Source organism: Bradyrhizobium sp. WSM471 (genome assembly GCF_000244915.1).
In the GTDB taxonomy this organism is placed as follows: domain Bacteria; phylum Pseudomonadota; class Alphaproteobacteria; order Rhizobiales; family Xanthobacteraceae; genus Bradyrhizobium.
Genome location: NZ_CM001442.1, coordinates 335,986 through 447,347, shown reverse-complemented (window position 1 = coordinate 447,347; position 111,362 = coordinate 335,986). Strand labels below are relative to the sequence as shown.

Sequence of the window (111,362 nt, the reverse complement as noted above, 5' to 3'; positions counted from 1 at the left end):
AGGCCCTTGTCGGACACTTCGGCGATACCGCCGAGCACGATGATCTTCTCGTGCTTGCCGCCGGTGGTCACGGTGAGAATGCCGGGCCGGATCGCGGCCACGACCGGCGCATGTCCCGCCAGCACGCCGAAGTCACCCTCGACGCCGGGGATATCGACCTGGTCGACCTCGCCCGAGAAGGCGAGCTTTTCCGGCGAGACGAGATCGAAGTGGAAGGTGGCCATTGGAAACCTGCGAATAGTGAGTAGTGAATTGCGAATGGAGTGGGAGCAGCGCGACTATTCGCTACTCCCTGCTCGTCCTTCGCAGCTTAGGCCGCCTCGGCCGCCAGCTTCTTGCCCTTCTCGATCGCCTCTTCGATGGTGCCGACCATGTAGAAGGCGGCTTCCGGCAGGTGGTCATACTTGCCTTCGCAGAGGCCGCGGAAGCCCTTGATGGTGTCCGCGAGGTCGACGAACTTGCCGGGCGAGCCGGTGAAGATTTCGGCGACGTGGAACGGCTGCGACAGGAAGCGCTCGATCTTGCGGGCGCGGGCCACCGTCAGCTTGTCCTCTTCCGAAAGCTCGTCCATGCCGAGAATGGCGATGATGTCCTGCAGCGACTTGTAGCGCTGCAGCACCTGCTGGACCTGACGCGCGGTGTCGTAGTGCTCCTGGCCGACGACGAGCGGCGAGAGCATGCGCGAGGTCGAGTCGAGCGGGTCCACCGCCGGATAGATGCCCTTTTCCGAGATCGCGCGGTTCAGCACCGTGGTGGCGTCCAAATGCGCGAACGAGGTCGCGGGCGCCGGGTCGGTCAAGTCGTCGGCCGGAACGTAAATGGCCTGCACCGAGGTGATCGAACCCTTTTGCGTGGTGGTGATGCGCTCCTGCAGCGCGCCCATGTCGGTGGCGAGCGTCGGCTGGTAACCCACGGCGCTCGGAATACGACCGAGCAGCGCCGACACTTCAGAACCGGCCTGGGTGAAGCGGAAGATGTTGTCGACGAAGAACAGCACGTCCTGGCCCTGGTCACGGAAGTGCTCGGCGACGGTCAGGCCGGTGAGGCCGACGCGGGCACGGGCGCCGGGCGGCTCGTTCATCTGGCCGAACACCAGCGCGCACTTCGACTTGACGCTCGGATCCGGATTGTGCGGATCCGCGTTGACCTTGGACTCGATGAACTCGTGATAGAGGTCGTTGCCTTCGCGGGTACGCTCGCCGACGCCGGCGAACACGGAATAACCACCGTGCGCCTTCGCGACGTTGTTGATCAGCTCCTGAATCAGCACGGTCTTGCCGACGCCGGCGCCGCCAAACAGGCCGATCTTGCCGCCCTTGGCGTAGGGCGCGAGCAAGTCGACGACCTTGATGCCGGTGACGAGAATTTCAGCTTCGGTCGACTGGTCGGTGTAGCTCGGCGCTTCCTGATGGATGGCGCGCTTGCCTTCGGACTGGATCGGGCCGGCTTCGTCGATCGGCTCGCCGATCACGTTCATGATGCGCCCGAGCGTGCCCGCACCCACCGGCACCGAGATCGGCTGACCGGTGTCGGTCACTTCCTGGCCGCGGACCAGACCTTCGGTCACGTCCATCGCGATCGTGCGCACCGTGGACTCACCGAGATGCTGCGCAACTTCCAGCACGAGGCGGATGTTGCCGTTCTTGGTTTCCAACGAATTCAGAATGGCCGGCAGATGGCCTTCGAACTGAACGTCGACGACGGCGCCCATGACCTGGGTGACACGACCGACCTGGGTAGCTGCTGTAGCCATGAAGCTCTCCTTCGAAATTCTTTACTTGAACGACCGTCGTTTGGTTCGTGCGTCAGACCGCCTCGGCGCCGGAGATGATCTCGATCAGCTCCTTGGTGATCTGGGCTTGACGGGTTCGGTTGTAGATCTGGGTTTGCTTGCGGATCATTTCGCCGGCGTTGCGGGTGGCGTTGTCCATCGAGCTCATCTGGGCGCCGTAGAACGAGGCGTTGTTTTCCAGCAGCGCGCGGAAGATCTGCACCGCGATATTCCGCGGCAACAGGCCGGAGAGGAGTTCGTCTTCCTCCGGCTCGTAGTCGTAGGACGTCGACGGCGCGTTCGCCGCCTTTTCTTCCACGGTCAGCGGAATGATCTGCTGCGCGGTCGGAACCTGGGCAATCACGGACTTGAACTGGGCGTAGAACAGCGTGCAGACGTCGAATTCGCCGTTGTCGAAGCGGGCCAGAACCTTCTTTGCGATGTCCTCGGCGTTGAGGAAGCCGAGCTGACGAACGCCGCGCAGGTCGAGATGCTCGACGATCTGCTTGTCGTAGAGGCGGCGGAGCTGCTCGTAGCCTTTGCGGCCGACGCAGAAGAATTTGACTTCCTTGCCCTGCGCCATCAGCGCCTGGGCGCGCTCGCGCGCGAGGCGCACGATCGAGGAGTTGAACGCGCCGGACAGGCCGCGCTCGCCGGTGCAGACCAGCAGCAGGTGAACCTGATCCTTGCCGGTGCCGCCCAGCAGCACCGGTGCGCCGGGCGAACCGGCGGCAGCGCTGGCGATGTTGGAGATCACCGCGCTCATCTTGTCGGCATAGGGCCGCGCCGCCTCGGCCGCTTGCTGGGCGCGGCGCAACCGGGACGCCGCAACCATCTGCATGGCCTTGGTGATCTTCTGCGTCGCCTTGGTGGAGGCGATGCGGACGCGCATGTCTTTAAGTGACGCCATTCTTCGTTCACCCCGGCGGTTCGACCCCTTGGATCAAGCCGCTAGCCTATCCCAGTCGTCATGCCCGGGCGTGTCCCGGGCATCCACGTCTTCGTTCCATGCAGTGAGGCACGGAAGGCCGGGACAAGAAGCCCGGCCTTGCGACCGTTCTCTTATGCGAAGCTCTTGGCGAAACCTTCGACCACCGACTTCAGCTTGGCGGCGGTGTCGTCGGAGAGATCGCGGCTGTCGCGGATCGCGTTGAGGATCTCGACATTCTTGCCACGCAGCAGCGACAACAGACCGTCCTCGAACGCGCGCACCTTGTTGACCGGAAGCGGATCGAGATAGCCGTTGGTGCCGGCCCAGATCACGCAGACCTGCTCTTCCATCTTCAGCGGCGCGAACTGCGGCTGCTTCAGGAGCTCGGTGAGACGCGAGCCGCGATTGAGCAGGCGCTGGGTCGAGGCGTCGAGGTCGGAGCCGAACTGCGCGAACGCCGCCATTTCGCGGTACTGCGCGAGCTCGCCCTTGATCTTGCCGGCGACCTTCTTGGTGGCCTTGGTCTGCGCCGAGGAGCCGACGCGCGACACCGACAGACCGACGTTCACCGCGGGGCGGATGCCCTGGAAGAACAGGTCGGTTTCGAGGAAGATCTGGCCGTCGGTGATCGAGATGACGTTGGTCGGAATGTAGGCCGACACGTCGTTGGCCTGGGTTTCGATGACCGGCAGCGCCGTCAGCGAGCCCGAGCCCTGATCCTTGTTCAGCTTCGCCGCGCGCTCGAGCAGGCGGGAATGCAGATAAAACACGTCGCCCGGATAGGCTTCGCGGCCCGGCGGACGGCGCAGCAGCAGCGACATCTGGCGGTAGGCGACGGCCTGCTTGGACAAATCGTCATAGATGATGACGGCGTGCATGCCGTTGTCGCGGAAGTACTCGCCCATGGTGCAGCCGGTGAACGGCGCGATGTACTGCATCGGCGCCGGATCGGACGCGGTGGCGGCGACGATGATCGAATATTCGAGCGCGCCCTGCTCTTCCAGCACCTTGACGAACTGGGCAACGGTCGAGCGCTTCTGGCCGATCGCGACGTAGACGCAATACAGCTTGATGTTCTCGTCCGGCTGCGCGTTGAGCGGCTTCTGGTTGAGGATGGTGTCGAGCGCGATCGCGGTCTTGCCGGTCTGACGGTCGCCGATGATCAGCTCGCGCTGGCCGCGGCCGATCGGGATCAGGGCGTCGATCGCCTTGAGGCCGGTCGCCATCGGCTCGTTCACGGACTTGCGCGGAATGATGCCGGGCGCCTTGACGTCAACGCGCATGCGCTTGTCGGCCTGGATCGGGCCCTTGCCGTCGATGGGATTGCCGAGCGCGTCGACGACGCGGCCGAGCAGGCCCTTGCCGACCGGCGCGTCCACGATGGCGCGGGTGCGCTTGACGGTCTGGCCTTCCTTGATCTCGCGGTCGGCGCCGAAAATAACGATACCGACGTTGTCGGTTTCGAGGTTCAGCGCCATGCCGCGGGTGCCGTTCTCGAACTCGACCATTTCACCGGCCTGGACGTTATCCAGACCGTAGACGCGGGCGATACCGTCGCCGACGGACAGCACCTGTCCGACTTCGGAGACTTCAGCTTCCTGGCCGAAATTCTTGATCTGGTCCTTGAGGATCGCGGAAATTTCCGCGGCGCGGATGTCCATCAGCCTGCCTCTTTCATCGCGTGCTTGATCGAATTGAGTTTGGTGCGAAGCGAGCTATCGATCATCCGGCTGCCAAGCTTGACCACGAGGCCACCGATGATCGAGGGATCGACCTTCACGTTGAGCGCGACGTCCTTGCCGGTCACCGACTTCAGGGCAACCTTGAGGGCGTCGAGATTCTTGTCCGAGAGCGCCTCCGCCACGGTGACGTCGGCCGTGGCCTCGCCCTTGAACCTGGCGACCAGGGCGCGATAGGCGCGGATGACGTCAGCCACCGCGAACAGGCGGCGGTTGGCGGTCAGCACTTTCAGGAAATTGGCGGAGATGCCGGCGATGCCCGCTTTGTCCAAAACAGCCGAGAGGGCTCTGGACTGGGCGTCGGCCGCGAACACAGGGCTGCGGACGAGGCGCTTCAGATCGGCGCTTTCGTTCAGCATGCCCTCGAATTTTTCGAGATCGGCCTTGACCTCGTCGACCACTTTCTGGTCGCGGGCCAGTTCAAACAAGGCCGTTGCATAACGGCCCGACACACCGGAAACGGACGTATCTTCTGCAGCCACAGACGTGCTCTTTTTGCTGTCAAACTCGCAAGGGAAAAACCGTCGCCACGAAGCGGCGCCTAGCGATCCAAGCCCTTGGAATTCAAGCGGGACTTCGATTTTCGACCCCGCACGGAAGTGCCGGGCTCGTTAAAATCGCGGCTTTGCTAACATAGCAGGCGCGCACGTGCAACATGACGCCAAATTAAAGGCATGACGTTCTGTCGCCAGTTCGTCGCAGTCCACGCCGACGCCACGACGACCTGCCATGCCGCGGAATTGCCACAGCGCTTAACCTCGGGCCTCGAGCCGACGCCGGGCCATTGGTTCCTGCCCTCAGCGCATAGCGGCCATGAACACGGATCGCTGAGGCGTGATTCCGGGCGGGCGGACTTCACTCGCCGAATACTTTCCCAAACCTAAATGCGGGAAGCGATGACTTCGTTTTACAGTATTTACAAGTAATATGTAGGTTAATAGATCGTTAAATTCCAATATTACGGAATGTCGGCTGAATATCTCTGCCGGTAACAAGATATTACACGGCGACACAGAACGGATTTACTGCCCAATTCACGCCTCATTAGGAATCGAAACGCGGTCCCGCTCGCAAACTTACGGGGGCTCCACTTGCCACATATGTGGCAATACTAGCTTAGGGACCAATATATGCTTTGTTTGAAGACGCTGGGCTCTGTGACCCGGCCGCGTACGGCGATCGCCTTTGTTGCCGCAACTCTTCTCATCGGTGGAACTGCCACCGAAGCTTCCGCCAAATCCCGCCATCACCACCGGTATTCCCACCATCATCACCGCCACCACGCCCAGAACGATGCCAACACGACCTCCGATTGGCGTAACGCCAATGCGTCGATGACGCCGTCGCAGGGGACCGGACGTTCCTTCTCCGGCATGGCTTCCTTTTACGGGAACGAGTCCGGCAGCAGGACTGCCTCGGGCCAGCGCTTCAACCAGAACGCCATGACCGCGGCGCACCGTTCACTGCCGTTCGGCACCAAGCTGCGCGTTACCCATGGCGGCTCGAGCGTCATCGTCACGATCAATGACCGTGGCCCGTTCGTTCGCGGCCGTGTCCTCGACCTCTCCACGGGCGCTGCCCGGGCCATCGGCCTCACCGGCGCCGGCGTCGGGCGCGTCACCGCGGAAGTCGTCTCCTAAGGGGCGCGACGCCTGAAAGAAGCCCGCCGTCTTGGGGGACGGCGGGCTTCGTCATTCCGGGGCGCGCGTAGCGCGAGCCCGGAATCCATCGAACAGCAGGGTCGGTGGATGAATGGATTCCGGGTTCGCGACTTGGTCGCGCCCCGGAATGACAGTGGGGCCTACAAGAAGCTCTGTGGATCGACGTCGACCTCGAGCTTTTGATTGCCCTTCGGCTTCGGGCAGACGGCAAGCCAGTTGCGCAGATAATCCGACAGGTCGAACCCGCGCGCCGATTTCACCAGGATGCGGAATCGGTAGCGGCCCTTGATGACCGCGAGCGGGGCTTCCGCCGGGCCCAGCACCACCACGTGCTCGTCGCGCGGCGCGAGCGCGACAAGGTGGCGGCCAAAGCCTTCGGCGCTCGGCCGGTCGCCGGCGGAAATGATCAGGCTCGCGAGCCGCCCGAACGGCGGATAGAGCGTGCGTTCGCGCAAATCGATCTCGCTGTCGTAGAACGCTTCGCGGTCGCAGGCGATCAGTGCCCTCATCACGGGATGATCGGGCTGATGGGTCTGGAGATAGCCGACGCCGCGGCCCTGCTCGCGCCCGGCGCGGCCGATCACCTGGTTGAGCAATTGCCAGGTGCGCTCCGAGGCGCGCGGATCGCCATTGGACAGTCCGAGATCCGCATCGACCACGCCGACCAGATTGAGCCGCGGAAAATTGTGGCCCTTGGCCACGAGCTGGGTGCCGATGATGACGTCGACGCGGCCCTCCGCGATGTCATTCAGCTCGGAGCGCATCGTCTCGATCGAGGTGATGAGATCGCTCGACAGCACCATGGTGCGCGCCTGCGGGAACAGCGCCGCCGCTTCCTCCTGCAAGCGCTCGACGCCGGGCCCGACCGCGACCAGCGATTCCTCCGCCGCGCAATGCGGACAGGTTTGCGGGCGCGGCATCGAGAAGCCGCAATGGTGACAGACGAGGCGCTGACGGAAGCGGTGATCGACCAGCCAGGCATCGCAAATGGTGCAGGCGAAGCGATGACCGCAGGCGCGGCACAGCGTCAACGGCGCATAGCCGCGGCGATTGAGGAACAATAGCGCCTGCTCGCGCCGCTCGATCGCGGTCCTGATCTCGGAGGCCAGCCGCGGCGAGATGAAGCGGCCGCGCGCCGGCGGCTCGCGGCGCATGTCGATGGCCTCGATATGCGGCATGTGCTGGCCGCCGAAACGCGACGGCAGCGCGATGCGCTGATAGCGGTTCTTGCGTGCATTGACCTCGGATTCGACCGAGGGCGTCGCCGACGCCAGAACGATCGGGACCTTTGCGATATGGGCGCGCACCACCGCCATGTCGCGGGCGTGATAATGCACGCCCTCGTCCTGCTTGTAGGCCTGGTCGTGCTCTTCATCGACGACGATGAGGCCGAGATTGGCGTAGGGCAGAAACAGCGCCGAGCGCGCGCCGACCACGACCGGCGCGCTGCCCTCGGAGATCGCCGCCCAGTTGCGCGCGCGGGTGCGCGGCGTCAGCTCGGAATGCCATTCCAGAGGGCGCACGCCAAAACGCTGCGCGAAGCGATCGAGGAACTGGCCGGTGAGCGCGATCTCCGGCATCAGGATCAGCGACTGCTTTCCGCGGCGGATCGCCTCGGCCACCGCTTCGAAGTAAACCTCGGTCTTGCCCGAGCCGGTGACACCGTCGAGCAGCGCGACGTGAAAGCTGCCGTTAGCCGCGAGCGCGCGCATCGCATCGACCCCGGCGCGCTGGAGCGGCGAAAAATCCGGCCGGCTGAAATCCGGATCGGGTGCGGGCGGCGGCGGAGGCGGCGGCATCGGCTCGACCGTGAGCGTACCTTCGTCGACGAGGCCGTCGATCACACCGGCCGTAACGCCGGCCTCCTTGGCCGCCTCGGACTTGCCGTGCAGCAGCCGGTCCGACAGCACCTCGATCAGGCGCTGCCGCGCCGGCGTCAGACGTTTTGGCGGATCGCCGACCAGGCGCACGCCGGCGCGCACCCGCTCGGGGCCGAGGTTCTCACCCATGCGCAGGCACATGCGAAGCACCATGCCGCGCGGGCTCAGCGTGTAATTGGCGACCCAGTCCACGACCGCACGCAGCTCGGGCTTCAACGGCGGGATGTCGAGCTTTTCGCTGACCTCCTTGAGGCGGTTGTGCAGGCGCGGATCCGGATTGGCGTTTTCGGCCCAGACCACGGCGAGCACCTCGCGCGGGCCGAGCGGCACGCCAATAATATCGCCCGCCTTCAGCTCCATCCCACGCGGCACCTTGTAGGAATAGGTCTGGTCGAGCGCGACCGGCACCAGCACGTCGACCATGCGGGTCGCGTTGGCGGAGACGACGTTGCTGCGCGACGTGTGATCCATGGAGGGGGAATCGGAACCCGGGGCCTCAAGGCTAGCGCCCTGAGGCGGCCTTAGCGAACGATAAACGAGTGTGATGCGATATACTGAGTGGAATCACCACGTCCAGAGCGCATGAGCAAAGCGGCCGCCCCACAGATCGAGCTCGCCAGCGCCGATCCTGACATCGCGCAGGAGATGACGCGCTGGCTGTCGCATCTCGGTGCGGAGCGGCGGCTGTCGCCGAAGACGCTGGAAGCCTATGCCCGCGATTTGCGGCAGTGCCTGAATTTCCTCTGCGGCCATTGGGGGGAGCGGGTGACGCTGAAGCGTTTCGCCGCGCTGGAGGCCACCGATATCAGGGCCTTCATGGCGATGCGCCGCGCCGACGATATTGCCGGGCGCTCGCTGATGCGCGCACTCGCGGGCCTGCGCTCGTTCGGCCGCTTCCTGGAGCGCGAAGGCAAGGGCAAGGTCGGGGCGCTCTCGGCAATCCGTGCGCCGAAAGTCGCCAAGAGCCTGCCAAAGCCGCTGCCGATGGCTTCGGCCAAACGTCTTGCGGACGCCGACGAGCGCGCCGGCGAGGACCGCGAGAGCTGGATTCTGGCGCGCGATGCCGCGGTGATGGCTCTCCTCTACGGCTCGGGCCTGCGCATCTCCGAAGCGCTGGGGCTGACGCGCCGCGAGGTGCCGCGTCCCGGCGAAGGCGACGTGCTGATCGTGACGGGCAAAGGCAACAAGACCCGCATGGTGCCGGTGCTCCAGAACGTGCTCGCACTGGTGCATGAATACGTTTCGATGTGCCCGTATCCGCTGCCGGCGGAGGGGCCGATCTTCGTCGGCGCGCGCGGCGGGCCCTTGAGCCCGCGCATCATCCAGCTCGCGATGGAGCGGCTGCGCGGCGCGCTCGGCCTGCCCGACAGCGCCACGCCGCACGCGCTCCGGCATTCCTTCGCCACGCATCTGTTGTCACGCGGCGGCGATTTGCGCGCGATCCAGGAATTGCTCGGCCATGCCTCGCTCTCGACCACGCAGATCTATACCGGCATCGATGCCGAGCGGCTGCTGGAAGTCTATGCCAGCGCGCATCCGCGGCGCTGATGCTGACATGAAGCTGTCATAGCAAGCCTCTCGGCGCGCATGCCTCTTGCGCGGCGCCCGCGGTTCGGTCAATCGTGGGGAACCGGGCAGGAGGGATTTATGAGCGCACATGAAAGCATGGAGCACGCCGAGCACGCCGAACACGCGTCCGGCTCGAACAAGAAGATCGCGCTCCTGATCGCCGTTCTGGCGCTTTTCCTGGCGATCTCGGAGACGCTCGGCAAGGGCGCCCAGACCGAATCGATCAGCAAGAACGTCGAGGCTTCCAACCTCTGGGCGTTCTTCCAAGCCAAGAGTATCCGCCGCACCATGGTGCAGAGCATGGCGGACCAGGGCAAGCTCATCCTCGGCGCAGCGAGCGACGAGGCCAACAAGGTGGCCGTGCAGAAGCAGATCGAGGACTGGCAGAAGACCGCGCAGCGCTACCGCTCCGAGCCCGAGACCGGCGAAGGCACCGAGCAGCTGGCCGAAAAGGCCAAGCACGCCGAGCATGAGCGCGACGAGGCGACTGCGAAATATCATCACTTCGAGCTGGCGTCCGCCGCCTTCCAGATCGGCATCGTTCTCGCCTCAGCCACCATCATCACCGGCATGATCGCACTCGCCTATGTCGCCGGCCTGCTGACGATCGCTGGGCTCATCATGACCGGGCTTGGTCTGTGGTTGCCGCATCTGCTGCATTTGCATTGAGACTCGTAGCCCGCATGAGCGCAGCGACATGTGGGGAGCCACAATAACGAATCCCGGATATCGCTTTGCTCATCCGGGCTACTCGACTGCATTGAGGGGACGAGGCGAGATTTGTAGCCCGCATGGAGCGCAGCGGAATGCGGGGCCGCGGGCAACAGTCCCGGATTGCGCTGCGCTCCATCCGGGCTACGGGACCTGAACAAGTGGCGACGATCAACGCGCTTCGTGCACGCTTTTGCGAAAACGCTGGATCAGGCGGAGCGTGCGGGAGGACCAGCCTTCGCCGTTGCCGGCGATCAGCTCGCGGATGCGCCGTTTGATCGGATCGACCAGCTCGGCGGCCTTGGCACGCAGCTTCAGCACCAGATCATAAAGCCGCTCGAACCAGTGCATCTCCATCAGCTTGTCGCGCGTCACGTCGAAGACGAAGGCGGTGACGCCGACGCCGAGCAGCTTTGCGAACACGATGGTGAAGACCGCGCTGGTCCAATATTCGTGCGTGAGCAGCCACAGGCCGACCAGCTTGAGCGGAAACAGCGGGATGATGGGCACGGCGAACACGATCAGCGTCATCGCCGGCGACAGCGCATCGACGCGGTCCGACAGCCATTGCTTGAACCGGGCGAGCGGGACAATGGCGACAACCCGCGCGACGATCGGTTCGAGATGATCCCACAGCCAGGCTTCGATCAGGAAGATGATCGCAAGCAGGACCCAGACCGGTTGAAGCAGGCGGCGTAGCATGTGTTTCCCGCCCGATTCGGCGCTGGGCGCGACCTACATATGGATGGCCCGCTTGCCGACTGCAAGCGCGGCTTCCTTGACGGCCTCCGAGCGGGTCGGGTGCGCGTGGCAGGTGCGCGCGAGGTCCTCCGCGCTGCCGCCAAACTCCATGAGAACACAGGCTTCATGGATCATTTCGCCGGCTTCGCGGCCGATAATGTGCACGCCGAGCACACGATCGGTCTTCGCATCTGCGAGAATCTTCACAAAGCCGTCGGTGGTCTGATTGACCTTGGAGCGGCCGTTGGCGGTAAAGGGAAACTTCCCGACGGTATAAGCCACGCCCGCCTGCTTCAGCTCCTCCTCGGTCTTGCCGACGGAGGATACTTCCGGTGTGGTATACACGACGCCTGGGATAACATCGTAGTTCACGTGGCCGGCCTGGCCTGCGATGATCTCGGCGACCGCGACGCCTTCATCCTCGGCCTTGTGCGCGAGCATCGGGCCCGCGACGACGTCGCCGATGGCATAGACGCCCTTCACGCTGGTGGCGAAGTGCGGATCGATTTGCACGCGGCCGCGATTGTCGAGCGCAACGCCGGCTTCCTTCAGGCCCAGCCCATCCGTGTACGGCACACGACCGATACAGACGAGAACGACGTCGGCTTCCAGCGTCTCGGCAGCGCCGCCGGCGGCAGGCTCGACCGTCGCCTTCAGTGTCTTGCCGGAGGTGTCCACGCCCGTGACCTTGGCACCGAGCTTGAAGGCAAAGCCCTGCTTCTCCAGGATGCGCTGGAATTGCTTGGCGATCTCGCCGTCCATGCCGGGCAGGATGCGGTCGAGGAATTCGACGACGACGACTTCAGCGCCGAGACGGTGCCAGACCGAGCCGAGCTCGAGCCCGATCACGCCGGCGCCGACGATCAAGAGCTTGCCGGGGACCTTGTCCAGCGACAGCGCACCGGTCGAGGACACGATCCGCGTCTCGTCGATCTCGATGCCCTTGAGCCGCGCGATGTCCGAGCCGGTCGCGATCACGATGCTCTTGGTCTCGACGACCTGCGACTTGCCGTCGGCGGAGACTTCGACCTTGCCGGTGCCGAGTATCTTGCCGGCGCCCTTGAGCACGTCGATCTTGTTCTTCTTCATCAGGAACTCGACGCCCTTGACGTTACCGTCGATGCCCTGCTGCTTGAAATTCATCATCGCAGGCAGATCGAGCTTCGGCGCGGAGACGCTGACGCCCATCTTGGCGAAGGAATGCCCGGCTTCCTCGAACATTTCGGAGGCGTGCAGCAGCGCCTTGGACGGCATGCAGCCGACATTGAGGCAGGTGCCGCCGAGCGTTGCGTTCTTCTCCACCACGGCGACTTTCATGCCGAGCTGCGCTGCACGCACCGCGCAGACATAACCGCCCGGTCCGGTGCCGATGACGACGAGATCGTATGCCATGAGAGAAAGTCCCGTAAGTTTAGCGTTGAGGGATGTGCCAGCGTCCGCGCGGCGCGTCAGCGTCCGCCGGACACATCGAGAATGGCTGAAGTGACGTAGGAGGCATCGTCCGACATCAGCCAGACAATGGCATTGGCGACTTCATCGGCAGTCCCGACGCGCTTCATCGGCACCATATGGGCCAGACGATGGGCGCGGTCGGGTTCGCCGCCGGCAGCGTGGATTTCGGTATCGATCAGGCCGGGGCGGATGCCCGCGACGCGAATGCCCTCGCCGGCAACCTCATAGCCGAGGCCGATGGTGAAGGAATCGATCGCGCCCTTGGACGCGGCATAGTCGACATAGGTGTTGGGCGCGCCGAGCTTGGCAGCAACGGACGACAGATTGACGATGACGCCGCCCTGACCGCCGTGCCTGGTCGACATCCGCTTCACCGCTTCGCGCGCGCAGAGGATGGAGCCGGTGACGTTGACCGCCATCACGCGCTGGATGCGCTCGGCCGACATCTCGTCGACGCGCACGCCACTGGTCCCGACAATGCCACCATTATTGACGAGCGCGCCGAGCGTGCCGAACGCGTCCGCGGCCTTGAACAGCGCCAGGATCTCGCTTTCCTCGGCGACGTCGCATTTCACGGCGATGGCCTTGCCGTTGCTGGCTGCGATCTCCGCGACCACCTCGTCGGCGGCCGTCTTGTTGCTGGCATAGCCGACGACGATTCGGAAGCCGCGCTTGGCTGCCGCAATCGCGGTCGCCCGGCCGATGCCGCGGCTGCCGCCGGTGATGACAACGACTTTATCCGTCACGCGCGCCTCCATGGTTCGACACGCGCCGTCGCGAAAGGCGACGGCGCTCGCAGAGCATCAGCGATCAGAGATCGAGCACCAGGCGCGCCGGATCTTCCAGGCTCTCCTTGACGCGAACAAGGAAGGTCACGGCCTCCTTGCCGTCGATGACGCGGTGATCGTAGGACAGCGCCAGATACATCATCGGGCGGACCTCGATCTTGCCGCCGACGACCATCGGCCGCTCCTGGATCTTGTGCATGCCGAGGATGCCGGACTGCGGTGCGTTCAGGATCGGGGTCGACATCAGCGAGCCGTAGATACCGCCATTGGTGATGGTGAAGGTGCCGCCCTGCATCTCGTCGATCTTGAGCTGGCCGTCGCGGGCGCGGCGGCCGAAATCGGCGATGCCCTTTTCGATGTCGGCGATCGACTTGTTGTCGCAATCGCGCACCACGGGCACGACGAGACCCTTGTCGGTGCCGACGGCGACGCCGATGTGATAGTAGTTCTTGTAGATCAGATCGGTGCCGTCGATCTCGGCGTTGACGGCCGGGATGTCCTTCAGCCCCTGCACGACGGCCTTGGTGAAGAAGCCCATGAAGCCGAGCTTGCTGCCGTGCTTCTTCTCGAACGCATCCTTGTAGTGGGCGCGCAGCGCCATGACGTTGGTCATGTCGACCTCGTTGAAGGTCGTGAGCATCGCGGCGGTGTTCTGCACGTCCTTGAGGCGGCGCGCGATGGTCTGGCGCAACCGGGTCATCTTCACGCGCTCTTCGCGGGCGGCGTCATCGGCCGGCGAGGGTGCGCGGACCTGGACCGCTGCGGCCGGCTGGTTGACCGGGGTCGGCGCCGAGGCCGCACGCTCGATCGCGGCGAGCATGTCGCCCTTGGTGACACGGCCGTCCTTGCCGGAGCCGGGAACGGTCGAGGCGTCGATGCCGGTCTCGGCCGAGAGCTTTCGCACGGACGGAGCGAGCGGCGAGTCGGCCGGCGGCGCCTTCGCCGCGGCGGGGGCGGCGGCTGGGGCCGCCGCGGCGGGAGCCGGCGCGGGCGCGGCAGCCGGCTTGGCGGGCGTCTTTGCGACGCCGGCCGTGCCCTCGGTGATCTGCCCGAGCAGCGCACCGACCGCAACGGTCGTGCCGTCTGCGGCGATGATCTCGCTTAGCGTGCCCGCGGACGGCGCTGGGACTTCGATGGTGACCTTGTCGGTCTCGAGCTCCACCAAGGGCTCGTCGACGGCGACGGCATCGCCGGCCTTCTTGAACCAGCGGCCGATGGTGGCCTCGGTGACGGATTCGCCGAGGGTCGGCACACGAATTTCAGTCATGGTCTTTTCCTTAAGGAGATCGCCAATGCGGTCATGAATTTCACAGGTGTCATGCCCCGCGAAGGCGGGGCATCCAGTACTCCGCGGCGTTCGTGGTCATCACGGCCGTCACGGCTTACTCGATCGCCCGCCTTCGCGGGCGATGACAGCATCCTAAAAAACTTTCAGCTCAATGCTTCGTCCAGGAACGCCTTCAACTGCGCCTGATGCTTCGACATCAGACCCGTGGCGGTCGCGGCGGAGGCGGCGCGGCCGACATAACGCGGACGCCGGCTCGCACCGTTCACCTGGTTCAGCACCCATTCCAGATAGGGCTCGATGAAGTGCCAGGCACCCATGTTGCGGGGCTCTTCCTGGCACCACACCACTTCGGCCTTCTTGAAGCGGGACAGCTCGGCCACCAGCGCCTTCAGCGGCACCGGATAGAGCTGCTCGACGCGCATCAGGTAGATGTCGTCCATGCCGCGCTTCTCGCGCTCCTCGTAGAGGTCGTAATAGACCTTGCCCGAGCAGAGCACGATGCGGCGGATCTTCTCGTCGGGAACGAGCTTGACCGCTTCGCCCGGCAGCATCTGGGCGTCGTCATAGAGGATGCGGTGGAAGGTCGTTCCCTTCGCGAGCTCCTCGAGACGCGACACCGCCCGCTTGTGACGCAGCAGCGACTTCGGCGTCATCACGATCAGCGGCTTGCGTATCTCGCGATGGAGCTGCCGGCGCAGCACGTGGAAGTAGTTCGCCGGCGTGGTCGGGTAGACCACCTGCATGTTGTCTTCCGCGCACATCTGGAGATAACGCTCCAGACGCGCCGAGGAGTGCTCCGGTCCCTGGCCTTCATAGCCGTGCGGCAGAAGGCAGACGAGGCCGGACATGCGCAGCCATTTGCGCTCACCCGAGGAGATGAACTGGTCGAACACGACCTGCGCGCCGTTGGCGAAGTCGCCGAACTGCGCTTCCCACAGGGTCAGCGTGTTCGGCTCTGCGAGCGAATAGCCGTATTCGAAGCCGAGCACGGCTTCTTCCGACAGCAGCGAGTTGATGACCTCGTAATGGCCCTGCTCGTGACCGAGATGGTTGAACGGCGTGTAGCGGCTCTCGTCTTCCTGGTCGATCAGGACCGAGTGGCGCTGCGAGAAGGTGCCGCGCTCCGAATCCTGTCCGGACAGGCGGACATGGTGGTTCTCGTTGAGCAGCGTGCAGAACGCCAGCGCCTCGCCGGTCGCCCAGTCAATGCCCGTGCCGCCATCGATCGCCTTGGCGCGGTTTTCGAGGAAGCGCTGGATGGTGCGGTGGACGCGGAAGCCATCGGGCACCTTGGTGATCTTGCGACCGATGTCCTTCAGGGCGGCGATGTCGACGCCGGTGACGCCACGCCGCGCATCTTCTTCCTGATCCGCGATCTTGAAGCCGGCCCATTTACCGTCGAGCCAGTCGGCCTTGTTGGGCTTGTAGCCGGAGCCGGCTTCGAGCTCGGCATCGAGCCGCGCGCGCCAATCGGCCTTGGCCTTCTCGACCTCGCCCTCGGTCAGCACGCCTTCGCTGATGAGGCGCCGGGCATAGAGCTCGAGCGTCGACGGATGGGCCGCGATCTTCTTGTACATCACCGGCTGGGTGAAAGCCGGCTCGTCGCCCTCGTTATGGCCATGCCTGCGGTAGCAGAACATGTCGATGACGACGGGCTTGTGGAATTTCTGCCGGAACTCGGTCGCGACCTTGGCCGCGAACACGACGGCTTCCGGATCGTCGCCGTTGACGTGGAAGATCGGCGCGTCGATCATCTTCGCCACGTCGGACGGGTAAGGCGACGAACGGGAATAACGCGGATAGGTGGTGAAGCCGATCTGGTTGTTGACGATGAAGTGCACGGAGCCGCCGGTGCGGTAGCCCTTCAGGTCCGACAGGCCGAAGCATTCCGCGACCACGCCCTGGCCGGCGAACGCGGCGTCGCCATGCATCAGCAGCGGCATCACCGAGATGCGCATATCCGGCGGATCGCCGTGCTGATCCTGCTTGGCGCGGACTTTTCCGAGCACCACGGGATCGACGATCTCGAGATGCGAGGGGTTGGCGGTCAGCGACAGATGGATGCGGTTGCCGTCGAACTCGCGATCCGAGGACGCGCCGAGGTGATATTTGACGTCACCCGAGCCTTCGACCGCATCAGGATTGGCCGAACCGCCCTTGAACTCGTGGAACAGCGCGCGATGCGGCTTGCCCATCACCTGGGTCAGCACGTTGAGCCGGCCGCGATGCGGCATGCCCAGCACGACCTCCTTCACGCCGAGATTGCCGCCGCGCTTGATGATCTGCTCAAGCGCGGGGATCAGTGACTCGGCGCCATCAAGGCCGAAGCGCTTGGTGCCGGTGAACTTGGTGTCGCAGAATTTCTCGAAGCCTTCGGCTTCAACCAGCTTCATCAGGATGGCGCGGCGGCCTTCACGGGTGAAGGAGATTTCCTTGTCCGGCCCCTCGATCCGCTCCTGGATCCACGCCTTCTGCGCCGCGTTGGTGATGTGCATGAACTCGACGCCGAGCGTCTGGCAGTAGGTACGCTCGCAGATCGCGGTGATTTCGCGCAAGCTGGCGTATTCGAGACCGAGCACATGGTCGAGGAAGATCTTGCGGTCGAAATCGGCTTCGCTGAAGCCGTAGGTCCGCGGATCGAGCTCTTCGCGATTGCGCTGTGCTTCGATGCCGAGCGGATCGAGCTTGGCGTGGAAGTGGCCGCGCATGCGGTAGGACCGGATCAGCATCAGCGCGCGGACCGAGTCGCGCGTGGCCTGGAGCAGGTCGGCGGAGGAAAGGCCGCCGCCCTTGTCGCCGCCCTTGGCCTGCGCCTTGGCCGCGATCTTGGCTCCGACCGTCTTCTCGACTTCCGCCCAATTGCCGTCGAGCGCGGAGGTCAGATCGTCCTGCGGGGTCAGCGGCCAGTTGGCGCGCTCCCAGGACGGGCCTTGGGCGTTCTTGCTGATGTCACCCGGCTGGTCGTTGAGGCTCTTGAAGAAGTCCTGCCACTCGGCATCCACCGAGGACGGGTCTTTCTCGTAGCGGGCGTAGATTTCGTCGATGTAGGTGGCGTTGGTGCCCTGCAAAAAGGAGGAGAGGGCAAAGGCTGCGTTCGCGTCTTGGCGAGACATACTTGAGTTCCTGGCGATTTCGGTTCGCGCATAACAAACGGCGCTGGCGCTGGGCTCCCCGGCAGAGGACCAGCGCGACAGGCACCATTTACCCTATTTGCAGCGAAACTTCGCCCGGAAAATTACGAAGGTATGAATCAGGCTTTCAATTTTTCGGCAAGCGTGTGCCCGAGCCGAGCGGGAGATGGCGACACTGTAATTCCAGCCGATTTCATCGCGTCGGTCTTCGAACCGGCGTCCCCCTTGCCGCCCGAAATGATCGCGCCGGCGTGGCCCATGCGGCGGCCGGGAGGGGCCGTGACACCGGCAATGAAACCGACCATCGGCTTCTTGCGGCCGCGCTTGGCCTCGTCCTTGAGGAACTGGGCAGCGTCCTCCTCGGCGGAACCGCCGATCTCGCCGATCATGATGATCGATTCGGTCTTGGGGTCGCCGAGCAGCATTTCCAGCACGTCGATGAACTCGGTTCCCTTGACCGGGTCGCCACCGATGCCGACTGCCGTGGTCTGGCCGAGGCCTTCCTGGGTGGTCTGGAACACGGCTTCGTAGGTCAGGGTGCCCGAGCGCGAGACGATGCCGACGCTGCCGGTCTTGAAGATGTTGGCCGGCATGATGCCGATCTTGCACTCGCCGGCAGTCATGACGCCCGGGCAGTTCGGCCCGATCAGGCGCGACTTGGAGCCGGCCAGCGAACGCTTCACGCGGACCATGTCGATGACCGGGATACCTTCGGTGATGCAGACGATCAGCGGGATCTCGGCATCGATGGCTTCGCAGATCGCATCGGCCGCGCCCGGCGGCGGCACGTAGATCACCGACGCATCGGCGCCGGTCTTCTCACGCGCCTCGCGCACGGTGTCGAACACCGGCAGACCCAGATGCGTCGCGCCGCCTTTGCCCGGCGAGGTGCCGCCGACCATCTTGGTGCCATAGGCAATCGCGGCCTCCGAGTGGAAGGTGCCGTTCTTGCCGGTAAAGCCCTGGCAGATGACCTTGGTGTTCTTGTCGATCAGGATGGACATGAGGTCTGCTTTCGCGAAACTAACGAGTGAGAGGTCAGTGGATGCGGCGGTAGACGCCGGTGAGCACGTCGGCCCAGCCTTCCGCGTCCGGCGAGAACTGGATCTTCAACGAATAGGAATCGTCGTCGATGATTTCATAGACGTGGCGCGCATTGCCGCGGAGCGAGCCGCGCACCAGCGTCAGGGTCTTGCCGACCCACCCGCCGGAGGCGGGCGAGGGCGGCGTGTAGCCGAGCGAATCGTACCAGAACAATTTGTAGGTCCGGTCTTCGCGGTCGAAGGTGAAGATGCCGTGGGTGGCGAAGCTCTGCTTGCCGTCGCGGGTCTGGACCGAGTCTTGGATCAGATAGAAGCCATTGAGATCCATGTGGGCCACGACGCGAGAGGTCGCCGTCCCGCCCTCTGTCCAGCGCGACGGAAAGACCACCTCTTCGCCATTCCATTCACCGGCGAACGCGGCAAGACGCGCGTGCTCCGGCAGCGGGGATGATGCAGCGAGATGGTCCTGGGTCATGGCCTCAGCCTCCCTTGACGGCCTTCACGATCTTCTGCGCGGCGTCGTCGAGATTGTCGGCAGGCACCACGTTCAGGCCGGACTCACGGATGATCTTCTTGCCCAGCTCGACATTGGTGCCTTCGAGGCGAACCACCAGCGGCACGCTGAGGCCGACTTCACGAACCGCAGCCGTGACGCCCTCGGCGATCACGTCGCACTTCATGATGCCACCGAAGATGTTGACCAGGATGCCCTTCACGTTGGGGTCGGCGGTGATGATCTTGAAGGCGGCCGCGACCTTCTCCTTGCTGGCGCTGCCGCCGACGTCGAGGAAGTTCGCCGGCGCCATGCCGTAGAGCTTGATGATGTCCATCGTCGCCATCGCGAGGCCGGCGCCGTTGACCATGCAGCCGATATTGCCGTCGAGGGTGACGTAGTTGAGGTCGTATTTCGACGCCTCGATTTCCTTGGCGTCTTCCTCGGTCTCGTCGCGCAACGCGAGCACCTCGGGATGACGGAACAGGGCGTTGTCGTCGAACGACACCTTGGCGTCGAGCACGCGGAGCTGGCCCTGCTTGGTCACGACCAGCGGGTTGATCTCCAGCATCGACATGTCCTTGGCGACGAACGCCGCATAGAGCTGCGCGGTGAGCTTCTCGGCCTGCTTGGCGAGATCGCCGGAGAGCTTCAGCGCGTTCGCGACGGTGCGGCCGTGATGGCCCATGATGCCGGTCGCGGGATCGATCGAGAAGGTCACGATCTTCTCAGGGCTGTTGTGCGCGACGTCCTCGATATTGACGCCGCCCTCGGTCGACACCACGAAGGAGACGCGAGAGGTCTCGCGGTCGACCAGGATCGAGAGGTAGAATTCCTTGTCGATGTCGGAGCCGTCCTCGATGTAGAGGCGGTTGACCTGCTTGCCGGCGGGGCCGGTCTGGATGGTGACGAGGGTGGCGCCGAGCATCTGCTTGGCGAATTCGGAAACCTCCGCGGCCGACTTGGCGATGCGCACCCCGCCCTTGTCGCCCGCCGAGGCCTCCTTGAACTTACCTTTGCCGCGGCCGCCGGCGTGGATCTGGCTCTTCACGACCCAGACCGGGCCAGGGAGTGCCTTTGCCGCTGCGTCCGCATCAGCCGCCTTCAGGACCGGAACGCCCTTGGAGATCGCGACGCCGAACTCGTTCAGCAGCGCTTTGGCCTGATATTCATGGATATTCATATGGTCGCTCCCTGAACCCGCGGGCGGTGACCTCGTAGGCCCACCTCAGTCTTGTGGCTGGCATACCATATACCACAGGAACTGCAACCCGGATTCTCTGACATCGATCTCTGGACTGCCGATCCGAGCCCGCCTGAACAGCCGGGACCCGGAAGTGAAACCGCCGAAGACCGGGTTTCGGTCTTCGGCGGGAATTGTTGGGTTTAGCGGCCCAGAAGATCCGGTGCGATCTTCTTGCAGGCGTCAACCAGACCCTGCACTGCGCCGACCGACTTGTCGAAGGCTTCGCGGTCCTTGCCGACGAGCTCGATCTCGACGACGCGCTCGACGCCCTTGGAGCCGATCACGACGGGCACGCCGACATACATGTCCTTCACGCCGTATTCGCCGTTCAGGTAGGCGGCCGAGGCCAGCACGCGCTTCTTGTCACGCAGATAGCTCTCGGCCATCGCGATCGCGGAAGCCGCCGGCGCATAGAAAGCCGAGCCGGTCTTGAGCAGGTTGACGATCTCGGCGCCGCCGTTGCGGGTACGGTCGACGATCTCGTCGAGGCGCGCCTGCGAGGTCCAGCCCATCTTGACGAGATCGGGCAGCGGGATGCCGGCGACGGTGGAGTATTTTACCAGCGGCACCATGGTGTCGCCATGGCCACCCAGCACGAAGGCGGTGACGTCTTCGACCGAAACGTTGAACTCGTCGGCCAGGAAGTAGCGGAAGCGCGACGAATCCAGCACGCCGGCCATGCCGACGACCTTCTTGTGCGGCAGGCCGCTAGCCTTCTGCAGCGCCCAGACCATCGCGTCGAGCGGGTTGGTGATGCAGATGACGAACGCGTCGGGGGCGTATTTCTTGATGCCGGCGCCGACCTGTTCCATGACCTTGAGGTTGATCGAGAGGAGGTCGTCGCGGCTCATGCCGGGCTTGCGCGGCACGCCGGCGGTGACGATGCAGACCTTGGCGTTGTCGAGCGCCTCGTAGGAGTTGGCGCCGGTGTAGTGCGCGTCAAAGCCGTCGACCGGCGAGGACTGCGCGATGTCGAGCGCCTTGCCCTGCGGCACGCCCTCGGCGATGTCGAACATCACCACGTCGCCCAGCTCTTTCAGGCCGATGAGATGAGCCAGCGTTCCGCCGATCTGACCGGAGCCAATCAAAGCAATCTTGTCGCGCGCCATGTGAGCCTGTCCTTTAGACACGTAAGGAGGGGAAAACTGAGACGGGTGGTTATCCCTTTCGCCTCCCCCGTTCAAGTCACGGGTTGCCCAATTGTCGGGCTTGCCGAAAATCCGGCCAGCATACCCGAGCCGTCATTCCGGGGCGCGACGAAGTCGCGAGCCCGGAATCCATAACCACGATCGGGGTATGGATTCCGGGCTCGTCGCTTCGCGACGCCCCGGAATGACGGCCGTATAGGACTTAAGTCTCAACCAAACCTTTGGTCGAGCCGCTGGCTGTGGAATCCTTGCGGCCATGGGGCAGCGCCAGATAGGATTCCGAGCTCATTTCGATCAGGCGCGACGCCGTGCGCTTGAAGTCGTTGGCCTCGTTGCCCTCGTTGGCAAGATAGAGCGAGATCGGGTTGGCATCGGCCGAGGCCATCAGCTTCACGGCATTGTCATACAGCGTGTCGATCAGCGTGATGAAGCGCTTGGCGGCGTTGCGCTGGGAGATGTCCATCACTGGAATATGGTCGACCAGAATGGTGTGATAATCGTGCGCCAGCCTGAGATAGTCGGATGCCCCGAGCGGCTTCTCGCAGAGATCGGCGAACGCGAAGCGCGCTACGCCGTGGGCCGAGCACGGCACGTGCAGGATGCGGCCCTTGATCGAAATATCGCGCGACTTGCATTTGGCGCCGCCTGACATCCTCGACCAGGCGCGATCGAGCGCGGTGTCAGCCTCAGCGTCTGCAGGAGTCAGCCACATCGGCACGCCCTGAAGCTTTTCCAGCCGGAAGTCGGTGCGCGCGTCGAGCCGCAGCACGTCCATGTGGTCGGTGATCTGCCGGATGAAGGGCAGGAACAGCGAACGGTTCAGACCGCCCTTGTAGAGGTCGTCAGGCGCGACGTTGGAGGTCGCGACCACCACGGTGCCGAGCTCCAGCAGCTTTGCGAACAGGCGGCCGAGGATCATCGCGTCCGCGATGTCGGTGACGTGGAATTCGTCGAAACAGAGCAGCCAGCTCTCCTCGAAGATCGCATGCGCGGTCAGCGCGATGACGTCACCATCGGCGATCTCGCCGCGTGCGATGCCCTGGCGATAATCGTAGATGCGCTCGTGCACGTCAGCCATGAATTCGTGAAAATGCGCGCGCCGCTTGTGCTCGACGGTCGAGTGCTGGAAGAACAGATCCATCAGCATGGTCTTGCCGCGGCCGACCTCGCCATGGACGTAGAGCCCGTGCGGCGCCTCGTCCTTGTCGCTGCTGAACAGGCGGCTGAGCAGCCCCTGCTTGCGCGCCGGCTTGTAATCGGCGAGCCGCTGGTCGAGCGCCGCATAGGCGTCGGCGATTTCGGCCTGCGCAGCGTCGGGCTCGATCGCACCGGACGCGATCTGGGCCTGATAGGCCTCGCGGAATGAGGAACTGGGGGTCGAGAGCATGCTCTTTACCGCCAGAGATGGGCGAAAATTGCAAGCCGTCAATTGGGGCGGGGCGCTATGCGCTTTCTCCCTCGCCCCGTTCTTACGGGGTCGCGACGAGCTTCGCTCGCGCTGAGAGGGTTGGGGTGAGGGGCCTCTCCGCACATGAGATGCGTCGTAAAGACCTGTACCCCCTCACCCGAATTCGATCTGCGATCGAATTCGACCTCTCCCCGCAAGCGGGGAGAGGTGAAGAAGAACCTACTCACACAGCTCGTAGGCGTCCTCCACCACATAGGGGCCGCCGCCGGTTGAGGCGCGGGACGAGAACAGAACAAAACGTTCGGCCGTGAACGCCTTGCTGGGAAAATAGCCACGCAGCGAAAGATAATCGGCGACGTCACGGTCGGTGGCGTCGTGCAGCCGGGCCAGCGTGACATGCGGGATGAACTTGCGGCCTTCAGGGTCGAGGCCGATCCGCTGCATCAGGCGCTCGAGCTCGGCCTGCAATTCCATCAGCGGCTTGCTCGGCACGATGGTGGCGACCACCGCGCGCGGCTTGCGTCCGCCGAAACTCTGCAAGCCCTGCACCTTCACCTCGAACGGCTTGCGGTCGACGCGAAACAGCATCGAGGCGATCTCGTTGGCGGACATGCCGTCGATATTGCCGATGAAGCGCAGGGTGACGTGGTAATTTTCGGGATCGATCCAGCGGGCGCCGGGAAGGCCGCCCCGCAAATTGGAAAGCGACTGGCCAATCTCGGCCGGGATTTCCAGACCAGTGAACAAACGCGGCATCGTTTCGCACTCCCGATGCTTGGGCATGATCCCTTCAGAAAGACCATGTCCAAATTTTAGAGCCGGCGACGAATCACCGGTACCTTAATTCCTATCGCAGTTGTGTGACTCTGCGAAGCATCGCGCGCCTCACCCCGGTAAAACCCTGGGAATTACGGTTAGCGTTGCCTGCTTTTCAACGCCGTTGCTCAGCTATGGTGCCAAGGAATGCCTCAACCGTGGGCAAGATATTCTTGACGATGATGTCGACACCGGGCGCGGTCGGATGAATGCCGTCGGCCTGGTTGAGCTTGGCATCGGCCGCGACACCGTCGAGAAAAAACGGATAAAGCGGCACGCCGAATTTTTTCGCCAGATCCGGATAAATCGAATTGAAGCGCGCGGCGTAATCCGCGCCGTAATTCGGCGGCGCCAGCATGCCGCACAGCATCACCGCGATCTTGCGTGCCTCGAGGCGCTGGACGATCTCGGTCAGCGCGGTGCGCGTCAAATCGGGATCGATGCCGCGCAACGCATCGTTGGCGCCGAGCTCGATGATCACGCCGTCGGTTCCGTCGGGGACCGACCAGTCCAGCCGGTCACGGCCCCCCGAGGAGGTGTCGCCGGACACCCCGGCATTGGTCATGCCGACCTCTATGCCTTTGTCTTGCAAAGCTTTTTGAAGCTTTGTGGGGAACGCTTCCTGGGCCGGGAGGCCAAGGCCGGCGCTCAAGGAATCGCCGAGAACCACCAGCTTGATCGGCTTCGCAGCCTCAGCCCATGCCGGGTTTGCGACCGTCATCAAAGCGAACATCAACACGGCTATGTGCATGAACAATCCGTAACGCCTCTCGACCGCGCGTGCGGAGTTGCCATATGACCGGACCATGGACACTCGCATCTCTTCCTCTTCGCTCGCCGACAGTTCGGCCGACACCATCGCCATCTCCAACGTCAATCTGTCATTGGGTACGGGCGCGGCACGCGTTCACATCCTCAAGGATATCAGCTTGCGCGTGGGCCGGAGCGAGACGATCGGCCTGATCGGCCCGTCAGGCTCGGGCAAATCCACGCTGCTGATGGTGATGGCGGGGCTGGAGCGTCCTGATAGCGGAGAGGTGGTGGTCAGCGGCACGCCTTTCAATGCCCTCGACGAGGACGCGCTGGCCCGCTTCCGCGGTCGCCAGGTCGGCATCGTCTTCCAGTCCTTCCATTTGATCCCGACCATGACGGCGCTGGAGAACGTCGCGGTGCCGCTCGAACTTGCGGGCAATCCCGACGCCGCCAAGCGCGCGGCGCAGGAGCTGCAATCGGTCGGGCTCGGCGACCGTCTGCATCATTATCCGACCCAGCTCTCCGGCGGCGAGCAGCAGCGGGTCGCGCTGGCCCGCGCATTGGCACCCGATCCCGCGATCCTCGTTGCCGACGAGCCGACCGGCAATCTCGACGAAGCCACGGGACAACAGATCGTCGACCTTCTGTTCAGCAAGCATGCCGAGCGCGGCATGACGCTGGTGCTGGTCACGCATGATTCCTCGCTCGCGCATCGCTGCGATCGCGTGATCCGCCTGCGCTCCGGACGCATCGACACGCAGTCGGCGCCGGCATGAGCATCGCTGCCGAACCGTTCGCGAAACCCAACGGCGTCGCGCTGTCGCTGCGCTACGCGCTGCGCGAATTGCGCGGCGGCCTGCGCGGCTTCTACGTCTTCATCGCCTGCATCGCGCTCGGCGTGATGGCGATCGCCGGCGTCGGCTCGGTCTCGGCCAGCCTGAGCGACGGCCTCGCCCGCGAGGGCCGTACGCTGCTCGGCGGCGACGTGTCGTTCGTCCTGTTTCAGCGCGAGGCGAAGCCGGAGGAAGTCGCCTTCCTGCGTTCGCGCGGCACCGTTTCGAGCGCCGCCACACTGCGCGGCATGGCGCGCTCGGCCGAGGGCAAGCTGGCGCTGGTCGAGATGAAGGCGGTCGACGACACCTATCCGATGCTGGGGCAGCTGACCCTGGCGCCGCCGCTGCCGATGTCCGACCTGCTCGCGGAGCACGACGGCGCGTTCGGCGCGGCCGCCGATCCGACGCTGCTGGCGCGACTGTCGCTCAAGACCGGCGATCGCGTCACCGTCGGGGCTGCGACGTTCCAGATCCGCAGCGCCGTCGAAGCCGAGCCCGACAAGCTCGCCGGCGGCATCGGCTTCGGCCCGCGCTTCCTGATCAGCGAGGCGGGCCTGCGCGCCACCGGGCTGGTCCAGCCCGGCAGCCTGGTGCGCTGGGTCTACCGGGTGAAGCTGCCGGAGATCGCCAATAGCGAGCGCGCGACCGACGCCTTCATCGCGGATGCGCGGAACACTGCGCCGCAGGCCGGCTGGGAGGTCCGCAGCCGCTCCAATGCCTCGCCGCAGCTCGAGCGCAACATCAACCGCTTCACGCAGTTCCTGACGCTGGTCGGCCTCGCCGCGCTGCTGGTCGGCGGCGTCGGTGTCGCCAACGCCGTCAAGGCCCATATCGACCACAAGCTCGAGGTGATCGCGGCCTTCAAGGCCGTCGGCGCCACCGGGCGCGACGTGTTCGGCATCTATCTCGCCCAGGTTCTTCTGCTCGCCGCAATCGGCTCGGCGATCGGCCTCGCGCTCGGCGCCGCCATGCCGTTCGCGATCGTCGGCCTGTTCGGCAAGCTGCTGCCGCTGCCGGTCGTGCCGGCGGTGCATGCCGACGAGCTTGCGCTGTCGTTCGTCTACGGGCTGCTCACGGCGCTTGCCTTCGGCCTGTGGCCGCTCGGGCGCGTACACGACGTGCCGGTGGCCGCGCTGTTCCGCGACACCATCAGCTCCGAATGGCATAGGCCACGCTGGAGCTATCTCATCTTCATGGCCGTCGTGATCGCGCTGCTCATCGCTGTCGTGATTGGCCTCTCCTTCGACAAGCGCATCGCCGCTGTGTTCGTGGCCTCCTCCGTCGTCGTGTTCGCGCTGCTGCGCGGCATTGCCGCCCTGCTGATGACGATCGCGCGGCGGCTGCCGCGCACGCGGTGGCCGATGCTGCGACTTGCGATTGCCAACATCCACCGGCCGGGCGCGCTGACGCCCTCGGTCGTGCTGTCGCTGGGGCTCGGGCTCGCCGTGCTCGTCACCATCACCCAGATCGACGGCAATCTGCGCCGGCAGTTCCTGGCGGCGCTGCCCGAGCACGCACCATCGTTCTTCTTCATCGACATTCCGAGCACGCAGTCCGAGCAGTTCGACTCCTATCTGCGCCAGATCGCCCCCGGCGCGAAGGTCGATGACGTGCCCATGCTGCGCGGGCGGATCGTCGGAGCCCGTGGCGTCCGCGCCGAGGAGCTCAAGCCCAGCACCGATTCCGAGTGGGTGCTGCAGAGCGACCGTGGCCTGACCTATACCGCCGAGCTGCCGAAGGGCTCCAAGGTGGTCGAGGGCGAGTGGTGGAGCGCCGATTATTCCGGCCCGCCACTGGTTTCGATGGAGAAGAAGATCGCGGACGGCCTAGGCCTCGAGCTCGGCGACGAGGTCGTGGTCAATATCCTCGGCCGCGACATCCCCGCCAAGATCAGCAATCTGCGCACCATCGACTGGCAGGGCCTCGGCATCAATTTCGTCCTGGTGTTCTCGCCGAACGCCTTCAAGGGCGCGCCGCACACCCATATCGCGACGCTGACGGAAGCCGGCGGCGATGCGGCCGGCGACGGCAAGATCATCAGGGAGGTCGCCGACGCCTATCCGATGGTGACGAGCGTGCGCGTGCGCGAGGTGATGGAGACGGTCGGCTCGGTCGTGACCAACCTTGCGCTGGCGATCCGTGGCGCCAGCGCGGTGACCCTGATCTCGGCGATCCTGGTGCTCGGCGGCGCGCTCGCCGCCGGGCATCGTCACAGGGTCTACGATGCGGTGATCCTCAAGACCTTGGGCGCGACCCGGCTGCGGCTGCTCGGCGCCTATGCGCTCGAATACCTTCTGATCGGGCTCGCCACCGCGGTGTTCGGCGTTTTCGCCGGCAGCGTCGCGGCCTGGATGATCGTGACCCGGCTGATGACCCTCACTTTCGTCTGGCAGGCCGGCAGCGCCGCCGGCGTGGTCGCGGCTGCCTTGGTCGTCACGGTGGGCCTCGGGCTCGCCGGCACGCTCCTGGCGTTGAACAAAAAGCCCGCCACCGTGTTGCGGAATTTGTGACAAATGGTAGCGGGCGGTTGCGCGGGAGCCAAATCGCACGATTCCAGCGATTAACCACGTCTGCTCGCCAGAATTGCGGGCGAGGGCGACATTCAGCCGCGCGTGGAAGGTTGCAGCGGATGTGTTAGTTTCCCACATATCGAGTGGGTTCGGATTCCCGATTGTTAGCCAAAATTTAGTCGGCAGACATCGGTATCCGAGATAGAATTTGACGAACCGGCGGCATGGCGACCCTAATGCCGGACCGGACCAACCAACGGGAATTCGACCATGTCGGACCTAGACCGTAACTACGCTTCTCCTTTCGGCAGGGCCGCCGGGCGTGTTGACGCCGCGACGGTCGATGCCGGCCTGCGCGCCTACATGCTGCGCATCTACAACTACATGAGCATCGGCCTGGCCATCACCGGCCTTGCCGCGCTCGGCGTCTACATGGCCGCCGTGACTGACGTTCCGACCCCGGAAGCCGTCCGCGTCGGCAAGCTGTTCCTGACGCCGTTCGGCTACGCGATGTTCGTCAGCCCGCTGAAGTGGCTGTTTATGCTCGCGCCGCTCGCCATGGTGTTCGTGATCTCGGCAGGCATCAACCGTCTCGCTCCCTCGACGGCCCAGATCCTGTTCTGGGTGTTCGCGGCGCTGATGGGCATCTCGCTGTCCTCGATCTTCCTGGTGTTCACCCACACCTCGATCGTGCGGGTGTTCTTCATCACCGCGGCGACCTTCGGCGCACTCAGCCTCTACGGCTACACCACCAAGCGTGACATGAGCGGAATGGGCTCGTTCCTGTTCATGGGCCTGATCGGCATCGTCATCGCGAGCCTGGTGAACCTGTTCCTGGCGAGCTCGGTGCTGCAGTTCGTCGTGTCGGTGGTCGGCGTGCTGGTGTTCGCGGGCCTCACCGCCTGGGATACCCAGCGGCTGAAGAACGACTACATCTACGGCTACGCCTCGGCCGGCGGTGACATCGCAGAGCGTGCGGCCATCACCGGCGCGCTGTCGCTGTACCTGAACTTCATCAACCTGTTCACGCTGCTCCTGCAGCTCCTCGGCCAGCGCGACTAAGCGCTGAGGCGAGAGTGAACGACACCAGCCCCGGCCGAAAGGCCGGGGTTTTTGTTTGGGGCGAGCCTCTCAACACCCACCGTCATTGCGAGCTAAGCGAAGCAATCCAGAGTCCCTCCTCTGGCGCATTTCTGGATTGTTTCGTCGCAAGGGCTCCTCGCAATGACGGAGCATGAGGAAGCACCGTTGCCTCTTCCAGCCGTCCCGGGAAGGCTCTAATCTCGCCCCATGTCCGCACCCGATATCAGGCCCACCACTGAGGCCGACCTTCCCGCCATCACCGCCATCTACCAGCAGGCCGTCCGCGAGGGCACCGCGACGTTCGAGCTGGAGCCGCCCGACCTCGCCGAGATGACGCGCCGCTACCGCACGCTGATCGACGGCGGCTATCCCTATTTCGTCGCCATCCTCGACGGGCGCGTCGCCGGCTACGCCTATGCCGGCGCCTACCGGCCGCGGCCGGCCTACCGCTTCACCGTCGAGAACTCGATCTATCTCGATCCATCCTTCCACCGCCGCGGCATCGGAGCGCTCCTGCTGGAGCGGCTGATCGTCGAATGCGAGGCGCGCGGCTTCCGCCAGATGATCGCCGTGATCGGCGATTCCGCCAATGCCGGCTCGGTCGGCGTGCACACCAAGGCCGGCTTCAAGATGATCGGCACGCATCCCAGCGTCGGGCTGAAATTCGGCCGCTGGCTGGACACGGTGATGATGCAGCGGGATCTTGGTGAGGGCGCGGGTACGGTGCCGGGGAAGTAGAGGCTACCGTCATTCCGGGGCACGCGCAGCGTGAACCCGGAATCCAGAAGTTGTGGGCGAACAATATCGAGATTCCGGGTTCGCGACTTCGTCGCGCCCCGGAATGACGGGGGTGCTCACACCACCGCCAGCTTGCGATCGATCACCAGGAGCACGCGCTCCAGCTCGTGGCCACGGCGCAGGATCAGGCCCGTCGCCGAGATCACGCTGTACATGCCCTGCTTGCGCGCGAGGCGCGGATCCTTCTCGATACGATAGATCGGCACCTCCGAGGCGCGGCGAAAGACCGAGAACACGGCGCGATCCCTGAGGAAGTCGATGGCATAGTCGCGCCACTCGCCGTCCGCGACCATCCGGCCGTAGAGATTGAGAATACGGTGCAGCTCGAGCCGGTTGAACGTCACGCGGCTCAGCTGCGCATTCGACGCGGCGGGCCGCGCCGCCGCGCGCTGTTCGCTCGGATCGGCATCCTCCGACAGACTCATAGGCCGCCTCCTGTCGCATCAGCATGACCACGTCCGCGAAGACCGTCCCCGGAACCGCGGATCATGACAGTTGCATGATCGCGCCAACTGTTCCCCACCGCAAGGCCCTCAAAAGGACTCTGAATCCGGGGCAAATCCGCCCACACGCAGCGGTGGAACTCTGTCGCGGCAAACCGTCACGGGATCGTTAGCAGGAATCATAGTGTCGCCGCTTTTCCGCCAAGCGACTGCCGCCCTGCATTGCGAAAAGACCTATGTGCGTTGACCCGGTCCTTTCGGTTCCGGATTCCTCAGCCCCCAGCCCCCCGGGGCCGTCAGGATCGGGTCTGTTCGCACGACAAGGAGGGCCAACGCGAGTTGGTCCTTTTTTGTTTGGGTCGGTTTTGTTCGTGTCGGGATGTTTCTGCCTCGACGGATATCTCACCATCTCAGCACAAACTCTCTCCCCTCATCCTGAGGAGCCGCGAAGCGGCGCCTCGAAGGATCGAGGCCTGAGATGTCTGCCGCCGGGCCTGCATGGTTCGAGACGCGCGCAAGGGCGCGCTCCTCACCATGAGGGTTGAGAGCGAGTACGACGCCTAGGAAGAAAGAATCGAATCAGTGCAGCGACGTGTACGCCGCGCCCAGCATCGGGCCCGGTCTCTCCCGGCTGCCGTCCTGGACATAGACCACGGCACCGTCGACGCCGTCGCGCGTGAGGTTCTCGATCGGCACCGTCCAGCTTTCCGGACGGCCGGTCCAGTCGCCGACCTTGAGCAGGTTGCGCACCACGTTGTGATAGATGACCTGCTGTCCGCGATTTTCGCCACGGCTGATCGCGATCGGCACCGACTTCGCAATGGAGCAGATCCAGACCTCGCCGTGGGACGCCGTCGGCTCCTTGCTCGCGGCCACCGAGACGTTGATCTGTTTGCCAGCGAGCGACATCGTCACGGGCACGCTCATCACACCAGTGCCCGTGTCGGTTTTGCCGATGGCGATTTCGATGCCGGTGCGGTCGCTGCCGACGACATGCGTGGAGCCGTTGACCACAACCTGCGGCGTGTAGACTTCGCGGTCGCCGCGCATGCGTGAATAGGCCCGCTGCCGTGCAGAGAAGCGCGAATCGGCCAATGTGTCCTTCCAGCCGAGATAGTCCCAATAGTCGATCGGCATGCTCAGCGCGATGATCGAGGGATCGCGGGAGAGATCGCCGATGATCTTGTCGGCCGGCGGGCAGGAGGAGCAGCCCTGCGAGGTAAACAATTCGACAACGGCGCGGGGATCAGCCTCGGCAGGGCGAATGACGGCGACGATCGCACAGAGACCAAGTGCACCCGACCAGAGGGCGCCGGACCACCTCGAGATCACGTTGCGTGAAACCAGATGAGAAGCCGTCATTGTTGTCATGTCGAACGCCGCACACCATTGCTCGTGAGAGGGAAATCTTACCGCCGGATGGTCACCGTAGTCTTACGGACCTCACCCATTTGTCCGTCCAAGAACCGTCCAAGACGAGGTTCTCTGCCGGGCGGGCCCATCTGAAGCCTGCCGCAAACGCGTGAAGGCGGCCTTGTGATAGGCCGCCTTCGTGTAACCTACTACTCACTTCGCAGTGAGCCACCGTTCACAAATCCGCGCTTACGCCGCGAGCTTGCGCAGCACGTAATGCAGGATGCCGCCGTTGCGATAGTATTCGAGCTCGTCCAGCGTATCGATGCGGCAAAGCAGCGAAACGCGCTGCAGCGAACCGTCGCCGGAGACGATCTCGGCGGTAAGCTTCTGGCGCGGCTTCAGATCGCCGATGAGACCACGCAGCGTGACCTTCTCGTCGCCCTTCAGGCCAAGCGAGGACCAGGAGGTGCCGTCCTCGAAGGTCAGCGGCAGCACGCCCATGCCGACCAGATTGGAGCGGTGGATGCGCTCGAAGCTCTGGCAGATCACGGCGCGCACGCCGAGCAGACGCGTGCCCTTCGCGGCCCAGTCGCGCGACGAGCCGTTGCCGTATTCGGCGCCGGCGAACACCACCAGCGGCACCTGTTCCTGCTGGTACTTCATCGCGGCGTCGTAGATCGACATCTGCTCACCGTCCGGCCAGTGCTTGGTGAGACCGCCTTCCGGAATGTTGCCGTCGGCGCCCTTCAGCATGAAATTCTTGATGCGGATATTGGCGAAGGTGCCGCGCATCATGACTTCATGGTTGCCGCGCCGCGTGCCGTACTGGTTGAAGTCGGCCGGACGCACCTGGTGCTCGCTGAGATATTTGCCCGCGGGCGAGGTGAGCTTGATCGAACCGGCAGGCGAGATGTGGTCGGTGGTGATCTTGTCGCCGAACATGGCGAGGATGCGGGCCTCGACGATGTCGGTGACCGGCTCCGGCTCCTTCTTCATGCCTTCGAAATAGGGCGGGTTCTGCACATAGGTCGAGCTCATGTTCCAGCGATAGGTTTCGCTCTCGACGGTCTTGATCTTGCGCCAGTTGGTGTCGCCCTTGAACACGTCGGCATACTTCTTCTTGAAGATCGACGCGGTCACGAACTTCTTCATGAAGGCGTTGATCTCCTTTGTCGTCGGCCAGATGTCCTTGAGGTACACCGGCTTGCCGTCCTTGCCTTCACCGAGCGGCTCGACGGCGAGATTCTTGGTGACGGTGCCCGCGAGCGCGTGGGCGACCACGAGCGGCGGCGAGGCGAGATAGTTCGCCTGCACGTCCGGCGAGACACGGCCTTCGAAGTTGCGGTTACCGGAGAGCACCGCAGCCGCGACGATGCCGTTGTCGTTGATCGACTTCGAGATCTCCTCGGGCAGCGGACCGGAATTACCGATGCAGGTGGTGCAGCCGAAACCGACCAGGTTGAAGCCGACCTTGTCGAGATCGGCCTGGAGACCGGAATCGGCGAGATAGGCCGCCACCACCTGGCTGCCCGGGGCGAGCGAGGTCTTCACCCACGGCTTTGCCTTGAGGCCCTTCGCGGCGGCGTTGCGCGCCAGAAGACCGGCGCCGATCAGCACGCTCGGGTTCGAGGTGTTGGTGCAGGAGGTGATCGCGGCGATCACGACGTCGCCATGGCCGATGTCGAACTTCTTGCCTTCGACGGCAAAGCGCTTCGCCGGCTGCTCGGCCTTCTTGTATTCGCTGGCGAGCGCGAGCGAGAAGCCCTCGGCCACGGATGGCAGCGCAATGCGGCCTTCGGGGCGCTTCGGGCCGGCCATCGAGGGCACGACGTCACCGAGGTCGAGCGTCAGCGTCTCCGTGAACACCGGATCGGGCGATTTGGCGGTGCGGAACAGCCCTTGCGCCTTCGCATAGGCCTGCACCAGCGCGACGCGCGCCGAGGCGCGGCCAGAGGTCTTGAGATAATCGAGCGCGGCGGCATCGACCGGGAAGAAGCCGCAGGTCGCGCCATATTCGGGCGCCATGTTGGCGATTGTCGCCTTGTCGGCGACCGAGAGATGGTCGAGGCCGGGGCCGAAGAACTCGACGAACTTGCCGACCACGCCGAGCTTGCGCAGCATCTGCGTCACGGTCAGCACGAGGTCGGTCGCGGTGACGCCTTCCTTCATCGCGCCCTTCAGCTTGAAGCCGACGACGTTGGGCAGCAGCATCGACAGCGGCTGGCCGAGCATGCAGGCTTCCGCCTCGATGCCGCCGACGCCCCAGCCGAGCACGGCGAGACCGTTGACCATGGTGGTGTGGGAATCGGTGCCGACCAGGGAGTCGGGATAGGCGACCTCGAATGTGCCGGTCTTCTTGCCGACCGTCATCTTCTCCTTCTTGGTCCACACCGTCTGGGAGAGATATTCGAGATTGACCTGATGGCAGATGCCGGTGCCGGGCGGCACGACGGAGAAGTTCGAGAACGCCTTCTGGCCCCACTTCAGGAACTCGTAGCGCTCCTGGTTCTGCTTGTATTCCTCGGTGACGTTCTTGCCGAAGGCCTTGTTGTCCCCGAAAAAGTTCACGATCACGGAGTGGTCGATGACGAGGTCGACCGGCACCAGCGGATTGATCTTCTCGGCGTCGCCGCCAAGCTTCTGCATCGCGTTGCGCATCGCGGCGAGATCGACGACGGCGGGCACGCCGGTGAAGTCCTGCATCAGCACGCGCGCCGGGCGGAAGGCGATCTCATGCTCCAGCGACTTCTTGCGCAGCCACTTCGAGACCGCGACGATGTCTTCCTTCTTGACCGAGCGGCCGTCCTCGTTGCGGAGCAGGTTCTCGAGCAAGACCTTCATCGAGTAGGGGAGTTTCGAGATTCCCTTCAGACCATTCTTCTCGGCCGTGGGCAGGCTGTAATAGACATAGGTCTTGGCTCCGACCTTGAGGGTCTTTTTGCATTTGAAGCTGTCGAGCGAGGTCATGTAGGAAATCCCAATTGTCAGTTATACCCGGCAGGGTATTTTAACACCGTCAGCGTAGGCAGGCTGAGTCGCTTGCGGGGGCAGGTTGAGTTGCTGCATCAAGTAGTTCCGGGCTTATAGAAGCTTTCTAACCGCGCCGCCACAGCCACAATCGAGCCGCGGCAATCCGCGAGCCAAAAATTCCCGTACGCTACCCCAAGATTTCCTGAGGCCTGGCTTTGAGCGGATCGATACGAGACAAGATGCAGCTTTCCGGACGCCGGGTCATTTGCGTGCGGGGCGGGCGCGAGGTGTTTTCCGGGCTCGATTTCGAGGCCGGCTCCGGCGAAGCCGTGGCAGTCGTGGGCCGCAACGGATCGGGCAAGACCTCGCTGCTGCGGCTGATCGCGGGGCTGCTCATTCCGGCGGGCGGCACGATCGCGCTGGCCGGAGGCGATGCCGAGCTGACGCTGCCGGAGCAATGCCACTATCTCGGTCATCGCGACGCCCTGAAGCCGGCCCTGAGCGTGGCGGAGAATCTGACATTCTGGGCCGATTTCTTGGGCGGCGAGCGTTTCGACGCCGGCGAGAGCCTCGCCACCGTCGGGCTCGACCATGCCGCCGATCTGCCCGCCGCCTTCCTGTCCGCCGGCCAGCGCCGCCGGCTCTCGCTGGCCCGCCTGCTGACCATCCGCCGACCGGTCTGGCTGTTGGACGAGCCGACCACGGCGCTGGATGTCGCCGGACAGGAGATGTTTTCCGGATTGATGCGCGAGCACCTCGGCCGCGGCGGCCTGATCGTCGCCGCCACCCATGCCCCGCTCGGGATCGATTCGCGGGAGCTGCGGATCGGGGGGATGGTGTAATTCCGATGGACCCTCAGTTTTCCAAGCGGCCGAACTCCGCCCCCTCCGTTCCCTCCCCCCTTGTGGGGGAGGGTCAGGGAGGGGGGTGCCACACGGCGCACTCTCTCGATTCCAACGTTCGGCAGGCGGGCGCTCTGTTGCTCGCGGCCCGCACCCAAGAACCATCTTCCCCGGGGCTACCCCCCTCCCCCGCCCTCCCCCACAAGGGGGGAGGGAGCGCAGATCGCACGGGGCAACCGGCCGACGTTGCCTCCTCACCTCTAGGAGCAGTGGCATGACCGCCCTGTCTGCCCTGATCCGCCGGGACATCCGGATCGCGCTCCGCGTCGGCGGCGGGGCGTTGATTGGCGTGCTGTTCTTTCTGACCGTGGTGGTGCTGATGCCGTTTGCGGTGGGGCCGGATCTGGCACTGCTGTCGCGGCTCGGGCCGGCGATCCTGTGGCTGGGGGCGCTGCTGGCGAGCTTGCTGACGCTGGACCGGCTGTTCATGGCCGACCACGAGGACGGCTCGCTCGACCTGATCACCATGAGCCGGACCCCGCTGGAACTCGCCTGCGCGTCGAAAGCGCTGGCGCATTGGCTGGCCGCCGGCCTGCCGCTGATCGTCGCAACCCCCGTGCTCGGCCTGCTGCTCAACCTCGACATGGTCGCGACCGGCGCGGTGGCGCTGACGCTGCTCGCCGGCACCCCGGCGCTGACGTTTACCGGGATGATCGGTGCGGCGCTGGCGGTGACGCTGCATCGTGGCGGCTTGCTGATGGCGGTCCTGGTGCTGCCGCTGTCGATCCCGGTGCTGATTTTCGGCGTCGCGGCCTCACAGGCGGTGATCGTCGGACCCATGACGTTCGGCGCGCCGTTCTCGATCCTGTGCGCGCTGTCGCTGGTCAGCCTCGTGATCGGCCCCTTCGCGGCCGCGGCGAGCCTGAAGCATGGACTGGACTGAGATGGACTGGACTGACCTTGACCCCGATCAACTTTCGCTGCGGACATTCGTGCTGATTGCGTGAGCGCTTACCTGTGATTATCAGGATACCATGACGCTGATCGACCTCGCCAACCCCACACGGTTCCTCGCGCTGACGGCGCGGCTGCTGCCGTGGCTTGCGGCCGCGACAATCATCCTGCTCGCGATCGGGCTCTATCAGTCCGCCACCGCGCCCGACGATTATCAGCAGGGCGCGACAGTGAAGATCATGTTCATCCACGTGCCCAATGCCTGGCTGTCGATGTTCGTGTGGGGAGTGATGAGCATTGCCTCCCTGGGCACGCTGGTGTGGCGGCATCCGCTCGCCGACGTGGCCGCGAAAGCGGCCGCCCCGATCGGCGCCGCCTTCACCTTCCTCGCGCTGCTGACGGGCTCGCTGTGGGGCCGACCGATGTGGGGCACCTATTGGGAATGGGACGCGCGGCTGACCTCGGTGCTGATCCTGTTCCTGATGTATCTCGGCCTGATGGCGCTGTGGCGCGCGGTCGACGAGCCCTCCCGCGCGGCACGCGCCGCCGCCGTGCTGACGCTGGTCGGCGCGCTCAACCTGCCGATCATCAAGTTCTCGGTCGACTGGTGGAACACGCTGCACCAGCCGGCCTCGGTGATGCGGATGGGCGGCTCGTCGCTCGACAAATCATTCCTGATTCCGCTGCTGGTGATGGCCATCGCGTTCACCCTGCTGTTCGTCACGCTGCATCTGGCTGCGATGCGCAACGAAATTTTGCGTCGGCGCGTGCGGTCCCTGCAGATGATGCAGGCGAGCCGTGTAGCGTTTTCGGAAGTCGGCACCGGCTCGCGTGAAGGCAGCACGTCAAAAGAAGTCGGGGCTGCATGATCATGTCGCTCGGTCCCTACGCGCCCTTCATCGTGACGTCCTATGCCGCGGCCGCCCTCGTGGTCGTGATCCTGATCGGCTGGATCGTGCTCGATTATCGCAGCCAGACACAGCGCCTGCGCGAGCTCGAGCGCAGCGGCGTGACCCGCCGCTCCAGTCGTAGCGCGACGGATCGGCCATGAGAGATCGAGCATGAGCGAGCAATCGACGTCAGCTCCGCCGCAGCGCCGCACCTTCCTGATGGTGCTGCCGCTGATCGCGTTCATCGGCCTGGCGCTGTTGTTCTGGTTCCGGCTCGGCAGCGGCGATCCCTCGCGGATCCCGTCCGCCCTGATCGGACGCCCCGCGCCGCAAACCACGCTGCCGCCGCTCGAGGGATTGCAGGCTGACAACGCGCAGATCCCCGGCCTCGATCCGGCTGCGTTCAAGGGCAAGGTCAGCCTCGTCAATGTCTGGGCGTCCTGGTGCGTGCCGTGCCACGACGAGGCGCCGCTGCTGACCGAATTGGCAAAAGACAAGCGCTTCCAGCTCGTCGGCATCAACTACAAGGATGCCGCCGACAATGCGCGGCGCTTCCTGGGGCGCTACGGCAACCCGTTCGGCCGCGTCGGCGTCGATGCCAACGGCCGTGCCTCGATCGAATGGGGCGTCTATGGCGTGCCGGAGACGTTTGTCGTCGGTCGCGAGGGCACCATCATCTACAAGCTGGTCGGGCCGATCACGCCGGACAATTTGCGGACGGTGCTGTTGCCGCAGATGGAGAAGGCGTTGAAGGCGGCGGGGAGCTAGCTCTGTCGTCAGTGTGAGAAGGACCCAACCCCAAACACCGCTGTCATGCCCCGGCTTGACCGGGACATCCAGTACGCCGCAGCTCCTCCGTACCTCACGACTGTCTCTGGAATACTGGATCGCCCGGTCAAGCCGGGCGATGACAGTCGAGTCTGTAGCTTCGCTTCGCTCGCAATGACGAGCTGAGAGAGCGCTACCCCTTCCTCACATCCCCCGCCTCGGCCTCGCTGGCTTCCAGCGACGCCGGCTCGAGGTGATAACGCTTGGTCAGCGGCATCTGGGCGATGGCGAAGATCATGGTGATCGGCGTGACGCCGAACACCTTGAAGTTGACCCAGAAGTCGGTGCTCTGGGTGCGCCAGACGATCTCGTTCAACACCGCCATGCCGGCGAAGAACAGCGCCCAACGCAGCGTCAGGATGCGCCAGCCCTGCGGCGTCAAATTGAACATCTGGTCGAACATGACGGCGATGAAGGAGCGGCCGAACAACAGGCCGCCGCCGAGGATCGCGGCGAACAAAGCGTAGATGATGGTTGGCTTGAGCTTGATGAAGGTCTCGTCGTGCAGCACCAGGGTCAGTGTGCCGAACACCAGCACGATGACGCCTGTCACGATCGCCATGATCGGAATGTGCCGCGTCACCACATAGGAGGCGATCATCGCCGCAACGATCGCGACCATGAAGGCGCCGGTCGCGGCGAACAGGTTGAACTTCGCATTCACGAAGAAGAACACGAGCAGCGGGCCGAGCTCGGTCGCAAGCTTGAACAGCGGATGCGGCTGGGTCTTGTCCATTCTTCAGCTTTCGATTCCGGCAATGGCGCGGGCGAAATCGCGCGCGGTGAACGGCGCGAGATCGTCGACGCCTTCGCCGACGCCGATGAAATGCACCGGGAGTTTGAATTTTTCCGCGAGCGCCACCAGAATGCCGCCACGAGCGGTGCCGTCGAGCTTCGTCATCACGAGGCCGGTGACCCCGGCGGTGCGATGGAACGCCTCGACCTGCGACAGCGCGTTCTGGCCGACGGTGGCGTCCAGCACGAGCAGCACCGCATGCGGCGCAGTCGCGTCCACCTTGCGGATGACGCGCACGACCTTTTCGAGCTCGTTCATCAGCTCGGCCTTGTTCTGAAGCCGCCCGGCGGTGTCGATCAGGAGCACGTCGATGGCCTGCTCCTTCGCCGCCGTCAGCGCGTTGAAGGCGAGGCTCGCCGAATCCGAGCCTTGCGCACCTGAAATGACGGGCGTCTTCGTGCGTTCGCCCCAGACCTTGAGCTGCTCGATCGCCGCGGCGCGAAACGTGTCGCCGGCGGCCAGCATCACCTTGCGACCTTCGGACGAGAATTTTTGCGAGAGTTTCCCGATGGTGGTGGTCTTGCCGGAGCCGTTGACGCCGACCACGAGGATGACGAACGGCTTCTTGCCGGCGTCGATCTCGAGCGGCTTCGCCACCGCCGCCAGCACCTTCTCGACTTCGGTCGCGACGACGTCCTTGACCTCGTCCGCCGAGATCGCCTTGTCGTAGCGCCCCGTGCCGACGGCGTCCGCAATCCGCACCGCGACCGAGGTGCCGAGGTCGGCGCGCAGCAGCACGTCCTCGATGTCGTCGAGCATGGCGCGGTCGAGCTTGCGCTTGGTCACGAGGTCGGCGACCGCGGTCCCGAGCGAGGACGAGGTGCGCTTCAGCCCGTCGGACAGGCGGCGCCACCAGCTCAGCTTGGGGGTCTCGGAGGTGGTATCGTTCATGGTGGCGGTGTGTTAGCCGTTCCGGCTCCCAAACGAAAGTCTTGACCGAAAGTCTCGCCGAGAACGAAAGTCTTGCAATTGCTCGATGTTCCCGAATTGACCGCCGATGAAATCCTCGCGCGCGTGCTCCATCGCGACGGATTGATGCTGGTCATCGACAAGCCGGCCGGCCTGCCGGTGCATCGCGGTCCCAAGGGCGGCGCCAATCTGGAAACTTCCTTCGACGCACTCCGTTTCGGCCTGCCGCGGCCGCCGGTGCTGGCCCACCGGCTGGACAAGGACACTTCCGGTTGCCTCGTGCTCGGCCGCCATCGCAAGGCGACGGCCTCGCTCGGCCTGCTGTTCAAGCATGGCAAGATCGGCAAGACCTACTGGACCATCGTCGAGGGCGGCCCCACTGAGGAGGAAGGCACCATCGATATGCCGCTCGGCCGGCTCAATGCCGAACGCGGCTGGTGGCAGAAGCCGGACCCGGAGGGCCAGAAGGCCATCACAAACTGGAAGGTGATGGGCCGGGGCGGCGGCCTGACCTGGCTCGCCATGGAACCGGTGACCGGGCGGACCCATCAATTGCGGGTGCATGCGTCCGCGACCGGCTGGCCGATCTTCGGCGATAACATTTACGGCAACGGCCCGCGCTTCGGCGAGCCGAAGCTGCACCTGCATTCCCGCGAGATCGTGGTGCCGATCTCCCGCAACAAGGAGCCGGTCCGCGTGGTGGCGCCGGCCCCGCCCCACATGCACGAGCGGCTCCGCGCCTGCGGGTGGAACGGGGAGTAGCCCAACTGCTCGCCCTCATGGTGAGGAGGCGCGTCAGCGCCGTCTCGAACCATGAAAGGCCCGCATCTCGCTCGCGGCCATCCTTCGAGACGCCCGCTTCGCGGGCTCCCCAGGATGAGGAACAGTGCCCGCCACGCTCCCTATAGTTTACGAAACGTTCAGTGCTCGTCGCTAATGATAATTGTTGCTTAGAACAAGCTTCCGTCAATCTGCTCAGGACGAGCTGCGCGTCATGTCCACGGCCGAACTATCGATCATCGACGAGGTCGAGTCCGCGCTTCGGACTGGCTCGGCGGAAAAGGGCCTGGCAACCGCCCGCCGCGTCACCGACCTGTTCCTGTCCTCCGCCGGCAGTTTCGACGACGAGCAGATCGCACTGTTCGACGACGTGCTCGATCGCCTGATCGGCACCATCGAGCTCCGCGCCATCGCCGACATGGGTGCGCGCGTAGCGCTCGCCGAGATCAGCGCGCAGCTCGCGCCGATCGCGCAGGCACCGCCGTCGGTCATTCGCCGCCTCGCCAACAATGACGAAATCCGCATCGCCGGTCCCGTGCTGCAGGAATCCGCGCGCCTTGATGACGGCGCGCTGGTGCAGATCGCATCGAGCAAGGGCGAGCCGCATCTGCTCGCGGTCGCCGGACGCTGGTGGCTGAAGGAGATCGTCACCGATGCATTGCTGGCGCGGCGTTATCCCAGCGTCAGCCGGCGGCTCGCCGCCAATCCCGGCGCACGCGTTTCCGGCAACGGATTCGCCGTCATTGTCGGACAGGCCGAGGCCGATCCCGAGCTCGCCGTCAGCGTCGGCGTCCGCGTCGATCTGCCGTCGGACCTGCGCCGACAATTGCTGCGCTCGGCGAGCGACGCCGTGCGGACCCGCTTGTTGTCGCGCGCGCCGCCGCACCTGTTCGAGGAGATCCAGACCGCGATCGCCGCCGTCACCGTCGGTGTCGAGCGCGAGATGTCGGGGGTCCGCGATTTCGAAGGTGCCAAGCGCGCCGTCGCAGGCCTCAAGGCGGCCGGCCAGCTCAGCGAAGCGACGCTGCTCGGCTTCGCCACGCGGCGGCGTTATGAAGAAGCGGTGGCCGCATTGGCCGCATTGTCGGGATCGACCGTCGAAGTGATACGCCCGCTGATGCAAAGCCTGCGCGAGGACGGCCTGTTGGTGCCGTGCAAGGCGGCGCAGCTCAGCTGGGAAACCACCGCCGCCGTGCTTCAGAGCCGCTTTGCGACCGGCGCGATGAAGCCGGCTGATATCGCAAGGGCTCAAAGCCATTACGCGCGCATGACCCCGGAGAATGCGCGGCGGACGCTGCGGTTCTGGCAGGTGCGGGCGTCTTAAGGTATGCGTTTTGGGCCGCGCTGCGCCCTCCGCCGTCGTCCTGGCGAAAGCCAGGACCCATAACCACCGAATTCAGTTTGGCGAAGACTTGTAGTTGGCAATTGCGTGCAACAACCTCTCCTTGGGGTAATGGATCCTGGCTTTCGCCAGGACGACGTTGGGGATGCAGTTGTGGAATGACGGCAAATTACGTCGTCAGCCGCACGCCATCACGACCGGCGATCCGCAGCGGCACGACACTGCCTATACGCTCGCCCGCAATCGCCACCGGCAGATAATGCTCCGTCCGTCCCTGACCCTCGCTCTCGATCAGCACCTCACGCGTGGCGCCGATCTCGGCTTGCAGCCGCTGCAGAAGCGCGGCCTCACCGGCCGAGCGCAGTCGTTTCGCACGCTCCTTGATTGCACCACCCGTCACCTGCGGCATTCGCGCGGCCGGCGTGCCGGGACGCGGCGAATAGGGGAAGACGTGGAGGAACGTCAGGCCGCATTCCTCGACCAGATCGAGCGAACGCGAGAACATCGCCTCGGTCTCGGTCGGAAAGCCCGCGATGATATCGGCCCCGAACGCGATGTCCGGACGCAGGCGGCGGACCTGGTCGCAGAACGCGATGGCGTCGCCGCGCGTATGCCGCCGCTTCATGCGCTTCAAGATCATGTCGTCGCCGGACTGCAGCGACAGGTGCAGATGCGGCATCAACCGTGAATCCTCGGCGATGGCATCCAACAGGTCGCTATCCGCCTCGATCGAATCGATCGAAGAGATGCGCAGGCGCCTCAGCTCAGGCACATGCCGCAAGATCTGCTTCGTCAGCATGCCGAGTTTCGGCGTGCCCGGCAGGTCAGCGCCGTAACTGGTGAGGTCGACGCCCGTCAGTACGATCTCGGCATGGCCGCGCGCGGCCAATGCCCGGACCTGATCGACCACGGCGCCCATCGGCACCGAGCGCGAATTGCCGCGGCCATAGGGAATGATGCAGAAGGTGCAGCGATGGTCGCAGCCGTTCTGCACCTGGACGAAAACGCGCGGCAGGCCGCTCGCAAAGCCGTCGATCAGATGCGGTGCCATCTCCTTCACCGCCATGATGTCGCTGACGGCTATTTTTTCGCTCGCACCGAGATCGAACGCCGCACGCGCCTCGCGCCACGCAGACGACCGCATCTTGTCGTCATTGCCGACGACGCGGTCGACTTCGGCCATCTCGGCAAACATGCCGGTTTGCGTCTGCGCCGCGCAACCGGTGACGACGATGCGCGCTCCCGGCCGCTCGCGCTTCAATTTGCGGATCGACTGCCTCGCCTGCGCCACCGCCTCGTTGGTGACGGCGCAGCTGTTGATGACGATGGTGTCGGAGAGTCCCGCGCCTTCCGCCTCGCGGCGGATCACCTCGGCCTCGAAGGCATTGAGGCGGCAGCCGAAGGTGACGATGTCGACGGTCATTACCCGACCGGCTCGAACAGCGCCGGATCGAAACTGCCTTCATATTCGAAGGTCGCCGTGCCCGTCATCAGCACGTGATCGTCGCGCTCGCGCCATTCGATGCCGAGCTTGCCGCCGGGCAGCGTGATCTCGACATTGCGCTCGGCGCGCTTCAGCCGTGCGGCCGCAACCGCCGTGGCACAAGCGGCCGAGCCGCAGGCCTTGGTCAGGCCGGCGCCGCGCTCCCAGGTGCGGATCGTGATGTGCTGGGGATCGACGATATGGGCGAGCGTGATGTTGGCGCGCTCGGGGAAGATCGGATGGTTTTCCAGCAGCGGACCGAAACGCTCGAGATCGTAGGCGTTGACGTCATCGACCCAGAAGATCGCATGCGGATTGCCCATGCTGACCACCGAGGGCGAATGCAGGATCGGATTGTCGATCGGGCCGATCTGCAATTCGATGTAGCGGGTGTCGCGGAATTCCTGGTCGAGCGGAATGTCCTGCCAGCCGAATTTTGGCGCGCCCATGTCCACCGTATAAAGATCCGGCGCCGGACCCTGCCAGGCGTTGAGCAGGCCCGCGGCCGTCTCGAACGTTGCCGTGCTCTGGCCGGTCTTCTCGAAAACGCGCCGCACCACGCAGCGCATGCCGTTGCCGCAGGCGCCGGCCTCGGAGCCGTCACTGTTGTAGATGCTGATGAACGCTTCGGTGCCGTCGAAGCGCGGCTTCTGCAGCACCATGAGCTGGTCGTAGGGCACGCCGCCACGCGCCGATGCCACCGCGCGGGCATCGTCCGGGGTCACCTTTGAGGCGGAATCGCGCATGTCGACAACGACGATCTCGTTACCGATGCCGTTCATCTTGGCAAATGCGTGGTTGGCCAGCGCGCTCATGAAAATTCCCGAATTTCGCCTGCCTTATATGGCGATCCTTGGCCCTCTTGGCCAGTGATTTGCCGCCGAGTGCCAAGACCTCTGCCATGACGCATCTGTCATGGGACGAATTCGGCGCTCGCGTGTTAGAACCGCGAAATTCGCGCGATCCGGGACATGCGGCCGGGTTAAGGCCTCGGGGACGTAAGGCCTTGGCGGATAAGCTATTGGGGAGAATAAAAATGTTCAGGTTTCGTCGTCTCGCTTTGGCCGCGCTGATCCCGGCAGCGGCCTTGTCGTTTGGTCTGTCCGCCACGCTGGCCCAAACGCCGAGCCCGGCACCGGCCGCATCAGCGAGCCCCTCGCCGGCCCCCTCGGCTTCGCCCGCCCCGGCGGCAAGTGCCGCACCCGTGGCCACGCCATCGCCGGCGGCCAGCGCCTCGCCAAGCCCTGCCACGTCCCCTGTAACCTCGCCCTCGCCCGCCGCCAGTGCCTCACCCAGCCCGGCCACTCCACCCCCGGCCGCCGCCGCGACGCCGGCTCCCGTGCAGACGGCCGATCCCTTCGGCCAGGAAACCACGCTCGAGCCCAAGAAGGTCGTGATGGTCAAGGGCACTGCCAATTGGGACTCGGCCTTCGACACGCTGATCGACGCGTTCAAGGCGCTGAACACACTTCTGGACAAGCAGGGCATCAAGCCCGCCGGCAATTCGATGATCGTCTACACCTCGACCGACGATACCGGCTTCACCTTCCTTGCCGAGATCCCGGTCGAGCAGGACCCGAAGAACCTGCCCAAGGACATGAGCGTCGGCAAATCGCCGGAAGGCAAGGCCTTGAAATTCGTCCATCGCGGCTCCTACGACAACATGGACAACACCTATGAGGCGATCACCAATCACCTCGACGACAAGAAGCTGGAAGCCAAAGACACCTTCATCGAGGAGTACCTCACCGATCCCCTGAAGACGGCCGAGGACAAGCTCGTGATCAATGTATTCGTGCCGCTGAAGTGAGACCGATGAAAAAGCCTGCCAGCCTTTTGATGACCTCCCTTGTTACGTCCTTTGCCGCCGCACTGCTGGCAACGCCCGCGCTCGCCGACGATTTTCCGTCCGCGATTTCGGTGAGCGGCGAGGCCACCATCTCCGCCGCGCCTGATCTGGCGCAGATCGACGCCGGCGTCGCCAACGACGCCAAGTCTGCGAAGGAAGCTTCCGACGCCAACAACGCCGCGATGGGCAAGGTGCTGCTGGCGCTAAAGGGCGCAGGCATTGACGAGAAGGATTACCAGACCTCGCGGCTGTCGCTGCAGCCGCAATACGGCCAGAACAAATCCACCGGCGCCTCGCCGGTGGTCGGCTTCCGCGCCTCAAACCGCGTCACCGTGAAGATCCGCGACGTGACCAAGGTCGCCGCCATCATCGACACGCTGGTCGGCGCCGGCGCCAACGATATCGGCAACATCTCCTTCGAAGTGACGCAGGCCTCGAAATTGCTCGACGATGCCCGAGAGAAGGCTGTCGCAGACGCCCGCCGCAAAGCGGAGATCTACGCCAGGGCCACCGGCGTCACGCTGGGCGCGCCGCTCAGCGTGTCCGAAGGCGGCGCCCCGATGCCGCTGTTCAAGGGACGCATGGCCGCAGCACCCATGGCCGCGGGCGGCGCGGCCGTTGCGCCGGGCGAGGAAACGCTGGCGGTGACGGTGAATGTGAGCTGGGCGATCAAGGCGAAAGAGCAGTAGGGCAGGTGCCGCGACAGACTCCATGTCGTCCCGGCGAAGGTGTTAGCAGCGACGACGAAGCTAAATCTCCATCACCTGCCCCGGCTTCATCGCCACAAATCTTTCCTGCGGCACCTTCGCGGCATCGAGTGCCTCGACCAGCGCCTTCGCTGGCGCATCGATTGCCTCATCTGTCAGCTGAAACGTGCCGTGGTGATGCCCGAGTGCGGCCTGCGCGCCGCAATCCGCCAGCGCCTTCACCGCGTCTTCCGGGTTCATGTGCTGATCGCGCATGAACCAGCGCGGCTCGTAGGCGCCGATCGGGAGGATCGCCAGGCGTAACGGCCCGTGCTTCTCGGCGACGCGGCGGAAATGCCTGCCATCGCCATAGCCGGAATCGCAGACGACATAGACTTTCCCCGCAGGCGTCTCCAGCACGAAACTCGCCCACAGCGCCTTGTTGCGGTCGAACATGCCGCGCGCCGACCAGTGCCGGGTCGGCACCAGCGTCACGGCGATACCGCCGCCGAGCTCGACGCGATCGTGCCAGTCGAACGCGTCCACCTTGATCGTCGCATCGGTGCTGCGCATCGTGACGTCGTTGCCGAGCGGGGTCACCACACGCGGGGCAAAATTCTTGGCGAGTCGCGACAGCGTCGCCATGTCGAGATGATCGTAATGGCCGTGCGAGACCAGCACGATATCGATCTTCGGCAAATGATCGAAGGCGATGCCGGGATCGTTGTGCCGCTTCGGCCCGGCAAAGCTGACGGGCGAGACCCGCGTCGACCAGACCGGATCGACGAGAATGTTGAGGCCGCCGGTCTGGATCAGCCAGCTGGCGTGGCCGACGAACGAGAGCCGCACCTTGTCGCCGTCGACGCGGTCCGGCGGGGTGTCTGCATGGGGGCTCGGCGCCCAATCCGGCCAGCTCGCGCGCTGCCGCTTGCCGCCAAATTGCCAGCGCAGGACCTCACGAAGCGATTTCGGCGGCACGCCGTCCGGATCGAAGAAGTTCAGGCCGTCGAAATGGTCGGAGACCGGGCCGTCATAGGTTTTCATGCGGGACATCCAAAGGGAGGGCACGCCGACCAATGCGCCGGCACCGGCGAGCAGTCCGAACAGGCGGCGGCGGGTGATCGGCACGGATCTGGCTTCAGGAATGGTCGGGACGGTAAGGCATCACCGCTATATGGGCGGGGTCCGCGGAAAAGGAACCCGCCGCCGGAAAGTTCATCTTTTCAAGGCTTTGCCTTCCAAAGCCGCCCCAGCCATCCTAACTTTCCTTGACTTTCGGGCGGCAGCGGCGTTTAACCCGGCCACTTTCTCGGAAAGGCTTTCTTTTCGACCCGCCCACTGGCCCCAGAGGCCAGAGGCCAACGCCCGACAGCGCGATGCGCCCTCGGGCGTAAAGGTGTTTGGAAGATCGCTTCGCGAAGGTGTCATCCCCCGCGAAGGCGGGGGATCCAGTATTCCAGAGGCAGCTCGGCTTGAGCCGACGCGCCGCGGCGTACTGGATGCCCCGGTCAAGCCGGGGCATGACGACGGTGAATACGGCAACCCTGCTTAGGCAGGACAAGGGACAACGGCATTGTTCGACAATCTGTCGGAACGGCTTGGCGGCATTCTCGATCGTCTGACGGGGCGCGGTGCGCTGACCGAAAAGGACGTCGACGCCGCGATGCGCGAGGTGCGCCGTGCGCTGCTGGAAGCCGACGTCGCGTTAGAGGTGGTGCGCAGCTTCACCGAGCGGGTCCGCGAGCAGGCCATCGGCGCCACCGTCGTCAAGTCGGTGACGCCAGGCCAGATGGTGGTCAAGATCGTCCATGACGAGCTGATCAACACGCTCGGCGCCGAAAGCCAGACCATCGACATCAATTCCGTGCCGCCGGTGCCGATCATGATGGTCGGCCTGCAAGGCTCCGGCAAAACCACCACCACCGCAAAGCTTGCCCGTCGCATGGTCCAGCGCGACAAGCGCAAGGTGCTGATGGCCTCGCTCGACATCTACCGTCCCGCGGCGATGGAGCAGCTGGCCGTCCTGGGCCGCGACCTCGACATTCCGACACTGCCGATCGTCGCCGGCCAGCAGCCGGCCCAAATCGCGAAACGCGCGCTGGAGGCCGGCAAGCTCGGCGGCTACGACGTCGTGCTGCTCGACACCGCCGGCCGCACCACGCTCGACGAGGAGATGATGGCGGAAGCGGCGGCCATCAAAGCCGCCGCCAATCCGCATGAAGTGCTGCTGGTGGCAGACAGCCTCACCGGCCAGGACGCCGTCAATCTCGCCCGCGCCTTCGACGAGCGCGTCGGCCTCACCGGCATCGTGCTGACCCGAGTCGACGGCGACGGCCGCGGCGGCGCCGCGCTGTCGATGCGCGCGGTGACCGGCAAGCCGATCAAACTGCTCGGCACCGGCGAAAAGACCGATGCGCTGGAGGATTTCCATCCCGACCGAATTGCGGGGCGCATCCTCGGCATGGGCGACGTGGTGTCGCTGGTCGAACGCGCGGCCGCCAACATCGACGCCGAAAAGGCCGCGCGCACCGCCGAGCGGATGCGCAAGGGTCAGTTCGACCTCAACGACATGCGCGAGCAGCTGTCGCAGATGGCCAACATGGGCGGCATCAGCGGGCTGATGGGCATGATGCCCGGCATCGCCAAGATGAAGAACCAGATCGCGGCCGCCGGCATCGACGACAAGATCTTGAAGCGTCAGGTCGCGGTGATCGATTCCATGACGCGCGACGAGCGCCGTCATCCCGATCTGCTCAAGGCCAGCCGCAAGAAGCGCATCGCCGCGGGTTCCGGCCAGAGCGTCGAGCAGGTCAACAAGCTGCTCAAGATGCACCGGAACATGGCCGACATGATGAAGGCCATGGGCTCGGGCAAGCGCGGTCCGCTCGCCGGCATCGCGCAGGCCATGGGCTTTGGCGGTGGCATGAAGCCGCCGTCGCCGGAAGAGATGAAGGCGCTGCAGGAGAAGATGCAGGGTGGCGGCGGACAAGGTCTGCCCAACCTGCCGAAGGATTTGCCTCCCGGGCTGCGCCAGGGTCTGCCGAACGTTCCGGGCCTGACCGGACTGAGCGGCAAGCCGATGCTGCCGGGCCTCGGCGGTTTCCCCGGCAAGAAGAAATGAGGAATTCGTCGCGGGAGATCGCAACGGTCTCGCGCAACGCGGAATACCAATCAACCGAACAAAACGTACTTTGAAGGAGAACTTAGATGTCCGTCGTTATCCGTCTCGCCCGTGCAGGCACCAAGAAGCGCCCCGTCTATCACGTCGTCGTCGCCGATTCGCGCTTTCCCCGCGATGGCCGCTTCATCGAGCGTCTCGGCTATTTCAACCCGCTGCTGCCGAAGGACAACGAGACCCGACTGAAGCTCGACATGGACAAGGTGAAGGCCTGGCTCGCCAAGGGCGCGCAGCCGTCGGACCGTGTGTCCCGCTTCCTCGACGCCGCCGGCGTCAAGAAGCGCGAAGTGCGCAACAACCCGGAAAAGGCCGTGCCGCGCAAAGAGCGCAAGGCGCAGGCCGAAGCCGCCGCGAAGGGTTAAGGCGCTTCGATGGCCGGGCCTTCATGCTTCGAGACGCACGGTCTGTGCCGTGCTCCTCAGCATGAGGGTCTATCTCCTCATCCTGAGGAGCCGCGAAGCGGCGTCTCGAAGGACGAGGCCAGCTGATGTCTCAGCTCGTTTGCGTCGCGCGGATCGGCGCCCCGCATGGCGTGCGCGGCGCGGTCAAACTGTGGACCTTCACCGAAGATCCATTTGCCGTGCGGAGCTACGGCCTGCTCTCGTCCAAGGACGGCAAGCGCCAGTTCGAGGTCGCAACGGCGCGCGCGGCCAAGGATCATCTGGTTGCGACGTTCAAGGGCGTCACGACCCGCGATGAGGCCGAGCGCCTCAACGGCATCGAGCTCTACGTCGCGCGCGAAAAGCTGCCCGCGACGGACGAGGGCGAATATTACCACACCGATCTGATCGGGCTCGCAGCCGTCACCACGGCGGGCGATGCACTCGGCCGCGTGCTCGCGATCCACAATTTCGGCGCCGGCGACATCATCGAGATCGCGCCGCCCCAGGGCACCACGATGCTGCTGCCGTTCACGGACGCGGTGGTGCCGGAGGTCGATCTCACGGGCGGCCGCGTCGTGATCGCGCTGCCCGAGGAGATCGAGGCAGAGGAAACGGAGGAGGATTCCTCCCCGAGTCGTCCCGGCCTAGTGCGCAACTTGCGCACGGGGGGCCGGGATCCATAACCACCGGCCAGAATTTTTAGCTAAGCTGATCGCTCCAGCCGTCGCAAAACGAAGTGCGGTGGTTATGGGTCCCGGATCTGCGCTCCGCTTGTCCGGGACGACAATAACTGAGACCCGATGACCAACCCCTCACCCTGGCGCGCGACGGTGCTGACGCTGTTTCCGGAGATGTTTCCGGGGCCGCTGGGCGTGAGCCTGGCCGGCCGGGCGTTGGCTGGCGGGCTTTGGGAGCTTGAGGCGCGGGACATCCGGACCTCGGCCACCGACCGCCACCGCAGCGTCGACGACACCCCGGCCGGCGGTGGGCCGGGCATGGTGCTTCGGGCCGATGTTCTGGCGGCCGCGATCGATTCCGCCGGGATCGGCCCGGACCGGCCGAAACTGCTGATGAGCCCGAGGGGGCGGCCATTGACCCAGGCCCGCGTCCTGGAACTGGCGAAAGGCCCCGGCCCCCTGATCGTCTGCGGGCGGTTCGAGGGGGTGGACCAGCGCGTGATCGACGGGCGGGGCCTGGAGGAGGTCTCGATCGGGGACTATGTGCTCTCAGGCGGTGAAATCGCGGCCCTGGCCCTGATCGACGCCTGTGTTCGGCTGCTGCCGGGCGTGATGGGCAAGGAAGCCTCGGGAACCGAGGAAAGCTTCTCGGACGGCCTGCTCGAATACCCCCAATATACCCGCCCGCAGCTGTTCGAGGGGGCACCGATCCCGGAGATCCTGACCTCCGGCGACCATGCCAAGGTCGCCAGCTGGCGGCGCGCCGAATCCGAGGCCCTGACGGCGGCCCGGCGACCGGATTTGTGGGCCCAGATCCCGAGCAAAGTCCCGAATCGGGCCGGACGCCAAAAAACGCCAAAAAACAAGACAGACGGGTGACAAACGCTCCGGCTTGCCTTATAGCAGCGGCCACATCCGCAATGGCTGGATAAACGAATTTCGCGCAGCCCCCGTTTTCCAAGGCTGGGCGCGCCGATGGAGATTTACCCATGAACCTGATCCAACAGCTCGAAAAAGAGCAATTCGACAAGCTCTCCGCCAGCAAGGAGATTCCGGAATTCGGTCCGGGCGACACCGTGATCGTCAACGTGAAGGTCGTCGAAGGCGACCGCACCCGCGTGCAGGCCTATGAAGGCGTTTGCATCGGCCGTTCCGGCGGCGGTCTCAACGAGAGCTTCACGGTGCGCAAGATTTCGTACGGCGAAGGCGTGGAGCGCGTGTTCCCGGTGATGTCGCCGATGATCGACTCGATCAAGGTGGTGCGCCGCGGCAAGGTGCGTCGCGCCAAGCTCTATTATCTCCGCAACCTTCGCGGCAAGTCGGCCCGCATCGTCGAGAAGAAGCAGGACCGCCCGGCTGCTGCCGTCAACGAGTAAGCTCCGCTTACAGGCGAGTTATCGAGAGCGCGGGGCCAAACCCCGCGCTTTTTTGTTGGCTGTTCGCATGTCTCGACCCTCATCCTGAGGAGCGCGGAACGCGCGTCTCGAAGGATGCAGGCCCGCCTGTGGCCTCGCCCTTCGAGACGCGCGCTGAGGCGCGCTCCTCAGGGTGAGGGGCATGTCTTGCGCGAGCCTTGAAAGCCCTCGCGATTCCAGTTCGGCCTGCTATATATTCTTGGAATGTTTCCAGATTTGACCAGCCTCTCGCCCGTCAAGCGCGTCGTCATCGACGATCGTTCGCGGCTGCCCGGCCGGTTCTTCGGACGCTTCGCGACCTCGGCAACGTCAGAGCTTACGCGCGCAGCCTAAAAGCTGCGCTGACGATTTTGTTGCCCCGCGCGCCAGCCGCGCAACCCGCTCTACACACCATTCCTGGAGCTGACGCTCATGTCCAAGCCGACCACATTGTACGACAAGATCTGGAACGACCATCTGGTGCACGAAGCCGAGGACGGCACCTGCCTGCTCTATATCGATCGCCATCTGGTGCACGAGGTCACTTCACCGCAGGCGTTCGAAGGCCTGCGCGCCACCGGCCGCAAGGTCCATGCGCCGGAGAAGACGCTGGCCGTGGTCGATCACAACGTGCCGACCACCGACCGCACCAAGCCGAACCCCGATCCTGAAAGCATCGAGCAGATCAAGGCACTGGCCGATAACGCCAGGGAATTCGGCATCGAATATTACGACGAGTTCGACAAGCGTCAGGGCGTCGTCCACGTCATCGGCCCCGAGCAGGGCTTCACGCTGCCCGGCACCACCATCGTCTGCGGTGACAGCCACACCTCGACGCATGGTGCGTTCGGCGCGCTCGCGCACGGCATCGGCACGTCGGAAGTCGAACATGTGCTGGCGACGCAGACGCTGATCCAGAAGAAGGCGAAGAACATGCGCGTCACCGTCGACGGCAAATTGCCTGATGGCGTGACGGGCAAGGACATCATCCTTGCGATCATCGGCGAGATCGGCACCGCTGGCGGCACCGGCTACGTGCTCGAATACGCCGGCGACGCGATCCGTGCGCTCAGCATGGAAGGCCGCATGACGGTCTGCAACATGTCGATCGAAGGTGGCGCGCGCGCCGGCCTGGTCGCGCCGGATCAGAAGGCGTTCGACTTCCTGCATGGCCGCCCGAAGGCGCCGAAGGGCGCGGACTGGGACGCGGCGATGCGTTACTGGGAGAAGCTGCGCTCGGACGAGGGCGCGCATTTCGACCACGAGCTGCGGCTCGATGCCGCGAAGCTGCCGCCGATCGTGACCTGGGGCACTTCGCCTGAGGACGTGATCTCGGTCACCGGCAGCGTACCCGATCCCGACAAGATCGCGGACGAGGCCAAGCGTCTCTCCAAGCACCGTGCCTTGAAGTACATGGGCCTGACCGCGGGGACGAAGATCACCGACATCAAGCTCGACCGCATCTTCATCGGCTCCTGCACCAACGGCCGGATCGAGGATCTGCGCGCCGCCGCCAAGATCGCGGAAGGCAAGCAGGTCGCGGGCGGTGTCAACGCCATGGTCGTGCCGGGCTCCGGCCTCGTGAAGGAGCAGGCTGAGGCTGAGGGTCTGGACAAGATCTTCATCAAGGCCGGCTTCGAATGGCGCGAGCCCGGTTGCTCGATGTGCCTCGCGATGAACCCCGACAAGCTGGCGCCGGAAGAGCGTTGCGCCTCGACCTCGAACCGCAATTTCGAGGGCCGCCAGGGTTTCAAGGGCCGCACCCATCTGGTGTCGCCGGCGATGGCCGCAGCCGCGGCGATCGCGGGTCACTTCGTCGACATCAGGGAGTGGCGGTAAGCCGCTCGCTTTAATTTGAGCGATCGCGGCAAACCGCCGTTAATCGGCAGCGCCGACACTGCGTCCTCGCGAGGGTTTCGCGAGGACACGAGCTCATGGCCAGCAAGCCTGAATATGTCGATCTGATCAGCGCGGCGACGCCCCAGCATCGGCGGCGCGCCGCGCCGCTGCGCATGGTCGCCAAGCCCGAGGTCGAGGAGACCTCGAAGCTCAGCCGCTGGCCGCCGGCGATGTTCAAGCAGTGGAAGATCGAGAACCTGACGCGATGGACGTCGGCGACGTGGAAACTGAAGGACTGGCTTTAACCGACGTTCTCCGTCATGGCCGGGCTCGTCCCGGCCATCCACGTTCTTCGACTTGCACAGAAAGATCGTGGATGCCCGGGACAAGCCCGGGCATGACGACACAACTCACATCCATCACCAATAGCGGTACGGATGGTGCCAGCGATGCCAGCGGCAGACGCGGCGCGGGCCGTAATAGGTCCAGATGACCCGGCAGCGGCGCGGATGGTGGTAATAGGGATAGTAGCCGCCATAGTAGCGCCGGTGGAAATGGCGATGGCCGTAATAGGCGGGGCGATAGCCGCCATAGCGGTGATAGCCGCCGTAGTGATGAATTCCGCCGTAGCGATAGCCGCCGCCATGAAACGCGGGCGCAGCGCGGAAGCCGCCAGCGTGGAAACCACCGCCGCGGAAGCCGCCGATATGTCCTCCGCCACCGTGGAAGCCGCCTCCACCGTGGAAACCGCCGCCGCCATGGAAGCCGCCGCCACCATGCCCACCGCCGCCACCGCCGCCGTGGCGAACCTGGATCATGTCGTCACTTGCGGCCTTCGCCGCAGGCAACGCGGTCGGATTGATTGGAGTCATGGCTTCAGCAGGACGCGTCGTTCCGGCCGACAGCATCAGCGTCGCGGCGGCCGCGATCCCGAGCAAGCGCATCGGGCTTGCCCTGAGACCCAATATTCTCAGCATGGACTTCTCCCTGAATCTGGACAGCAGAGTTGCGACGCTCGTTCGCGTCGCGCGTCAGCGCTGTTCATTGACGGCCGCTCCCAAGATTAAATTAGGGACAGCGACGTGAATGCCTCATGAATGAACAACGTGCCGGCCTCGCGCCGCGACGTCATCACCACGGTCCGAAGCCAAGCACGAACGGTGCAGGCACGCCGTAAGGGTAAGGACGGTAGTAGACAGGCCGCGCATAGTAATGCGGATCAGGACGCGGGGCGTATCGCACGACGTCGGACCGCACATGTCGGCGGGCGTCGAACACCGCGCGCCCGGCCGACGCATCGGGCAGCTTCGTCACCCTGTGCGCAGCGGACGCGTGAGGCAGGCCTGCGGCAAGCCCGACGGCAACCGCCAATGCGAACCATTTCGTCATGACGACCTCTGCCTGCAACACGGCACTTCATCGGCGCGCGATGGCATCGCGCTCGTATCAGCCTCGGCGCCAGTAGCAGCTCATATGCGGCACGATCACCGTGCCGCTCGGACGATATTCCTGCACATAGGTGGCGTTGCACTCGCGGACCGCATCGGGACCGGGATTGTAGCGGGGATAGACGCCATCCGGACTGTAATAGGGCGTGACGCGCAGGCGCGCCGGCGGCCGCTTGCGCGGCGGCGGCAGATCGTCTCGCGAGGCCGCCTGGGCCAGCCTGATCCCGGGAGCCGCGGTCTGGGCCTCCGCGCCAACGCAAAACTGCGAAAACAACCCCATGCACAGTAGCGTCATCGCTGTTTTCGCTCGCATTTTTCCGCCCATTTGAACGTCCACTTCGAGGCCCTACGCTCCCCGTTTTGACGGCGCCCGTCAACCTCGCCGCGCTTATAAAGCCGGATGCATCGCCGCGAAACCCACGCTATGAGAAGCCCATGTGGACGGAATTGAAAGCGCCCTCGCTGGCCGAGATGGAAGCGATGGCACATGAAGTGTTCGAACGCCTGCCGGCGGAGTTTCGTAGGCTTTGCGAGGGCGTGATCATCCGCGTCGACGACTTCCCCACCGAGGAAGTCCTGGACGAAATGGAATGCGAGAGCGAGTTCGACCTGCTGGGCCTGTTCCAGGGCGTCGGCCTGCCGCAGCAGAGTTTTGGCGACGTGGCGCGGCTGCCCAACATGGTCTGGCTCTACCGCCGGCCGATCCTGGATTACTGGGCCGAGCACGACGAAAGCCTCGGCCATATCGTCCGCCACGTCCTGATCCACGAGATCGGCCATCATTTTGGCCTGTCGGACGACGATATGGGCGCGATCGAGGCTCAAGAGCCCGGTTAGGCAGACGAGACCTGTCGAATTCGGCCTAGGATTTCCGCCCCGATCGCGATAAATACCGGTTCCCTAGACCACCCCGGGAAAGCGCAACCATGGACAAGTTCACCACGCTGGAAGGCGTCGCGGCGCCGCTGAAGATCATCAATGTCGACACCGACATGATCATTCCGAAGCAGTACCTCAAGACCATCAAGCGCACCGGCCTTGGCAAGGGGCTCTTCTCCGAGCAGCGCTACAAGGACGACGGCAGCGAGAATCCGGATTTCGTCCTCAACCAGCCCGCCTATCGCAATGCGAAGGTGCTGGTCGCCGGCGACAATTTCGGCTGCGGCTCGAGCCGCGAGCACGCGCCCTGGGCGCTGCTCGACTTCGGCATCCGCTGCGTGATCTCGACCTCGTTCGGCGACATCTTCTACAACAACTGCTTCAAGAACGGCATCCTGCCAATCCGCGTGGCCCAGGAAGACCTCGACAAGCTGTTCGACGACGCCGAGCGCGGCGCCAACGCGACGCTGACGATCGACCTGCCGAACCAGGAGATCCGCGGTCCTGACGGCGGCAAGGTCAAGTTCGAGATCGACCCGTTCCGCAAGCACTGCCTGATCAACGGCCTCGACGACATCGGCCTGACCATGGAGAAGAAGGCCTCGATCGACACCTATGAGGAGAAGCTCAAGCGCGAACGCGCCTGGGCCTGATCTCAAGTTTTTGTTCGAGCCCCGGTGCTACAAGCGCCGGGGCTTTTTCATTGTCCTGATTATCCCATATCTCTCGAGCATGATCTTGTCGGAAAACCGCTGCACACTTTTCCGGATCATGCTCTAAGCTCCGCGCATGCTGCCCGACATCGTCACCTTCTGGCACGGCCCGATGGACGCCCTGCGCCAGACCTGTCTGCGCTCGCAGCTGGCTGCCGGCCACAAGGTCACGGTCTACAGTTTTGACACCATTCCCGGTCTACCTGCGGGCGTCGAGAATGCCGATGCCGAAGCGATCCTGCCGCATGCGTTCTCGGAACGATTGCGGCCGCCGCAGCCGGACGGCAGCTGGCGCGACTGGACCACGCTTCAGTTCAGCGACTTCTTCCGCATGAAGCTGATGGCGAAGGGCCTCGGCCTGTGGCTCGACGCCGACGTGCTGCTGCTCAAGCCCGTCGAAATCGATCCATTAAAACCCTACTTCGCGTGGGAGCGGCCGCGCCAGCTCGGCAACTCCGTGATTTACCTTCCGCCCGGGCATGGCATCGTTGCCGCCTTCGAAGAGCTGATGGAGCAGGAGGAGCTGACGCCGAACTGGCTGTCGCTGCGCCATCGCGTCACGTTCGCGATGCGCCGCCTGCGCGGCGGCTCGAACCGCCTCTCCGACATCCGCGTCGCGATCTTCGGGCCGGCGGCGCTCACCGCGCTCGCGCGCCGCACAGGCGCGCTGCACTGCGCCTTGCCGAAGCAATCGTTCTACGCCGTGCATGCCGAGCCAAAACTGTTCTTCGATCCCTCGAGCTATCTCGGCTTCGTCACCGACCGCGAGATCATCGGCCTGCACATCTCGCCCAAGGGCCGCGGCGGCGAGAAACCGATCCCGGGCAGCCTGTATGCGTGGGCGGCGGAGCGGTTCGCGTAATTTTCTCCGCTGTGCGGCGCACTCGTGCCCCGGACGCAGCGCAGCGCGAAGCGGTGCGTTGCTGAGCCGGGGCCCAGCATGCGGCGAGATGGGTCCCGGCTCTGCGCAGCAGCGTTTCACGCTGCAGCGCGTCCGGGACACAGGATTCCAATTTGATCCAGCGCAACGCGCACCTGCACCATTGTGCCTAATCTCGCTCCAATTCCGCCGTTCGAATGGAGCTTCGCATGAGCACCGCAAGCAGGCCTTATCCCATTGTCCAGGACCTCATCGAGTCCTTTGCAAGCTGGCTGAAGCATCGCCGCGAGCTGAACGAGATCCGGCAGCTCGACCGCGCTGATTTCGATCGGATCGCGCAAGATTTGCGGATCGCGCCTGACGATCTGGAGGAGCTGGTCCGCCATGGCCGGCACTCCGCTGACGAGCTTCCGAAGATGCTGGAGCAGCTCGGCATCAGCGCCGAAGGGCTCGGCCGCGCGCATCCGCTGCTGCTGCGCGACATGGAGCGGGTGTGCGCTCTTTGCAGCCACAAGGGCCAGTGCGATCGCGAGCTGGCCGACGGAACCGCCGCGGAGAACTATCACGGCTTCTGCGCCAATGCCTCGACACTGGAGTCGCTCGACCGTGCGGATCACGCGCGTCGCTAACGGGAGCGGATTTCTGCGACAGCGGACGAACGGATAGCGGTCGCTCTCCTCGGACACCAGCCGTTCCTACTCGCGTTCGACGGCCGGCCTTGTAAATCCCGTAACGGACCGTCAACGCGGTCCGCGCGAAGATCAGGCACTAGCGGCCATCGCCGCTGCTTCCGCTGCGGCGCGCTGCATGCTGGTCGACATCTCGTTGGTCACCGTGCTTTGCTCCTCGATCGCGGCGGCTGTCGATGTCACATATTCGCTGACGTTGTTGATGGCCGTCTTGATCGAAGCCAGGGCGGTGACGACGTCTCCTGAGATGCCGTTGAGGCTACCGATCTCGGCACCGATCTTGTCGGTCGCCTGCTTGGCCTGGTTAGCGAGGCTCTTGACCTCCGAGGCCACCACCGCGAAGCCCCGACCGGCTTCGCCGGCGCGGGCGGATTCGATGGTGGCGTTGAGCGCCAGGAGATTGATCTGCCCGGTGATGTTGTTGATGAGCTCGACGATCCCGCTCATCGCCAGCGCCGCTTCAGTGAGGCGCTGAGCCTGGGCGTCGGCGGCGGCGACCTGATCGACCGCGCTCATTGCGGTATCGCGGGATTTTGTCATGGCCTCGGAGATCTCCCGCACCGAGGCATTCAATTCCTCCGAACCGGCGGCGACCGACTCCATCATGCCGCGGACGCGCTCGTTGCCCATGCGGACCAGCACCTGCTTCGTGACATCGGTCGCATATTTCACGACCTTGAACGGCTTGCCGTTGAGATCCATGATCGGGTTATAGGAGGCCTGGATGTAGACCTCCTTGCCGCCCTTGCCGATGCGCTTGTATTCGGCCGCCTGATACTGGCCGCGGTTGAGCGCCGCCCAGAACTCGCGATAGCCATTGCCATCGCGCTCCGACGGCTCGACGAACATGCTGTGGTGCTTGCCCTTGATCTCCGCCAGCGAATAGCCGAGCGCGCCGAGGAAATTGGCGTTGGCGGTGATGATCGTGCCGTCCATGTTGAACTCGATCACGGCTTGCGCCTTGTCGATCGCCGCGATCTGACCGGCGAGATCGGCGGTCTTCAGCTTCTCGGCGGTGACGTCGGTGGCGAACTTGACGACGCCGAACGGCTTGCCGTTCTCGTCGAGCAATGGATTGTAGGAGGCGAGGATCCAGACCTCGCGCCCCCCCTTGCCGATCCGCTTGTATTCGCCGGACTGGTATTCGCCGCGGTTGAGCTTGGCCCAGAGTTCGCGATAGGCAGAGCCGTCGTGCTCGCTCTGGGGCACGAACAGGCGGTGATGCTTGCCCTCGATCTCGGCGAGCGAATAGCCGAGCGCCTTGCAGAAATTCTCGTTCGCCGTGACGATGGTGCCATCGAGCTTGAACTCGATCACGGCCTGCGCGCGGCTGATGGCGGCGATCTTCGACGCGTCCGCCATGCTGCGGATCTTCTTCGCGGTGATGTCGGTCGCAATCTTGGCAACCATCACCGTCTTGCCGTTGCCGTCGAGCACCGGATTGTAGGACGCTTCGATCCAGACCTCGCGGCCGCCTTTCGCGATTCGCTTGAACTCGCGCGCCTGATACTCGCCGCGGTTCAACGCGCCCCAGAACGCCTTGTACTCGGCGCCGTCGCGCTGGTCGGCGGGAACGAACATGGAATGATGTTTGCCCTGGATTTCATCGAGCCGATAGCCGAGGGCGTCGAGAAAATTCTTGTTAGCCGTGATGATGGTCCCGTCAAGATTGAATTCGATCATGGCCTGCGAACGGCCGATTGCTTCAATCTGAGCTTGTGCATCGACGCGGGATTTACGACCGAACATTTCATCGCTCCGAAATTGATGCTTCGTCGGCAGCGCATGTGCTTCCAAACGGCTTAAGCATTCATGGTCTTGCTCGGGATTTCGTAGGGACCAGCTGTTCGTCCGATACGCGACCCTGCGCATGAAGCAGATAAACGAATCGAATTATCAGAGTATTTGTCCGATCGAAGACACGGTGGCCGGATTCTGCCAGCTCGACCGGCCGGGCAGAGTCGCATCGAGCTTTGCGGACGCCTCAGAGAGGCCAGTGGCCCTGAACTGCGAACGCCGGCCCGAGATCGTTATCGGTATTCGGCAAAGCGGCCGGCATTATTCGCTCTCACCCCGGCTTACGGTGATCCATGAGCACAAGAAAAACGTTCAGACATTTGCGTCGGGTGTCCAGACATTTTGTCGCAGCGGCACAACTTCGCATGCAGGTTCACGCTCCGGCTAGTGTCAACCACTCCCGCGGCGTCATGCCATGCAATTTCCAATTGGTAGCGCCGGAATGGCGATCCAGTAGTTTGAGCCTTTGAGGATTCTGATTTGGGCGGCGTCTCTTATCTCGACCGATATCCTTTGCTTCAATCCTGCGATAGCGAGTTCGCGCGCGACCGCCTGTTCGCCGAATATGGCGCCGACCGCTTCGACAGGCACGGCCGCGAGTTCGGTATCCAGGCCAATTTCGCTCGTTTGCAATCGATCGGCCTCGCGTTCTGCAGCTACGACGGCGCGGCGTCGCTCTCCTTTCCCGAATCGCAAGTTCTCCGCCAGATGTTTTCCATCCAGGGGGCTGCGAGCTTCAGGACCAATGGGAGCAGCGAGTCCATTGGGGCCTTTAGTCCGATCATCTCCGGAGACGCCAGGCTGGATCTGGAGTTTGCGCCCGGCTATCGCCAATTGGTGCTGAGGATCGATGCCGAGGCACTCGAGCGGTTGCTGAAGACAATCCTGGGCGATGATAGCGACATGGAGCTGCGCTTCGTCCCTGGCGAAGCTGATCCGGCGGTGATGACTTATGTTCGTCAGGACGTCTTCAGATTCGCGGAGGAGTTGGACAGGTTCGGGCAGGATTACTCGCCCATAGCCATCGGCGAACTTGAGCGGGCGTTGATGGTGCGGATCCTTCTGGCGCACCGGCACAATTTCACCGATCGGCTTCAGGGCCCGGCGCCGGGCGCCAACCGGTCCGTCATCGACATCGTCGAATCCTACATCGAGGCTCATTGGGACAAACCAATCGACCTGGAGAAGATTGCCGCAATCGCCAACGTCAGTGTGCGGACGATTTATCGGGAATTCTCCGTGACGGGGCGGGGATCTCCGGGCCAGTGCGCGCGGCGCATCAGGCTTCAGCGCGCGACGGAGCTCTTGCGACATCCCGATGAGCAGACCAGCGTCGTTGCCGTCGCGTTCAAATGTGGCTTCCAAAATCTTGGGCGCTTTGCATCGGAATATCGGCGAGCGGTCGGCGAGCTGCCATCCGAAACCTTGAAGAATGCGAGACGGAGACAGTGACGCGACGACGCAATTCCTGAATTCGCAGCAAAGCGCCGTCGAAAGCGGCGAGTCCTCAGCCCCTGCCCATCGCCGCAATCGCGTCCGCGATCTCGATCGTGCGCCGCGCCATGTCGGCGTGCAGGCGCTCCACCATGGCGCCGTCGAGACGGATCGCGCCGCGCGAGACGTTCTCCGGCAGCTCGAACGCCGCGATGATCTTTCGGGCGCGCGCGACTTCCTCTTCGGGCGGAGTGAAGATCGCGTTGCAGGCTTCGATCTGCGAGGGGTGAATCAGTGTCTTGCCGTCGAAACCGAGATCGCGGCCTTGCGCGCATTCGGTGGCGAAACCGTCGGAATTGGCGATGTCGCTGTAGGGGCCGTCGAGAATTTCGAGGCCATGGGCACGCGTCGCCAGGATGCAATGGGTGATCATTGGGATCATCGCGGCGCGGCCCGGCAGCATCTTGATGCGCGTCTCGCGCGAGATGTCGTTGGGGCCGAACACAAAGCCTGACAGGCGCCGCGCTGGATCGCGCCCGGCGGCAGCGAGTTCCTCGGCATGCAGCACTGCGCGCGCGGTCTCGATCATGGCCCAGACTTTCACCGTCGGCGCCGCGCCGAGTTCGGCGAGACGGCGGCCGATCGTATCGAGGTCCTCCACGCTTGAAACCTTTGGAACCAGGATTCCGTCGGGCGAGGCCTTCGCCGCCATCGCGACGTCGTCGGCCCACCAGGGCGTGTCGAGGCCGTTGGTCCGGATCAGGATCTCGCGCTTGCCGAACCCTTTGGCCGTGATCGCGGCGGCGATGCCGTCGCGCGCCACCGCCTTGGCATCGGGCGCGACCGAGTCTTCAAGATCGAGGATCAGACCGTCGGCGGCGAGATTACGCGCCTTTTCCAGCGCGCGGGGGTTGGAGCCGGGCATGAACAGATGGCTGCGGCGCGGGCGGGTCATGCAAGCGTTCCTTCCGTTTCCTCGTCTCACTTTCGACCGAAGCCGATAGCACCTGGCCTGCCTATTCGAAAGGCTTGTTCGTCCCAGCGGTATATGATTAGGCATAGGCCATGAACACATTCCCAGAGCATTTGCTGGAAGGCTACAAGGCCTTCGCCACCCAGCGGCTGCCGACCGAGCAGACCCGCTACCGCGAGCTGTCGGTGAAGGGGCAGTTCCCTGAAGTGATGGTGATCGGCTGCTGCGATAGCCGCGTCTCGCCCGAAGTGATCTTCGACGTCGGGCCGGGCGAACTCTTCGTGGTCCGCAACATCGCCAATCTGGTGCCGGTGTATCAGCCCGACGGCAACGCGCATGGCGTCTCGGCGGCGCTGGAATATGCCGTGACGGTGCTGAAGGTGAAGCACATCGTGGTGCTCGGGCACGCCCAGTGCGGCGGCATCCGCGCTTTCGTCGACAAGATCGAGCCGCTCACGCCCGGCGACTTCATCGGCAGATGGATGCAGATGTTCATCAAGCCGGGCGAGGTGGTGGAGCAGCGCGACCACGAGACCATGGCGCAATTCGTCGAGCGCATCGAAAAGGCCGCGGTGTTCCGCAGCCTGGAAAACCTGATGACCTTCCCCTTCGTGCAGAAGGCGGTCGAGAGCGGCCAGATGCAGACCCACGGCGCCTATTTCGGCGTCGCGGAAGGATCGCTGTTCGTGCTGGACAAGGCGGCGAAGGAATTCAGGAACGCGCGAAGCGTGGCGTAAGCCTGCCTCGGCTCGGCTTGAATTCGTAGGGTGGGCAAAGCGTAGCGTGCCCACCGCTTCTATCGCGATCGTGGAGAGATGGTGGGCACGGCGCTCCGCGCCTTTGCCCACCCTACGGCAGGGGAGTTACGCCGCCTTCTTCTTCGCGCTGATCAGCTTGCGGTTGATCAGGACTTCAGCGATCTGGATCGCGTTGAGCGCGGCGCCCTTGCGTAGATTGTCCGATACGCACCACAGCACGAGGCCGTTCTCCACCGTCGCGTCCTCGCGGATGCGGCTGATATAGGTAGCGTCCTCGCCGGCGGCTTCATACGGCGTGGCGTAACCGCCGGGCTCATGCTTGTCGATGACGAGGCAGCCCGGCGCCTTGCGCAGGATGTCGCGCGCTTCGTCCGCGCTGATCGGGTTCTCGAACTCGATGTTGACGGCCTCGGAATGGCCGACGAAAACAGGCACGCGCACGCAGGTCGCGGAGAGCTTGATCTTGGGATCAAGAATCTTCTTGGTCTCCGCCATCATCTTCCACTCTTCCTTGGTGTAGCCGTCCTCCATGAAAACGTCGATCTGGGGGATGACGTTGAAGGCGATGCGCGCGGGAAACTTCTTATTGACCAGCTCCTGGTTGGTGTACACGGCCTTGGTCTGCGAGAACAGTTCGTCCATCGCATCCTTGCCGGCGCCCGACACCGATTGATAGGTCGAGACCACGACGCGCTTGATCGTCGCCTTGTCGTGCAGCGGCTTGAGCGCGACCACGAGCTGCGCGGTCGAGCAGTTCGGATTGGCGATGATGTTCTTCTTCTTGAAGCCCGCGGTCGCGTCCGCATTCACTTCCGGCACGATCAACGGCACGTCCGGATCCATGCGCCAGGCCGAGGAATTGTCGATCACGACGGTGCCGGCGGCGCCGATCTTCGGCGACCATTCCTTCGACACCTCGCCGCCCGCCGACATCAGGCAGATGTCGACGTCGGAGAAATCGTAATGCTCGAGCGCTTTGACCTTCAGCGTGCGGTCGCCATAGGAGACTTCGACGCCCATGCTGCGGCGTGAGGCCAGGGCCACCACCTCGTCCGCGGGGAATTTGCGCTCATCGAGAATGTTGAGCATTTCCCGTCCGACATTGCCGGTCGCGCCGACGACTGCGACTTTGTAACCCATCGTTCACTCTCCGACGAAAAAGCTCTTTCCTGAAGCTGAGGCTTAAACAGGAAGAGCAGCGCTTCTATGCGAGAACCGGCCTCAAGACAACGTTGGACCATGCCTTAGGGACGTGGATGCAGTCGCCCGAGGCCAGCACGGCCGCAAACCCCACCCAGATCCATCTGGCGCTTGCAGCCTTCGCCGACGAGGTCGTCGGCACGCTGGCGCGCCTGTTCGCCTATGTGGGGGTTTTGGTGCTGTTTGCCATCCTCGGCCTTGCGGCACTCGGCCAGCTGCCAAACTTGCGCGACGATGAGCCGGTGCTGAAGCCGGGTTGGAGCGTGGCCGACCGCTCGCCTCCGGCCTTCGCCCTCAGCCAGCTCGATTCGTCAGACAAAACAACCTCTTACACCATCCTCAGGCACCCCGAAGGCGGCCGCAGGGACGTGATGCGCTGGGCGGGCGACGCGGACAGGACCATAGCCGAGGTCGAGATCTACCGGGAAGGCGGCGAATTCGACGTGGCGCGTCCGGCAGCAATGGATCTGGCCGTTCGGATGGGACTGGGCACCGCGACCCCCTTGGAGCAGGCCGGCCTAATCGACACGAAATTCGGCCCCGTCGCCCTGTTCCGGCCGACCGGCACCGCGGAGGGCGCGCGGGCCTGCCTCGGCTACCTCAAGCGCAGCGAGGAGCCGGCACTCCAGATCTCCGGCTTCTCCTGCCAGGGCGACAGCCTGCCCGCCCGGCGCGCGGCGATCGCCTGCACGCTGAACCGGCTGACGCTGCTGACCTCGGGCAACGAGCCGAAGCTGGCCGAATTGTTCGCCCATGCGGAGCTGAAGCGCCGCCCCTGCGCGCTCCCAAGCGCGTCGGACTGGCTGCTCGGTGCCGCCAATGCGCAATTGCGCGGCGCGCTCTGACCGGCATCAAGCTCAAGTGGCTGTATCCATGCAACTTTTGCCGACGCGCACGATTATTCAGCGCTGGTGTGACCCAATAGACCTAGTTGCAGCCGCCCCGGCCGGGTTAGTATGAGGGCGAAATTGATTGGCGGCTTGCCGCCTGAAGGGGACGTGATGAGCTCGAATTTCTCTGCCGCGAACAAACTGGCGATGTGGCTTGCGGCCGGCGCCGTGATTGCCATGTCCTCAGCCTTCGCGACACCCGCCTCGGCCGACACCAAGAAGCAGCGCTATGACAGCGGCCGTCACTATTACGGCCCGAGCGGCCCCAATTCGAGCTATCAGCAGGGCCGCACCCGCATCTATGTGAGCAAGCGCTCCTGGCTCGACGGCGGCACCGAGGTCAATCCCGGCGACCGCAAGTTCTCGGACTACGCCTTCCCGCCGGCGGTGGGCTATCCGACCTTCGCGCGCGAAAATCTCAACCGCCCGATCGATCGCCAGCCGCTGAGCACGCCGCAGGATGTTGGCGGCTATCCGCAGAATTTCCCGCTGTACTGAGGCGGACAAATCGACCGAATCAAAATGGCCGGGCTCGCGCCCGGCCATTTTTGTTTGTGATGTAGCCCGGATGGAGCGAAGCGCAATCCGGGATTTTCGACGCGTGGCAAGAACCCCGGATTTCGCTTCGCTCCATCCGGGCTACGACTCTAGGCGTGCAGCTTCTGCAATTCCTTCAAGATCGCTTCGCCCATCTGCGTGGTCGATGCGGGCGTGGTGCCTTCCGACTTGATGTCGGCGGTGCGCAGGCCGCTGGCCAGCACCGCGGCGATCGCGGCGTCGACCTTGTCGGCGAGCGCGCCCATGTCGAAGGAGTAACGCAGCGCCATGCCGAAGGACGAGATCATCGCGATCGGATTGGCGAGGCCCTGGCCTGCGATATCGGGCGCCGAGCCGTGCACGGGCTCGTACAACGCCTTGCGCTTCTTGCTCTTGACGTCGACTTCGCCGAGTGATGCCGAGGGCAGCATGCCGAGCGATCCCGTCAGCATCGCAGCGATGTCGGACAGCATGTCGCCGAACAGATTGTCGGTGACGATGACGTCGAACTGCTTCGGCCACTTCACCAGCATCATGCCGCCGGAATCGGCGAGCTGGTGCTCGAGCGTGACGTCGGGGTATTCGCGCTTGTGGACCTGGGTCATGACCTCGTTCCAGAGCACGCCCGACTTCATGACGTTGCGCTTCTCCATCGACGTCACCTTGTTCTTGCGCTTCTTCGCAAGCTCGAAGGCGACGCGGCCGATGCGCTCGATCTCATAGGTGTCGTAGACCTGGGTATCGATGGCGCGCTTCTGGCCGTTGCCGAGATCGGTGATGGTCTTGGGCTCGCCGAAATAGACGCCGCCCGTGAGCTCGCGCACGATCATGATGTCGAGGCCCTCGACCGCCTCGCGCTTCAGGCTCGAGGCCTCCGCGAGCGCCGGGTAGCACACGGCGGGACGCAGGTTGGCGAACAGACCGAGATCCTTGCGCAAGCGCAGCAGGCCGGCTTCGGGGCGCACCTCGTAGGGCACCGCGTCCCATTTCGGGCCGCCGACCGCCCCGAAGATGATCGCGTCGGCATCCTTGGCCTTGGCCATGTCGCCTTCCGAGATCGACACCTTGTGCGCGTCATAGGCCGAACCGCCGACGAGGCCGGTGTCGGTCTCGAACTTGGCGATCCCGGCCGAATTGAGCCAGTCGATCAGCCGCTTCACCTCGCCCATCACCTCGGGGCCGATACCGTCGCCGGGAAGCAGCAGCAGTTTGTGGGTCGCCATGGTCGTTTCCTCTGAGGTCGATTTCGGCCGGAGTGCTAGAGCGGCGATGCGTGCTTGGCAAGACACCATTGCCGCCTCGCGGCTGTGCAAGGCGGGCAGGGCCTGCCACACTGCGCATGCCGGAGTACCCCTTGCACGCACCTGACCGCCCTCCACCCGATGCCCATCCCGCGCGGTTGATCCTGACCCTGTCGCTCGCGGCGACGGTCGGGCTCGGGATCGGCCGCTTCGCCTATTCGCTGGTGCTGCCCGACATGCGGGAGGACCTCGGCTGGTCCTACTCGGCGGCCGGTTTCATGAACACCATCAACGCCGTCGGCTATCTCGCGGGCGCGCTTGTGGCGTCCCGGCTGATCCAGCGCGTGGGCTGGTCGGCCGCGATCCGCGGCGGAACCCTGGCCTGCGTCGCCGCGCTTGCGACTTGCGCGCTGACCGGGAATTTCGTCGCGCTGAGCCTGGCCCGTCTCGTGCTGGGCGTGGGCGCCGCGGCCGGCTTCGTCGCCGGCGGTGCGCTGGCCGCATCCATCGCGCAGTCACGCCCGGAGCGGGCCAATTTCCTGCTCAGCCTGTTCTACGCCGGGCCCGGCATCGGCATTCTCTCCTCCGGGCTGATCGCCCCGTTCACGCTGCGATATTTCGGGCCGGGCTCGTGGTGGATCGTGTGGTGGGCGATGACCCTGCTGTCCGTCGTCATGACCGTGCCGCTGTTCCTGGTCCGCATCGAGAGCGGCGTGCGTTTCTCGCAAGGCAGCCACGGCGCCTTCGCGATTTTTCCCGTGCTGATCTATCTCGCAGGCTACTTCCTGTTCGGCGCCGGCTACATCGCCTATATGACCTTCATGATCGCCTATGTGCGCGACGGCGGCGGCGGGGCCGCGGCGCAGGCCGCGTTCTGGAGCCTGATCGGACTGAGCGCCTTCGTCACGCCATGGGCCTGGCGCCGCGTCCTCGCGCTCGATCGCGGCGGACTGGCGACCGCCATCATCCTCGGCACCAACGCGCTCGGCGCCGCCCTGCCGATGCTCGGGCATTCGCCGGCATGGCTCGCGGTCTCCGCGATCGTGTTCGGTGTCGCCTTCTTCGCCGTGGTCGGCTCGACCACCGCCTTCGTGCGCTTCAACTATCCGCCCGAGGTGTGGCCGACCGCGATCGCGGCGATGACGATCTCGTTCGGCGTCGGCCAGACGCTCGGCCCGATCGCTGTCGGCGCGATCACGGACGCGCTGGGGAGCTTGAGTTACGCGCTGAACGTGTCGGCGGCGCTGCTGGCGCTGGGCGCGGTTGCGGCGCTGTGCCAGCGGAAGGTGGGGCCGGCCAAAAGACCGGTGCAGTAGGGTGGGTTAGCCGAAGGCGTAACCCACCACTTCTTTCGCCGCGGAAACCAAAGAGGTGGGTTACGCCGAGCAGATGCGCTTCGCGGATCTGCAGGGCTAACCCACCCTACTGCAGCTTCGCCGGAGCGACGATCAGCTCCCGCTGAACGAATTGTACCCCTGGTCTTCCCAATAACCGCCCTTGTAGTCGTTGGTGACTTCCATCGACACCACGTATTTCGGGTTCTTGAAGCCGAGCTTGGTCGGCACGCGGATCTTCATCGGGAAGCCGTAGGCCCGCGGCAGGATTTCGCCGGCGTATTTGAACGTCATCTGGGTCTGCGGATGCAGCGCGGTGCGCATGTCGAGCGGAGAATTGTAGCCGTCCTTGTCGGCGCACTGGAACCAGACGTATTTGGCGCGCGTGTCGGCGCCGATCAGCTTGAGGAAGTCGCGCATCGGCGTGCCGGTCCAGCTGCCGATCGCGCTCCAGCCCTCGACGCAGATGTGACGGGTGATCTGCGTGACCTGCGGCAGCTTGTACAATTCCGGAAGCGTCCAAGACTTCTTGTTGTCGACGAGGCCGCGGACCTCGAGCTTCCAGTCGGCACCGTCGACGTCAGGCGCGTCGTCGAGATCGTAATAGGCGTTGAACGGAAACGGCTTTGTGATCGCGCTCTCGGGAAACGTCGGCGCCAGCGCGTCGGGATTGAAGATGAAGGCCTGTACGGCGTCGTTGAATTTCGAGACGGATTTCAGCATCTCCTCGGCGGAGGACGAGTCGATCACGTCGCAGCCGGTGAGGAGCGTCAGCGCCCCTAAGCTGGCGCCGCCCGCGATGAAGCGGCGGCGGGTGACATCGGGCATCGTCTTGATGGAATCCTTGATCAGCAGCCGCTTGTCGACGCCGGGGATCAGGAATGAGCGCTTCGCCATGACTCTCTCTCCGCTCTAGCGGCCGATGATCATCGCGCGCAGGCTCTTCGGCACCAGCAGCGCGAGTAAAACGTGAATGACGAGGAAGGCGCAGATCGCGGCCATGCAGAAGAAATGGATGTAGCGCGCGGTCGGATAGTCGCCGAACAGGGACACGAGCCAGTGCAGCTGCACCGGCTTCCACATTCCCAGCCCCGACAGCACAATGATCACGCCGATCAGGATGATGCCGGCATAGAGCGTCCGCTGCACGTAATTGTAGACGGTGAGGTCGGCATGGCCGAGCTTGAAAGTCAGGGCAGCCCTGACATCGTGGAGCACGCCGGACGGGGTGATCGGCAGCAGTTTTTTCCGGAAGCGGCCGGTGGCAAAACCGGTGACGAGATAGGCGAGGCCGTTGATCATCAACAGCCACATCGCCGCAAAGTGCCAGAGCAGGCCGCCGCCGAGCCAGCCGCCGAGCGTGTAGTCGCGCGGAAAGCTGAAACCGAACAGCGGCGAGGCGTTGTAGATCTGCCAACCCGACAGGATCATCAGGATCATGGCGAGGGCGTTGATCCAGTGCATGACCCGGACCCAGGCCGGCTGGATCACTTTGGCCGGGGTGGCGCTGACCTGCTCGTCGGTGACAGTGAGGCTCGACATGGCGGTTCCGTCCTGAACATCGTCTGACAGCAATTATACGCCGATGCGTCAGCTTTCGTTACGCCCTGCCCGGCATCGAATCGATACCGGCGGGGTATCATGTTCACAATAAAGCGAGCCGGGCACCCCCGGCTCGCCATTTCGTCGCATCCGGTTCGGGGGATGAAGCCGGACCGCGCGGTATTACGTCGCCGGCATCAGCACGGTGTCGACCACATGGATCACACCGTTCGACTGGTTGACGTTGGAGATCGTCACCATCGAGGTGCCGCCCTTGGCGTCGACGATCCAGACCTTGCCGTCCATCTTCTTCACCGTCAGCTCCTCGCCTTCGGCGGTCTTCATCTTCTTGCCGTCGGTGAGGTCGGACGCCTCGAGCTTGCCGGGCACGACATGATAGGTGAGGATCTTGGTCAGCGTCGCCTTGTTCTCGGGCTTGACCAGAGTGTCGACGGTGCCGGCCGGCAGCTTGCCGAAGGCGGCGTTGGTCGGTGCGAACACCGTGAACGGGCCCTTGCCTTCCAGCGTCGGCACCAGGCCGGCCGCCTTCACCGCCGCCACCAGCGTGGTGTGGTCCTTCGAGTTGACGGCGTTCTGGACGATGTTCTTGGACGGGAACATCGCGGCGCCGCCGACCATGACGGTCTTTTCCTCGGCGCGGGCGGGCGCGACAACCGTCGCGGTGATGGCCAGGGTGCTGAACGCGGCGGCAGCGAGATAGGCAATGCGCTTCGACATGGAGGGTCTCCCGATTGGATTGTGACCGGCGATTGCCGGCGTTCGAGTGGGCAACAACGGTGGCTGCGACCTGTGAGCGCAAAGCAGCAGCGACGTCGTTGGCTCGAATTACGGGAGGGTTTGCGAAGCGGTTTCGAACAAAACTTCTTTGTGATGCGTGAAACTAAGTGCGGGTGTGTTCGTGGGGTGAGGCGTTGTAGCCCGGATGGAGCGAAGCGTAATCCGGGTTGTTGCATACGGAGGGACTGGTCCCGGATTACGCTTCGCTCCATCCGGGCTACTTGCTGCCGCTCAATCCCTGTTGTGCGGCGTTTGAATAAACCCGCGGTTATGCGTCGGGCTGATCAGCAGTTCGTTGATGCACACTCGCGCCGGCATGCTCGCGATGAAGGCGATGGTGCGGCCGAGATCTTCGGATTGCAGCATCCTGGCCTGCTCCTCCTCGCTTGGCACCACCGGGCGCAGCTTCAGGATCGGGGTCGCCACCTCGCCCGGCATCAGGCAGCAGGCGCGCAAGCCGTTGACGCATTCATCCATGTTGAAGGAATGGGTCAGCGCCAGCACCGCATGCTTGGTCGTGGTGTAGGCGGGGCCCGGCATTTTCGAGACGTGGCGGCCGGCCCAGGAAGAGACGTTGATGATGGAGCCGTCCTGCTGCTTGCGCATCGTCGGCAGCACCGCGCGCATGCAATAGAGCACGCCGTTGAGATTGACCTGGACCAACTTATCCCAGCCCTCCAGTTCCATGTCCTTCCAGCTGCGCTTGGGGACATTGATGCCGGCATTGTTGACCAGCAGGTCGATCCGGCCGTGCTTCGCGACGATTTGATCGGCCGCCTTCTGAGCCGCGGCGGCGACCGACACGTCCAGCGCGATGGCCTCGGCGGCCCCGCCCGCCCCGGTGATCTTCGCAACCACGGTATCGAGGGCGTCCTTGCGCCGGCCCGAGACCACCACCGTCCAGCCGTCGGCCGCCAGCGCTTCGGCGCCGGCCTCCCCGATCCCACTGCCGCCGCCCGTGACCCAGGCCACGCGTTTCCCGTTTTTGGTCATGCAAACTGTCTCCGTTGCTTCATCGGGGCGGTTTTTGCTAATCCAGCCCTCGGTTTTGACCGGCCTTGTCTGACGAGCCTTGTGGTCAAGCCTTGCGGTCGAGGAAATCTTGCATGAACCAAGCTGCCAACGCCAATCTGTTTTCCCGCCTGTTCGACGGCCTCGACGATCCGATGCGCCTCGCGATCGAGACGCATGACGGGGCCCGCATCAGCTATGGCGATTTGATCGCCCGGGCCGGACAGATGGCCAATGTGCTGGTCGCGCGCGGCGTGAAGCCCGGCGACCGCGTTGCGGTTCAGGTCGAGAAATCCGTGGCCAACATCGTGCTTTATTTGGCCACGGTGCGGGCCGGCGCGGTCTACCTGCCGCTCAACACCGCCTATACGCTGAACGAGCTCGACTATTTCATCGGCGATGCCGAGCCCTCGCTGGTGGTCTGCGATCCCTCCAAGGCGGAGGGCCTCGGTCCCATCGCGGCCAAGGTGAAGGCGAAAATCGAGACACTCGGGCCTGACGGCAAGGGCTCGCTGACGGACGCCGCCGACAAGGCGAGCAGCGAATTCACCACGGTGTCGCGCGCAAACGACGATCTCGCCGCGATCCTCTACACCTCCGGCACCACCGGCCGCTCCAAGGGCGCGATGCTGACCCACGACAATCTGGCGTCGAACTCGCTCTCGCTGGTCGGCTTCTGGCGCTTCACCGACAAGGACGTGCTGATCCACGCGCTGCCGATCTACCACACCCACGGCCTGTTCGTGGCGACCAACGTGACGCTGTTCGCGCGGGCGTCGATGATCTTCCTGCCGAAGCTCGACCCGGATCTGATCATCAAGCTGATGGCGCGCGCCACGGTGCTGATGGGCGTGCCGACGTTCTATACCCGCCTGCTCCAGAACGCCGCGCTGTCGCGCGAAACCACACAACACATGCGGCTGTTCATCTCGGGCTCCGCGCCGCTGCTGGCCGAAACCCATCGCGAATGGTCGGCCCGCACGGGGCATGCGGTGCTCGAGCGCTACGGCATGACCGAGACCAACATGAACACCTCGAATCCCTATGACGGGGAGCGCGTGCCCGGCGCAGTCGGCTTTCCGCTCCCTGGCGTCTCCGTTCGCGTCACCGATCCCGAGACCGGCAAGGAGCTGCCGCGCGACGAGATCGGCATGATCGAGGTCAAGGGCCCGAACGTGTTCAAGGGCTATTGGCGCATGCCGGAGAAGACGAAGGCGGAATTCCGCGACGACGGTTTCTTTATCACCGGCGACCTCGGCAAGATCGACGCCAAGGGTTACGTCCACATTCTCGGCCGCGGCAAGGATCTCGTCATATCCGGCGGCTTCAACGTCTACCCAAAAGAAATCGAGAGCGAGATCGACGCCATGCCAGGCGTGATCGAATCCGCCGTGATCGGCGTGCCCCACGCCGATTTCGGCGAGGGCGTTACGGCGGTGCTGGTCTGCAACAAGGGCGCCGATGTGACCGAGGCCGCGGTGTTGAAGGCACTCGACGGGCGCTTGGCAAAGTTCAAGATGCCCAAGCGGGTGTTCGTCGTCGACGAGCTGCCGCGCAACACCATGGGCAAGGTGCAGAAGAACGTGCTGCGCGATACGTACAAGGATCTTTACGCGAAGAAATAGGGGCGTGCTGTAACAGTATGACAGCGCCAGTTTCGCTGTCGTCCTGGCGAAAGCCAGGACCCCTTACCCCGAGGGGTGGTTTGGCGAAGACTCGTGGTTGTCAGTCTCGAGTCACACTTCTGGCTGGGGCAATGGGTCCTGGATCGGCGCTCGCTCCGCGAGCTTGTCCAGGACGACGATGAAGAGACAATGCGCGATAAGCTCCGTCAGAGCCCGCCCACCAAACTCATCACAAACCGGCTGCCGACAATAAACAGATAGCACCCGAACGCGACTTCCAGCCTTCGCTTGGACATCGCATGCGCGGCTCTGACGCCAAGCGGCGCCGTCACGAGGCTCATCGGCATCACCAGCACGGCGCCGATCAGCGAGACGTAGCCGAACGCGAACGGGACTTGCAGGGCTGCAACGCCGGGATAGTGCGCGGCCGCAGGCCAGCCGGCATAGATGTAGCCGAGCGCACCGGGGATCGAGATCAGCACCGCGAGGGCCGACGAGGTCGCGACCGCCTGATGGATTGGGCGGCCGTAGAAGGTCATCAGCAGATTCGAAAACAGTCCGCCGCCGATGCCCATCAGGGTCGATAAAATGCCGACGCAGAAGCCGTAGACTCGCATCAGCGGCCCCTTCGGCAAATCATCGCCGAGCTTCCAGCTCGCGCGCGCGAAGATCAGCCGTACCGCGGCCGACCAGGCAACGGCGACGAACACGATCTTGAACAGCCGCTCCGGTGCGTAGCGCGCGACCACGCTGCCGGCGACGACGCCGATCAGGATCGGCAGCCACCAGACCCGAAGGATCGCAAGATCGACGGCGCCGCGCCTGTAATGCGCCTGGAACGAACGGATCGAGGTCGGAATAATGACAGCAAGGGAGGTACCGATGCAGAGCGGCATCCGCACCTCCAGCGGCACACCCGCGATGCGGAAGCACTCGTAGAATACCGGCACCAGAATCGCGCCGCCGCCGATGCCGAACACGCCGGCCAAGAATCCGGAGAGCGCGCCCGTTGCGATCAGCAGCAGCGCGAGCTCGGCAATCTCCTTGATACCAAGTCCTGCAATCACCCCTGACCCGCCCCGGCGATGGCTCGCAACTTCTCCGATGCATCGCTCGGACAGCTACCCGCAATGCTCTAAGCGATCTGATTTGGCGGGTCGACCGCCGCATCGCCGGTCTGGGGTGGGATGCGGGGTGCGCATATCCGCCCGTCTCGCGAAAAATCGGCGCGCTCGGCGGAAATTAGGGGTTGCTCGCCGACCGTCCCTGCCGGCTCGGACGTCATGAACCGACTGGTTCGAACCCTGGCCGGCCCGTAGCGGCTTAGAGCCGTTCCAATAGTAATTTCAATGCGTCTCGGGGCCCATTGTAAGAGATGAATTTATGTTCGATCTTTAGCCGGTGCGCCACCGCTCTGGTATACCAAGTGCCCGATTGGCCTTGTTACATCAAGGGCCTAGAGCTGAACCCAAGTTCGATTTATGGCGATTTGGTGATTGCGCAGGTGAAATCGACTCCGTAAATAGAGCCGACCTTTCGCGATCCCCGCGCGCCCCATGCTGGGCCGCAATAAAGCAATTGAAGCCCATGACCGCACGGATCGAACGACCGCTTTCACCGCACATACAGACCTACCGCTGGACGCTGACGATGGCCCTTTCCATCGTCCATCGCGCCACCGGAATTGCCCTCTACGCCGGAACGCTGCTGCTGGCCTGGTGGCTGATTGCGGCGGCCTCGGGCCCCGCCGCCTACAGCCACGTCCAGGCCTTCACCGGCAGCATCATCGGCCGGCTGATCGTGTTCGGCTTCACCTGGGCGCTGATGCACCACATGCTCAGCGGCATCCGGCATTTCGTCTGGGACCTCGGCTACGGCTTCAAGGCCAATGAGCGCGAAGCGTTGACCTGGGGCGCGTTGATCGGTGGCGTCGTGCTCACGGTCCTGGTCTGGATCATCGCCTACGCGATCGGAGGCGGACGATGAGTTTCGACGAATCCCACGGCGCTCCGAAGGGCTCCTCCATGCGCACCCCGCTCGGCCGCGTGCGCAATCTCGGCGCGGCGCATTCGGGCACCTCCGATTTCTGGCGCCAGCGCATCACCGGCGTCGCCATGACGCTGCTGATGATCCCTGTGATCGTGATCGTGATGATGCTGCTCGGCCGCAACCAGGCCGGTGCCGCACAGATCCTGGGCTCGCTGCCGGTCGCGGTGATCCTGCTGCTCTTCATCTTCGCCAGCGCCTGGCACATGAAGATCGGAATGCAGGTCGTGATCGAGGACTACATCCATAACGAGAAGCTGAAGCTCATCTCGATCATGCTCAACAACTTCTTCTCGTTCGCCGTGGCGCTGGCCTCGACCTACGCGATCCTGAAACTTTCCTCCGGAGTCTAAGCCATGCCAACCGGAACATCGGCCACAGATACCAATGGCAAGGCCAACGGCGCTCCCGCCACCAACGGCAAAGCCTATCCGATTGAAGACCACACCTACGACGTCGTCGTGGTCGGCGCCGGCGGCGCGGGCTTGCGCGCCGTGGTCGGCTGCAGCGAAGCCGGCCTCCGCACCGCCTGCATTACCAAGGTGTTTCCGACCCGCTCGCACACGGTCGCGGCGCAGGGCGGCATCTCGGCGTCCCTCGGCAATATGCACAAGGACGACTGGCGCTGGCACATGTACGACACCGTGAAGGGGTCGGACTGGCTGGGCGACCAGGACGCGATCGAATACATGGTTCGCAACGCGCCCGAGGCGGTCTACGAGCTCGAGCACTGGGGCGTGCCGTTCTCGCGCACCGAAGACGGCAAGATCTACCAGCGCCCGTTCGGCGGCATGACGCTGGACTACGGCAAGGGCCAGGCGCAGCGCACCTGCGCTGCCGCCGACCGCACCGGCCACGCCATGCTGCACACGATGTACGGCCAGTCGCTGCGCCACGCGGCCGAGTTCTTCATCGAGTTCTTTGCCATCGACCTGATCATGGACGACCAGGGCACCTGCCGCGGCGTCATCGCGCTCAAGCTCGACGACGGCACGCTGCACCGCTTCCGCGCCCAGTCCGTGATTCTGGCGACCGGCGGCTATGGCCGCGCCTACGCGTCCTGCACCTCGGCGCACACCTGCACCGGCGATGGCGGCGGCATGGTGCTGCGCGCCGGCCTGCCGATGCAGGACATGGAGTTCGTGCAGTTCCACCCGACCGGCATCTACGGCTCCGGCTGTCTCGTCACCGAAGGTGCGCGCGGCGAAGGCGGCTATCTCGTCAACTCCGAGGGCGAGCGCTTCATGGAGCGCTATGCGCCCTCCGCCAAGGATCTGGCCTCGCGTGACGTCGTCTCGCGCGCGATGACCATCGAGATCCGGGAGGGGCGCGGCGTCGGCAAAAAGAAGGACCACATCTTCCTTCATCTCGACCATCTCGACCCCGCGGTGCTGGCCGAGCGCCTGCCGGGCATCTCGGAATCCGCAAAGATCTTCGCCAATGTCGACGTGACGCGCGAGCCGATTCCGATCGTGCCGACCGTGCACTACAACATGGGCGGCATCCCGACGAATTATCACGGCGAAGTCCTGACCAAGAAGGACGGCGACGACAACGCCATCATCCCCGGCCTGATGGCGATCGGCGAGGCCGCCTGTGTGTCCGTGCACGGCGCCAACCGCCTCGGCTCCAACTCGCTGATCGACCTCGTCGTGTTCGGCCGCGCCGCGGCGCTGCGCCTCGCCGAGAAGCTCACACCGAACGCCAGCCAGCCGGAATTGCCGGCGAACTCGTCCGATCTGGCGCTCGGCCGGCTCGACCATTACCGCTACGCCTCCGGCGGCACCCCGACCGCCAAGCTGCGCGAAGGCATGCAGCACGTGATGCAGAACAATTGCGCGGTGTTCCGCACCGGCGACATCCTGAGCGAAGGCCAGAACCTGATCGAGAAGGTCCATAGCGGCATCACCGACATCGCCGTGTCCGACCGCTCGCTGGTGTGGAATTCCGACCTGATCGAGACGCTCGAATTCGACAATCTGATCGCGCAGGCGGTGGTGACGATGAACTCGGCCGCCAACCGCACCGAGAGCCGCGGCGCGCATGCCCGCGAGGACTTCTCCGAGCGCGACGACAAGAACTGGATGAAGCACACGCTGGCCTGGCTGGAAGATTCCGGCAAGGTCAAGATCGAGTACCGCCCGGTTCACGACTACACCATGACCAACGACGTGCAGTACATCCCGCCGAAAGCTCGCGTTTACTAAACGGCGCGCGTGTACTGAGCGAACAGCGAAAGCTTTATCGAAATGGTTGAATTCGCACTTCCGAAGAACTCAAAGATCACCGGCGGCAAGACCTGGCCGAAGCCCGCGGGCGCGACTGAAACTCGCGAATTCCGCGTCTACCGCTGGAATCCGGACGACGGCAAGAATCCGAGCGTCGACACCTATTACGTCGACACCCAGGATTGCGGGCCGATGGTGCTGGACGGCCTGATCTGGATCAAGAACAACATCGACCCATCGCTGACCTTCCGCCGCTCCTGCCGCGAAGGCGTCTGCGGCTCCTGCGCGATGAACATCGACGGCCAGAACACGCTGGCCTGCACCCGCTCGATGCACGACGTGAAGGACGGCGCGGTGAAGATCAATCCGCTGCCGCACCAGCCTGTCGTGAAGGACCTCATCCCCGACCTCACCAATTTCTATGCACAGTACGCTTCGGTCGAGCCGTGGCTGAAGACGACGTCGCCGACGCCGCAGAAGGAATGGAAGCAGAGCCACGAAGACCGCGAGAAGCTCGACGGCCTCTACGAGTGCATCCTCTGCGCCTGCTGCTCGACCTCGTGCCCGAGCTATTGGTGGAACAGCGAGCGCTATCTCGGTCCCGCCGCGCTGCTCCAGGCCAACCGCTGGGTGTCGGATTCGCGGGATGAAGCGACCGGCGAGCGGCTCGACAATCTCGAGGACCCGTTCCGCCTCTATCGCTGCCACACCATCATGAACTGCGCCAAGGCCTGCCCGAAGGGCCTCAACCCGGCGGAGGCCATCGCGGAGCTCAAGCTCAAGATGGTCGAGCGCCAGATCTAGGCGTCATTCATGCTGCGATCCCCGGCCGGAACGGCCGGGGCATTCTACGGCGGGCAGGTGTTCGAGTAGATTTTGCCTCCGCCCCTGCACGGGCGAGCCGGGGGATTGCAACCTCTGGTTCACGCTACAAGCCGCTTCCTTCCCGGCGCGAAATTCAAGTATGCTCTCCGGTGTGGGACCGGAGCGACCGTGCAGGGCGCACAACGCAATTCGCTGAGATTGCTGCAGTGGATGATGGCCGCGTCCCTGGCGCTGCCGATTGCACTGTTCGCGATCGCCGCCTCGATCTCCTACACCTCGACAAAAGCCATCGCAGACCGCGAGATCGAGCGCACCCTCGATGTCGCGCACGAGCACGCGCTCAAGGTGTTCGAGACCATCGACCGGAGCCTCGCCGAGATCAACGAGGTGGTGCGCGGCATGCCCGACGACATCATCCGCGCGCGCGAACCGGCCCTGCACCGCCGCCTGAAGCAGCTGACCGATTCGCTGCCGCAGCTGAAATCAGCCTGGATCTTCGATGCGGACGGAAAGTCGCTCGTCAACAGCCTGGCCTCACCGCCGCCGGCGCAGAGCTTTGCGGACCGCGACTACTTTGCGGCCCATGTCGATCAGACTATCGGCAGCTACATCGGCGTTCCCCTGACGCCGCGTCAGCCCTATCAGGGCGCGCGCTTCTTCGGAGTCAGCCGCCGCCGCGGCTCCGACGACGGCAGCTTCATCGGCGTGATCCAGGCCTCTGTCCTGCCGGAATATTTCGAGAGCTTTTATGCCAGGATCGGCTCCGATCCCGGCAGCTTCCTCGCGATGGGGCGCACGGACGGCGTGGTGCTAGCGCATCTTCCGCGGCTGGACCGCGACGTCAGGCTCGATCCTAACGGGCCGGTCGGCCGGAGCATCGCAGCTCACCCCGAGCATGGCCTCATCACCATCGTCTGGCCGTCGGACGAGGTCGAGCGGCGCATCGGCTACCGACGCATCGCCGAATACCCGATCTATGTCAGCGCGGGGCTGGAGACCTCGGCGATCCGCAAGCGCTGGTTCGCCACCATGGGCCAGCATCTGGTGTTCGGCATTCCCGCCACCGCGCTGCTGTTTCTGCTGCTGGCGTTCGCGTTCCGGCGCACCCAGCATCTCCAGGCCGAGGCCGCAGCGCGGCGCGAAGCCGAGGAGGCGCTCAAGCACAGCCAGCGCCTGGAGGCACTCGGGCAGCTCACCGGCGGCGTCGCGCACGACTTCAACAACCTCCTGACCGTGATTCGCGCTTCCGTCGACCTGCTGAACCGGCCGCAACTGAGCGAGGAGCGGCGGCAGCGCTACATCACCGCCATCGCGGACGCGGTCGGGCGCGCGGCCAAGCTGACCTCGCAGCTGCTCGCCTTCGCACGGCGCCAGACCTTGAAGCCGGAAGTGTTCGATGTCGGCGCGCGGCTGCAGTCGCTGCAGGACATGCTCGCGACGCTGCTCGGGCCCGCGATCGAAATCGCGATGCGGCTGCCGACCGAGCCCTGCCTCGTCGATGCCGATGCGAGCCAGTTCGAGACGGCGCTGATCAACATGGCGACGAATGCGCGCGATGCCATGCACGGCAAGGGCAGGATCGTCTTCAAGGTCGAGGCCGCGGCGACCATTGCGGACACACGGGCTCCCGTCTCGGGCAACGCTGACCTTCCTGGCAACCACGACCTTTCCGGCAAACATGGCTTCGTCGGCATTGCCGTCAGCGACACCGGCATCGGCATTCCGGCTGCGCGGCTGGAGCGCATCTTCGAGCCGTTCTTCACCACCAAGCAGGTCGGCCACGGCACCGGTCTCGGCCTGTCGCAGGTGTTCGGCTTCGCCCGGCAGTCCGGCGGCGAAGTGACAGTCACCAGCGAGGTGGGCTGCGGCAGCACCTTCGCGCTCTATCTGCCGCGCGTGGCGCCGCATTTGTTGCCGCAGCGGCAGGCACCGAACACCGCGCCGGCCGTGGCCGGCAGCGGCATGTCGGTGCTGCTGGTCGAGGACAATATCGAGCTCGCCAATTTCGCGGCCGACGGCCTCACCGAGCTCGGCTACAGCATCACGCTGATCGACAATGCAACCGATGCACTCGCCGAGCTGATTATGGATTCCGATCGCTTCGATGTCGTCTTCTCGGACATCGTGATGCCCGGCATGACCGGGCTCGATCTCGCGCAGGCGGTCCGCGACCGCGGCATCGGCGTGCCGGTCGTGCTGACCACCGGCTACAGCGAGGCGCTGTCCCAGGACGGCAACATCGATGTCGAGCTCGTGCAGAAGCCCTACGCGATCGATCAGTTGTCGCGTGTGCTGCACCGGTTCGCACGGCTCCGCCGGGTCCGCGACGGCGCCGCTGAGTGAGTCGACACTGGGAACCTGCGGGAACCTTTTGATTTAGCTTGCGTTATCCGGCCATGCAAAAGCCGGCCAGAAAGCGCGAATCGGGCAAGAAGCCGCCCATTGTCGAAATCGTCGGCGAGACCGGCGAGGAAGTGGCTCCGCCGCCGCCCGAGCTGGTCGAACCCGACCCGGAGCTATCGCCCGAAGAGGCCGAGCAGGCCCGCAAGGACTATCTCCTCACCCGCTTCTGGATCAGCGCGCGCGGCTTCTGGGGCCGCAACGGCGACCGGCTGGCGTGGCTCTACTCCATCGGCCTCGGCGTGCTGATCGTCCTCACCGTCGGTTTCCAATACGGCATCAATGTCTGGAATCGCGCGATCTTCGACGCGATCGAGAAGCGCGAGGCGTCCACCGTCTTCCATCTCACCGCGGTGTTCTTCCCGCTCGCGATCGGCAGCATCGTGCTCGGCGTGGCGCAAGTGTTCGCGCGCATGGGCATCCAGCGGCGCTGGCGGGCGTGGCTGACGGCCAGCGTGCTGACGCGCTGGCTCGGCAATGGCCGCTATTACCAGCTCAATCTCGTCAGCGGCGACCATAAGAATCCGGAATACCGGATCGCGGAGGATCTGCGCGTCGCGACCGATTCGCCGGTGGATTTCCTCGCCGGCGTGACGTCCGCGCTGCTGTCGGCCGTGACCTTCATCGTCGTGCTCTGGACCATCGGCGGCGCGCTCACCGTCACGCTTGCGGGATCGTCGGTGACCATTCCCGGCTTCCTGGTGATCGCCGCGATGCTTTATGCGGGAATCGCATCGGGCTCGATCCTGGTGATCGGCCGCCAATTCGTGCAGGTCTCGGAGGACAAGAACCAGGCCGAAGCCGATTTCCGCTACACGCTGACGCGCGTGCGCGAGAACGGCGAGAGCATCGCGCTGCTCGGCGGCGAGGCGGAAGAGCGCGACGGCATCGACCGCAATTTCACCAACGTACTGCGGCAATGGGCGCGGCTCGCGGGTCAGCACATGCGCACCACGCTGGTGTCGCAGGGATCGAGCCTCGTTGCGCCGGTCGTGCCGCTGCTGCTCTGCGCGCCAAAATTCCTCGACGGCAGCATGACGCTGGGTCAGGTGATGCAGGCGGCTTCCGCCTTCACCATCGTGCAGAGCGCGTTTGGCTGGCTGGTCGACAATTATCCGCGGCTCGCCGATTGGAATGCCTGCGCTCGCCGCATCGCCTCGCTGATGATGTCGCTCGACGGCCTCGAGCGCGCGGAGCAGGGCGACGGCTTCGGCCGCATCAAGCGCGGCGAGACCAGCAACGACGCCATGCTGGAGCTGAAGGATCTCTCGGTCACGCTCGACGACGGTACCGCCGTGGTTGGCGAGACGGAGGTGGTGGTCGAACGTGGCGAGCGGCTGCTGGTGGCCGGCGAATCCGGCACCGGCAAGAGCACGCTGGTGCGCGCCATCGCCGGGCTCTGGCCATGGGGTGGCGGCAGCGTCAATTTCCATCCCGACCGGCGGCTGTTCATGCTGCCACAGCGGCCCTACGTACCATCCGGCTCCTTGCGTCGCGCCGTTGCCTATCCCGGCGCGGAAGACGACTGGACCGTCGAGGAGATCGGCGAGGCCCTGCACAAGGTCGGCCTCGACCATCTCAAGGAGAAGATCGAGGAAGAAGCACCGTGGGACCAGACGCTGTCCGGCGGCGAGAAGCAGCGCCTCGCTTTCGCGCGACTGTTGCTGCACAACCCTGATATCGTGGTGCTCGACGAGGCGACCTCGGCGCTCGACGAGAAGAGCCAGGACAAGATGATGAAGATGGTCACCGACGAGCTGCCGAAGGCCACCATCGTCAGCGTCGCGCACCGTGTCGAGCTGGAAGCCTTCCACAGCCGCAAGATCGTGCTGGAGCGCCGCAAGGGCGGCGCCAAGCTCGTCAGCGACATCGACCTGATCCCGCGCAAGGGCAAGCGCAAGCTGCTCGGCCGCTTCCTGCGCCAGCGCAAGGCGCCACCGAAGAAGGCGGCTTGACCTGTAGCCCGGATGGAGCGCAGCGCAATCCGGGAAAGTCTGTCCGCGCGGCAAGACCCCCGGATTGCGCTGCGCTCCATCCGGGCTACATTCTTCCCCCACAACGTTGGAGTCCCCGGCAAAACCGGCTATGCATGCGCCGCTTGCAATGAGGACTTTGACTTGGCGACCGACAATGCCCCTTCGTCCGCGCCGTTCGGCGCGTTTGCGCCGAACGCGGCGCAGGCCGCGATCATTCGCCTCGCGACACAATCGAGGCTGAAGCGCGGCGCGTTCCGGCCCTGGATGTCGCGGCTGGTGAACCTGCTGCGCGGCGGCCCGATCGACGTGCAATACCAGGGTGCATCGTTTCGCTTCTATCACCAGGGCAGCGCGACCGAGCGCGGCGCGCTGTTCAATCCGGACTACAATCTCGACGAGCTCGACTTCCTGCGCCGGCACACTCCGGAGGGCGGCGTGTTCGTCGACGTCGGCGCCAATGTCGGCACCTTCGCACTGGTGATGGCGCGACAGGTCGGGCCATCAGGGAAAGTGATCGCGATCGAGCCGCATCCGATGACCTTTGGGCGGCTCTCATTCAACCAGGCCGCGTCGAAAGCGACGCAGGTGCGCCTGTTGCAGGCGGCCGCCGGCGACAGCGACGGCGAGCTGATGATCGAGAGCGGCGGCGGCAATCTCGGTGCCACGCATGTCGTCACCGGCACGGCCAGCGCGGAGGCCATCAAGGTTCCCTCGCTGCGGTTGACGCGCATTCTCGACGAGGCCGGCGTGACGAAGGTGGACGCGTTGAAGATCGACGTCGAGGGCTTCGAGGATCGCGTGCTGATCGGCTTCTTCCGCGACGCGCCGCAATCGCTATGGCCGCGCGCGGTGGTGATCGAGCATTTGTCACAGAAGGAATGGCGGGAAGATTGCATCGCCGACATGGTCGCGCGCGGCTTTGTGGTTGCGCGCAAGACGCGGAGCAATACGTTCCTGTCGCGCTGACGACGAACGACGGAGGTTGCGATGATCGACCATATGGGCTTCCCGGTCTCCGACTATGAGCGCGCCAAGGCGTTCTACGCCAAGGCATTGGCGCCGCTCGGCTACGGCCTGATCATGGAGGTCACGCAGGAGCAGACCGGACACGATCCGGCCGCCGGCTTCGGCGCCGACGGCAAGCCGGATTTCTGGATCGGCGGCGAGGGCGCGCTGAACAAGCCGGTGCATGTCGCGATCCTGGCGAAAGACCGCGCCACGGTGGACGCGTTCTACAAGGCGGCGATTGCGGCGGGCGGGCGCGACAACGGGCCGCCCGGCATCCGGGCCCATTATCATCCGACCTATTATGGCGCCTTCGTGCTCGATCCTGACGGTCACAACATCGAGGCGGTTTGCCACGCGCCGGAATAGACAAGTTCCATCCTTCGGCCGGAACCTCGTTCCGCGCGCGCCGTTGTCGTCCCTTGCAAGAAGGAGCACGACATGGCCAACGACAATGCCCGCGACGTCGATCGCGTATGGGATCTGATGAAGACGATCGGATTCGCGATGCTGGTGACGCGCGATGGCGACAAGCTCCGCGCGCGGCCGATGAGCGCCTATCTCGACCGCAACGCGAACACGATTTATTTCCTCACCGACGCGCGGCGTCACAAGGACGAGGAGATCGCGCGCAATCCGTCGATCAATCTGTCGTTCGCGGATGCGGGCAGCCAGAAATACGTGTCGCTGACGGGCACCGTAACGGTCTCCAACGACCGCGCGAAGATCAAGGAGCTGTTCTCGACGCCGGCCAAGGCGTGGTGGGATTCTGCGGAAGATCCCAACATCCGCGTGCTCAAGATCACGCCTGACGATGCCGAGTTCTGGGACTCGCCGGGCACCGTGATCTCCTATGTGAAGATGGCGGCCGCGGCAGTGACGAACACGCGGCCCGATCTCGGCGACAACCGCAAGGTCCAGATGTAATGCCGATCGAGCCGCCCGAGATTCCGCCGTCGACACCGGGCACGCCGACCGAGCCGCCGCCGGGGATTCCACCGGGTAATCCCCAGCCTGAAATCGCGCCGCCGGTGCGCGAGCCCGGCTCGCCAGCACCGCCCGACGAATTGCCGGGCCGCATGCCTGAAGAGATTCCATCGCGCGGGCCGAACGGGCCGCTCACGCCGAATCCCGCGACGGACGCAAGTCCGCCGCGGGATCGCGCATGAGGCGACGCATCACATCCGAGCCAATTGCAACCTGCGTCTGAATGCGCAATGAACGTCACCATAGTGAGGTGATTTGCGTGCAGAAATAAATCGGGCCGCGTCCGCTTCGTCCGCCACAATCCGGCCTAACGCGTAGCTGTTCATCCCAGCACTTCGTCAAAGAACCTTCCGGGGAAGTTCACCATCATGACTAATCTTCGTTTCGTGCTGCTTGCCACCACGGCTCTGACCGCGATGCAGTTCGCAAGCTCCGCATCGCATGCGCAAGGCGCGCAGCCGCTCGTCGTCGCGCAGGCGCAGCCACAAGAGACCGGCCCTGACGGAAAACCGAAGCAGGCGCCGAAGGGACCGCCAGCGGCCGCGCCGCCTGCGGCGCCCGCGCGCCCGGCCGCACCGCCGCCCGCAGCTGCACCGCCCCATCCGCCCGCGCCGCCTCCTCCGGCTGCCGCACCGCCGCGCCCAGCAGCGCCGCCCCCGCCTCCGCCGCCACCGGCAGCCCGTCCGGCACCGCCGCCGCCCCCACCACCGCCTGCCGCCCCTAAGCCGCCTTCGCCGCCCCCGGCTGCGGCTCCGCAACAGCATGCGCCGCCTCCTGCACCGCCCGCGGCACGCCCGGCTCCCACGCCCCCGGCGCCGCCGCCCGCCGCGGCTCCGCAGCAGCACGCACCCACGCCTCCGCCTGCGACGCCGCCCGCGGCCCGTCCGACTCCCACACCGCCCACCGCCGCTCCGCAGCAGCACGCACCGACACCTCCGCCGCCGCCTGCGGCCGGACCTTCGGGACGGCCTGCGCCTGCGCCGACAGCAACGCCCCCGGCACCTGCTGCTCCCGCAGCGCGCCCGGCAACGCCTGCTGGCCCGACCGCCACGCCTGCTCCGACAGCAACACCTGCGCCGACCGCAACGCCGGCTCCGGGCAGCACGCCGCCGACTGGCCGCCCCGGTGCACCGCCCCCCGGCGGACGTCCTGGCGCGCCCCCGGCAGGATCAGCGACACCGACTCCAGGCGCCACACCCGCGCCGACGGCCACGCCGACCCCCGGTGGCGCTCCGACGCCCCCGCCCGGACGTCCCGGTGCGGGACCCACGCCTGCTCCTGGGGCGACCCCGGCTCCAGCCGCGACGCCAACCCCCGGTCAGCAGGGAGGAACGCCTCCTGCTGGCGCGCCAGCGGCTCCGCCGACCCAGCCGCAGGCAGGCGCGCCGCCCCGGCCGCCGGCCCCTCCCGCCGGCGCTGCGGCGCCGAGCACCGTCCCGGGCTCCGCGGCTGCAACGCCTCCGCCCAACAGGGCGCAATACGCGCCGCCGACGGTTGCGCCGGCCTTCCGAACCGCGCCCAGGGTCGCAGCACCGCTGCCGCCAGCACCGCGTCCGCCGCAGCGTGACCTCACGCCGCTCGCGATCGGTGCTGGCGTGGTGGCCGGCGCCGTGATCGGAGCCACCATCGCCGACCTCCACAATCAGCGGCGCGAATCCGTTGAAGGCGGTCGTACCGTCTACACCGAGCCGGACCGCATCATCATCCGCGATCCCGGTGGGCAGACATACGTGCGCGGCAACGATCTCTATCGCTTCCGCTACGGCGCCCGCGACATCCGCACCGAGACTGTCGGCGCCGATACCCGCACCGTGGTGATCCGTCCCGACGGCAGTGAAATCATCACTGTTGTCGGTCCGGACGGTCGGCTGCTGCGGCGAATTCGCAGGGATCCTCGCGGCCGCGAGCTCATCATCATCGACAACAGCTACCGGGATCCGCAGTCGGTCGGCGGCTTCTATGTCGACGCACCGCCGCCGGTCGTGAACATTCCTTACGACCGCTATATCGTCGATGCCCAGGAGGCGTCGCCGGACGTGATCTACCAGACCATGCGGGCACCGCCGGTGCAGCGGATCGATCGGCGTTATACGCTCGACGAAATCCGCTACAGCCCCAACGTTCGCATGCAGATGCCGAGCATCGACGTCAACTCGATTACGTTCGAGACGGGTTCGTGGACGATCCCACCGGATCAGGCGTCCAAGCTGCAAGTGATCGCCGACGGTCTCAATCAGGCGATCCAGGCCAACCCGCGCGCGGTGTTCCTGATCGAGGGACACACTGACGCGGTCGGCAACGACGTCGACAATCTGTCATTGTCGGATCGTCGCGCGCAGTCCGCGGCCGAATTGCTGACCCAGCAATTCGGTGTGCCGTCTGAGAACCTGACGTCGCAGGGCTACGGCGAGCAGTACCTGAAGGAGCAGACGCAAGGACCGAGCGCGATCAACCGACGCGTCACCGTCCGCAACATCACGCCTCTGCTCAACGGCGGCCAGGCCTCGCTGCCGCCGCCCCCGCCCGGCACCGCGCCGCCGCGCTAAAGGCGAAGCACAAATGCAAAATGGCCGGGAGCAATCCCGGCCATTTTTTTGTTTCGTAGCCCGGATGGAGCGAAGCGCAATCCGGGTTCTATCGGCTTGGTGGAAAGTCCCGGATTTCGCTTCGCTCCATCCGGGCTACGGGCGCCTCAGCCCTTGTCGCTCTCCAGCTGGAAAATCTGCGAGCCTTCACTGCCGGACAACAGGCCCGTGTCGCTGTAGAGCTTCAGCTTGGCGCGGGTATCGTTGATGTCGAGGTTGCGCATGGTGAGCTGACCGATGCGATCGGCCGGCGTGAACGCCGCGTCCTCGACCTTCTCCATGCTGAGCCGCTCCGGCGCATAGGTCAGGTTCGGGCTTTCGGTGTTGAGGATCGAGTAGTCGTTGCCGCGGCGCAGCTCGAGCGCCACCTCGCCGGTGACCGCGCGCGCGACCCAGCGCTGCGCGGTCTCGCGCAGCATCAGGGCCTGCGAATCGAACCAGCGGCCCTGATAGAGCAGACGTCCCAAGCGCATGCCGCTGATGCGGTACTGCTCGATGGTGTCCTCGTTGTGGATGCCGGTGACGAGGCGCTCATAGGCGATGTGCAGCAGCGCCATGCCGGGCGCTTCATAGATGCCGCGGCTCTTGGCCTCGATGATGCGGTTCTCGATCTGATCGCTCATGCCAAGGCCGTGGCGTCCGCCGATCGTGTTGGCTTCGAGGAACAGCGCGACGGGATCGCTGAAGGTCTGGCCGTTCAGCGCGACCGGCTGGCCTTCCTCGAAACGCACCACGACCTTCTCGGCCTTGACGTTGCAGTCGTCACGCCAGAACGGCACGCCCATGATCGGGTTGACGATCTTGATGCCGCTGTCGAGGCTTTCGAGATCCTTGGCTTCATGCGTCGCGCCGAGCAGATTGCTGTCGGTCGAATAGGCCTTCTCGGCACTCATCTTATAGGCAAAGCCCTGGGCCGTCATGAACGCCGACATCTCGGCGCGGCCGCCGAGCTCGTCGATGAACTGCTGGTCGAGCCAGGGCTTGTAGATGCGCAGGCCCGGATTGGTCAGCAGGCCGTAGCGATAGAAGCGCTCGATGTCGTTGCCCTTGAAGGTCGAGCCGTCGCCCCAGATGTTGACGCCGTCCTCCTTCATCGCCGCGACCAGCATCGTGCCGGTGACGGCGCGCCCCAATGGCGTGGTGTTGAAATAGGTGATGCCGCCGGTCGAGATATGGAAGGCGCCGGACTGGATCGCGGCGATGCCTTCGTGAACGAGCTGCGTGCGGCAATCGACCAGCAGCGCTTTCTCCGCGCCGAACTCCATCGCCTTGCGTGGGATCTCGTTGTAGTCGGCTTCGTCGGGCTGGCCGAGATTGGCGGTATAGGCGTAGCAGCGCGCGCCCTTTTGCTTCATCCAGAGCAGCGCCGCTGACGTGTCGAGGCCGCCCGAAAAAGCGATGCCGACTTTCTCACCCTTGGGCAGGCTTTTCAGGATCGTGGTCATGGGGCTTCCAATCGGTCTTGAAGGGCGGATGTCGTTTCACGGGTTGACCGCGCGAATATCAAATTTCGCGGGGCTCGGCACCCCTTTAATGGCTCAAACTGACGGCTCGGCACCCGCCTTGCGGCCGAACAGGCGCTGGCGGAGCCGGTAGGCGGGCATGTTCAGCCGGGTCAGGGCCGCATCGACCGCCTCGTCCGAAAACCGGGTCCGCGGCCAGCGGTAAATCAGCGCGTAGGCAAACCAGATCACGACGAAGGTGACGAGGCCGGCGATCGAGACATCGGTGAAGAAGTGGCCGCCAAAGGCCATCCGTAGCCCGCTGGTCACGAGCCCGAACATCACGGCTCCGGCATAAGCGAGCGGTCGCCACGGCGGCGGTGCCAGTGCGGCGGGCGCCAGCGTCCAGAACGCGGTCGCGCCCTCGCCCGAGAAGAACGAGCAGTTGCGCGCGCAGCCACCGCGTGGATCCCACCACGGCACGAATTGCTGGTCGCCGGCAAACTGCGTCACCACCACCGGGCGCGGCCGGCCCCAATAGGACTTGAAGGCGAGATTGGTAAGGATGCCGGCCGACATGATGATCGTGACCAGCAGGAAGACGATCGCGCGCCCGGATACCATCAGCGGGCGGTCGGGCTTGACCATCTTGACCACAAGCGCGACCAGCGCGGGCAGCACGAAGGCCCAGGCGACCCACATCGCGGCATCGCGCGCGAAGCCGGCCCAATCGTTCAGCTTGAGCGGAAACGACTTCGTCGCGGGGTCGAAGAATAGCGCGGCAAGCTTGAGATCAAGCTCGGGATAGAGGCCGAAAACAACGCCAATCACGAGCCACAGCGCCAGGGCGATGAAGAGTCCAGTCCGGTTCATGGCGCGCGGTTTAGCCGAGTGGGGAGGGGATGAAAACCCCGTGGCAAATCAGAAAGTCACCGGGCATCCGGCCGCGAATTCGACGGCAGTGGCGGGGGTGGTTTTCGCAGGGGCGGCGGATTGCGCCAGGCGCCGGCGTTGCGGCCGGCGATCAGCCAGTAGACGACACCGGCGACGATACCGGCGCCGGTCATAATCTCCAGATGGCGACGCACGATGCCTTCGAATTGCAGCGTGTCGGAATGAAATGGGACGAGCCCGAGATAGCAGGCGAGCCCCACGACGCCGCCGCCCACGGCATAGGCGAGCGCGCTGCGGATGTAGAGCGCCTCGGTGATCGCGACGATCACCGCCGCCGGCACCAGCGCAAAACCGGAGACGAAGATGAAGCCGAACCCGAGCACGATATCGATCGTGCCCTGATCGACGGGACCGGCGCCGAGATCGGCGAACTCCGGAAACAGCAGCGCGACCACGACGATCATGCCGCCGACGAAGCAGGCGGCGAGAAAGCCGATGAAGATGACGACGAGGCGGCCGATCAGGGACATCACGCCACCCTCGCCGTCATTGCGAGAGCATGTGCGCGCATCAGCTCAGTCCGTCATCGCCATGGCGCGTAGCGTCTGGCGCTCGCGCGCCGAAAGCTTTTCCGTCTCCGACTTGAGCTGGCCGCAGGCGGCCAGAATGTCGCGGCCGCGCGGGGTGCGCACCGGCGAGGAATAGCCGGCGTTGAAGACGTATTCGGAGAATTTTTCGATCTGGTCCCAATCCGAGCACTCATAGGCGGTGCCGGGCCAGGGGTTGAACGGGATCAGATTGATCTTGGCATGAATGCCCTTGAGCATCTTCACCAGCAGCTTGGCATCGTCGAGCGAGTCATTGACGCCCTTGAGCATCACATATTCGAAGGTGATGCGCCGCGCGTTCGAGGCGCCCGGATAATCGCGGCAGGCCTGCAGCAATTCCTTGATCGGATATTTGCGGTTGAGCGGCACCAGTTCGTTACGCAGCTCGTCGCGCACCGCATGCAGCGAGATCGCGAGCATGACGCCGATTTCCTCGCCCGCGCGCACGATGTTCGGCACCACGCCCGAAGTCGACAGCGTGATGCGGCGGCGGGAGATGCCGATGCCTTCGTTGTCGCCAACGATGAGCAGCGCGTCGCGCACCGCGTCGAAATTGTAGAGCGGCTCGCCCATGCCCATCATCACGATGTTGGTGACGCGGCGCGTGCCGTCTTCGCGATCGGCCCAGTCGTTCAGACGATCCCGCGCGACCATCACCTGTCCCACGATCTCGCCGGCGGTGAGGTTGCGCACCAGGCGCTGCGTGCCGGTGTGACAGAAGGAGCAGTTCAGCGTGCAGCCGACCTGGGAGGACACACACAGCGTGCCGCGATCGGTTTCGGGGATGTAGACGCACTCGACTTCATGCGCCCGCTCGACATTGTCGCCGCTCGGCAACCGCAGCAACCATTTGCGGGTGCCGTCGTTGGAGATCTGCTCGGCCACGACTTCGGGCCGGTCGACGGTGAAATGTTGCGCGAGATCGGCGCGAATGCCCTTCGAGACCGACGTCATCTCTTCGAAATTCTGGGCGCCACGGAAATACATCCAGTGCCACAGCTGCTGCACGCGCATCTTGCGCTGCGCCGGCGCAACGCCGATCTCGCCGAGGCGATCGGCAAGCTCGGTGCGCGACAGGCCGATCAGCGACGGTTTGGCCGGCGGCACATAGGTTTCGAGCGGAGTCTTCTCCACCAGCGTTGTGTTGTGCGGCTCAGTCGTCGGTTGCATTGAATGGACCTGATCACGGTGTCGTTCCGGCGCGATGCAAAGCATCGAAGCTGGAACATCGAAATTCCGGGTCCAGTCCTGCGGACCATCCCGGAATGACGGAAAAACTTGGAACCGCCCCTATATAGCAACCGGAACTGCCGATTGCGACCTTATCGACCGCAGGCTTAACGCCTGCAATCCTGCGCGATCTTGTCGAGCGCCTGGGCAAGGCCCTTCAGCGAAAAGGTGTCGGTCGTCTCGGTCCCCTTGGACGACATGCCCTTGACCACGAGATCGGCGGATTTGCGCATGGCCTCGACCATCCGCTCTTCCTCGGCCGCGTTCTTGATCCAGAGACCGTCGCCCTGCGAGTACATGGCGAAAGCGGCCCCGCCGACCTCGACCGAGGATTCAGAGCCCGGCTTCAGCGCGTAGCCGATCATGACCGAGACTTCGTTGTTGACCTTCTCCGCCGGGCGGGTGGAGACGAAGGCATAGGCCGGATCGCGCGGCCGATTCGGCGGGTTGGTCTTCGACGACGACGGCTTGGCCAGCGCGAAGCAGACCTTTTTGCCATTGGGCGCGGCCGAATAGGCGCCCCAGGTGCCGAACTGACCGATCAGGGTCGGCTCGGCACCGCCCGCAACCGCCGCGTGCGGGGCCGCCGGCTTGCTCTCGGGCTTTGCAGCCGTTTTTCCGGTGGTATTGGCGACCGGCGCAGCCGATTTCGGTGCAGTTTTGGGCGCAGGTTGCGCCGTCTGCGCCCGTGCGGAATCGGTGATCCCACAGGCCGCCACGCCCGTCATCAAAGCTAAAATCAGCACCCGCCACATGCTGGAGTGGTTCCCTCAATATTGTGACTGGAAGATGGCCCGGTCGCGCGTTGTCCCCGCGGCAGGGATACCCGGGAAAGTCCAATTTGGGAAGGCAGTTAGCGAAGCTCGCGGCGGCTAGGCCCTGGATCGCGCCGCGCGCTGCTCCGCCCATTGCGCATCGGTCCAGCGCAACAGATCCTCGGCGCCGGAGCTGCGCAAATGCGCGCCACCATCGATCACCACCATCTCGCCGTTGATATAGCCTGCACGGTCGGAGACCAGGAAGCTGGCGAGGTCGGCAAGCTCGCCGTGTTCGCCGGCGCGTCCCATCGGGTTGCGCGCGGCCCACCCTTCGTCGCGACCCTCGGGGCGGAGCTGGCCCGAGGCGCCGGCGGTCGGGAATGGTCCCGGCGCGATTGCGACAGCGCGGATGCCCTTCGGGCCCCATTCCACCGCGAGACTTTTGGTCATCGCCAGCACGGCCGACTTCGCCATCGCCGACGGCACGGTGAAGGCGCGGCCGGTGATGGTCGAGGTCGAGAGGATCGAGAGCACGACGCCGCCATGCTTGCCGTCGATCCAGCGCTTGCCGGCGGCAAGCGTGCAATACATCGCACCATGCAGCGTCGGCGCGAGGATCGCATCCGCGGCGCGGAATGAGAGATGTTCGCTCTGCGCAATGAAAGTCGCAGCCGCATTGTTGACGAGAATATCGAGCGGCGCCTCGCGCCAGATGGCGTCCATCATCACATCGACGGCGGTGCCATCGCGAATATCGCAGGCGATCGTCGTGACCCTGCCGCCGGTTTGCGCGCGCATCTCGCTCGCTGCCGCCTCAAGCCGATCGAGCTTGCGGCCGCAGATCACGAGCTCGGCGCCGAGCGCGAGGAAGCGGCGCGCCATTGCAGCACCGAGACCCGAACCGCCGCCGGTGACGAGGATGCGCTTGTCCTTGAGCAGACCTGTTTCAAACATCGTTTGAATCCTCTCTCTTTCTTCTTCCGTCATTGCGAGCGAAGCGAAGCAATGCAGGCTATTTCCGCGGCACGGATTCTGGATTGCTTCGCTTCGCTCGCAATGACGAGGATAGGGCCGAATGTAATTTCAGACAAAGAAACCGGATTGTGGGACCGCGCTAAATCCGGCAGAAACAGCCCAACTATAAATCTGCCTCGAAACGCCAAGTGCTCTCAAGAAGGTGCCGCCATGAAAGCCATCCTCTGCTCGCAATATTGCCAGCCCGACGATCTCGTTCTGGCCGACGTGCCGGATCCGGTGGCCGGTCCCGGCGAAGCCGTGATCGCGATCAAGGCTGCGGCGCTGAACTTCTTCGACATCCTGATGATCCAGGGCAAGTACCAGATCAAGCCGCCATTCCCGTTCTCGCCGGCCGCCGAAGTGGCTGGGGTGATCGAGAGCATCGGCCCCGGCGTGACCGATCTGAAGGTCGGCGATCGCGTCGTCGCCTCCTGCGGCCACAACGGCGCGCGCGAAAAGATTGCGCTGCCGGCGGCATCGATCGTGAAGATCCCCGACAATCTCGATTATGACCGCGCGGCCGGAATCATCATCATCTACGGCACCGCGCTGCACGCGCTGGAAGATCGCGCCAGCCCAAAGCCGGGCGAGACGCTCGCGGTGCTCGGCGCCGCCGGCGGCACCGGACTTGCCGCGTGCGAGCTCGGCAAGCTGATGGGCCTGAAGGTGATCGCCTGCGCCTCGTCGGACGAGAAGCTCGAATTCGCGAAGGCGCACGGCGCAGAACTCACGCTCAATTACGGCAAGGAAGATTTGAAGGAAGGCTTGCGAAAGCTCACCGGCGGCAAGGGCGTCGACATCATCTTCGATCCCGTGGGCGGGACCTATGCCGAGCAGGCGCTGCGCTCGATTGCCTGGGAAGGCCGTTTCCTCGTGATCGGCTTCGCCGCCGGCGATATTCCGAAGATGCCGCTGAACCTTGCGCTGCTAAAAGGCTGTGACATCCGCGGCGTGTTCTGGGGCGCGTGGACGCGCCTCAACCCGGAAAAGAACCGCGCCAATCTCGAGAAGCTCGTGAAGTGGACGGCGGAAGGAAAGATCTCCTCGCATGTCGACCGCGTCTTCCCGCTGGCGCAGACGGCGGATGCGCTGAAGGTGCTCGCGGGACGTCAGGCCATGGGCAAGGTGATTTTGCATCCCTGAGGGTGTCGGCGACAGAGCGAGGTCGCCGCTAGGCATTCAACCGTCATCGCCCGGCTTGACCGGGCGATCCGGTACTTCGTCACGAGTGTTGTTGAATCGATGAGCCGCGGCGTACTGGCTTCCCCGCCTTCGGAATGACAGTGGAGGATGCGGCGACAGCTACTGCGCGGCTTCCGCCTCGCCCCCATCCACCCCGCGCTTCAGCGCGGCGCGGGCGGCTTCGCGATGCTCGTTCGTGATGTGGCTGGCAACCATGCGGATCGCGGTGGCGAGCACGGCGGCGTCATCGGTGAAGCCGAGGATCGGCATCACGTCGGGAACGAAATCAAACGGCAGGATGAAATAGGCGATCGCCCCGAGCAGCGAGGCCTGGACATGGCGCGGCGTCTGCCGGTCGAAGGCGCAGTAGTAGGCGGCGAGCAGATCCTCCGCGAACGGCAGTTGCGCGGCGACACGCTTCAGCTTGCGCCAGAAGCGGCGGCGCACGCTCTCACGATCTTCCGCGAGCCGGTCGGCCGGCTCGAAACCGACGCTGTGTTCGGCAGCCATCTTCGGAAAAACTCCCCGTTCCAGCCTGGGGTGGCGGATCGCCGCATCCCCTGCTAATCACAAGATGGGGACGCGGCCGGTCCCTGCAAGACGTCAGCCTGGTGTCGGCTTGGCGATGGCGTTCATCGTCCTGGCGAGCTCGATGTCGAGCGCGGTGACGCCGCCGGCGTCATGGGTCGACAGCACCACCTCCACCGTCTTGTAGACATTGCGCCATTCGGGGTGGTGGTCCATCTTCTCGGCGACCAGTGCCGCGCGGGTCATGAAGCCGAACGCCTCGTTGAAATCCTTGAAGACAAAGGTTTTCCCGATCGCGTCGCGTCCCTGAACCTCGCTCCAATCAGGTAATCCGCCCAGCGCCTGCCTGCGCGCCTCCGCCGAGAGCCGTTCTGCCATCGTTGCCTCCATCCTTCAGGGGAACTTTACCCTAACACCCCACTGGCGCCCCGGGTTCATACGGGACTAGACCCCATCCGCTAACCATGACGGAGATGTAACCCTGCCGGACAAGAAATTTGCTACACTTGCGGGCGTAAATCGCCGGCCAAGATGAAACTGAGCCTCAAGCGACTGTTCGGGAGATCGATGACCGGGGGATTGGACCTGGCCGAAGCGCCCAACCCGCCCTCGCCGCGATCATCGGCGCGGAAGACGGCGCTCGTGACTCTCGCGCTGGTGCTCGCGATCGTCGGCGCGCTCGCCGGCGGCTACTACTTTGCCATGCGGCCGGAGACGCTGAAGATCGCGGTCGGCCCCGCCAACAGCGATGACGTCAAGGTTGTGCAGGCGCTGACCCAGGCCTTCGCGCAGCACAAGAGTTCTGTGCGGTTGCGCCCGATCCAGACCGATGGCGCCACCGCCAGCGCCAATCTGCTGGCGGAAGGCAAAGCCGATCTTGCCATCGTGCGCGGCGATCTCGACGTGCCGAAAAATGCACAAGCCGTTGCGACCCTGCGCAAGAATGTCGTGGTGTTGTGGTCGGTACCCGTCAAAGGCAAGAAGAAGGGCGCGAAGATCACCAAGATCGCGCAGCTCGCCGGACATCGGGTCGGCGTGGTTGGCCGCACCCAGGCCAACGTCAATTTGCTCAAGGTGATCCTGCAGCAATACGGCGTCGATCCCGCCAAGGTCGAGATCGTGCAATTCCCGGCCAATGAAGTTGCCGAGGCGATCAAGTCGCAGAAGGTCGATGCCTATCTCGCGGCCGGTCCCGTCAACAGCAAGATCACTTCGGACGCGATCGCCACTTCCGCCAAGGAGTTCGGCACGCCGACTTTCCTCGCGATCGATTCCGCCGATGCGATAGCGCAAAATCATCCGGTCTATGAAGCGGCCGAGATTCCCGCGGGCACTTACGGCGGCTCGCCCGATCGTCCCGACGACGAGGTCAAGACCATCAGCTTCTCGCACCACATCGTGGCGCGCAAAGCCGTGTCCGAAACCACCATCGCGGCGTTCACGCGCCAGCTGTTCTCCGCACGCCAGCAATTGGTGACGGAATTCCCGCTGGCGGCGAAGATCGAAACGCCAGACACCGACAAGGATGCGGTGATTCCCGTGCATCCCGGCGCCGCCGCTTTCGTCGACGGCGAAGAAAAGACCTTCCTCGACAGATACAGCGATTACATCTGGTGGACCCTGATGGCGCTCTCGGCCATGGGCTCGATCGGCGCCTGGTTTGCGGGCTATCTGAAAAAGGACGAGCGCGACAACAACAGCCATCTGCGCGAGCGGCTGCTCGACATGATCACCGCCGCTCGAAAGAGCGAAACGACCGAAGATCTCGATCAGATGCAGACCGAGGCCGACGAGATTCTGCGCGACACGCTGCGCTGCTACGACCACGGCGCGATCGAGGAAGGTGCGCTCACCGCCTTCAACATCGCGCTCGACCAGTTCCATGCGGCGGTTGCCGACCGCAAGGCGGTGCTGTTCAGCCTGCCGCAGAACCTGCAGCGCGCCGGCGCGCAATTCCGGGCCGCCAGCAACGCGTAAGCGCTCGTGCGTTATCGCTGCGTCACATTGTCTCAATATAGCGTCGGGCTTCACCGTTGCGACCGCTCTGGCTGGTTGCCTCACGCGATATCGAGACCGTTCCATGAACATCAAATTCTCCCGCCGCCGTTTCCTGACGACCAGTGCCGGCGCGCTCGGCGCGCTCGCCATGCCCCATCTCTCCCGCGCGGCCGACCGGCCGGCGGTGACCCATGGCGTGCAGTCGGGCGACGTCACCGTCGACGGCGGCGTGGTCTGGGCGCGCACCGACCGGCCCGCGCAGATGCTGGTCGACGTAGCGACGACGGAGTCGTTCAAGGATGCCCGCGCACTGCCGCCAATCGCGGCGCTGCCCGAGAGCGACTTCACCGCAAAGATGCTGATCGAAAACCTGCCGGGCGGACAGGACATCTTTTACCGCGTCCGCTTCCGCGATCTGTCGCACACCGCGGTGGAGGGCGAACCGGTGACCGGCCGCTTCCGCACCGCGCCCGCCGACCGCCGCGACGTCAGCTTCGTCTGGGGCGGCGATGTCGCAGGACAAGGCTGGGGCATCAACCCCGATGACGGCGGCATGTTCACCTTTTCGGCGATGCGCAAGCATCGTCCGGATTTCTTCCTGCACTCCGGCGACACCATCTATGCCGACGGCCCTATCCAGGCCGAGGTGAAGCTCGCCGACGGCAAGATTTGGAAGAATGTCACGATTCCCGAGAAGGCCAAGGTCGCCGAGACGCTGGACGAGTACCGCGCCGCGCACAAATACAATTTCACCGACGACAATCTCCGCGCTTTCAATGCCGAAGTGCCGATCTTCGTGCAGTGGGACGATCATGAGGTGACCAACAACTGGTCTCTGTCGAAGGAGCTGCCGGCGACCTACAAGGAGCGCGACATCGCACTGCTTGCGGCCCGCGCAGGCCGTGCCTTCCACGAGATGTATCCGATGCGCGAGAGCATCGTCGAGCCCGGTCGCGTCTATCGCCAGATCTCCTACGGCCCGCATCTGGACGTGTTCGTGCTCGACGAGCGCAGCTATCGCGGCCCGAACGGCCCCAACCTCGAAACCGCTTACGGCCCGGCCAGCTATTTCCTCGGCCCCGACCAGGTCGCCTGGCTCAAGCGCGGTCTCTTGAGTTCGCGCGCGACCTGGAAGGTGATCGCCTCCGACATGCCGCTCAGCCTCGTCGTGTCGGACACGCCGAAGGGGGGATCGGAAGCCATCGCGCAGGGCGACGGCCCCGTGCGCGGCCGCGAGTTCGAGATCGCCGACATCCTGCGTTTCATCAAGATGGCGCCGATCAGCAACACCGTATGGCTGACGGCGGACGTGCATTACGCCGCCGCGCACTATTACGATCCGAACAAGGCGCAATTCCAGGATTTCGAGCCGTTCTGGGAATTCGTGTCGGGGCCGCTTCACGCGGGCACATTCGGTCCGAACGCGCTCGACAATACGTTTGGGCCGGAGGTGCGTTTCGTCAAGGCGCCGGGGAAAGACAACCAGAACCTGCCGCCGTCCGCCGGCATGCAGTTCTTCGGTCACGTCAAGATCGACGGCGCTTCCGGCCAGATGACGGTGACCTTGCGCGACCGCGCCGACGTCGCGCTGTGGTCGACCACGCTCGATCCGAAGCCGGCCTGACGCCGTACCGCTAGCTAGTCCGCCGCGCGTACCTGGAGCGCCGCCTCCAGCGCGTCGCTCGAACACGGCTTCTGCAATCGCGGTTGGCCGGCGAATTCCGGCGGGATGCGCGCGTCAGCGCCGTAACCGGTGACGAACACAAAGGGAATTTTCAACGCCGCGAGCCGTTCGGCGACCGCAAAGCTGTTCTCGCGACTCAATCCCACATCGAGCAAGGCGAATTCGGGGGCATGCGCCGCGATTGCGGCCAGCGCCTGTGCCACTGAACCGACCGTGCGCACGCTCTTCACGCCAAATCCGAGCAGGCGATCCTCGAAGTCGATTGCGATGATCGGATCGTCCTCGACGATGAGAACATCGGCGGGACAGTTTGAACCATCGGAAACGGCGGGTGCCATCATCGCAACTTGGAGCATGAGGTTTCTCTGACCGGGATACCGGGCCACGACGCCTGTACCCGGCGCGGAAGGTTCCCGGAACGAAACCACCACATCACAGTTGTCAGGTCTGTCCACTTGTGCACACAGGACCTCGTCGGAACTCGCTAAGGTGGAGGCGGATGGGAGTTTAAGATGGACGTGCGGACCAGCAACGCCACCGAGATCGACAGCCGGCCGACCAACAATCTGCTGCGGCGCTTGAGCGCGGCCGATTTCGCCCTGCTTGCGCCACATGTCATGCTCGAAAGCGCAGCGGCGAATGAACTGCTCTACAACCCCGGCGATGACGTCCAGGTCGTCCACTTTCCCTGCGGACCATCGCTTGCAACCTTCCTGGTTCCCAACGAAGACGGCCGTGATGTCGAGACCATCCTGGTCGGCCGCGAAGGCGCGGTGGGCGGCATCGTCAGCGAGGGTTATCTGCCGGCCTATACCCGGATCTGCGTGAAATTCGGCGGGCCGTTTGCGCGAATTCACGTCAGCAAGCTGGAGGCCGCCAAGCAGCGCTCGCCCTCGTTGCGCCATGTCTTCGCTCGCTACGCCGACTGCATGCTGGCGCAGATCTTCCAGTCCACCGCCTGCAATGCCATTCACTCGATCGAGCAGCGCACCGCCAAATGGATGCTGGCGGCGATGGAGCGGACCGGCGACGAGAGCAGCGTGCCGCTGACCCACGAGCAGCTCGCGACGCTGCTCGGCGTCGGCCGCAGCTATGCCAGCCGCGTGCTCCAGTCGTTCAAGGCGGAGGGCGTGCTCGACACGCGGCGCGGATCGATCCTGGTCCGCAATCGCGAGGGCCTGCGCCTGCGCGCCTGCATGTGCAACGAGGCCGTGAAGATGCACTTCGAAGAGGTGCTGCGCGGCGTCTATCCGACCGAAGAGCGGCAAGCCGGCTAGCCGCCTGCCTCGCCCCTCTTCGGGGATAAGGAACGGCCGCACTATCCCGCCGGGCGGGAACCTAGGCTAATGTCCCCCGCATGAGCGGGGCTTTCCTTCACACTCTCTTCGATGTCGGGGCGTGGCTGGCTGCGGCCGCGGCACTGTACTGGCTGTCGCGACAGGGCTTGCGGTTTCCGGCGCAATCCTTCGAACGGTCCTACCTCGCCGCTTTGGTGTTCGGTGCGGGCCTCGGGGCCTATCTGTTCGGCTCCGCCAATCTGTGGCTGTCGGGCCAGAGCGGCATCGCGCGCTCCGTGGAAGGTGCGCTCGCCGGCGGCATCGTGGCAATCGAGCTCTACAAATGGTCCGCAGGGATCACGGTCCGAACCGGCGCCCGTTTTGCGCTGCCGCTGGCGCTCGGCATCGCGATCGGCCGGCTCGGCTGCTATTTTGCGGGCCTCGACGATTTCACCTACGGCACGCCGACGGCATGGCCCTGGGGTCATGATTTCGGCGACGGCCTCCTTCGCCATCCCGTGCAGCTCTACGAAAGCGCCGCGATGGGGGTATTCGCGCTGCTCTACGTGCTGGCGGTCTTGAACCGGAGCGCGTTTGTGATCACCAATGGGTTCTACCTCGTCCTTGTCTACTATGGCGCACAGCGCTTCCTGTGGGAATTCCTCAAGCCCTACGGCACGCTGATCGGCCCCTTCACGCTGTTTCACCTGCTGTCGCTGTCCATCCTGCTCTACGCCGTCGTCATGCTGGCGAGGGCGCCCAAAGCGAGACCCATGCATGAACGCGCCGTTGCGTAAGTCGCGCCCCTATATCTTCTGGGGCCAGACCCAATCTCTATGCGAGACCTGCCTGAAGCTGGTGCCGGCCAAGATCCAGATCCTCGACAACGAGGTCTGGTACGAGAAGCGCTGCAAGGAGCATGGCGTCCAGTCCACGCTGGTGTCGACGGACGCAGCCTATTGGCGCCTGTGCAAGGATTTCATCAAGCCGGGCGACCGGTCGCTCGCCTTTCAACGGCATACCGAATTCGGCTGCCCCTACGATTGCGGCCTGTGCCCCGACCACGAGCAGCATTCCTGCCTGGCGCTGATCGAGATCACCGAGCATTGCAATCTGACCTGCCCGGTGTGCTTTGCCGATTCCTCGCCGGCGCGGACCAGCTTCACGCCGCTGGCCAAGATCGAGCGAATGCTGGACGCGCTGGTCGCGAGCGAAGGCGAGCCTGATTTGGTGCAGATCTCCGGCGGCGAGCCGACGCTGCACCCCGACTTCTTCGCGATCCTCGATGCGGTGCGCGCCCGCCCGATCCGCCATGTCATGATCAACACCAACGGCCTGCGTATCGCCCGCGAAAAGGATTTCGTGGCGCGGCTCGCCGAGAACAAGCGCGGGCTCGAGGTCTATCTCCAGTTCGACTCGCTCGAACGCGACGCGTTGATCAATCTGCGCGGCGCTGATTTGCGCAAGATCCGTCAGCAGGCGCTGGAGAATCTCGAGCATTGCGGCGTATCGACCACGCTGGTGGCGACCATCAAGCGTGGCGTCAACGATGCCGAGATCGGCGACATCGTTCGCCACGCGCTGAGCTGGAAATGCGTGCGCGGCGTCACGCTGCAGCCGGTGCAGGATGCCGGCCGCAACGAGAATTTCGACAAGAAAACCGACCGCATCATGCTGTCGGAGATCCGCAAGCGCGTGGTCGAAACCGGCGTGTTCGGCGACAAGGACATGATCCCGCTACCCTGCAACCCCGAAAGCATCTCGATCGGTTACGGCCTGCGCAACGGCGAGAAAGTGCTGCCGCTGACCTCGCTGATCCCGCAGGAGCAACTCGTCGCATTGTTGCCCAATACGATAAGCCCGGAGAAGCATCCGGCGCTGAGGGAGAAATTCATCGATCTGTTTTCGCTGTCCTCGGGACCGCTGAACACGAGCGAGCGCGTCTGCGAATTGCTGTGCTGCCTGCCAAGCTTCGAGGTACCGCAGGGCATCACGTACGAGAACGTATTCCGCGTCACGATCGTGCAGTTTCTCGACCGCTTCAATTTCTGCGTCGGCAACGTCAAGCGCAGCTGTATCCATTTCGTCACCGAGAACGGCGCGATCATCCCGTTCGACACCTACAATTTGTTCTACCGGAACGGAAAGGTCGACGGCATCCGCGCCGAACTGGCGGCACAGTCAACCGAAGGAGTCCTGCAGGCATGAGCATCAGCGACGCGCCGCCGCCAGCCCCTCCGGGACCGCCTCCTGCCCCGCCGAACCAGCGCAGCGGTTGCCTGACCGCGCTCATGGCGATCTTTGGGATCATCCTGCTGCTGCCCGGCGCCTGTGCACTCCTGTTCGGCGGAATCTCCATATCCGACAGAGGCCGGATCGATTCCGACGTCGCGCCCCTGGTGTTCCTGGGCCTCGTCGTGGGGCTGGGCGGGGTCGCCCTGATCTGGGCCGCCATCAAGGGCCGGCGCGGCTGAGCCCAGCTTTTCGCCTAACCCCCGGGAATCCCCGGACAAAATTCAATCAACCAACGGCCAAAGAACACATTGTTTTTTGGCCGTTTTTGCCTATATTGCGCCGCAACGCGTAGGGTGCCCGGTCGATATGCCGGGCTTTCCCTTTTGGGCGGAAAGCGCCCCGTTTCCAGTCTTCAAGCGTTGTTTCGTGAAGAGGTCCCGGTCTGACCGGCGAGATCGCGCTTAACCCATTGTCCGACCGCAAAGAAGCTCACTCATGAACCTTCGCAACATCGCCATCATCGCCCACGTCGACCACGGCAAGACGACCCTGGTCGACCGCCTCCTCCAGCAATCCGGCACCTATCGCGAGAACCAGAAGGTGACCGAGCGCGCCATGGACTCCAACGATCTGGAGCGCGAGCGCGGCATCACCATCCTGGCCAAGGCGGCCTCGGTGCAGTGGAAGGACACCCGCATCAACATCGTCGACACCCCCGGCCACGCCGATTTCGGCGGTGAGGTCGAGCGCATTCTGAACATGGTGGACGGCGCGCTGGTGCTGGTCGACGCCGCCGAAGGTCCGTTGCCCCAGACCAAATTCGTGGTCTCCAAGGCGCTCAAGGTCGGTTTGAAGCCGATCGTCGTGATCAACAAGGTTGACCGTCCCGACGCGCGGGCGACCGAAGTCATCAACGAGGTGTTCGACCTGTTCGCGGCGCTCGATGCCAGCGAGGAGCAGCTCGACTTCCCGATCCTCTACGGGTCGGCCAAGCAGGGCTGGATGGCCGAGAGCCCGGACGGGTCGCACGAGGCCGGCATGCAGCCGCTGTTCGACCTGATCGTGCGCCATGTCGCGCCGCCGACCGTCGAGGAAGGCCCGTTCCGGATGATCGGCACCATTCTGGAAGCCAACCCCTACCTCGGCCGCATCATCACCGGCCGCATCTCTTCCGGTTCGATCAAGCCGAACCAGGCCGTGAAGGTGCTGGGCGCCGACGGCAAGACCATCGAGACCGGCCGCATCACCAAGATCCTCGCCTTCCGCGGCATCGAGCGCACCCCGCTCGACGAAGCCGAGGCAGGCGATATCGTCGCGATCGCCGGCCTGACCAAGGGCACCGTCGCCGACACCTTCTGCGATCCCTCGGTCGACACCCCGCTCGTAGCGCAGCCGATCGACCCGCCGACCGTGTCGATGTCCTTCATCGTCAACAACTCGCCGCTCGCGGGCACCGAAGGCGACAAGGTGACCAGCCGGATGATCCGCGATCGCCTGCTGCGCGAGTCCGAAGGCAACGTCGCGCTGCGGGTCGTCGAAGCCTCGGACAAGGACGCGATGGAAGTCTCGGGCCGCGGCGAATTGCAGCTCGCGATCCTGATCGAGACCATGCGCCGCGAAGGCTTCGAGCTTTCGGTGTCGCGTCCGCGCGTCGTGCTGCAGAAGGACGAGGCCACCGGCGCCACCCTGGAGCCGATCGAGGAAGTCGTCATCGACGTCGACGAGGAGCATTCCGGCGTCGTCGTGCAGAAGATGAGCGAGCGCAAATCCGAGCTGATCGAGATGAAGCCGTCCGGCGGCAACCGTTTGCGGCTGGTGTTCTACGCGCCGACCCGCGGCCTGATCGGCTACCAGGGCGAACTGCTCACCGACACCCGCGGCACCGCGATCATGAACCGTCTGTTCCACGGCTACGCGCCGTACAAGGGCGAGATCCAGGGCCGCCGCAATGGCGTGCTGATCTCCAACGACCAAGGCGAAGCCGTGGCTTACGCCATGTTCAAGCTGGAAGACCGCGGCCCGATGATGATCGAGCCGGGCTGGAAGGTCTACAAGGGCATGATCGTCGGCGAGCATACCCGCGACAACGACCTCGAGATCAACGTGCTCAAGGGCAAGCAGCTCACCAACATCCGAACCACGTCGAAGGATGAAGCGGTGCGCCTGACCCCGCCGATCCGCATGACCCTGGAAAAGGCGCTGGCCTATATCGAGGACGACGAGTTGGTCGAGATCACGCCGAAGTCGATCCGCCTCCGCAAGCGGCACCTCGACCCCAACGAGCGCAAGCGCGCGGAGAAGTCCAAGGAAGCGGTGGCTTAAGCTTCCGCTCTCGTGCCCCGGACGCAGCGCAGCACGCAGTGATGCGCTGCTGAGCCGGGGCCCAGTTACTCTCACCACCTCCACATCACCTTGGGTCCCGGCTCTGCGGAGCGGCGCACCGGACGATGCTTCGCATCGCCGGGAAGCGCCGCACCGCGTCCGGGACACGAGAGCTGTGCTTGCGGCGGCTTCAGCGCGCTCGGCGAACGTGCTAGAGCCCGCTCATGAGCTCCCTGCCCTCCTCCGTCGACGTCGCGATCATCGGTGCGGGCGCCGCCGGCCTCGGCGCGGCGCATGCGTTGGCAGGCTCCGGCCTCTCCGCGATCGTGCTCGAGGCGCGGGACCGGCTCGGCGGCCGGGCCTGGACGGTGCAGGCCTCGCCCGACGTCACCTTCGACGTCGGCTGCGGCTGGCTGCATTCGGCGGACAACAACTCCTTCGTCGCGATTGCAAAGCAGCTCGGTTTCGAGGTCAACAAGGACCTCCCGCCCTGGCGCGAGCGCGCCTATGGCAACGCGTTTCCGAAAGCCGAGCGCGACGATTTCATGCACGCGATGGACGCCTTCTATCAGCGACTGTGGAAGGTCGCCCAGAAGGGCCAGGATGTACCCGCGAGCTTGAGCCTGGAGCCCGGCAATCGCTGGAATCCCATGATCGACGCGATCTCCACCTACATCAACGGCTGCGAGCTGAAGGACATGTCGACGCTGGACTGGGACGCCTACGAGGACAGCGACCTCAACTGGCGCGTCCGCCGCGGTTACGGCGCTCTGATCACGGCCTATGGCGCGCCCTGCCCGGTGGCGCTGAACTGCAACGTCACGCTGATCGATCATTCCGGCCAGCGCATCCGCATCGAGACATCGCAGGGCACGCTGGTCGCGGACAAGGTGATCGTCACCGTGCCGACCAATCTCATCGCCAATGAGGCGATCCGGTTCTCGCCATCTCTCCCCGCCAAGGTCGATGCCGCAGCCGGCCTGCCGCTCGGCGTCGACGACAAGGTGACGCTGGCGCTCGAGGATGCCGAAGCCTTCCCGAAGGAAGGAAATTTGCGCGGCGCCACCATGCGCACCGACATGGGCACCTATCATATCCGCCCGTTCGGCCAGCCCTGCATCGAAGGCTTTTTCGGCGGCAGCTTTGCGCGCGAACTGGAAGATGCCGGCGAAGGCGCTATTGCAGCGCAAAGCATCGACGAGATCGCAGGCCTGCTCGGCAACGATATCAGGCGAAAGCTGAAGCCGCTCTACGAGTCGCGCTGGGCGCACGACCCTTTCGCAAGAGGCTCCTATTCGCACGCGCTGCCGGGCCACGCCGGCGATCGCGCCGCGCTGGTCGCGCCGGTGGATGGGCGATTGTTCTTCGCGGGCGAAGCGACGTCGCCGAGCTTTTTCTCGACGGCGCATGGGGCGAGGGATTCAGGGGAACGCGCGGCGCAGGAAGCGCTGGGGGTTCTGGGCAAACCGTAACCACGCACTCCGTCATTGCGAGTTGGGACCAGTCTTGAGGGTCTGACGCGCGCTGGATGAAACTTTTCGCGGGTTGGCAAGAGCGGTAAACTGAGGTGCCGTCGGCAAAGAGGTCGATTGCTCACTGGTGCGTGAGAGCCCGGTTGCGAGTTGGACCCGGGTTGCCTGGATGACCCACACTGGCGCGGAGGGGCAGTATGGCCCTAGAGCACGCTTCCTAGCATTCTTTTTTGACAGGCGCCTATGCCGCCGGCGCGAACTGTTGAGGAGAGGAGCATGGATATTCTGTACGAGCGGGTGGCGGGCCTGGATGTGCATAAGGACACAGTTGTGGCCTGCCTGCGGATCATGGTCGAGGGGAAGGCGCAGCGAGAGTGCCGGACCTTTGCGGCCACGACTGAGCAGCTTGCAGAGCTGCGACGATGGCTGGAGGAAAGCCGGTGCACGCATGTGGCGATGGAGGCGACGGGCGTCTACTGGATGCCGGTGTTCCGGATTCTGGGCGAAGGCGCTTTTGAACTGATCGTCGCCAATGCGGCGCACATCAAGAATGTTCCGGGACGCAAGACCGACATGAACGATGCGATGTGGATCGCCGACCTGTTGGCCTGCGGGCTGATCAAGGGCAGCTTCATTCCGGAAGAGCGGGTGCAGGAGCTGCGTGCCCTGACGCGAACACGCAAGCAACTGGTGCGCGAACAGACGCGGCACGTTCAGCGGATCGACAAGACGCTGGCAGAAGCCAACATCAAGCTCGGCTCGGTCATCTCCGACATCATGGGCGCGAGCGGCCGGCGGATCATCCAGGCGATGATCAACGGCGAGCGGCAGCCGAACAAGCTGGCCGAGCTTGCCGGCAAGCAGATCAAGGCGTCGCCGAAGGAGCTTTACGATGCGTTGCACGGCCGCCTGACGGATCACCATCGCTTTCTACTCGCGCTTCATCTGCAGCAATGGGATGTTCTGGATGAGACGATTCGCCGGCTTGATGCCGAAATCGCCGAGCGGATCGAACGTATGGAAGCGGAGGCGGACGGTCGCAAGATCCCCTTTCGCCACCTGATCGGGTTGCTGACCACGGTCCCCGGCGTCAGCGCGGTCGCAGCGCCGGCAATTTTGTCCGAGATCGGCGCTGACATGAGCCGCTTCCGGACTGCTGGCCATCTCGTCGCCTGGACCGGCCTGTGCCCCGGGCAAAACGAGAGCGCCGGCAAGCGCAAATCCTCGCGCCTGCGCAAGGGGGCACCGTGGCTCAAGACCATGCTCGTCCAATGTGCTTGGGCCGCCAAGCGTAGCAAAAACAGCTATTACCGAACTCAGTTCTTCCGATTGCAGGCCAAGCGCGGGCCGCAAAAAGCCATCTGTGCTGTCGCCGCTTCGATCCTCACCGCTATCTACCACATCCTCAAAGACGGCACCGAGCACCGCGATCTCGGTGCCGCCTACTTCGATCGCCGGCCCATGGAGGTCCAAGCAAACCGCCTCGTCGCGCGCCTCAAGAAGCTCGGCTTCACTGTCCAACTCCAGCCCACGGCGGAGGCAGCCTGACGCCAAACACCTAACCGTTTCTTCCTAGCGCAGCGACGTGTTACTCGATCACCCGTGTCCGCAAATCCGCATCCGGCACGAAGCACGCATCGTACTTCCCGAAAATCCGATAGCGATTCCGCGCAATGAGGCTGTAGATCGGGTCTCGCAGCGGCTTGGGTACGGCGAACAGTGCGCTCACCCAAGCCCAGCCGGGGAGCTTTGACAGCACCGTCAGCGCCGCGTCCGACTTCATGAACACCTCGCCGCCGTGAATGACGGCATTGGTGTCGGGATCATCCGGATCGATGCCGAACGCGCGCGCGAGCCGGGCGCCATAGTCAGATTGAATCGGCGTGAAGCGAAACCGCTTCGCCGTGTCTCGTTTGGCGACGAATCGTACCCAACGCGAGCAGAAGATGCAGACCCCATCGAACAGGATCACGTCATCGTCAGGCCAATTTGGCATCAGCGATTGTCCAATATCGGGGCGTGACCAGGAAACACAGCGTCATGGCTTTTTGCCAGCCGCCGGCTTCAGCGCGCGATCGAGTTCGGCACTCGCGGCTTTGACGCCGGCCTCGCCCTCGATCATCCAGTGCCCCTCGCTCCCCAGGGCCGGCAGCGCACGGAACTCGACCTTGCCGCCGCTGCGCCGAAACGCGTCGACCAACGCAAGCGAAAATGACGGTGCAAAGTAGCTGTCATTGGCGGCGACGAGCCACGTGACCGGGATGCGCGCGGCCTTGCCGAATTCAGCCGCCGCCGCGAGCAGCGTGTGCGGCGCGCAGATCCGGTTCGGCTCGTCATTGGCATGGCCACCGCGCCCCGGCGCAATGGCGATGATGGCGGAGATCGCCTTCGGATCGGCATTCGCGAGCGCCAGCGCGCCCCAACCGCCGGCGGAATGGCCGATCACGATCGCGGCGTCGTTCCGGATAAAATCCTGCTTTCGCACATAGTCCAACGCGAGCGCGATTTGGTCGGCCGTTGCGCGGCCCGAGCGCACATAGTCCGCCTCGTCGCAGCCGCCCTGGTCCTCGACATAACGGCCGCCTGTTACGCCATGGCCGAGCCGTTCCGGCACCAGCACGGCGAAGCCGCGCGCGATGAGGAATGCCGTAAGTGCGCGGTATTCCGGCTGTGGTGTTTGCGCGCGCCGCAAGCCATTTTGCGTCGAAGCATGCGCGATCACCGCAAGCCGGAACGGGCCAGCACCCGGCGGGCGAAACAGCAGGGCATGTGCGGCGATGTCGGTATCCGGTGACGGCACGCGCCATTGCTGCCGGCGAAACGGATCGCCCTCCGCTCCGGACGAACCGAAAATGACCTGAGCGCGCACGGGCGGCGCGGTCAGCAAGGCCAAGAAAGCCAGGAGCACGAGAATGTTGAGGAGCCGCATGAATTGCCGGAGGCGAGAACAGCGACAGTTAGACTAGTAGGAACGAATCATTATCGGCAGACTTTCTGCGTTGCCATTGCCGTTCATTCGTTGCCGCAAAGCAGTTTTGCACCGACGCACAGCACTCCGGTGCCATTCGAATTGGCGTCTTGTCTTTTTTCGGTACAACACGGGTCAAATACTGATGCAGAAAGTCCACAGGTTAACCGATAATTAAGGATAGGTCTTGCCGCCGGCGCGGCGACTTGGTTTGATCACGTCCATGAGCACAACCCTGATCGAGGTCCGGCCGGCCAAAGCCGCAGATGCAACTGCGGTAGCGTCCACCCATGACGAAGCCTGGCGCTCCGCCTATCAGGGCATCATTCCCGGCGCCGAACTGGAAAAGCTGATCAACCGCCGCGGTCCGCAATGGTGGGACAGCGCGATCCGCAAGGGCAGCCGCGTCAGCGTCTTGGTGTTCGGCGACAAGATCGCGGGCTACGCCAATTACGGCCGCAACCGCGCCCGTAGCCTGCATTTCGACGGCGAGGTCTACGAGCTCTATCTGCGTCCTGAATTCCAAGGCCTGGGCTTTGGCCGCCGCCTGTTCACCGCGGCCCGCCGCGACCTGATGCAGAGCGGCCTGAAGAGCATGGTGGTGTGGGCGCTTTCGGACAACGATCCGGCCACCGAGTTCTACCGCGCGCTGGGCGGCCGCATGGTGGCGCGCTCCTCGGAGCGTTTCGGGCCGAAGTCGCTCGACAAGGTTGCCTTCGCTTGGACCAATTGAGCTGCTGAAGTCCGGCCGGCAGCGTTTTCCTTCCGTCGATACCGTTGCCTTGAGCCGGTGATCGCCGGATTCATTATTTCACAAAAACGCGATGGATCAGCGGGCCAAGCCCGCGTATGACAGCGCCAAAATCGCTGCCGGGTGCGATTTAACCTCGGCAACAACGGAGCCTTGAATGCGTATCGATGCGGTCTCGATCGGGAAAAACGTCCCCCACGACGTCAACGTCATCATCGAAGTTCCCGTAGGCGGCGAACCGATCAAATACGAGATGGACAAGGAAGCCGGCACGCTGGTGGTCGACCGCTTCCTCTACACGCCGATGCGTTACCCCGGAAACTACGGCTTCATTCCGCACACGCTGTCCGATGACGGCGATCCCTGCGACGTCCTTATCATCAACACCCGCGCCATCATTCCAGGCGCGGTCATGAGCGTGCGCCCGGTCGGCGTGCTGTTCATGGAAGACGAAGCCGGCGGCGACGAGAAGATTCTTGCGGTGCCGTCGTCGAAGCTCACCCAGCGCTACGACAAGGTGAAGTCGTATTCCGACCTGCCGGACATCACGCTCCAGCAGATCCAGCACTTCTTCGAACACTACAAGGATCTCGAACCAGGCAAGTGGGTGAAGATCCTGCGCTGGGGCGGACCCGAGGATGCGCACAAGCTGATCCTCGAAGGCATCGATCGCGAGAAGAAGAAGAAGGCCTGAGCTCTGCTCCCTCGCTCCGCTTGCGGGGCGAGGTGAACTACACCGCCGGCTTCGGCAGCCCCGCAATCGCGCAGGCCGCACGCAAGGTGTTCACGAGCAGGCACGCGACCGTCATCTGACCGACGCCGCCCGGCACAGGCGTGATGGCGCCAGCCACGGCGAGCGCTTCCTGATAGGCAACATCGCCGACGAGACGCGTCTTGCCGTCGTCCTTCGGGATCCGGTTGATGCCGACGTCGATCACGGTCGCCCCCGGCTTCAGCCAGTCGCCGCGCACCATCTCGGACTTTCCGACCGCGGCGTAGACGAGATCTGCGCGCTTCACGAGCCCGGGCAGGTCGCGCGAGCGCGAATGCGCGATGGTCACCGTTGCATTCTCGTTCAGCAATAGCTGCACCAGCGGGCGGCCGACGAGGTTGGAGCGGCCGATGACGATGGCGTTCATGCCTTCGAGCGAGGCATGCACGCTCTTGGTCAAAATGATGCAGCCGAGCGGCGTGCAGGGCGACAGCGCCTCGAAGCCGCCGGCGAGGCGGCCGGCATTGTTCGGATGCAGCCCGTCGACGTCCTTGGCGGGATCGATGGCATTGACGACGGCCTCGGTGTTGAGGCCCTTGGGCAGCGGCAATTGCACCAGAATACCGTGCACGGCGGGATCGCCGTTGAGTTTTGCGACCAGCGCCAGGAGATCTGCCTGCGAGACGTCGGCCGGCAGCTTGTGCTCGAACGAGGCCATACCGGCGGCCTGGGTCTGGGTGTGCTTCGAGCGAACATAGACCTCGCTCGCCGGGTCACTTCCGACCAGGACCACCGCAAGGCCCGGCACGAGATTGTGCTCGCGCTTGACGCGTGCGACCTCGTCGGCGACGCGGGCGCGCAGTTCCGCGGCGATGACTTTTCCGTCGATGATCTTGGCGGTCATGTCAGTTCCCTTAGTCTGTCGATTTGGCTGATGCGAGCTGGCGCAGGGCTTCGCCGAGCCGCGCCGGATCGCCGTCGACCGCGATCTGCTTCAGCCGCGAGGTCGCTCCCGACAGGAGTTTGACGCTGGCCTTGGGCACGCCAAGCGATTTCGCCAGCAGCACCAGAACGGCCCTGTTGGCCTCGCC

Annotated in this window: 107 protein-coding genes (2 of these 107 only partly in view); 56 read left to right on the top strand and 51 right to left on the bottom strand. The window is 64.6% G+C overall.

Annotated features, from left to right (window positions below; all coding sequences use genetic code 11):
- The 5 genes from BRA471DRAFT_RS02125 to BRA471DRAFT_RS02105 form a co-directional block, all read right to left on the bottom strand.
- A protein-coding gene (locus BRA471DRAFT_RS02125; RefSeq protein WP_007604349.1) for a F0F1 ATP synthase subunit epsilon crosses the window boundary here: on the bottom strand, positions 1 to 224 show its 5' portion. Its footprint begins 184 nt before the window's first position; the window shows 224 of its 408 coding nt (coding positions 1-224); its start codon is at positions 222 to 224; the stop codon falls past the left edge of the window.
- Positions 225 to 310: 86 nt separating this feature from the next.
- Positions 311 to 1,753: a F0F1 ATP synthase subunit beta gene (atpD, locus tag BRA471DRAFT_RS02120; RefSeq protein ID WP_007604346.1), complete on the bottom strand. Its 1,443-nt coding sequence runs from the start codon at positions 1,751 to 1,753 to the stop codon at positions 311 to 313.
- Between the two features lie 52 nt (positions 1,754 to 1,805).
- Positions 1,806 to 2,681, bottom strand: a complete 876-nt coding sequence (locus BRA471DRAFT_RS02115; RefSeq protein WP_007604344.1) for a F0F1 ATP synthase subunit gamma — start codon at positions 2,679 to 2,681, stop codon at positions 1,806 to 1,808.
- A gap of 152 nt (positions 2,682 to 2,833) precedes the next feature.
- Positions 2,834 to 4,363 carry a F0F1 ATP synthase subunit alpha gene (atpA, locus tag BRA471DRAFT_RS02110; protein WP_007604342.1) on the bottom strand — a complete coding sequence of 510 codons (1,530 nt, stop codon included), beginning with the start codon at positions 4,361 to 4,363 and terminating at the stop codon, positions 2,834 to 2,836.
- Positions 4,363 to 4,923: a F0F1 ATP synthase subunit delta gene (locus BRA471DRAFT_RS02105; protein WP_007604340.1), complete on the bottom strand. Its 561-nt coding sequence runs from the start codon at positions 4,921 to 4,923 to the stop codon at positions 4,363 to 4,365. The genes atpA and BRA471DRAFT_RS02105 overlap by 1 nt, the downstream gene beginning before the upstream one ends.
- A 648-nt stretch (positions 4,924 to 5,571) precedes the next feature.
- Here BRA471DRAFT_RS02105 and BRA471DRAFT_RS02100 point away from each other — a divergent pair.
- Positions 5,572 to 6,081, top strand: coding sequence for a septal ring lytic transglycosylase RlpA family protein (locus tag BRA471DRAFT_RS02100; RefSeq protein ID WP_007604338.1), 510 nt, complete (start codon positions 5,572 to 5,574; stop codon positions 6,079 to 6,081).
- 161 nt (positions 6,082 to 6,242) lie between these two features.
- Here the strand turns inward: BRA471DRAFT_RS02100 and BRA471DRAFT_RS02095 are convergent, their stop codons facing one another.
- Entirely contained in the window at positions 6,243 to 8,453 is a 2,211-nt protein-coding gene (locus BRA471DRAFT_RS02095; protein ID WP_007604336.1) for a primosomal protein N', read from the bottom strand.
- A gap of 111 nt (positions 8,454 to 8,564) precedes the next feature.
- Here BRA471DRAFT_RS02095 and BRA471DRAFT_RS02090 point away from each other — a divergent pair, with 111 nt between their 5' ends.
- Both BRA471DRAFT_RS02090 and BRA471DRAFT_RS02085 read left to right on the top strand, forming a co-directional pair.
- On the top strand, positions 8,565 to 9,530 hold the full coding sequence (locus tag BRA471DRAFT_RS02090; RefSeq protein WP_007604334.1) for a tyrosine recombinase XerC: 966 nt from the start codon (positions 8,565 to 8,567) through the stop codon (positions 9,528 to 9,530).
- A gap of 99 nt (positions 9,531 to 9,629) precedes the next feature.
- Positions 9,630 to 10,220 carry a DUF4337 domain-containing protein gene (locus tag BRA471DRAFT_RS02085; protein ID WP_007604332.1) on the top strand — a complete coding sequence of 197 codons (591 nt, stop codon included), beginning with the start codon at positions 9,630 to 9,632 and terminating at the stop codon, positions 10,218 to 10,220.
- A gap of 213 nt (positions 10,221 to 10,433) precedes the next feature.
- Here the strand turns inward: BRA471DRAFT_RS02085 and BRA471DRAFT_RS02080 are convergent, their stop codons facing one another.
- The 12 genes from BRA471DRAFT_RS02080 to BRA471DRAFT_RS02025 form a co-directional block, all read right to left on the bottom strand.
- On the bottom strand, positions 10,434 to 10,964 hold the full coding sequence (locus BRA471DRAFT_RS02080; RefSeq protein WP_007604330.1) for a hypothetical protein: 531 nt from the start codon (positions 10,962 to 10,964) through the stop codon (positions 10,434 to 10,436).
- A gap of 33 nt (positions 10,965 to 10,997) precedes the next feature.
- The gene (lpdA, locus tag BRA471DRAFT_RS02075) at positions 10,998 to 12,395 is read right to left on the bottom strand and encodes a dihydrolipoyl dehydrogenase (protein ID WP_007604329.1); all 1,398 of its coding nucleotides are present in this window, start codon (positions 12,393 to 12,395) and stop codon (positions 10,998 to 11,000) included.
- 56 nt (positions 12,396 to 12,451) lie between these two features.
- A complete protein-coding gene (locus tag BRA471DRAFT_RS02070; protein WP_088930892.1) occupies positions 12,452 to 13,213 on the bottom strand; it encodes an SDR family oxidoreductase in 762 nt (253 codons plus the stop codon).
- A 52-nt stretch (positions 13,214 to 13,265) separates the two neighbouring features.
- The gene (gene odhB, locus BRA471DRAFT_RS02065; RefSeq protein WP_007604327.1) at positions 13,266 to 14,510 is read right to left on the bottom strand and encodes a 2-oxoglutarate dehydrogenase complex dihydrolipoyllysine-residue succinyltransferase; all 1,245 of its coding nucleotides are present in this window, start codon (positions 14,508 to 14,510) and stop codon (positions 13,266 to 13,268) included.
- A 164-nt stretch (positions 14,511 to 14,674) separates the two neighbouring features.
- On the bottom strand, positions 14,675 to 17,644 hold the full coding sequence (locus BRA471DRAFT_RS02060) for a 2-oxoglutarate dehydrogenase E1 component (protein ID WP_007604326.1): 2,970 nt from the start codon (positions 17,642 to 17,644) through the stop codon (positions 14,675 to 14,677).
- A 137-nt stretch (positions 17,645 to 17,781) separates the two neighbouring features.
- Positions 17,782 to 18,666, bottom strand: a complete 885-nt coding sequence (gene sucD / locus BRA471DRAFT_RS02055) for a succinate--CoA ligase subunit alpha (RefSeq protein WP_007604325.1) — start codon at positions 18,664 to 18,666, stop codon at positions 17,782 to 17,784.
- 34 nt (positions 18,667 to 18,700) lie between these two features.
- Positions 18,701 to 19,180, bottom strand: coding sequence for a DUF1579 family protein (locus BRA471DRAFT_RS02050; protein ID WP_007604324.1), 480 nt, complete (start codon positions 19,178 to 19,180; stop codon positions 18,701 to 18,703).
- A gap of 4 nt (positions 19,181 to 19,184) precedes the next feature.
- A complete protein-coding gene (sucC, locus tag BRA471DRAFT_RS02045; RefSeq protein ID WP_007604323.1) occupies positions 19,185 to 20,381 on the bottom strand; it encodes an ADP-forming succinate--CoA ligase subunit beta in 1,197 nt (398 codons plus the stop codon).
- Positions 20,382 to 20,584: 203 nt separating this feature from the next.
- On the bottom strand, positions 20,585 to 21,553 hold the full coding sequence (mdh, locus tag BRA471DRAFT_RS02040; RefSeq protein WP_007598869.1) for a malate dehydrogenase: 969 nt from the start codon (positions 21,551 to 21,553) through the stop codon (positions 20,585 to 20,587).
- Between the two features lie 241 nt (positions 21,554 to 21,794).
- Positions 21,795 to 22,979 (bottom strand): cell division protein ZapE, encoded by a 1,185-nt coding sequence (gene zapE / locus BRA471DRAFT_RS02035; protein ID WP_007604316.1) that lies wholly within the window; start codon positions 22,977 to 22,979, stop codon positions 21,795 to 21,797.
- A 240-nt stretch (positions 22,980 to 23,219) separates the two neighbouring features.
- A complete protein-coding gene (gene thpR, locus BRA471DRAFT_RS02030) occupies positions 23,220 to 23,756 on the bottom strand; it encodes an RNA 2',3'-cyclic phosphodiesterase (RefSeq protein ID WP_007598862.1) in 537 nt (178 codons plus the stop codon).
- A gap of 175 nt (positions 23,757 to 23,931) precedes the next feature.
- Positions 23,932 to 24,567 (bottom strand): arylesterase, encoded by a 636-nt coding sequence (locus BRA471DRAFT_RS02025; RefSeq protein ID WP_007604315.1) that lies wholly within the window; start codon positions 24,565 to 24,567, stop codon positions 23,932 to 23,934.
- Between the two features lie 55 nt (positions 24,568 to 24,622).
- On the opposite strand from BRA471DRAFT_RS02025, the gene BRA471DRAFT_RS02020 reads away from it, so the two are divergent.
- From BRA471DRAFT_RS02020 to BRA471DRAFT_RS02005, 4 genes are all read left to right on the top strand, one after another.
- A complete protein-coding gene (locus BRA471DRAFT_RS02020) occupies positions 24,623 to 25,345 on the top strand; it encodes an ABC transporter ATP-binding protein (protein WP_007604314.1) in 723 nt (240 codons plus the stop codon).
- Positions 25,342 to 27,912 (top strand): ABC transporter permease, encoded by a 2,571-nt coding sequence (locus BRA471DRAFT_RS02015; RefSeq protein WP_007604313.1) that lies wholly within the window; start codon positions 25,342 to 25,344, stop codon positions 27,910 to 27,912. Before BRA471DRAFT_RS02020 ends, BRA471DRAFT_RS02015 begins: the two co-directional genes overlap by 4 nt.
- 270 nt (positions 27,913 to 28,182) lie before the next feature.
- A complete protein-coding gene (locus BRA471DRAFT_RS02010; protein WP_007604312.1) occupies positions 28,183 to 28,974 on the top strand; it encodes a Bax inhibitor-1/YccA family protein in 792 nt (263 codons plus the stop codon).
- 228 nt (positions 28,975 to 29,202) lie between these two features.
- A complete protein-coding gene (locus BRA471DRAFT_RS02005) occupies positions 29,203 to 29,733 on the top strand; it encodes a GNAT family N-acetyltransferase (RefSeq protein ID WP_007604311.1) in 531 nt (176 codons plus the stop codon).
- A 116-nt stretch (positions 29,734 to 29,849) separates the two neighbouring features.
- Here the strand turns inward: BRA471DRAFT_RS02005 and BRA471DRAFT_RS02000 are convergent, their stop codons facing one another.
- The 3 genes from BRA471DRAFT_RS02000 to acnA all read right to left on the bottom strand — a co-directional run bounded on the left by BRA471DRAFT_RS02000 (position 29,850) and on the right by acnA (position 34,559).
- Positions 29,850 to 30,218 (bottom strand): DUF2794 domain-containing protein, encoded by a 369-nt coding sequence (locus BRA471DRAFT_RS02000; protein WP_007598853.1) that lies wholly within the window; start codon positions 30,216 to 30,218, stop codon positions 29,850 to 29,852.
- Positions 30,219 to 30,815: 597 nt separating this feature from the next.
- Entirely contained in the window at positions 30,816 to 31,607 is a 792-nt protein-coding gene (locus tag BRA471DRAFT_RS01995) for a thioredoxin family protein (protein ID WP_007604310.1), read from the bottom strand.
- A gap of 231 nt (positions 31,608 to 31,838) precedes the next feature.
- On the bottom strand, positions 31,839 to 34,559 hold the full coding sequence (acnA, locus tag BRA471DRAFT_RS01990; protein WP_007604308.1) for an aconitate hydratase AcnA: 2,721 nt from the start codon (positions 34,557 to 34,559) through the stop codon (positions 31,839 to 31,841).
- Between the two features lie 242 nt (positions 34,560 to 34,801).
- On the opposite strand from acnA, the gene ccmA reads away from it, so the two are divergent.
- From ccmA to BRA471DRAFT_RS01965, 5 genes are all read left to right on the top strand, one after another.
- Complete coding sequence (ccmA, locus tag BRA471DRAFT_RS01985) at positions 34,802 to 35,404, top strand: heme ABC exporter ATP-binding protein CcmA (protein WP_007604306.1); 603 nt, start codon at positions 34,802 to 34,804, stop codon at positions 35,402 to 35,404.
- A gap of 274 nt (positions 35,405 to 35,678) precedes the next feature.
- On the top strand, positions 35,679 to 36,347 hold the full coding sequence (gene ccmB, locus BRA471DRAFT_RS01980; RefSeq protein WP_007604305.1) for a heme exporter protein CcmB: 669 nt from the start codon (positions 35,679 to 35,681) through the stop codon (positions 36,345 to 36,347).
- A gap of 91 nt (positions 36,348 to 36,438) precedes the next feature.
- Positions 36,439 to 37,227 (top strand): heme ABC transporter permease, encoded by a 789-nt coding sequence (locus BRA471DRAFT_RS01975; RefSeq protein WP_007604303.1) that lies wholly within the window; start codon positions 36,439 to 36,441, stop codon positions 37,225 to 37,227.
- Positions 37,224 to 37,409 (top strand): heme exporter protein CcmD, encoded by a 186-nt coding sequence (gene ccmD / locus BRA471DRAFT_RS01970; protein WP_007604302.1) that lies wholly within the window; start codon positions 37,224 to 37,226, stop codon positions 37,407 to 37,409. The genes BRA471DRAFT_RS01975 and ccmD overlap by 4 nt, the downstream gene beginning before the upstream one ends.
- A 10-nt stretch (positions 37,410 to 37,419) precedes the next feature.
- Positions 37,420 to 38,016, top strand: a complete 597-nt coding sequence (locus BRA471DRAFT_RS01965; RefSeq protein ID WP_007604300.1) for a DsbE family thiol:disulfide interchange protein — start codon at positions 37,420 to 37,422, stop codon at positions 38,014 to 38,016.
- A 193-nt stretch (positions 38,017 to 38,209) separates the two neighbouring features.
- Here BRA471DRAFT_RS01965 and BRA471DRAFT_RS01960 read toward each other — a convergent pair whose 3' ends face one another.
- The gene (locus BRA471DRAFT_RS01960; protein WP_007598838.1) at positions 38,210 to 38,812 is read right to left on the bottom strand and encodes a septation protein A; all 603 of its coding nucleotides are present in this window, start codon (positions 38,810 to 38,812) and stop codon (positions 38,210 to 38,212) included.
- A gap of 3 nt (positions 38,813 to 38,815) precedes the next feature.
- The gene (gene ftsY, locus BRA471DRAFT_RS01955) at positions 38,816 to 39,763 is read right to left on the bottom strand and encodes a signal recognition particle-docking protein FtsY (protein WP_007604298.1); all 948 of its coding nucleotides are present in this window, start codon (positions 39,761 to 39,763) and stop codon (positions 38,816 to 38,818) included.
- A 78-nt stretch (positions 39,764 to 39,841) separates the two neighbouring features.
- Between ftsY and BRA471DRAFT_RS01950 the strand changes: the two genes are divergently transcribed.
- Together BRA471DRAFT_RS01950 and BRA471DRAFT_RS01945 are read left to right on the top strand one after the other, a co-directional pair.
- A complete protein-coding gene (locus BRA471DRAFT_RS01950) occupies positions 39,842 to 40,543 on the top strand; it encodes an RluA family pseudouridine synthase (protein ID WP_035974580.1) in 702 nt (233 codons plus the stop codon).
- Between the two features lie 232 nt (positions 40,544 to 40,775).
- Positions 40,776 to 41,885 (top strand): DUF2336 domain-containing protein, encoded by a 1,110-nt coding sequence (locus BRA471DRAFT_RS01945; protein WP_007604288.1) that lies wholly within the window; start codon positions 40,776 to 40,778, stop codon positions 41,883 to 41,885.
- A gap of 187 nt (positions 41,886 to 42,072) precedes the next feature.
- On the opposite strand, the gene mtaB is transcribed toward BRA471DRAFT_RS01945, so the two are convergent.
- The gene (mtaB, locus tag BRA471DRAFT_RS01940; RefSeq protein WP_007604287.1) at positions 42,073 to 43,326 is read right to left on the bottom strand and encodes a tRNA (N(6)-L-threonylcarbamoyladenosine(37)-C(2))-methylthiotransferase MtaB; all 1,254 of its coding nucleotides are present in this window, start codon (positions 43,324 to 43,326) and stop codon (positions 42,073 to 42,075) included.
- Positions 43,326 to 44,201 carry a diaminopimelate epimerase gene (gene dapF / locus BRA471DRAFT_RS01935; RefSeq protein ID WP_007604285.1) on the bottom strand — a complete coding sequence of 292 codons (876 nt, stop codon included), beginning with the start codon at positions 44,199 to 44,201 and terminating at the stop codon, positions 43,326 to 43,328. The genes mtaB and dapF overlap by 1 nt, the downstream gene beginning before the upstream one ends.
- A 221-nt stretch (positions 44,202 to 44,422) precedes the next feature.
- Between dapF and BRA471DRAFT_RS36030 the strand changes: the two genes are divergently transcribed.
- Positions 44,423 to 45,196, top strand: a complete 774-nt coding sequence (locus tag BRA471DRAFT_RS36030) for a GyrI-like domain-containing protein (protein ID WP_007604283.1) — start codon at positions 44,423 to 44,425, stop codon at positions 45,194 to 45,196.
- 5 nt (positions 45,197 to 45,201) lie between these two features.
- The gene (locus tag BRA471DRAFT_RS01925) at positions 45,202 to 45,924 is read left to right on the top strand and encodes an SIMPL domain-containing protein (protein ID WP_007604281.1); all 723 of its coding nucleotides are present in this window, start codon (positions 45,202 to 45,204) and stop codon (positions 45,922 to 45,924) included.
- A gap of 60 nt (positions 45,925 to 45,984) precedes the next feature.
- Here BRA471DRAFT_RS01925 and BRA471DRAFT_RS01920 read toward each other — a convergent pair whose 3' ends face one another.
- A complete protein-coding gene (locus BRA471DRAFT_RS01920) occupies positions 45,985 to 47,049 on the bottom strand; it encodes an MBL fold metallo-hydrolase (protein WP_007604279.1) in 1,065 nt (354 codons plus the stop codon).
- Positions 47,050 to 47,494: 445 nt separating this feature from the next.
- On the opposite strand from BRA471DRAFT_RS01920, the gene ffh reads away from it, so the two are divergent.
- From ffh to BRA471DRAFT_RS01885, 7 genes are all read left to right on the top strand, one after another.
- Entirely contained in the window at positions 47,495 to 49,042 is a 1,548-nt protein-coding gene (gene ffh / locus BRA471DRAFT_RS01915) for a signal recognition particle protein (protein ID WP_007604277.1), read from the top strand.
- Between the two features lie 86 nt (positions 49,043 to 49,128).
- Positions 49,129 to 49,461, top strand: a complete 333-nt coding sequence (gene rpsP, locus BRA471DRAFT_RS01910; protein ID WP_007598827.1) for a 30S ribosomal protein S16 — start codon at positions 49,129 to 49,131, stop codon at positions 49,459 to 49,461.
- 125 nt (positions 49,462 to 49,586) lie between these two features.
- On the top strand, positions 49,587 to 50,165 hold the full coding sequence (rimM, locus tag BRA471DRAFT_RS01905; protein WP_007604272.1) for a ribosome maturation factor RimM: 579 nt from the start codon (positions 49,587 to 49,589) through the stop codon (positions 50,163 to 50,165).
- 117 nt (positions 50,166 to 50,282) lie between these two features.
- Positions 50,283 to 51,038: a tRNA (guanosine(37)-N1)-methyltransferase TrmD gene (trmD, locus tag BRA471DRAFT_RS01900; RefSeq protein ID WP_007604267.1), complete on the top strand. Its 756-nt coding sequence runs from the start codon at positions 50,283 to 50,285 to the stop codon at positions 51,036 to 51,038.
- 110 nt (positions 51,039 to 51,148) lie between these two features.
- Positions 51,149 to 51,535 carry a 50S ribosomal protein L19 gene (gene rplS / locus BRA471DRAFT_RS01895; protein ID WP_007604265.1) on the top strand — a complete coding sequence of 129 codons (387 nt, stop codon included), beginning with the start codon at positions 51,149 to 51,151 and terminating at the stop codon, positions 51,533 to 51,535.
- 450 nt (positions 51,536 to 51,985) lie between these two features.
- Positions 51,986 to 53,392, top strand: coding sequence for a 3-isopropylmalate dehydratase large subunit (gene leuC / locus BRA471DRAFT_RS01890; protein WP_007604264.1), 1,407 nt, complete (start codon positions 51,986 to 51,988; stop codon positions 53,390 to 53,392).
- Positions 53,393 to 53,487: 95 nt separating this feature from the next.
- Positions 53,488 to 53,697 carry a hypothetical protein gene (locus BRA471DRAFT_RS01885; protein WP_007604263.1) on the top strand — a complete coding sequence of 70 codons (210 nt, stop codon included), beginning with the start codon at positions 53,488 to 53,490 and terminating at the stop codon, positions 53,695 to 53,697.
- 114 nt (positions 53,698 to 53,811) lie between these two features.
- On the opposite strand, the gene BRA471DRAFT_RS01880 is transcribed toward BRA471DRAFT_RS01885, so the two are convergent.
- From BRA471DRAFT_RS01880 to BRA471DRAFT_RS01870, 3 genes are all read right to left on the bottom strand, one after another.
- Complete coding sequence (locus BRA471DRAFT_RS01880; RefSeq protein WP_007604262.1) at positions 53,812 to 54,369, bottom strand: hypothetical protein; 558 nt, start codon at positions 54,367 to 54,369, stop codon at positions 53,812 to 53,814.
- A gap of 154 nt (positions 54,370 to 54,523) precedes the next feature.
- A complete protein-coding gene (locus BRA471DRAFT_RS01875) occupies positions 54,524 to 54,781 on the bottom strand; it encodes a hypothetical protein (RefSeq protein WP_007604261.1) in 258 nt (85 codons plus the stop codon).
- Between the two features lie 57 nt (positions 54,782 to 54,838).
- Complete coding sequence (locus tag BRA471DRAFT_RS01870) at positions 54,839 to 55,120, bottom strand: hypothetical protein (protein WP_035973483.1); 282 nt, start codon at positions 55,118 to 55,120, stop codon at positions 54,839 to 54,841.
- A 155-nt stretch (positions 55,121 to 55,275) separates the two neighbouring features.
- On the opposite strand from BRA471DRAFT_RS01870, the gene BRA471DRAFT_RS01865 reads away from it, so the two are divergent.
- The 4 genes from BRA471DRAFT_RS01865 (at position 55,276) to BRA471DRAFT_RS01850 (ending at position 57,941) form a co-directional block, all read left to right on the top strand.
- Positions 55,276 to 55,677: a metallopeptidase family protein gene (locus BRA471DRAFT_RS01865; protein ID WP_007604258.1), complete on the top strand. Its 402-nt coding sequence runs from the start codon at positions 55,276 to 55,278 to the stop codon at positions 55,675 to 55,677.
- Between the two features lie 89 nt (positions 55,678 to 55,766).
- Positions 55,767 to 56,372 carry a 3-isopropylmalate dehydratase small subunit gene (gene leuD / locus BRA471DRAFT_RS01860; protein WP_007604257.1) on the top strand — a complete coding sequence of 202 codons (606 nt, stop codon included), beginning with the start codon at positions 55,767 to 55,769 and terminating at the stop codon, positions 56,370 to 56,372.
- Positions 56,373 to 56,508: 136 nt separating this feature from the next.
- Positions 56,509 to 57,294 (top strand): hypothetical protein, encoded by a 786-nt coding sequence (locus BRA471DRAFT_RS01855; RefSeq protein ID WP_007604256.1) that lies wholly within the window; start codon positions 56,509 to 56,511, stop codon positions 57,292 to 57,294.
- Positions 57,295 to 57,521: 227 nt separating this feature from the next.
- A complete protein-coding gene (locus BRA471DRAFT_RS01850; protein ID WP_007604255.1) occupies positions 57,522 to 57,941 on the top strand; it encodes a hypothetical protein in 420 nt (139 codons plus the stop codon).
- Positions 57,942 to 58,073: 132 nt separating this feature from the next.
- Here BRA471DRAFT_RS01850 and BRA471DRAFT_RS01845 read toward each other — a convergent pair whose 3' ends face one another.
- Positions 58,074 to 59,750 carry a PAS domain-containing methyl-accepting chemotaxis protein gene (locus tag BRA471DRAFT_RS01845; RefSeq protein WP_007604254.1) on the bottom strand — a complete coding sequence of 559 codons (1,677 nt, stop codon included), beginning with the start codon at positions 59,748 to 59,750 and terminating at the stop codon, positions 58,074 to 58,076.
- Positions 59,751 to 60,278: 528 nt separating this feature from the next.
- Between BRA471DRAFT_RS01845 and BRA471DRAFT_RS01840 the strand changes: the two genes are divergently transcribed.
- On the top strand, positions 60,279 to 61,250 hold the full coding sequence (locus BRA471DRAFT_RS01840; RefSeq protein ID WP_007604253.1) for an AraC family transcriptional regulator: 972 nt from the start codon (positions 60,279 to 60,281) through the stop codon (positions 61,248 to 61,250).
- A gap of 55 nt (positions 61,251 to 61,305) precedes the next feature.
- On the opposite strand, the gene BRA471DRAFT_RS01835 is transcribed toward BRA471DRAFT_RS01840, so the two are convergent.
- Positions 61,306 to 62,187, bottom strand: coding sequence for a CoA ester lyase (locus tag BRA471DRAFT_RS01835; RefSeq protein WP_007604252.1), 882 nt, complete (start codon positions 62,185 to 62,187; stop codon positions 61,306 to 61,308).
- Between the two features lie 110 nt (positions 62,188 to 62,297).
- Here BRA471DRAFT_RS01835 and BRA471DRAFT_RS01830 point away from each other — a divergent pair, with 110 nt between their 5' ends.
- Complete coding sequence (locus tag BRA471DRAFT_RS01830) at positions 62,298 to 62,942, top strand: carbonic anhydrase (RefSeq protein ID WP_007604251.1); 645 nt, start codon at positions 62,298 to 62,300, stop codon at positions 62,940 to 62,942.
- A 126-nt stretch (positions 62,943 to 63,068) separates the two neighbouring features.
- On the opposite strand, the gene BRA471DRAFT_RS01825 is transcribed toward BRA471DRAFT_RS01830, so the two are convergent.
- Entirely contained in the window at positions 63,069 to 64,103 is a 1,035-nt protein-coding gene (locus tag BRA471DRAFT_RS01825) for an aspartate-semialdehyde dehydrogenase (RefSeq protein WP_007604250.1), read from the bottom strand.
- Positions 64,104 to 64,219: 116 nt separating this feature from the next.
- Here BRA471DRAFT_RS01825 and BRA471DRAFT_RS01820 point away from each other — a divergent pair, with 116 nt between their 5' ends.
- A complete protein-coding gene (locus BRA471DRAFT_RS01820; RefSeq protein WP_007604249.1) occupies positions 64,220 to 65,008 on the top strand; it encodes a hypothetical protein in 789 nt (262 codons plus the stop codon).
- A gap of 156 nt (positions 65,009 to 65,164) precedes the next feature.
- Complete coding sequence (locus BRA471DRAFT_RS01815; protein WP_027514960.1) at positions 65,165 to 65,551, top strand: hypothetical protein; 387 nt, start codon at positions 65,165 to 65,167, stop codon at positions 65,549 to 65,551.
- Positions 65,552 to 65,700: 149 nt separating this feature from the next.
- On the opposite strand, the gene leuB is transcribed toward BRA471DRAFT_RS01815, so the two are convergent.
- A complete protein-coding gene (gene leuB / locus BRA471DRAFT_RS01810; RefSeq protein WP_007604245.1) occupies positions 65,701 to 66,813 on the bottom strand; it encodes a 3-isopropylmalate dehydrogenase in 1,113 nt (370 codons plus the stop codon).
- 131 nt (positions 66,814 to 66,944) lie between these two features.
- On the opposite strand from leuB, the gene BRA471DRAFT_RS01805 reads away from it, so the two are divergent.
- Positions 66,945 to 68,147 carry a YbfB/YjiJ family MFS transporter gene (locus BRA471DRAFT_RS01805; protein WP_007604243.1) on the top strand — a complete coding sequence of 401 codons (1,203 nt, stop codon included), beginning with the start codon at positions 66,945 to 66,947 and terminating at the stop codon, positions 68,145 to 68,147.
- Between the two features lie 132 nt (positions 68,148 to 68,279).
- Here the strand turns inward: BRA471DRAFT_RS01805 and BRA471DRAFT_RS01800 are convergent, their stop codons facing one another.
- The 4 genes from BRA471DRAFT_RS01800 to BRA471DRAFT_RS01785 form a co-directional block, all read right to left on the bottom strand.
- Entirely contained in the window at positions 68,280 to 69,062 is a 783-nt protein-coding gene (locus BRA471DRAFT_RS01800) for a molybdopterin-binding protein (RefSeq protein ID WP_007604241.1), read from the bottom strand.
- Positions 69,063 to 69,077: 15 nt separating this feature from the next.
- Complete coding sequence (locus tag BRA471DRAFT_RS01795) at positions 69,078 to 69,707, bottom strand: cytochrome b/b6 domain-containing protein (protein WP_007604239.1); 630 nt, start codon at positions 69,705 to 69,707, stop codon at positions 69,078 to 69,080.
- 183 nt (positions 69,708 to 69,890) lie between these two features.
- On the bottom strand, positions 69,891 to 70,445 hold the full coding sequence (locus BRA471DRAFT_RS01790; RefSeq protein WP_007604237.1) for a fasciclin domain-containing protein: 555 nt from the start codon (positions 70,443 to 70,445) through the stop codon (positions 69,891 to 69,893).
- Between the two features lie 291 nt (positions 70,446 to 70,736).
- A complete protein-coding gene (locus tag BRA471DRAFT_RS01785; protein ID WP_007598784.1) occupies positions 70,737 to 71,498 on the bottom strand; it encodes an SDR family oxidoreductase in 762 nt (253 codons plus the stop codon).
- A 113-nt stretch (positions 71,499 to 71,611) separates the two neighbouring features.
- Between BRA471DRAFT_RS01785 and BRA471DRAFT_RS01780 the strand changes: the two genes are divergently transcribed.
- Positions 71,612 to 73,141, top strand: a complete 1,530-nt coding sequence (locus tag BRA471DRAFT_RS01780; protein WP_007604230.1) for a malonyl-CoA synthase — start codon at positions 71,612 to 71,614, stop codon at positions 73,139 to 73,141.
- Between the two features lie 206 nt (positions 73,142 to 73,347).
- Here BRA471DRAFT_RS01780 and BRA471DRAFT_RS01775 read toward each other — a convergent pair whose 3' ends face one another.
- Positions 73,348 to 74,208: a sulfite exporter TauE/SafE family protein gene (locus BRA471DRAFT_RS01775; protein WP_007604229.1), complete on the bottom strand. Its 861-nt coding sequence runs from the start codon at positions 74,206 to 74,208 to the stop codon at positions 73,348 to 73,350.
- A gap of 520 nt (positions 74,209 to 74,728) precedes the next feature.
- On the opposite strand from BRA471DRAFT_RS01775, the gene sdhC reads away from it, so the two are divergent.
- The 11 genes from sdhC to BRA471DRAFT_RS36025 all read left to right on the top strand — a co-directional run bounded on the left by sdhC (position 74,729) and on the right by BRA471DRAFT_RS36025 (position 87,154).
- Positions 74,729 to 75,127 carry a succinate dehydrogenase, cytochrome b556 subunit gene (sdhC, locus tag BRA471DRAFT_RS01770; RefSeq protein ID WP_007604228.1) on the top strand — a complete coding sequence of 133 codons (399 nt, stop codon included), beginning with the start codon at positions 74,729 to 74,731 and terminating at the stop codon, positions 75,125 to 75,127.
- Complete coding sequence (sdhD, locus tag BRA471DRAFT_RS01765) at positions 75,124 to 75,540, top strand: succinate dehydrogenase, hydrophobic membrane anchor protein (protein ID WP_007604227.1); 417 nt, start codon at positions 75,124 to 75,126, stop codon at positions 75,538 to 75,540. Before sdhC ends, sdhD begins: the two co-directional genes overlap by 4 nt.
- A 3-nt stretch (positions 75,541 to 75,543) precedes the next feature.
- Positions 75,544 to 77,394 carry a succinate dehydrogenase flavoprotein subunit gene (sdhA, locus tag BRA471DRAFT_RS01760; protein WP_007604226.1) on the top strand — a complete coding sequence of 617 codons (1,851 nt, stop codon included), beginning with the start codon at positions 75,544 to 75,546 and terminating at the stop codon, positions 77,392 to 77,394.
- Between the two features lie 42 nt (positions 77,395 to 77,436).
- Positions 77,437 to 78,219: a succinate dehydrogenase iron-sulfur subunit gene (locus BRA471DRAFT_RS01755; RefSeq protein ID WP_007604225.1), complete on the top strand. Its 783-nt coding sequence runs from the start codon at positions 77,437 to 77,439 to the stop codon at positions 78,217 to 78,219.
- A 189-nt stretch (positions 78,220 to 78,408) separates the two neighbouring features.
- Positions 78,409 to 80,583 (top strand): hybrid sensor histidine kinase/response regulator, encoded by a 2,175-nt coding sequence (locus BRA471DRAFT_RS01750; protein ID WP_007604224.1) that lies wholly within the window; start codon positions 78,409 to 78,411, stop codon positions 80,581 to 80,583.
- A gap of 53 nt (positions 80,584 to 80,636) precedes the next feature.
- Positions 80,637 to 82,595, top strand: a complete 1,959-nt coding sequence (locus BRA471DRAFT_RS01745; protein WP_007604223.1) for an ABC transporter ATP-binding protein/permease — start codon at positions 80,637 to 80,639, stop codon at positions 82,593 to 82,595.
- 162 nt (positions 82,596 to 82,757) lie between these two features.
- Positions 82,758 to 83,582 (top strand): FkbM family methyltransferase, encoded by an 825-nt coding sequence (locus tag BRA471DRAFT_RS01740; protein ID WP_035973482.1) that lies wholly within the window; start codon positions 82,758 to 82,760, stop codon positions 83,580 to 83,582.
- 21 nt (positions 83,583 to 83,603) lie between these two features.
- Positions 83,604 to 83,990 carry a VOC family protein gene (locus BRA471DRAFT_RS01735; RefSeq protein ID WP_007604221.1) on the top strand — a complete coding sequence of 129 codons (387 nt, stop codon included), beginning with the start codon at positions 83,604 to 83,606 and terminating at the stop codon, positions 83,988 to 83,990.
- 72 nt (positions 83,991 to 84,062) lie between these two features.
- A complete protein-coding gene (locus tag BRA471DRAFT_RS01730; protein WP_007604219.1) occupies positions 84,063 to 84,548 on the top strand; it encodes a pyridoxamine 5'-phosphate oxidase family protein in 486 nt (161 codons plus the stop codon).
- Positions 84,548 to 84,790: a hypothetical protein gene (locus BRA471DRAFT_RS01725; RefSeq protein ID WP_007604217.1), complete on the top strand. Its 243-nt coding sequence runs from the start codon at positions 84,548 to 84,550 to the stop codon at positions 84,788 to 84,790. The genes BRA471DRAFT_RS01730 and BRA471DRAFT_RS01725 overlap by 1 nt, the downstream gene beginning before the upstream one ends.
- Positions 84,791 to 84,976: 186 nt before the next feature.
- Positions 84,977 to 87,154: an OmpA family protein gene (locus BRA471DRAFT_RS36025; protein ID WP_083843117.1), complete on the top strand. Its 2,178-nt coding sequence runs from the start codon at positions 84,977 to 84,979 to the stop codon at positions 87,152 to 87,154.
- A 146-nt stretch (positions 87,155 to 87,300) separates the two neighbouring features.
- Here the strand turns inward: BRA471DRAFT_RS36025 and argG are convergent, their stop codons facing one another.
- The 6 genes from argG to BRA471DRAFT_RS01690 form a co-directional block, all read right to left on the bottom strand.
- Entirely contained in the window at positions 87,301 to 88,638 is a 1,338-nt protein-coding gene (argG, locus tag BRA471DRAFT_RS01715) for an argininosuccinate synthase (protein ID WP_007604206.1), read from the bottom strand.
- Positions 88,639 to 88,731: 93 nt separating this feature from the next.
- On the bottom strand, positions 88,732 to 89,508 hold the full coding sequence (locus BRA471DRAFT_RS01710) for a phosphatase PAP2 family protein (RefSeq protein ID WP_007604204.1): 777 nt from the start codon (positions 89,506 to 89,508) through the stop codon (positions 88,732 to 88,734).
- A gap of 56 nt (positions 89,509 to 89,564) precedes the next feature.
- Complete coding sequence (locus tag BRA471DRAFT_RS01705) at positions 89,565 to 90,059, bottom strand: hypothetical protein (RefSeq protein ID WP_007604202.1); 495 nt, start codon at positions 90,057 to 90,059, stop codon at positions 89,565 to 89,567.
- A 45-nt stretch (positions 90,060 to 90,104) separates the two neighbouring features.
- Positions 90,105 to 91,307, bottom strand: a complete 1,203-nt coding sequence (gene rlmN, locus BRA471DRAFT_RS01700; RefSeq protein ID WP_007604200.1) for a 23S rRNA (adenine(2503)-C(2))-methyltransferase RlmN — start codon at positions 91,305 to 91,307, stop codon at positions 90,105 to 90,107.
- 167 nt (positions 91,308 to 91,474) lie between these two features.
- Positions 91,475 to 92,122 carry an invasion associated locus B family protein gene (locus BRA471DRAFT_RS01695; protein ID WP_007604198.1) on the bottom strand — a complete coding sequence of 216 codons (648 nt, stop codon included), beginning with the start codon at positions 92,120 to 92,122 and terminating at the stop codon, positions 91,475 to 91,477.
- Between the two features lie 117 nt (positions 92,123 to 92,239).
- Complete coding sequence (locus tag BRA471DRAFT_RS01690; RefSeq protein ID WP_007604196.1) at positions 92,240 to 93,079, bottom strand: SDR family oxidoreductase; 840 nt, start codon at positions 93,077 to 93,079, stop codon at positions 92,240 to 92,242.
- A gap of 231 nt (positions 93,080 to 93,310) precedes the next feature.
- Between BRA471DRAFT_RS01690 and BRA471DRAFT_RS01685 the strand changes: the two genes are divergently transcribed.
- Complete coding sequence (locus tag BRA471DRAFT_RS01685; RefSeq protein ID WP_007598751.1) at positions 93,311 to 94,285, top strand: NADPH:quinone oxidoreductase family protein; 975 nt, start codon at positions 93,311 to 93,313, stop codon at positions 94,283 to 94,285.
- Between the two features lie 159 nt (positions 94,286 to 94,444).
- Here BRA471DRAFT_RS01685 and BRA471DRAFT_RS01680 read toward each other — a convergent pair whose 3' ends face one another.
- Entirely contained in the window at positions 94,445 to 94,834 is a 390-nt protein-coding gene (locus BRA471DRAFT_RS01680) for a YkvA family protein (RefSeq protein WP_007604194.1), read from the bottom strand.
- 93 nt (positions 94,835 to 94,927) lie between these two features.
- Positions 94,928 to 95,230 (bottom strand): 4a-hydroxytetrahydrobiopterin dehydratase, encoded by a 303-nt coding sequence (locus BRA471DRAFT_RS01675; RefSeq protein WP_007604192.1) that lies wholly within the window; start codon positions 95,228 to 95,230, stop codon positions 94,928 to 94,930.
- Positions 95,231 to 95,383: 153 nt separating this feature from the next.
- Here BRA471DRAFT_RS01675 and BRA471DRAFT_RS01670 point away from each other — a divergent pair, with 153 nt between their 5' ends.
- Both BRA471DRAFT_RS01670 and BRA471DRAFT_RS01665 read left to right on the top strand, forming a co-directional pair.
- Positions 95,384 to 96,829, top strand: coding sequence for a TAXI family TRAP transporter solute-binding subunit (locus BRA471DRAFT_RS01670; RefSeq protein WP_050992530.1), 1,446 nt, complete (start codon positions 95,384 to 95,386; stop codon positions 96,827 to 96,829).
- Between the two features lie 103 nt (positions 96,830 to 96,932).
- Positions 96,933 to 98,474: an alkaline phosphatase gene (locus BRA471DRAFT_RS01665; protein WP_007604189.1), complete on the top strand. Its 1,542-nt coding sequence runs from the start codon at positions 96,933 to 96,935 to the stop codon at positions 98,472 to 98,474.
- Positions 98,475 to 98,488: 14 nt separating this feature from the next.
- On the opposite strand, the gene BRA471DRAFT_RS01660 is transcribed toward BRA471DRAFT_RS01665, so the two are convergent.
- On the bottom strand, positions 98,489 to 98,890 hold the full coding sequence (locus BRA471DRAFT_RS01660) for a response regulator (RefSeq protein ID WP_007604183.1): 402 nt from the start codon (positions 98,888 to 98,890) through the stop codon (positions 98,489 to 98,491).
- 156 nt (positions 98,891 to 99,046) lie between these two features.
- Here BRA471DRAFT_RS01660 and BRA471DRAFT_RS01655 point away from each other — a divergent pair, with 156 nt between their 5' ends.
- From BRA471DRAFT_RS01655 to BRA471DRAFT_RS01625, 7 genes are all read left to right on the top strand, one after another.
- Positions 99,047 to 99,811, top strand: coding sequence for a Crp/Fnr family transcriptional regulator (locus BRA471DRAFT_RS01655; protein ID WP_007604181.1), 765 nt, complete (start codon positions 99,047 to 99,049; stop codon positions 99,809 to 99,811).
- Between the two features lie 80 nt (positions 99,812 to 99,891).
- Positions 99,892 to 100,608, top strand: coding sequence for a prolipoprotein diacylglyceryl transferase (locus BRA471DRAFT_RS01650; protein WP_007604179.1), 717 nt, complete (start codon positions 99,892 to 99,894; stop codon positions 100,606 to 100,608).
- Positions 100,589 to 102,019: a radical SAM protein gene (locus BRA471DRAFT_RS01645; protein WP_007604177.1), complete on the top strand. Its 1,431-nt coding sequence runs from the start codon at positions 100,589 to 100,591 to the stop codon at positions 102,017 to 102,019. The genes BRA471DRAFT_RS01650 and BRA471DRAFT_RS01645 overlap by 20 nt, the downstream gene beginning before the upstream one ends.
- Positions 102,016 to 102,285, top strand: a complete 270-nt coding sequence (locus tag BRA471DRAFT_RS01640) for a hypothetical protein (protein ID WP_007604174.1) — start codon at positions 102,016 to 102,018, stop codon at positions 102,283 to 102,285. The genes BRA471DRAFT_RS01645 and BRA471DRAFT_RS01640 overlap by 4 nt, the downstream gene beginning before the upstream one ends.
- 256 nt (positions 102,286 to 102,541) lie before the next feature.
- Complete coding sequence (gene typA, locus BRA471DRAFT_RS01635) at positions 102,542 to 104,368, top strand: translational GTPase TypA (protein WP_007598731.1); 1,827 nt, start codon at positions 102,542 to 102,544, stop codon at positions 104,366 to 104,368.
- Between the two features lie 224 nt (positions 104,369 to 104,592).
- Positions 104,593 to 105,840 carry an NAD(P)/FAD-dependent oxidoreductase gene (locus tag BRA471DRAFT_RS01630; protein WP_007604172.1) on the top strand — a complete coding sequence of 416 codons (1,248 nt, stop codon included), beginning with the start codon at positions 104,593 to 104,595 and terminating at the stop codon, positions 105,838 to 105,840.
- Between the two features lie 276 nt (positions 105,841 to 106,116).
- A complete protein-coding gene (locus tag BRA471DRAFT_RS01625) occupies positions 106,117 to 107,388 on the top strand; it encodes an IS110 family transposase (protein ID WP_007604171.1) in 1,272 nt (423 codons plus the stop codon).
- Between the two features lie 40 nt (positions 107,389 to 107,428).
- Here BRA471DRAFT_RS01625 and BRA471DRAFT_RS01620 read toward each other — a convergent pair whose 3' ends face one another.
- Complete coding sequence (locus tag BRA471DRAFT_RS01620) at positions 107,429 to 107,836, bottom strand: thiol-disulfide oxidoreductase DCC family protein (protein WP_007604170.1); 408 nt, start codon at positions 107,834 to 107,836, stop codon at positions 107,429 to 107,431.
- Positions 107,837 to 107,878: 42 nt separating this feature from the next.
- Positions 107,879 to 108,769, bottom strand: coding sequence for a dienelactone hydrolase family protein (locus tag BRA471DRAFT_RS01615; protein WP_007604169.1), 891 nt, complete (start codon positions 108,767 to 108,769; stop codon positions 107,879 to 107,881).
- 262 nt (positions 108,770 to 109,031) lie between these two features.
- Between BRA471DRAFT_RS01615 and BRA471DRAFT_RS01610 the strand changes: the two genes are divergently transcribed.
- Together BRA471DRAFT_RS01610 and ppa are read left to right on the top strand one after the other, a co-directional pair.
- Positions 109,032 to 109,541: a GNAT family N-acetyltransferase gene (locus tag BRA471DRAFT_RS01610; RefSeq protein ID WP_007598725.1), complete on the top strand. Its 510-nt coding sequence runs from the start codon at positions 109,032 to 109,034 to the stop codon at positions 109,539 to 109,541.
- A gap of 175 nt (positions 109,542 to 109,716) precedes the next feature.
- Positions 109,717 to 110,253: an inorganic diphosphatase gene (gene ppa, locus BRA471DRAFT_RS01605; protein WP_007604168.1), complete on the top strand. Its 537-nt coding sequence runs from the start codon at positions 109,717 to 109,719 to the stop codon at positions 110,251 to 110,253.
- Positions 110,254 to 110,290: 37 nt separating this feature from the next.
- Here the strand turns inward: ppa and BRA471DRAFT_RS01600 are convergent, their stop codons facing one another.
- Together BRA471DRAFT_RS01600 and BRA471DRAFT_RS01595 are read right to left on the bottom strand one after the other, a co-directional pair.
- Positions 110,291 to 111,175 (bottom strand): bifunctional methylenetetrahydrofolate dehydrogenase/methenyltetrahydrofolate cyclohydrolase, encoded by an 885-nt coding sequence (locus BRA471DRAFT_RS01600; protein ID WP_007604163.1) that lies wholly within the window; start codon positions 111,173 to 111,175, stop codon positions 110,291 to 110,293.
- 10 nt (positions 111,176 to 111,185) lie between these two features.
- Positions 111,186 to 111,362, bottom strand: the 3' portion of a protein-coding gene (locus tag BRA471DRAFT_RS01595; protein ID WP_007604156.1) for a DUF167 domain-containing protein. 168 nt of this gene lie beyond the right edge of the window; the window shows 177 of its 345 coding nt (coding positions 169-345); its start codon lies off the right edge, out of view; it ends in the stop codon at positions 111,186 to 111,188.

Coding starts and splice junctions, on each gene's coding strand:
- BRA471DRAFT_RS01645 (WP_007604177.1), top strand. CDS start 100,589: ATGAACGCGCCGTTGCGTAAGTCGCGCCCCTATATCTTCTGGGGCCAG.
- BRA471DRAFT_RS01790 (WP_007604237.1), bottom strand. CDS start 70,445: ATGTCGAAGCGCATTGCCTATCTCGCTGCCGCCGCGTTCAGCACCCTG.
- BRA471DRAFT_RS01865 (WP_007604258.1), top strand. CDS start 55,276: ATGTGGACGGAATTGAAAGCGCCCTCGCTGGCCGAGATGGAAGCGATG.
- BRA471DRAFT_RS01845 (WP_007604254.1), bottom strand. CDS start 59,750: ATGTTCGGTCGTAAATCCCGCGTCGATGCACAAGCTCAGATTGAAGCA.
- BRA471DRAFT_RS01975 (WP_007604303.1), top strand. CDS start 36,439: ATGACGCTGATCGACCTCGCCAACCCCACACGGTTCCTCGCGCTGACG.
- BRA471DRAFT_RS02095 (WP_007604336.1), bottom strand. CDS start 8,453: ATGGATCACACGTCGCGCAGCAACGTCGTCTCCGCCAACGCGACCCGC.
- BRA471DRAFT_RS01615 (WP_007604169.1), bottom strand. CDS start 108,769: ATGCGGCTCCTCAACATTCTCGTGCTCCTGGCTTTCTTGGCCTTGCTG.
- BRA471DRAFT_RS02060 (WP_007604326.1), bottom strand. CDS start 17,644: ATGTCTCGCCAAGACGCGAACGCAGCCTTTGCCCTCTCCTCCTTTTTG.
- BRA471DRAFT_RS01705 (WP_007604202.1), bottom strand. CDS start 90,059: ATGTCCCTGATCGGCCGCCTCGTCGTCATCTTCATCGGCTTTCTCGCC.
- BRA471DRAFT_RS01870 (WP_035973483.1), bottom strand. CDS start 55,120: ATGGGGTTGTTTTCGCAGTTTTGCGTTGGCGCGGAGGCCCAGACCGCG.
- BRA471DRAFT_RS01610 (WP_007598725.1), top strand. CDS start 109,032: ATGAGCACAACCCTGATCGAGGTCCGGCCGGCCAAAGCCGCAGATGCA.
- BRA471DRAFT_RS01640 (WP_007604174.1), top strand. CDS start 102,016: ATGAGCATCAGCGACGCGCCGCCGCCAGCCCCTCCGGGACCGCCTCCT.
- sdhA (WP_007604226.1), top strand. CDS start 75,544: ATGCCAACCGGAACATCGGCCACAGATACCAATGGCAAGGCCAACGGC.
- BRA471DRAFT_RS01755 (WP_007604225.1), top strand. CDS start 77,437: ATGGTTGAATTCGCACTTCCGAAGAACTCAAAGATCACCGGCGGCAAG.
- BRA471DRAFT_RS02085 (WP_007604332.1), top strand. CDS start 9,630: ATGAGCGCACATGAAAGCATGGAGCACGCCGAGCACGCCGAACACGCG.
- BRA471DRAFT_RS01660 (WP_007604183.1), bottom strand. CDS start 98,890: ATGCTCCAAGTTGCGATGATGGCACCCGCCGTTTCCGATGGTTCAAAC.
- BRA471DRAFT_RS02025 (WP_007604315.1), bottom strand. CDS start 24,567: ATGCACATAGCCGTGTTGATGTTCGCTTTGATGACGGTCGCAAACCCG.
- BRA471DRAFT_RS01670 (WP_050992530.1), top strand. CDS start 95,384: ATGAAACTGAGCCTCAAGCGACTGTTCGGGAGATCGATGACCGGGGGA.
- ppa (WP_007604168.1), top strand. CDS start 109,717: ATGCGTATCGATGCGGTCTCGATCGGGAAAAACGTCCCCCACGACGTC.
- BRA471DRAFT_RS01855 (WP_007604256.1), top strand. CDS start 56,509: ATGCTGCCCGACATCGTCACCTTCTGGCACGGCCCGATGGACGCCCTG.
- BRA471DRAFT_RS01780 (WP_007604230.1), top strand. CDS start 71,612: ATGAACCAAGCTGCCAACGCCAATCTGTTTTCCCGCCTGTTCGACGGC.
- BRA471DRAFT_RS01880 (WP_007604262.1), bottom strand. CDS start 54,369: ATGCTGAGAATATTGGGTCTCAGGGCAAGCCCGATGCGCTTGCTCGGG.
- leuC (WP_007604264.1), top strand. CDS start 51,986: ATGTCCAAGCCGACCACATTGTACGACAAGATCTGGAACGACCATCTG.
- BRA471DRAFT_RS01800 (WP_007604241.1), bottom strand. CDS start 69,062: ATGGCGAAGCGCTCATTCCTGATCCCCGGCGTCGACAAGCGGCTGCTG.
- leuD (WP_007604257.1), top strand. CDS start 55,767: ATGGACAAGTTCACCACGCTGGAAGGCGTCGCGGCGCCGCTGAAGATC.
- odhB (WP_007604327.1), bottom strand. CDS start 14,510: ATGACTGAAATTCGTGTGCCGACCCTCGGCGAATCCGTCACCGAGGCC.
- lpdA (WP_007604329.1), bottom strand. CDS start 12,395: ATGGCATACGATCTCGTCGTCATCGGCACCGGACCGGGCGGTTATGTC.
- BRA471DRAFT_RS01820 (WP_007604249.1), top strand. CDS start 64,220: ATGCAGTCGCCCGAGGCCAGCACGGCCGCAAACCCCACCCAGATCCAT.
- trmD (WP_007604267.1), top strand. CDS start 50,283: ATGACCAACCCCTCACCCTGGCGCGCGACGGTGCTGACGCTGTTTCCG.
- BRA471DRAFT_RS02080 (WP_007604330.1), bottom strand. CDS start 10,964: ATGCTACGCCGCCTGCTTCAACCGGTCTGGGTCCTGCTTGCGATCATC.
- BRA471DRAFT_RS01735 (WP_007604221.1), top strand. CDS start 83,604: ATGATCGACCATATGGGCTTCCCGGTCTCCGACTATGAGCGCGCCAAG.
- BRA471DRAFT_RS01830 (WP_007604251.1), top strand. CDS start 62,298: ATGAACACATTCCCAGAGCATTTGCTGGAAGGCTACAAGGCCTTCGCC.
- sdhD (WP_007604227.1), top strand. CDS start 75,124: ATGAGTTTCGACGAATCCCACGGCGCTCCGAAGGGCTCCTCCATGCGC.
- BRA471DRAFT_RS01685 (WP_007598751.1), top strand. CDS start 93,311: ATGAAAGCCATCCTCTGCTCGCAATATTGCCAGCCCGACGATCTCGTT.
- BRA471DRAFT_RS01725 (WP_007604217.1), top strand. CDS start 84,548: ATGCCGATCGAGCCGCCCGAGATTCCGCCGTCGACACCGGGCACGCCG.
- sucC (WP_007604323.1), bottom strand. CDS start 20,381: ATGAATATCCATGAATATCAGGCCAAAGCGCTGCTGAACGAGTTCGGC.
- BRA471DRAFT_RS01885 (WP_007604263.1), top strand. CDS start 53,488: ATGGCCAGCAAGCCTGAATATGTCGATCTGATCAGCGCGGCGACGCCC.
- leuB (WP_007604245.1), bottom strand. CDS start 66,813: ATGGCGACCCACAAACTGCTGCTGCTTCCCGGCGACGGTATCGGCCCC.
- BRA471DRAFT_RS01665 (WP_007604189.1), top strand. CDS start 96,933: ATGAACATCAAATTCTCCCGCCGCCGTTTCCTGACGACCAGTGCCGGC.
- BRA471DRAFT_RS01850 (WP_007604255.1), top strand. CDS start 57,522: ATGAGCACCGCAAGCAGGCCTTATCCCATTGTCCAGGACCTCATCGAG.
- dapF (WP_007604285.1), bottom strand. CDS start 44,201: ATGAGCGCGCTGGCCAACCACGCATTTGCCAAGATGAACGGCATCGGT.
- argG (WP_007604206.1), bottom strand. CDS start 88,638: ATGACCACGATCCTGAAAAGCCTGCCCAAGGGTGAGAAAGTCGGCATC.
- BRA471DRAFT_RS01795 (WP_007604239.1), bottom strand. CDS start 69,707: ATGTCGAGCCTCACTGTCACCGACGAGCAGGTCAGCGCCACCCCGGCC.
- BRA471DRAFT_RS01630 (WP_007604172.1), top strand. CDS start 104,593: ATGAGCTCCCTGCCCTCCTCCGTCGACGTCGCGATCATCGGTGCGGGC.
- atpA (WP_007604342.1), bottom strand. CDS start 4,363: ATGGACATCCGCGCCGCGGAAATTTCCGCGATCCTCAAGGACCAGATC.
- acnA (WP_007604308.1), bottom strand. CDS start 34,559: ATGACCTCGCTCGACAGCTTCAAATGCAAAAAGACCCTCAAGGTCGGA.
- BRA471DRAFT_RS02115 (WP_007604344.1), bottom strand. CDS start 2,681: ATGGCGTCACTTAAAGACATGCGCGTCCGCATCGCCTCCACCAAGGCG.
- BRA471DRAFT_RS36030 (WP_007604283.1), top strand. CDS start 44,423: ATGTTCAGGTTTCGTCGTCTCGCTTTGGCCGCGCTGATCCCGGCAGCG.
- BRA471DRAFT_RS01730 (WP_007604219.1), top strand. CDS start 84,063: ATGGCCAACGACAATGCCCGCGACGTCGATCGCGTATGGGATCTGATG.
- mdh (WP_007598869.1), bottom strand. CDS start 21,553: ATGGCGCGCGACAAGATTGCTTTGATTGGCTCCGGTCAGATCGGCGGA.
- BRA471DRAFT_RS02000 (WP_007598853.1), bottom strand. CDS start 30,218: ATGAGTCTGTCGGAGGATGCCGATCCGAGCGAACAGCGCGCGGCGGCG.
- BRA471DRAFT_RS01650 (WP_007604179.1), top strand. CDS start 99,892: ATGAGCGGGGCTTTCCTTCACACTCTCTTCGATGTCGGGGCGTGGCTG.
- BRA471DRAFT_RS01695 (WP_007604198.1), bottom strand. CDS start 92,122: ATGTGGCGGGTGCTGATTTTAGCTTTGATGACGGGCGTGGCGGCCTGT.
- BRA471DRAFT_RS01600 (WP_007604163.1), bottom strand. CDS start 111,175: ATGACCGCCAAGATCATCGACGGAAAAGTCATCGCCGCGGAACTGCGC.
- BRA471DRAFT_RS36025 (WP_083843117.1), top strand. CDS start 84,977: ATGACTAATCTTCGTTTCGTGCTGCTTGCCACCACGGCTCTGACCGCG.
- BRA471DRAFT_RS01655 (WP_007604181.1), top strand. CDS start 99,047: ATGGACGTGCGGACCAGCAACGCCACCGAGATCGACAGCCGGCCGACC.
- rpsP (WP_007598827.1), top strand. CDS start 49,129: ATGTCCGTCGTTATCCGTCTCGCCCGTGCAGGCACCAAGAAGCGCCCC.
- BRA471DRAFT_RS02070 (WP_088930892.1), bottom strand. CDS start 13,213: ATGGAGGCGCGCGTGACGGATAAAGTCGTTGTCATCACCGGCGGCAGC.
- BRA471DRAFT_RS01680 (WP_007604194.1), bottom strand. CDS start 94,834: ATGGCTGCCGAACACAGCGTCGGTTTCGAGCCGGCCGACCGGCTCGCG.
- BRA471DRAFT_RS01925 (WP_007604281.1), top strand. CDS start 45,202: ATGAAAAAGCCTGCCAGCCTTTTGATGACCTCCCTTGTTACGTCCTTT.
- BRA471DRAFT_RS01815 (WP_027514960.1), top strand. CDS start 65,165: ATGAGCTCGAATTTCTCTGCCGCGAACAAACTGGCGATGTGGCTTGCG.
- BRA471DRAFT_RS01835 (WP_007604252.1), bottom strand. CDS start 62,187: ATGACCCGCCCGCGCCGCAGCCATCTGTTCATGCCCGGCTCCAACCCC.
- rimM (WP_007604272.1), top strand. CDS start 49,587: ATGTCTCAGCTCGTTTGCGTCGCGCGGATCGGCGCCCCGCATGGCGTG.
- ccmB (WP_007604305.1), top strand. CDS start 35,679: ATGACCGCCCTGTCTGCCCTGATCCGCCGGGACATCCGGATCGCGCTC.
- atpD (WP_007604346.1), bottom strand. CDS start 1,753: ATGGCTACAGCAGCTACCCAGGTCGGTCGTGTCACCCAGGTCATGGGC.
- sdhC (WP_007604228.1), top strand. CDS start 74,729: ATGACCGCACGGATCGAACGACCGCTTTCACCGCACATACAGACCTAC.
- ccmA (WP_007604306.1), top strand. CDS start 34,802: ATGCAGCTTTCCGGACGCCGGGTCATTTGCGTGCGGGGCGGGCGCGAG.
- ccmD (WP_007604302.1), top strand. CDS start 37,224: ATGATCATGTCGCTCGGTCCCTACGCGCCCTTCATCGTGACGTCCTAT.
- BRA471DRAFT_RS02015 (WP_007604313.1), top strand. CDS start 25,342: ATGAGCATCGCTGCCGAACCGTTCGCGAAACCCAACGGCGTCGCGCTG.
- BRA471DRAFT_RS01945 (WP_007604288.1), top strand. CDS start 40,776: ATGTCCACGGCCGAACTATCGATCATCGACGAGGTCGAGTCCGCGCTT.
- mtaB (WP_007604287.1), bottom strand. CDS start 43,326: ATGACCGTCGACATCGTCACCTTCGGCTGCCGCCTCAATGCCTTCGAG.
- zapE (WP_007604316.1), bottom strand. CDS start 22,979: ATGCTCTCGACCCCCAGTTCCTCATTCCGCGAGGCCTATCAGGCCCAG.
- BRA471DRAFT_RS01965 (WP_007604300.1), top strand. CDS start 37,420: ATGAGCGAGCAATCGACGTCAGCTCCGCCGCAGCGCCGCACCTTCCTG.
- BRA471DRAFT_RS02100 (WP_007604338.1), top strand. CDS start 5,572: ATGCTTTGTTTGAAGACGCTGGGCTCTGTGACCCGGCCGCGTACGGCG.
- BRA471DRAFT_RS02050 (WP_007604324.1), bottom strand. CDS start 19,180: ATGACCCAGGACCATCTCGCTGCATCATCCCCGCTGCCGGAGCACGCG.
- BRA471DRAFT_RS01995 (WP_007604310.1), bottom strand. CDS start 31,607: ATGACAACAATGACGGCTTCTCATCTGGTTTCACGCAACGTGATCTCG.
- BRA471DRAFT_RS01960 (WP_007598838.1), bottom strand. CDS start 38,812: ATGGACAAGACCCAGCCGCATCCGCTGTTCAAGCTTGCGACCGAGCTC.
- BRA471DRAFT_RS01690 (WP_007604196.1), bottom strand. CDS start 93,079: ATGTTTGAAACAGGTCTGCTCAAGGACAAGCGCATCCTCGTCACCGGC.
- rlmN (WP_007604200.1), bottom strand. CDS start 91,307: ATGCAACCGACGACTGAGCCGCACAACACAACGCTGGTGGAGAAGACT.
- BRA471DRAFT_RS02090 (WP_007604334.1), top strand. CDS start 8,565: ATGAGCAAAGCGGCCGCCCCACAGATCGAGCTCGCCAGCGCCGATCCT.
- BRA471DRAFT_RS01785 (WP_007598784.1), bottom strand. CDS start 71,498: ATGACCAAAAACGGGAAACGCGTGGCCTGGGTCACGGGCGGCGGCAGT.
- BRA471DRAFT_RS02005 (WP_007604311.1), top strand. CDS start 29,203: ATGTCCGCACCCGATATCAGGCCCACCACTGAGGCCGACCTTCCCGCC.
- sucD (WP_007604325.1), bottom strand. CDS start 18,666: ATGTCCATCCTGATCGACAAGAACACCAAGGTCATCTGCCAGGGCTTT.
- BRA471DRAFT_RS01710 (WP_007604204.1), bottom strand. CDS start 89,508: ATGAACCGGACTGGACTCTTCATCGCCCTGGCGCTGTGGCTCGTGATT.
- BRA471DRAFT_RS01620 (WP_007604170.1), bottom strand. CDS start 107,836: ATGCCAAATTGGCCTGACGATGACGTGATCCTGTTCGATGGGGTCTGC.
- BRA471DRAFT_RS01745 (WP_007604223.1), top strand. CDS start 80,637: ATGCAAAAGCCGGCCAGAAAGCGCGAATCGGGCAAGAAGCCGCCCATT.
- typA (WP_007598731.1), top strand. CDS start 102,542: ATGAACCTTCGCAACATCGCCATCATCGCCCACGTCGACCACGGCAAG.
- ftsY (WP_007604298.1), bottom strand. CDS start 39,763: ATGAACGATACCACCTCCGAGACCCCCAAGCTGAGCTGGTGGCGCCGC.
- BRA471DRAFT_RS02010 (WP_007604312.1), top strand. CDS start 28,183: ATGTCGGACCTAGACCGTAACTACGCTTCTCCTTTCGGCAGGGCCGCC.
- BRA471DRAFT_RS01625 (WP_007604171.1), top strand. CDS start 106,117: ATGGATATTCTGTACGAGCGGGTGGCGGGCCTGGATGTGCATAAGGAC.
- thpR (WP_007598862.1), bottom strand. CDS start 23,756: ATGCCGCGTTTGTTCACTGGTCTGGAAATCCCGGCCGAGATTGGCCAG.
- BRA471DRAFT_RS01675 (WP_007604192.1), bottom strand. CDS start 95,230: ATGGCAGAACGGCTCTCGGCGGAGGCGCGCAGGCAGGCGCTGGGCGGA.
- BRA471DRAFT_RS01875 (WP_007604261.1), bottom strand. CDS start 54,781: ATGACGAAATGGTTCGCATTGGCGGTTGCCGTCGGGCTTGCCGCAGGC.
- rplS (WP_007604265.1), top strand. CDS start 51,149: ATGAACCTGATCCAACAGCTCGAAAAAGAGCAATTCGACAAGCTCTCC.
- BRA471DRAFT_RS01825 (WP_007604250.1), bottom strand. CDS start 64,103: ATGGGTTACAAAGTCGCAGTCGTCGGCGCGACCGGCAATGTCGGACGG.
- BRA471DRAFT_RS02020 (WP_007604314.1), top strand. CDS start 24,623: ATGGACACTCGCATCTCTTCCTCTTCGCTCGCCGACAGTTCGGCCGAC.